This is a genomic window from Photobacterium sp. TY1-4, from assembly GCF_025398175.1.
Lineage (GTDB): Bacteria > Pseudomonadota > Gammaproteobacteria > Enterobacterales > Vibrionaceae > Photobacterium.
In genome coordinates, this window is record NZ_CP099735.1 from 1,499,461 (window position 1) to 1,612,713 (window position 113,253).

A 113,253-nucleotide genomic window follows, 5' to 3' on the forward strand; every position below is an offset into this window, starting at 1 on the left:
GGTGGCCAGCTACCTGCAAATCATCGGCCTGAATGCCACCATCAAGCCGTACGAAACCAATGTGCTGCTGAACGATATTATCCCGGCGGGGAAAACCGGGGCGATGTTCCAGCAGTCCTGGGGCGGCTGGACCTTAGATTACGACAACACGGCGTACTTTATGTATCACACCGGCGAGAAGTGGAATCCGTATGACAGCGATCCTGAGCTTGATCAGCAGCTTGAATCGCAGCGTACCCTGCTGGATCCCGAGCAACGGGAAGCCATTCTGCAGTCGATTGCCCGTTATACCGCCAATCGCGCGCTGGAAATGCCGCTGTACAGTCTTAACGCCATTTACGGCGTGTCGAACCGGGTGAAAAACTTTACCCCGGTGCCGGACAGCCGCTTGCGCTTTACGGACGTCACCGTCGACTAAGCAGGACGACGTGCCCTTCAGGACGGAGGGCACGGATTGCCGTTTCAAGGAATTCTCATGACTAACTTTATTTTAAAACGCTTGCTGCAGGCGGTGTTTGTGCTGTTTGCGATCACCCTGGTGGTTGCCTACGCGATCCGAATGACGGGCGATCCGGCGCTGATGCTGACGCAGGGTGCAGGCAGTATTACCGAAGCCGATCTGGCGCTGATCCGCGAGGCGCTGGGGCTTAACAAACCGTTTCTGACCCAGTATGGCGAGTTTATCACCGGGCTGTTTGTCGGTGACTTCGGCAACAGCTTTTTGGGCGGCACACCGGTGTCTCAGCTCATCGAAATGTCTCTGCCGGCCACCTTTATGCTGGCGATCTCGGTGATGCTGGTGTCGATTGCGATTTCGATCCCGCTGGGGATCAAAGCCGCAACGGCGCGTGGCAAATGGGCCGATCAGCTGATCCGGATCTGCTCGCTGATTGGCTTGTCATTTCCCAACTTCTGGCTGGCGCTGATGATGGTGCTGGTGTTTTCCATCACCCTGCAATGGCTGCCACCGAGCGGCATGGACGGCTTCGCCAGCTTTGTGATGCCGTCGCTGACCATGGCGATTATTCTCACCGCGACCAATGTGCGGCTGGTCAGAACGGCGATGCTGGAAATCCTGCAATCTCAGTACATCATGGTGGCGCGCGCCAAGGGCGTCAGCGAAACGGCGGTGCTCTACAAGCATGCGCTGCGCAACTGTGCGATCCCGTTGATCACCTATTTCGGCCTGCAATTTGGCGGCCTGCTCGGCGGGATTGTGGTGATTGAAAAAGTCTTCAACTGGCCGGGGCTCGGCACACTGGCCTTTGAAGCGGTCGGGTCGCGGGATTACCCGGTGTTGCAGGCGGTGATCACCGTGCTGTCGATGCTCATCGTCGGGGTAAACCTTTTGGTCGATATTGCTTACGGCCTCATTGATCCACGCATCAGAACGGAGTAAGGCCGATGTCTACTGCAATGTCTTCTACACGATTTTCCGGGCTGAAAAACCTGGAGTTTATCCTCGGCGCCACGCTGACGGGCGGCATTATTTTGCTGGTGCTGCTGTCGGATGTGATTTTTCAGGATGCCGCGAGTCAGATTAACTTATCGGCCCGGCTGATTGCGCCCTTCACCGATGCCAGACACTTTTTCGGCACTGATCCGCTGGGCCGGGATGTGCTGGCCCGCGTTGTGGCCGGGGGTACGGTGTCGCTTCAGGTCGGCTTTTTGTCGGTGCTGGGGGCGGTGATCTTCGGCGTTATCATGGGGTTAGTGTCCGGTTACTATCGCGGGATCTGGGATGTGATCGTGATGCGCTGCGCGGACATCCAACTGGCGATGCCGTTTATTTTGCTGGCGATCACTTTCATTGCCATTGTCGGCGGCGGCCTGACCAACATGATCATTTTGCTGATTGTCTCGCAGTGGGTGCAATATGCCCGCTTGGTGCGCGGTTCGGTGTTGTCGCTGCGGGATCGGGAGTTCATCCAGTCGGCCAAAGCGATTGGGGTCAGCCATTTCAGTATCCTGTTCCGTCATCTGCTGCCGAACCTGATTGGCCCGGTGATTGTGCTGATGACGCTCAATGTAGCGAACAACATTCTGCTGGAAAGTAGCCTGACGTTTCTGGGGCTGGGCGTCGATCCGCTGACTCCGAGCTGGGGCGGGATGCTCGCCGATGGCCGGACCTATATCCAGACGGCGTGGTGGGTGAGTGTGTTCCCGGGACTGGCGATCCTGCTCACCGTGCTGGGGCTGAACCTGCTCGGGGATTGGCTCCGCGATAGCCTGGATCCGACCGGGAGAACATCACGATGAGCCAGATTTTTACCACCACTATTCCTTCCTCGCTGGTGGACCTTGTCGAGCAATTGCGGGATCCCCGTTATCACGGCTGCACGGTCGAGGCCTGGGTGTTCAGTGATCGCGCGTCACGCCAGACGGCGGAAGCGTCATTGCGAGCGATTGGGGTTCAGGCCCGGATCCACAGCGCCTATAAGCCGCTGCTGCAATTTTTCCTCGAAGATGTGCCGCAAGACGGGTTGCTTGAACCGACAGTGCCAAGTGAATCGGCCGATTCGCTGGAAGCGATCGAGATCACCTATCCGGTTCGCGAGCATGCCGATCCCAAACGGTTCCTGTTGGAAGCGTACCCGCTGGCGGCGCTGATCCGCTGCGACAACCTGACGTTTATCCCGGATGACGGAGAGCCGGACCATTACACCGTGACCGCGCATTGGGTGTCGGGCGAGGTGCGTCGCTTTTCGGTGTTTGCGCCCAACCATGTTCATGTGTCCGCCTGCGAGACAACTTACCTGTCCCCGACGGGCTGGCTGCGGGTTGATGATCGCGCGGGGAATCGGGTTCGCGATGAGCGTTTCATCACCGACTATGAAAAGGCATTTGCCACGGTGATGACGCAGATTCAGAACCATGACTGGCCGGTGCAGGGGCCGTATTTCGAGCAACTGGAGATTCATGTAGCCGTTCCGGCTTGCGATGAGCCGATGGGCTACGGGCATGAAGTGGTCAGCCTGAAAGAAGCGCTGCATGAGGATCTGTATTTTTCGGTTCAGGAGTGGTTTAAGTTTCGCGAAGGCAAAGATCTGAATGACCGGAATAGTCAGCCTGGACAAATTATTCCGCTGATTGATGCTGCGGAAGGGCCGGATTACGCCATTGAAATCCGGTTGGGGCACCATAGTGAGGGGCTGATACGGGACGCCGAATATGACGCGCCGACGCTGGCGTTGGATACGGTCGGTGCACCTCTGCCGGTGGCACTGGTTGGTCAAGCCCTGGCGGACATTCCGGGTCAGGCCATTGAAGTCAGCGCCTACTCCGGCCGGACGGTACGGGCAAAGTATCATCCGGGTGCGGACAAGGCGGTGATGATCAGCGGTGGTCAGCATGCCAACGAAACCACCGGGGTGGTGGGCGCTTTGCGCGCGGCGACGGTATTGGCGCAGCAAGCAGAGGCGCATTTCGTGATTTCGCCGCTGGAGAATCCCGACGGTTATGCACTGCATCAGGCGCTGATCCAGGACAATCCGCACCATATGCACCACGCCGCTCGCTATACGGCGCTGGGGGATGATCTCGAATACCGTACCGGGGATGCGTTGTACGAAAAGGCCATTCGGCATCGGGCCGTTGAGCACAGTGGTGCCGGGTTGCACCTGAACCTGCATGGTTACCCGTCGCATGAATGGACGCGGCCCCTGTCCGGATATGTTCCGGCCGGTTTTGAAATGTGGACCATCCCGAAGGGCTTTTTCTTAATCGTCCGTCATCGGGACACCCCGGAATGGGCGGAGTATGCCGAGCGTTTTATTCACGAGCTGACACTGGCGCTGGGCCATCTGTCTGAGGTGCTGGCGCTGAATCGGGCGCAGACGACGCTGTATCAGCAACACGCCGGAGAAACCGGATTTCAAATCATCAATGATTTTCCGTGCCTGATTTCCGCCGTTACCCAGTGCGATGTGCCGCTGCAGATCATCACCGAATACCCGGATGAAACGATCTACGGCGCGGATTTCATTGCCGGGCATGACGTGCAGAGCGCAACCGTGCTGGCGGCCTATCAGATCCATCAGCGATTATCTCAGCCAGCGTGTTGAGGTCTTCTGACGCGGTTGAATGATTGAACATCAGCAGCACTTCGGTGCTGCTGTTGTTTTTGGATATAGGATGGTAGTGACGTTGTCATATATCGCGGTCACTTACCAATGATTCGTAAAACACATAAATGTGATCGGTTGCGTATCTTTTGGGGCCAGTGACAGGTAGGTTTTCTGGCGGTGCGCGGTATCGCTCTGTAACCAGCGGTGATTTATCTTTCCGCTCTGATCCCGGTTCTTTATACCAACCGTTACTTATGCAAGGATTCATCGGTGTTCGGTGGGTGCCCCAGTGGCTCTTTTTCTTCTCCCAAATCGCTTAAATGCTCATCAACGATTGCTTCGACCTGTTTGAGCTGCTCGGGCGCAGCGGCGGTTACTGAATCCAGTAGCCCGGTCACGCAGTGTTCAATATTGATTTTCTCCCGGTCCGGGGCTCGGAGACTGGCAACATTTTCAGCCATGGCGTCGACATATTCCTGGCTAAACGCCTGTATTTGTTCCGGGTTGGTTTGGGCCAGGGTGTCTACAACATTGGCCTGCTGTGCTTGCGCGACGAAGGCAATGTTGGCCAGCAGGGTTAAGGCGTTTTCCGGCTCTTTGTCGAGTAACCAGGTGACCAGCGCTTCAACCTGTTCCGGAGTCCCCTGGGCCAGGCGGTTGGCAATATCAACCGCCAGCTCGGAGTTGAGCATCGTCAGCGCCCGAAACAGCAGCACAGTATCGACTTCCGGGAACTGAGCGGCTTTTTCAGTCAGCGTAGCCGCCCAGTCCGGCCGGGCGGCTGACATCGCGCGGATAAAGGCTATCGCATTATTCGGATGTTCGGCGGCTAGTCGCTCGAGTTCATCCATGGCTTGTTCTAAGTCTTCGGATGTTTCCCGGTATGCCGTTCGCGGATCCAGCTCTTCATGGATGGTGTTGGGGTTGTGCATCACAAAGGTTTCCTGCGCTTCCACCGTGATGGGGGCTGCGACCTTCATGCGGTACAGGGTAAAGGCAATCAGCAGTAGTTCGACGGCCAGCATGAACCCGAATACCGCCACTTCTCCCTGGTGTTGCATCACGACGGTCGCACTATAGGGCGCAATCATCGCGCCGGTGGCATACACACTGAGTAAGCCGGCCAGTACCGGAACCAGCTGCTCTTGCCGGGCCTGGTCGAAGGCTTCTGAGATACTGAGCGGGTAGAGGCAGGCGATGATCCCCATGGTGATGGCACTACAGAGCAACGCAGCGCCAAAAAGTCCTGCTGCGACGGTAGCCGGCAAAGCCAGGGTGGTCAGGGACAGGAGCAGACAGCAGCCCAGAATGACTTTTTTGCGCTCGAAGCGGTCAGACAAGTAGCCGATGGGCAGTTGAAGCACAATGCCGCCCACCATTGCGGCACCCATGAACAAGGACAGCCTGAGCCCGGTGATGTGTTCACTGCCCGCATACAGGGGCAGCAAGTTGACCATGGCCGAATAGAGCATGCCGCATAGAAAGCCGGTGACGACGCCCTGAGGAGACAGGGCAAACAGTTGTCGCAGCGGGAACAGGGGCGTCTGCTCGATACTCGGCTCGTAATGAGACACAAAAACCAGCGGTGTGATCGACAAACTGAACAGGATGCCGCACAGGACAAACAGGGTACTTCCGCTTGGCGGCGAGATGAGCAGGGCAAACTGGCCCAGGGTGAGCGCTGTCAAGATAACTAACTGGTTGATCCCCAGAATCCGTCCCCGGTTTTGCTCGTTTGAGACACTGCCGAACCAGGAGTCGAGGGTGACGCAGGCGCATGCAATGCAGAACCCCATCAGGCCGCGCATGGCTGCCCAAAGGTAAACCTCATCACGCAATCCCATCAGCAGAATCGCTGTGGCCGTCAGGCTGCCACACATGGCAAACGTGCGCACCTGGCCGATCTGGTTCAGGATGCGCTTGGCAATATTGGCCCCGAGCAGGAATCCGAAGGAGTACATGGACAGAATAAAACCGGAGACCGGCAGGCTGATATTGTCGGTCGCGAGCCGAACCGGCAGCAAAATACCACTCAGCCCATGCCCTGTCATCAGGATCAAAGAGCTGACAAACAGGAGTATCAGCGGTTGCAATGTCGCGGTAATGGACACGATAGTGCCTCCCCGGATCCAGTGAATGCGCGGTGATCACGCCATGATTATTTATCAGCATATACTCGTGCTTTGCGTCGTCGCATTATGAACAACTATAGAGGTCGATTAGCCGTTCAGTGGGCCAGACTGGCTCAGGAACGCTGTTGCGACCCGAGACGTGAGATCACTTTCACGCAAAAAAAACGATGGTGTATGCCATCAAGCAAATTGGCACCAGCGTGATGAGTGTCGATGGTTTCATTCGCCGATCCGGCGTTGGAAACGCGTTCACTGTGCTGTCGCAGCAACACCATCTGGATGTGTGATTGTTTTTTATGCAAATAAGATAACTGTTTACTCGCGGCTGCTTCCGGGTCACAGATCGCGCATCAGGATCTCAAATTCATCTTCGCCTCATGAATCAACCGGATAAGCTCTTTCGCATCTTCCCTCGAAAGTTCTATACGCCAGCAGTGCTATTTCTGTTGGCTGTGTTTCTGGCAAAACAGGATGGTTATTTTGCCATCTTTTTGAAAGGATAAATCTTCAAAATCTCCATCCAGTCTCTTCTGCTCATCATTGGCATCGATGTGAAGGGTCCCAGTGGGATTGATGGTGACCTGTACTTTCGGATGTATTTATTGGCGAGGATATAGGCGCGGCGTTTGGCAAACATGGTTCTTATCCCGTTCCGTGCGATGAGAATAAATATTCAAATTATAGTGCTGAGAAACATCGCTGCCACTCTAAATTAAGGCGGGTTGACTGATCGCAAATTCTGTTGTTTTAGGCCGGGCAGTCGCAGATGTGCAGTTGGTGACATGAAGGAAGTGCACTCGCAGCGGCGCGATTCTTGTGTACGTGTGAGGGGGCTGTTGGCTGAACGATGCAACCCCCTCATTTCGTGTTACGGTTGGTGTTTCCAGCCACTTCAGACCGGATAACCGTTGGCATTCCGGAGCACTAAGACCCGGTCTTCCTTGCGAACTTCGGCGGCAATCAGTGCTGCGTTCTGGTCTTGTAGTCGTTAATCATCTATTTGATGTAAGAATCCAGAACTTTCAGCACCACGTCCAGATCGGCCTCGCGCTTCTTGAGATCTTCTTCGAGCACAATATGCTCAATCAAGTGGCCTTTAATCACTTCTCGCATGAGCCCATTCACGGCGCCGCGAATGGCCGCAATTTGTTGGAGTACATCCTGGCACTCGTGCTCTACTTCCAGCATATTTTTCAGACCATTCACCTGCCCTTGTATTTTACTGACACGAGCATTGAGTTTCTTTTGATCTCGGGTGGTATGAGACATGACATCTCTCTACGTAATGAAAACACGGATTCTAGCCGATAATATATCATTGAAATGATACTGGGGGGTAGTATTGGGTACTGGGGGGGAGTATAGTTCGCACTCAATCAATCACAATAAAGAGGGTGGGCAATGGACTTCGCAGCATTACTACAACAGGGAAATGGTTGGTTTTTCATCCCGAGCGCTATTCTTTTAGGGGCTTTGCATGGCTTGGAGCCCGGGCATTCCAAAACCATGATGGCAGCGTTTATTGTTGCGGTAAAAGGGACCGTCAGACAGGCGGTAATGCTCGGCTTAGCGGCGACACTTTCTCATACGGCCATTGTTTGGTTGATCGCGGTGGGTGGTATGTATGTTAGCCAGAAATTTACCGCCCAAGCCGTAGAGCCCTGGATGCAGCTCATCTCTGGGGTGATTATTCTCGCGACAGGGATCTGGATGTTCTGGAGAACGTGGCATGGTGAACGCGCATGGCATCGAGCCCGCGGTCATGCGCATGACTGGACAACGCAAGTTGTGGACACCGGGCATGGGCACCTGTCCCTTTCGATTGTTGAAGAGGGTTTGCACCACCGCTTTCAGCTGAAAATGCTCAACGGCAAGCCATTGAAATCCGATGAAGTTCAGCTCTCCATTGCAACACATTCAGGTAAGCCTTCGGACACGTATCATTTTGTTGCCCGAGATGGCTATCTGGAGTCTGCCTCCTGTATTGAAAACACGGAAAACCTCTCTGTGACCTTGGTGATTGGCCATCATGATCATACCCATGATTTTGAGGTTCACTTTCATGACTATGTTCATGACGGGGCTGAGAATCAAGAATATCAGGATGCTCACGAGCGATCGCATGCTTTAGATATCCAAAAACGTTTTGGGAATCGCGATGTGACGAACGGGCAAATCCTGCTCTTCGGGTTAACCGGTGGTCTGATCCCATGTCCTGCTGCTGTCACGGTGTTGTTAATCTGTCTCCAACTGAAGGCGATGACCCTGGGCGCAACCTTGGTTGTGTCATTCAGCGTAGGGTTGGCACTGACTCTCGTTGCTGTGGGGATTGTGGCAGCAGTTGGTGTGCAAAAAGCAACGTCTAAATGGAGCGGATTAAATGATGTCGCTCGCCGTGCGCCTTATCTCTCGGGTGTATTGATTAGCGCGGTAGGGCTATACATGGGGATGCACGGATACACGGCCCTAATAAGCTAGAATCTACTGTACTGCTTAGATTTTTCGTTTTCAGCAAAGGGTAACGGCCGTCTGTTATGGATAATAACCAAATACATACTCACCGCAGGGGTTGTGGTACTGATATCTGAAGTCGCGAATAGAAGTGATAAAGTCGGAGCGCTGATGCTTGATAACTGCCGTGTGACTCGCAGCTGGTGACATGAGGAATGTGCACCAGCTGAAGTTATCATCTTAAAGTTGATATGATGGCGAGGTATCTGAGTTCACGAAAGCTTACTTCAGGCTTTCATTAAGATAAACATGTGGTAGCCAAACTCCTCGGCAAACTGGGTACAGACGTTCACCTCATGCTTGATATCTTTCAGGGCCGCAGAAGAAGGCATTGAAGGTTCAAGCTCGGCGACTCTCTCGCTTAACGGGGTGTAGTAATTGAGCCGGGCTGTTTCACTTTGCGGGAAGTGTTCAATCACTTGATATCCGGCTTTCTCCATTTGCTTGAGCCGCGTTTGCACGCATTGAATATCCGGATACGCCTGTTTCCAAAACGCAATAGGCTCGCTGCTCGGAGTCTGCGTTCGCCAAACCATATCGCTGATCACCAGGTAGCCCTGCTCACGTAGAACTGGTTTCCATTCCGCCAGCGCTTTTTCGATCCCCATGATGTAAGCACAGCCTTCGGCCCAAATCAGGTCAAAGCTTTTATTGCTGAAAGGCAAGTCCGTCATACTGGCGCAAATAGTTTCGAGTCGATCGGAGATCACCTCTGGCTTGAACCGTTGTATCACTTGGTTCAGTGCAGACTGTTCGTTGTCGATCACGGTGATTTTGGCTTCACTCTGCTCGACCAGAACTGTTGTTGCCAGTCCTTTGCCGCAACCGACTTCAAGAATTGTTCTCGGTGCTTTGGGTACCAGCGACAGTGCTTTTCGGGTATCTTCCTCACTGCCAGGTCCCCATCGTTCCAAGGTTTCGAAAACTTTCATAAAGTCGGCCATATATAAATCGTGTTCGTTCATGTCTTTTGATAACCATCTCAGTCGCAAAGCTTCTTTCTCACTAAAGCCTTGTTTGATTAACCAGTCCAGATGCGCATCCGGCGCTACAGTCTCGAGACTTTGATGCCAGGCTTTCAGATCGCCCTCTCCAAGCATGGCTGTAAGAAGCAGTCGTGACTGTTGCTTTCGCGCTATCTCTTCATCAAGCGCCTTCAGGCGGTTTCGTAACAGTTGCTTATCCACTTTCGCCTCAAGGCATACCTTGCACTCTTGTAGGGTTAAGCCGCCGGCCTGCAAGCGCTGAATCAAACGGACACGTTGCAGATCGTTATCACTGTATACCCGGTAGCCATTTTCCAATCGATGACCTGAGATAAGTCCTTGCTTTTCGTAGTAAAGTATTGCCGTTCGTGATAGCCCTACTTTCGCCGCAAGTTCAGAGATCTGATACACAGTGATAAGCCCTTTGTCCGTTGATGGTTTGAGAGGATGAACTATAAAGCTATAGACAGGTCAATGAATATTTTCTAATTGTCCCTGATAAATGATGGTTACCCGGCGATTGGTTTGCCTGTATTGCTTGTGCAATCGGTCACTGGCTTGCTGCTGGCGATGATCACGGGTCGGGCGAAAGGAAACCGGCAGCCGAAGCTGGAAAGCCATCGCAAAGCTGCGCTGGTATTTGTGGCCAGTTGCGGGCTTGTGCTGGCGTCGGTTGTATTACTGATGATTTGATGTTTGAGAGAAATCGTGGTCGAGAAAAATAAAGAGGTTCAGCTTCCCCTGCAGGCAAGTTTAGGGTGGCTCGTGGCTGTATTGGGGGGCCAAATGGCCGATTCCCTGGATCAGCGACTGAAAGCACTGGAGTTGAATATGGGGCTCTGGCCCACTCTGTTTGTGTTGTGGTGACTCAGTCGGAGCTGGCAGCACGTTGCCAGACGGCGAACTACACCACCACCCGGGTACTCGATACGCTGGAAAAACTGGCGCTGGTGGAGCGGCGAAAGCATCCGACCAGCCGACGGGCCTATCAGATTTTTCTTACCGAGCAAGGACGCGCGCTGGAAGCGGAAGCCACGGCGTTAGCCAAAGCCTGCAACCACGAATTTCTGTCCGCACTGTCGGAAGCTGAGCGCGATCTTTTGAAGTGACCTGCATGATTTGCTGATCCGGTTTAACTTTCCGGCTTTTCGGCCGATAAACAATACTGTCTGCGTATAAGAAATGGGATAAACCCCACACTGAGTGGGTTGTTGCATATTTGTAACGGCTTTATGATGAGCTTTCCATCAGTTATCGGACCAGTCGTCTGACCAACTTTCTCGTAACAGATGCCGACCTGATTCCGGCTGTTTGCGTTCCCCACAATGTTTTGTGTGACTGGGAATGGCTGAAATCAAGAAAAGAACACAACGCGTCTCAGCGTGGCTATAAGGTTATTCACAGTGAAAAAAATTATCTTACTTGTTGTCAGTGCGATGTTTGCGATAGCCGCAATCGCCAGTATTACTTCGACCTCCTATATCTCCCACCATGAAATCGACAGCATCATCCTCAAGCGCTCTCAGGCTCAGGCCGAATTGCTGGCTAAACATGTGGAGTATGTACTGGAGACATCCGCACAACCTCAAGCTGATCTTCAGGCGCTGGTTCAATCGCTGAAACAGCGGGGAGACATCAGTTATGCGGTGGTGATTGATAAAAATATTCAGGCAATTGCCCACAGTGATACGCAGAAGCTGAATAAAGTGTATGACGACAGCTATACCGTTGCCGGTGCCGGGAGTGGGAAAGCGCAGCACCTGAAATGGTATGCCGATGTCCAGCAGGTGTGGGTGTATGACATTATGACCCCGGTGTATGTCAACGGTGCGCTGTATGGCTCCTTTGATGTCGGGATCCCGATTACCGAAGTGAGTGATGCCGCGGAAGAGATCGTCGTAGCGCAGTTGTCGGCGATTGTCGCAATTTTCCTGTTGTGTGCCGCGGTACTGGTATGGGTACTGGGCCGGTTGTTTAAACCTTTGGTCGGCTTGCAGCATGCCCTGGTTGATATTTCCCGCGGGGACGGCGATTTGACCGTCAGGCTGCCGGTGGACGGGAAAGATGAGATTGCCCAGATCTCCGAGTCGTTCAACATCTTTGTCGCCAAGATTGACGGGATTGTCAGCCAGGTGGTGAAAACCGGTCAGGATCTCGGTCATTCGGCGGCCGAGCTGCGTCATCAGTCGGTACAGGCATTGTCGCGCGGACAAGATCAAAGCGAGCAAACCCTGCTGGTGGTGACCTCGATGAATGAAATGATCGCCACCATTAACGAAATTTCCCAGAATGCGGCGGGCGCGGCGGAATCAGCTGGCCATGCCAATGACGAGACTCAGGCCGGTCGCACAACCTTGCAGGGCGCGACGCATACCATGACGGATCTGGCGGGAGAAATGGACCAGATGTCCGGCGTGGTGACCAATCTGGCTCAACGGACCCAGTCGATTGGCTCGATTCTGGAAGTGATCCGCGGGATTTCTGATCAGACCAACCTGCTGGCGCTGAATGCGGCCATTGAAGCGGCGCGGGCCGGAGAAGCCGGTCGTGGTTTCTCGGTAGTTGCCGATGAAGTGCGGAACCTGGCGACCAAAACAGCATCGTCGACCGATGAGATCCAAACCATGATCGATCAGCTGCAGCTGGAAGCCGGAAAAGCGGTGAATGCGATGGATAGCAGTAAGGCGCTGACCGCGGCCGGAACCGAGGCGACCGAGCAGGCGTTCGCAGCTTTGGAAGCGATTACAGCACAGGTTCGGATGATTCTGGATATGAACACTCAGGTGGCGACGGCAACCGAGGAGCAGTCCAGCGTGGCGAATGAAATCAACCAGAATATGGATACCGTCAACAATTCGGTCAAAGCCGGATTGGACGCCAGCCATAAACTGGAGCAAACGTCGCAGCACCTGGACGATTTAGCCAGGGCTCTGGATCGCCATGTGGGTTCTTTTAAAGTCTCACACTGAGGATTGTCCTGTAGCGGTGTGAGAGATGAATGTGAAAGCCCCTGACTTGAGTCAGGGGCTTTTTCTTTGAATATCAATAAACTTATCAACAATTTATTTGTGGGGCAGGCATCGCATTCTGGTTGACGAGCTGACATCAAATGCACTTGATTGCTGCTAATCTTGTCGCATCTGGTTCGGACCATGGAGCAAATGATGAAAAAGTTAGGACTTACTTTCGGCGTGTTGGTGTTGAGCGGCTGTACCCAAATGACGGCACAGCAAGAATCTCAATCTGCCGCCGAAGCAACATCGACATCTACTACACCAACAACGACAGCAATATCAGGAACAACTGTAGCAGTTGCAGCGGCACAGGCATGTCAGGGAGAGATGTCATTACCCCAGGGGATCGCGGCCCATTTTGAAGCGGCCGATGATCCTGCGCTGCTCAGCAGCGCTTTGGGGGAGCCGGAGCAGGGCAAGCTCTGTCAGGGGCAGGTGTATCAGAGTAAGCCAGATGCCAAGGTGGTGCTCTTTCGGGCCTGGAACAGCACCAACCCGAACAGCCAGTTTGGCCAGTGGTGGGCGTTCCATCAACCGTCCGGAAAGATCGCGGCCTATCGTTCGGATTATGAAATCTGCTACCAGTGGTCGCCGCTGGATAAACTCGTGAGCTGTACGCTGAAACCCGGCACGAAAGTCGTGGTCGGGAACGGGCAAAGTGCCAAATGCTCGGCGTACCTGACTTATCCTACGTCCGAGAAGCAGCAGGTTTATCTGGTCGATGCGGCTAATGCGGTGATGGATTGTTCGGTCTATGACGGCGTGATGAGCTGGCAGTAAATGGTAACGACGCCCTTCCGCTCATGCCGGCTCAATGAAACATGAGGGAAGGGCAGCCCGATTGCGTTAGGCCCCGTCTTTTTGGCGACTGAGTCCGTGCCAGTATATCGGCCAGTTGCCTTCTTCACCGTAATTATTGATGACCGAGGCGATCACAACCAAGGTCACACTGCCGATCAGAACCGGCGTGATCAGATAATCAAATCCAATGACCCCTTGGCCGGCCAAAATGATAGCAACCGGGTTGGCGCCCGCCGGTGGGTGGACCGCACGGAAAAATTGCATCAGCATAATGGCGACCCCGACGGCCAGAGACATCACGATGATTGAGTCGCCGAACCCGTACAGGAACACCAGCCCGACCGCCGAGGTGAGCATATGACCCACAATGACATTGCGTGGCTGGGCCAGGGGAGAAGCCGGTGCGGCAAACAGGATCACGCATGTTGCGCCGAACGGGGCCATCAGCCAGGGCATGCCGGTTGACTGGCCGAGGTAGCTGAGGGTCAGGATCCCCAGAAATCCGCCGACAAGTCCTTTCATCATGTGAATCATTTTAGGTTTTGGGGGCAGCGCGCCGCCGCCTTTTAGCTTCTGCATTGTCGTATCTCCATATGATTAACAGGCGACTGCTTGGCCTGTGTGCGAAAGTTGTGTACAGGTCTGTACACTTCTGGGGTTTAATAATACAGATCTGTACACATTGTGACAACACCTAATTTATGAAAGCATGCGGATAAGAAGGAGTGGGTATGAGCAAGAAAACGCATATTCTGGATGTTGCCGAGCAACTGTTTAATGAATTGGGCTACACGGCGGTTGGGGTCGATTTGATCCGGGACCGGGCTGAGGTCTCGAAAACCTCGATGTACCGGCATTTTGGTTCCAAACATAAATTGATTGAAGCCGTATTGATGCGTCGGCATCAGCGTTTTGAGGAAGCACTGAAGGGGCAAGTGGCTGCTGCGAATGACAGCTTGGGTCGGCTGGATGCCATTCTTGACTGGCATTTCGACTGGTTTAAAGCCTCTCATTTTAAAGGCTGTATGTTCATGCATGCGCTGGCGGAATTTAAAGGCCATGATCAGACGTTGGCGGACCAGGCGCTGTCGCATAAAGCCTGGTTGAAATCCTTGGTTCTGACGGTATTCGAAGCGGGCGAAACGGAGACAGCGGTGAGAGCCGAGTCTTTGATGACATTCTTGGAAGGCATGATTGTCAGGGCTGAGTTTGGCGATATCTCCGGGCAGGAAATCGTTTATCGCCAGGGAGCCCGGGCACTGGCTTTTGGGGACCTCTGAGAGGAGCTCGCCCGACCATCATGTGTGCAGAAAATATCGCCTATGGATTATCGTCTGCCGGGAATTTTGTGAATCTATTGTTGAATAACTCAGGGAGAGAAAACAATGCAATCACCAGTAACGCAAGGCGTCCACCATGTGGGCTTGACCGTCTCCAGACTTGAGGAGAGCGCGCAATTTTTTACATCCCTGCTGGGATGGAAGGAAGTAAAACGACGGGAGGATTACCCGGCCATTTTCGTCAGTGACGGGGCGATCATGTTGACCCTTTGGGCGGCGAAAACGGAGACTCCGGTCCGCTTTGACCGCAAAGAGAATGTCGGGCTACATCATCTGGCACTGACGGTCGGCAGTAAAGACACGTTGTTCGCCATCCATGAAAAACTCGCGGCTTCCGGTGTGGACATCGAATTTGCCCCGGAGCTGATCCGGGAAGGCCCGGCAATGCACATGATGTGTTATGAACCGAGCGGGATCCGGGTCGAATTTCACTGGCCTGGGATGTAATGACTTTTTCTTCGGAGAACGGTCTGCACCAAGACGATTAACGAAAGGGAGGCGATGCCTCCCTTTTTGATCTACGGGTTGATGACGCACCGAGCTTCGGTACGTTCATCATCAAAAAGACTTAAAATGCCCAGTTTGCAGAAGCCCCGAAAATTGGTTTTGCCCAATTGTCGGCGTCGGAACCTGCGATTGTCGCCCGAAGCGCCACACTTTCGCTCATATTATGGGTTGTCCCAATGGCAAGCGCAGAGGAACCGTTATAGTGCCCCATGCCGACGGAGATCACAGTATCACCTTGATAGCGCGGGGTGATCATTGAGCCGACCGCCGTCGACGCAGCAATGGCGCCATCTAAGCGTTTGACTTCACTGTAGAGGTCCTGGACCTGAAACTCAATTTTCCGGATACGCTTGGTGTTATCGCTGATACGTGCATCGTGATCGGCTGTAGTTTCGTATAACGCATTGATATCTGAGACGTTGTTGGCAATTTCAGTCGATGCCGCTGTAATCTGTTGCTCCAACTGCTGATCTGCAGTTTTACGTTCATTGCTTTCTGATGTGATTGCAGTGTTATTTGCAGCGATTTCACTGTTTGCTGTTGCGATAGCATCGGTGTTGGCTTTGATTACAGTGTTTGCGGCCGTAATCGCATCAGCGTTGGTGCTGATTTTATCGGTGTTGGCATTGATCGCAGTGTTTGCCGTCGTGATGGCATCGGTATTCGCGCTGATTGCAGTGTTCGCCGTTGTGATGGCATCGGTATTCGCGCTGATTGCGGTGTTTGCAGCCGTAATCGCATGAGCATTGGTGCTGATTTTATTGGTGTTGGCACTGATCACAGTGTTCGCTGTCGTGATGGCATCGGTGTTGGTACTGATTGCCGTGTTTGTAGCCGTAATCGCATCAGCGTTGGTGCTGATTTTATTGGTGTTGGCACTGATCGCAATGTTTGCCGTCGTGATGGCACCGGAGTTGGCTTTGATTGCCGTGTTGGCAGCCGTAATCGCATCAGCGTTGGTACTGATTGCGGTGTTTGCAGCCGTAATCGCATGAGCGTTGGTACTGATTTTATCGGTGTTGGCACTGATCGCCGTGTTTGCCGTCGTGATGGCATCGGTATTCGCGCTGATTGCCGTGTTCGCCGTCGTGATGGCATCAGCGTTGGTGCTGATTTTATCGGTGTTGGCACTGATCGCAATGTTTGCCGTCGTGATGGCATCGGTATTCGCGCTGATTGCAGCGTTAGCCGTTGTGATGGCATTGGTGTTGGCGTTGATTGTAGTGTTCGCCGTCGTGATGGCATTGGTATTGGCGCTGATTGTAGTGTTCGCCGTCGTGATGGCATTGGTATTGGCGTTAATGGTGTTGGTAGCAGAATAAATGGCGTTCGTGTTCTGATTTACCGATGTTTTTGTCTGGTTAACAGTCGTGCTTAGCGAGGAAATTCTATTTTGGTTTTACTTGGCTTTTGATTGTGCCATCCCGACACCGCCGGTGAGTTTTTGGATCTGTGTTTCTGAAGAGGCATTCTTCATTTCATCCTGCGTGTAAATAAAGTAAGTATTCGCTTCACCTTCATAGTTCCCTCCAGAGGTGTTCACCTCTCCCCATCCGCGGTTATCATCCGTAAATCCGTCGTAGTGGCCTGCCATGGCAGGGAGAGTAAATACCGAAGCGATGAGTGAAGCTACAACTGTCTTTTTCACAAGTGAACCTTGATACTGTTTGATATATGAGAAAGTAAAATGCCAATAAGAATTTAAAATGCGTCAATTCTTATTGCATCCAATGGCTAGGACGCCAAAATCTCTGAAGACCATTCTTAACGATGATGGTTTAGAGTAAATGCTTTATTTTTCGGGGCGGAATTTTAATTAACAAAGTAGTTAATTGCAACTATTTCAACTTTGAGTTTGTTGGCTTAATTGTTTCAAGCTTTGTAATTTGCATTAGTGACTTTGGTTGTTTTTTGGTCTGTGCATTTAGCGGATAGCTTCGTATGGTCCGAAGAGATGGAAGTTGGGGGGAATGGAGAGGAAACAAACTGCCGGGGAAGTGAAGCCTGGCTGTATGGTCAGATCGGAATGAAAGTTATCTGAGAGGGGGATCGAAGCAGTATAGGCGGAGGATGTACTGATTCATTATCGTTTGCTCAATTAGAGAAAGTTGCATGGGAGAGGGGCCTTCCCCCATGCATAGAACACAGCATTTGGCGTTTAGAGTAAGATCAATCTCTGAGTGACTGTGGTGTTGTGGGGTATTTTAGAATGTTCATCGTAATACGCTGCGCCAGCGGCGAGGTGAAAAACGAAATCACGCCGGCGGCCGGCCAGGCCATGATAAATGCCTGTCCCCACATGTTGATAAAGTGGGGGGTATTTCCCAGGTTGAGATAAGTGACCCAGAGCGTCATCAGCGATGACAGAAAAAAAGACATAATCACGGTAAAGATAATGCGCTGCTTCATAGTAAGACCTCGAATAGGTTGAAGGAGTCCGCAAAAGACTATAACGTGTGCCAAATATGACATCCACGGAACTTAATGGGCTTATAAAACCCATAAATGGGATTTACAGGTGCTGGATAATATTTCGTTATTTGTTGCGGTCGTTCAGGCCGGCAGTCTGAAGGCGGCCAGTGAGAGCTTGCAGATCCCGTCTTCGACGGTCAGTCGGCGGATCAAGGCGCTTGAAGATGCATTGGGTTGTAAATTACTGAGTCGAAACAGCCATTATTTTGAGTTGACCCGGGAAGGGAGCCAGCTGTTTGAAAAAGCCAGCTTTCATGTCAATGCAATGGAAGCGATCACCGATGAGCTCCAGAGTGATATTTCCGGCGATAAGGGGCATATTAAAGTGCTGGCGCCGACGAATCTGGTCGCGACTTGTCTGCAACCGTACTTCTCCCGTTATCTGAAACAATATCCGGCCATTGAGTTAGAACTTGAACTGAGTAATTCACTCAAGCATTTTTATTCTGAAAATGCCGACTTCGCGATTCGAGTTGGCAAGCAACCCGACTCTGATCTGACCCAGTTGAAATTAGGTCAAATTGAGACATTACTCGTCGCGAGTCCGGCATACCTTGCCTCGCATGGTGTCGTGGAACAGCCCCGTCAACTGGCAGATCGGGATTTAATCATCAGTCGCCCGCTGGCACAGTGGGAGTTATTGTTGCGCGCGGATACCCAGCATCGCGCTCTGGTGAAATCCCGACAGCGCCGGGTGCAGGTCAACGATATTCAGGTCGCAAAGCAGTTTGTCGTCGACGGACTTGGCATTACCTTATTGCCCAAAACGGAGGTGGTGCGGGAGTTGCGGGATCAGCAGCTGGTTCAGGTGTTACCGGATTGGCGCGGGGAAAAACGGGATGTATACGCGGTGTGGTACAGGCGTCAGCTTCTGAGTACGCGAGCAGCCAGGTTGATCGATTACCTCAAACAGCAGGTCATGTTTTAAAGCTAAGAAGCCACCGCCCGGCGAAATTCGCCATCGGAGACAATGTTAGGGGATGGGTACCAGCTTACGCTCAGCGTCTGGATTTGCAGGCGCTGAGCAGAACCTGTTGTTCAGGTGGCTGGTGCGGTGTCGTGGCAGTCTGCAAAGTGGTGGGCGCAGTTCCGTCCGTTGGCCTTGGCCTGGTATAGCGCTTTGTCTGCCTGGGCGATCAGGCATTTGGAGAGTTCGTGGATACCGCTTTTTTCCAACTCGGCAGGTGCCACAAACGTTGTCAGTCCGATACTGACCGTGACCCGGCCGTGTTCGACACTGGCCCGGTAACGCTCGCCTGCCGCTTTACTCTCGGTTTCATCCGTTTGGTACATCAGAATAATGAACTCGTCCCCGGCCAGACGCGCGACGACATCGCTGTGCCTGGCTGTATTCGTTAAGGTTGTGCTGACGGTACACAGGGCATGATCCCCTTCCTGGTGTCCCCAGTTGTCATTGATGGCCTTAAAATTGTCAATATCGATAATTGCGATGGACAGCGGGGTTTGATAACGGGCACTTTTGGCCAGCTCTTTTTCCAGCATTTCGTGAAAAATACGGCGATTGTACAAAGACGTCAGCGGATCCCGGCAGGCCAGCTTCTCCAGCTCGCGATTCTTCTGTTTTAACTCTTCTTCGACTTGCTTATAAGCGGTGAGATCGTTGTGTGAGCCCAGCATTCGTACCGGCTTGCCGGATTGGTCACGAATGGCGACGCCCCGACAGCGCACCCAGACGGTCGAGCCGTTTTTGTGCTTGTAGCGGACAATTTGATCATACGGATGGGTTGGATCCAGGCTGTGTTTGCGGAAGTTCTCCATCGCGGCCTCGAGATCTTCAGGAAAGATCAGGTCTTGCCACTCGGCAGCCAGATGCTTCTTCTCACTGGGGTCATAACCAAGCAACGTCCAGAACCGCTCGTTCATCCACTCGTGTTCCGGATTTTCCAAATCCCAGTACCACAAGCCATCCAGTGAACCATCCTGAAGGAACTCGAAGATCCCGGCCTCTTCATTCAGCAGTTGGTAGAGCTCAGATTTGAGATAGTTGTCTTGAATATTCATCATCATGCGCCCCTAGTAGGTGGAAGCAATATCACACTTTTTCTGTGTTGATATTATCAAACTTGTTGTTTAAAGGATGGAATTTATCTCTAAAACCGACTTCCGCTCTCATTTTCGCTGAAGTAAGCGGTTTGAATTGAAGCACGTCCTATCCACCTGATCTATAAAGATAAGTCGCAGTCTCTGAAGATTCGAAACTTCATTGATTTCTTCATGTCACAGGTCCGATCGTCTTGAAGACACGCTGATGATAGCTGAGCGAAAAGCGCAACTGGATACAGCTTGTTGAAAATAAAAGCTATTTTAAGGGTGATATTTAGTTGTATTTAAAATGCATGTTAAATTAAGATGTCCCCAATACAGAGCGAAACAGGTGAGATGGCAGATGGGGATCGAGGCATTATTGGGTCGCAGAGCAAGACGTCGGGCTGAGAAAATTAAACAGCTGGAGGCTGAACTGGCGCAGATCAGTTCGGCGCTGCAGCAGCAACAGGCAGTGGCTAAGCAACAACAACAGCAGCTTTCGGAGCAGGAATCCGCGTTGCAGGCAGCGATGGCTGCCCGGCAGCATTATGAAGCAGAATTGGCTGCGCTGTATCAGCGCACGGAGCGGATGCGGAAGTCGTTTGTCTGGCTGGATGAAAGTTTGCAGCAAAGCAGCATCGCCATTGGCACCTCCGTTTCGGTGTCGCATCAAGCCAAGCAACGGATTGAAAAACTAGCCCATGAACTGTCTGAGCTGACGGCATTGCAGGGGCAGCAGATGAGCTCGTTTACAGACTTATCGCAAGAGATCCAAAGCACCGCGGCCGTGATCGGTAAAATCAGCGAGATTGCCAAACAAACCAGTTTACTGTCTCTCAATGCCTCCATCGAGGCTGCCAGAGCGGGCGTACATGGGCGTGGGTTTGCTATTGTTGCCGATGAAGTGCGTTCGCTCTCCGGTACCACGGGGCAGTCTGCGCAAGCGGCCGATACGCTCTTATCCAATCTGTCCGGCTGCTCCTCACAACTTGGCGAGGTCAGTGCCAGCCTTTCAGCTCGGGTCGAGCAAATCGCGGGTGATACCGAGCAAACGCTGGATAACCTGGGGATCGAGCTGGACCGGATCGGGGCCACTCAGGGCGATTTGGAAGCGGCCAATTGGCGCTCCAAACTGGAGCTGGCGATGATCGATGAAACCTTCTTGCGCAGCGATATCATCCAGTATGTGAACCGGCCGGACCAAACGGCGCCGCCTGCGGTGATCACTTCTCAGGCGTGCGGGATCGGGAAGTGGTACAATGCGGCGCATGTGCGGGAGAAATTTCAGCATCACCATCAATTTAAAGCGCTGGAAGTACCGCATCACGGGGTACATGACCATGCCGAGCGTGCCGTAGCCCTGGCGATGCAGGGCGATCGCGAGGGAGCCCTGCAGGCGATCGGACACATGGAGGCCCAGTATCAGCGGGTTGAATCCATTCTGCTGGCCTTGATCGGAGAAACCGATCGCTAGCGCAACGCATTTCCGGGGTATTGCAGTCAAGGTGAGTACGTCTAAGTCGGTGAGGGCACTCAATCTGAACGCAGCGCAAAAGAAACAGAGCAGCCCCTGGGGCTGCTCTGTTTCGGTTTGCACTTGGATTTAACCGGCTTTACTGTGCTTCTCGTGCACCATCTCCGAGATGCTGTCGATGACCCCGTTGCTGGACGCTTCGGCTTGCTCAATCGTCTCGATGAGGTGCTCAAGAATATTGTCGTCATTGAGCCAGTCTTGCTGGACGATATCCATCGCGGTGTGGATCTTCTGGTGAACCGCTTCATGATGGCCTTCTAAGCGGCGGTAAGAAGGCAGTTGACGGAAACCGGTATAGCCTTCTCCTTCGTAATACCATTTACCCAGGCGACAATGGAAGTGATCGACCTGGACGGCTTCTGCTTCGGCGCCTTTCCCGCATTTCTCAAGCCCGATGTAACCATTTTGCATGTAGATGACATGATCCAGTTTGACCAGGGAGGCGAAGGAAAGGTCTTTGGCCTGGTTCATCAGCTGAATGGTGGCCTGGGATGAGTTGGCGACTTTGTCGAAGTTGGCATGGAAGTTATTCACCTCGCCGCTGACATTCTTCGATTGCTCGCCCACGGTCATGGTCTGGGACACCATGTCTTCAATCTGGGTGGTCAGTGAACTGATGATGCTGCTGATTTCCGAAGTGGATGAGCGGGTACGATCCGCCAGCTGGCGGACTTCATCGGCCACCACGGCAAACCCGCGCCCGACATCGCCGGCTCGCGCGGCTTCGATCGCTGCATTCAGCGCCAGTAAATTGGTTTGCTCGGCAATATCCGTAATAATTTTGATGGTATCGGCGATACGGACACTTTCCTGTCCGAGGACCTGCGCGGTGCTTTCCATCGTCGCCATCCGGGCGTTCATGTCATCCAGGGCGTTGCGAATATCGCCGACGACTTCCCGGCTGTGTTCTGCGCCGTCACGGCTCTCACTGGCAATCGACAGCACATCATCCATCTTGTTGGACAAGGTCACCAGTTCCTGCTGATTATTTTTCAAATTGATCAGTAGATTCGAGGTATTAATTTGGTGCAATTCACTTTTTAATCGATTCTGCCGGGAATAAATGTGGGCTTCATGGATGGCATGAATCGAGGTATTGACATTGCTCATGGCTTTGGAAAATTCATTCGGCAACCCGGCTGTAAGTCCTTTGCGGTGGAACTCTTTTTTACCGGCACGGTTGAAACTGTTGGCCAATTCCTTGAAATTGGTTTCCATGATATCGAGAAAATCATTGAGCGCCCAGGCCACATGCCCCACTTCCCCCAGCCCTTTGGTGCGGGTAATGCGCACATGCAGGTTCCCGTCCTTGGCGGAATCCAGGGCTTCGCGAATCCGATCAAGCACCATGATTGGCCGGCGTTGATCCCGGTAGGCATAGACGGCAAAAAATACCGCAAAGATTGGAGAGACGATATTTAAAGTATTCAAACCGTGCTGGTACATATTGACGACAGACAGCGCGAAGGTGACCGTAATAAATACCACGCATAAGACGAGGAACTTTTGTTGCAACAGCAAAATATTCTTACTGACTTGGCTGGTTTTCATGTGATGTCCCCCTTATTGATGCTTGTGATAAAGGCTGAGCACATATTCCTCATACCCCATCTGATGTTCACGCTGAATCTGATCAGCCAGCCATTGCCAGGAGGTTTCACCGGCTTGCTTATGTCCGGCGGATTGCTCGATTTCTCTCATCTTCTGGTAGATCGTTTCGATTTCGTGAACCGCAGCTTTGGGCGCAAATCGGCGCACTGAATAATAGCCAATCGTTTGATCTCTGAGATTGTCGGATGTGATATTGGCGAAGACCCAGTAGTAATTTCCGTCTGATGTGTAATTCTTGACAAACCCGAAAAACTCCTCGCCGGACTTCAGGGTTTTCCACAAGCCGAAAAACACGCCTTTGGGCATATCCGGATGCCGGATAAGATTGTGGTTTTTACCAAGCAACTCGAGCTCTGAGTAATTGGCAATCCGCATAAAGGTGCGGTTTGCATAGGTGATTTTCCCTTCCAGGTTTGTTTTACTCACAATGAGCTCGTTGGGCTCAAACGATATTTCTTTTTCTTGCAGCATTATTCCACCCTGAACAATTACTCAGATTATTTATGATCAACTACATACGTTTGTATCCGGCTATCAATTGTATGCTTTGTAATTTTGCATGGGTATGATGGCTGCTGTGATCTTCTTCGAATTCGCTCTAGGTATATGACTTTTATCACCCATATCACAGTTTTTGTGTAATCAAAGAAATAATAAACGTAAAAGTTAGAGGATGGGTCATCAATAAGAATACTGGCTTTTCAGGCGGCCATGATTTATTTTAATTGTGTTTTTTGTCATTAAGTGGGTGTTGGATTTGTGAGTATAGCGGTGAAAGCAGTGTTGATTCATTATCTGGATCAGCTGGAGAATCTGGTAGCAAAAGTTAGTGATGATGTCTTTGAGCAAGCGCTCACCGAAGATATGTTTCCCTTTGCAATGCAGGTAAAAATCGCCGCAAATTTTGCCTTGCGTGGCTATTGTCCGTTGCTGGGTAATCCGGTGGTTTCCTTTCAGGCACAGGAGAACACCCGACACGCGGTGTCGCAGCAAATTGTGCAGACCCGGGATTATTTGCGCGGGCAACCTGAAGTGACGGCATTGGATCCGGATGTGATGTTGTCCGACAAAGCCGGTTTTACCGAAGTGAGCCTGCCGCAACCGCAGTTTATCCATCATTACATCCTGCCGAATTTCTTTTTCCATATCAGCATGGCGTACGCTATCGCCAAAGTGCAGGGCGAGCCGGTCAGCAAAGCAGATTTTGATGGCTATCATGCTTACCCGCCGGGCTTTAGTTTTATCCAGCCTTCTTAACTGCGCCTGGACGATCGCGTTGGCGCTTAGGCCTGTCGGTGGCAGTCACCGGATTCATCGGATTAGCGCGCAGCCATATATTGTTTCGGTGGTCGTCCTAGGCTCTTTTTGAAAAAAGTGATAAAGGCGCTGACGGACTCATATCCCAATTGCTCGGAAACCTGCTGGACCGGATTGCCGGAAGTCAGCTGCTGGAGCGCCACCACAATGTGTAGCTGTTTACGCCAGTTGCCGAAGGTCAGCCCGGTTTGTTGTTTCACCAACCGCGAAAGGGTCTTTTCGCTCATTGCATACGCGTTGGCCCACTGGGCCATGGTGCGGCGATCGGCCGGGTCAGCCAGTAAGGCGGTGGCGATTTGGTTGAGCCGTGGCTCCTGCGGGATCGGGAAATCGAATTGCTCACGTGGCATGGTTGGTAGTTCATCGAGCAATACCTGTACTAGCCTCGCGGTCGGGCTGTCTGCCGGATAATCCTGCGGGCGGGCGGCGAGGGTGATCAGGATTTCGCGGATCAACGGGCTGACGGACAAGGTACAAACCTGATCCGGCATGTCGGCGGCATCAGGCTCAATAAACAACATGTAGCCTTCCCCCTCCGGTGTGAGCTGGTTGCTGTGGGGAACATCGCCCGGGATCCAGACCGCAGAGTACGGCGGGACAATCCAGATGGCATCTTTGATCCGGCTGGTGACAGAGCCGCAGGTCGGCATCACCAGTTGTCCTTTGCGGTGTTGGTGGTAGGGCGACTCTGCGACCCGTTCATTGGCCTGGGTATACAGGATGTCGACAGCGTGCGTTGTGTTGTCGACATCCGAGAATAGGGGCGTTTGGGCGGTCATCTTGTCCGAATTTAGCAATAAAATGTCTATTTATCTTAATTCAGCAATCCGTAAACCGTCTATAGTGCCGGGCATGGATTCTTCATTTGGTCATTGTTATGCGAAATAAATCGCTTACGCCCATCTCGTGCTGGTTTTTACTGGCATTACTGTTTATCGCCCTCAATATGCGGGCGCCGTTTACCAGCTTGTCCCCCTTGCTGGATGAGATCAGCCTGTCGCTGTCTCTGAGTGCGACTCAGGCTGGCTTGTTGACAACCTTGCCGTTGATTGCATTTGCGTTCTTCTCGCCGTTTGCTTCGGTGCTGGCCCGGCGACTGGGGCTGGAGGTAACGATCATGCTGGGGTTGGTGTCGATTGCGGTCGGCGTGATGGTGCGCTCGCTGCATGCGATTCCGGCGCTGTTTTCCGGCACCCTGCTGCTGGGGATCGGGATTGCGATTGCGAATGTATTACTGCCGGGATTGCTCAAACGCGATCATGCCCGTCATGCGGCCTCGCTGACCGCCTTGTATGTGCTGATCATGAGTGTCGGAGCCGCCCTGGGCTCGAGCCTTGTGATCCCGCTCGCCCGGCTGGCAACGACGGTGACCGAGGCGAGTGTGCCGGGTTGGTCTGTCGCGCTGCTCTGGTGCTTGCCTCTCTCATTGTGTGCGGTTCTGGCCTGGTTGCCCCGACTGCGGGTCAGCCGTCAGGTTGCGCCGCAGCCGAATTCCGGTCAGGGGATCGGGGATCTGCTGCGCTCAAAGGTGGCCTGGCAGATCACCCTGTTTCTCGGACTGAACTCCTTTATCAACTATGTCTTTGTCAGCTGGTTTGCCGTGATGGCACTGGATCTGGGGTTCAGTGCTGAAAAAGCCGGGGTCTACCACGGGTTGATGCAACTGGCAGGGGCTGCCCCTGCGTTGGTGATGGTGCCCTTGATGGCCAAAGTGAAGAACGTTCGGTTGATTGCGGCGGTAATGATTATGGCGACGTTGGTCGGTGTGGCTGGCCTGATGATGATGCCGTCACTGGCGTTGTTCTGGGCACTATTGCTCGGCGTCGGGCAGGGTGGCGCCTTCATTCTCGGCCTGTCGATGATCAGTCTGCGCAGTGATAGTCCGGAGCAAGCCACCGCGTTATCCGGCATGGCGCAGTGCCTTGGTTATCTGCTGGCAGCGACCGGACCTGTGGTGATCGGCTATCTGTACGAAATCAGCCAGAACTGGGATTCGGCGCTAACCTTGATGCTGGGCGTCACGCTGGTGTGGGGATACTGCGGGCTGATGGCTTGTCAACCTGAACCGGAACCGACGGAAAGTGTTTCAGCTACGGCTTAAGCGTGAGTTGTCCGTTGCGTCAGTGCTATCTGCATCGAAGACACTATCTGCATCGAAAACACTATCTGCAGCGAAGATATATCTGTTGCGAAAACGCTATCTGCTGTGAAATCAGCTTTCTCCCGCCGCTGACGATCTTTCTTTGAGTGACAGCACGTATTGGCCCGGCATCATTGCCGGGCCGATTGGTTTGTTGTTCTCCTGAACATGAAATGACAAGTGATGCATAAACGCTGAGTGAGTCAGTGTGTCCGCTACGCAACTGTGACTGTCCCGAATGCGTAAGACGGTCAGATCGCCGCGCCATAGACTGAGGATCACAACTGAACCAAAGCGATATCAAGCGCATATCACAGGAGCATGAGCGATGACTTACCCCGCAGGAAAATATACCCCGACCCCGGTGATCGATTTGGCCGAACGGACCTGGCCCGGCAAACAGCTCACCACCGCGCCTCGCTGGTGCTCGACGGATTTACGTGACGGCAACCAGGCCCTGGCCAACCCGATGGATCAGGACAAGAAGGTGCTGTTGTTTGACCATCTGATCCGCTGTGGGTTTCAGGAAATTGAAGTGGCGTTCCCGTCCGCGTCCCAGACTGATTTTGACTTTGTCCGCGCTTTGATTAAGCAGGACAAAATCCCTGATGCGGTCTGGATTCAGGTGATCACCCAGTCGCGGCCCGATTTAATCGAGCGGACTATCGCTTCCCTGGCCGGTGCTCCCCGAGCGATTGTGCATTTGTACAACGCTACCGCGCCGGTGTTTCGTGAGTTGGTGTTTAACAAGAGCAAAGCCGAGACGATTGCACTGGCGGTGGCCGGGTTGAAGCAAATGCGCACCCTGTGCGAGCAACAGCCGGAAACCGACTGGGTGCTGGAGTATTCCCCGGAAACCTTTTGTTTCACCGAGTTGGACTTTGCCCTGGCGGTGTGCGAAGCGGTGAAAGCGGCTTGGCAGCCGAGCGCAGAGCGGCCGATGATCCTCAACTTACCGGCCACGGTTGAGGTCAATACGCCCAATGTTTATGCCGATCAGATTGAATCTTTCATCCGCCAGTTTTCGGATCTCAGCCATATAACGATCAGCATTCACCCGCACAATGATCGCGGCACCGGGGTGGCTTCGGCCGAGCTGGCGATGCTGGCCGGAGCGCAGCGAATCGAAGGTTGTTTGTTCGGCAATGGTGAGCGGACCGGCAACGTCGATTTGGTGACCCTGGCGATGAATCTCTATACCCAGGGGATCGATCCGCAGCTCGATTATTCGGATATCCGCCAAACCGTCGAGCTGATCGAGTATTGCAATCAGATCCCGGTGCATCCCCGCCATCCGTATGCCGGTGAGCTGGTGTTTACCGCTTTTTCTGGCTCGCATCAGGATGCGATCAAAAAAGGGTTCGCTATAAAGTCAGCCAGTTCAAATGCGCCGTGGTTGATCCCTTATTTGCCGCTTGACCCCCAGGATGTCGGTTGCAGTTATGAAGCCGTGATCCGCGTCAACAGCCAGTCCGGCAAAAGCGGCGTGGCTTGGCTGATAGAGCAAAATCACGGCCTGAAGTTGCCCAGAGCCTTGCAAATTGACTTCAGTCAGCGGGTCAAACTGCAGGCAGATATCAGTGGACAGGAGATGGGCCTGTCGCCGATTTGGTCGCTGTTCCGCCGGTCCTACGGTTTGGTACCGACGCCGGACCTGGCCCTGCTGGATTATCGCTGCGAGCCGGGAAAAACTGGGCAGCAGCTTAGCGCCAAAGTCGCGTTTCGCGGCAAGACGGTCAGCATCCGGGCTGAAGGGAACGGCTTGCTGTCGGCCCTGCTCGATGGCTTGCGGCAAAAATGGGGGATTGAAGTCAATATCTTAGATTATGCCGAGCATACGCTGGGGCAGAAAACCCAAAGTAAAGCGGTGGCCTATGTTGCGTGTGAAACTGCCGATCAGCAACGCTTCTTCGGCGTTGCGATTGAAGCCGACTCGAGTCGGGCTTCATTGCAGGCGGCGCTCAATGCGATTGGAAATGCCCTGAAGGGATCCGCTTCTGCCGCGCAGCTGAACGTTGATCTGGAACAGCTCAGCTAGCGGGCGCCGGGGTGCCAAGGTCGACATCTGACGCCGGAGTTTGCAGGTATTCGGTCGGCGACAGGCCAACCCGGCTTTTGAAGACCTGGCTGAAAGCGCCGGGGCTCTCGTAGCCCACCGCCAGGGCCGCTTCAATGACACTGTGTCCGGCGGCCAGCAACTCCATACTGCGGAGCAGCCGCTGGCGGCGCAACCATTCACCGAAGTTTAATCCCAGTTGCTGGTGGAATTTACGCGAAACGGTCCGTTCACTTACATTTAATAGCTGCGCGGCATCGCTGATCGACCAGGGATGATCAATACGCTGGGTGATGGTGTCACACAGTTGATGGAGTGATTTGTCCCGGGCGACCGGCACATGGAACCCCAGCAGCGGTAAACTGCGCAGCTCATCTAAAATCAACTCCACTAGACGCTCATCCCGGCTACCGGGTTTGACCTGATTCGGAATATCGACTGCTGCAACAATGAGTTCGCGCAATAACGGGCTGACCGAAAAAACGCCGCACTCGCCGGGTAAATCGGCACGGGCCAACGGATCGAGAAACAGGGTTCGCACTTCCACACTGCCGGTCGCCTGCAGGCTGTGCTCGATCCCGGCCGGGATCCATAAACCGCGACCCGGTGGGACCACCCAACTGCCGGACGGGGTATCAATTCGGAGCACCCCACTGATGGTATGCAGGAGCTGGGTAGTGGTATGCGTATGCAGCGGCTCGCAGTCGCCATGGTCATAGTGATGGGCCAGTGCGACTAAGTTTTGCGTTAGGTTATCGGTCTGAAAATGCATCATATCACCCCTAGATTTCCGTAGCTTGAGCCCTAAGTTACTGGAACTGAAAGTTGAATGCGAACATATCTTTTGGTATGGCGCCAGAGAATGGATTGAAGCGACACTGCAATCATGAGTCGTTAAATTCAAAAAAAATTGAAGAATGTATATAAATTTTAAACTTGTGGTTATTGAACCATGAGCGTGTGATTTGCCCTTCAGGCGAGAAATAGGCTTACAGCTGAGTTTTGGTTGTTTTTTATATTAATGATTTTTAAGGTTTTATTGATTTTCCATTGCTGGATGTTCAACATAGTGTATCCGGCTGCCTTTCGGTAGGCTTCACTATCGGCTTAGAGCTGAACTTAGGTGTACGAAATAGCGCTTAAATTTCGCACCATGATCAAAAATATCTTTATTTATTCAAAATTATTTGATCTTATCAAAATGTGTGATAAATTAGCCCCAGATTTGAGCAACTCGAATCCCCGAACATTGCAATGGCCAGGTAACGGAGGCGGTTGCATTCCTGGCGATGCACTTCATGGTTATTACAGTGCAGCGTCAGCGCGCTGGCGAGCCAGCAACCCTGCTTGGAACACAGGGTTTAAACGGAACGGAAAACGGCCCAGGGCATCTGCTCTGGGCCGTTTTTTCATGGCTTGCTTTCGGGAGGCCCGAGTTGCTTTTGGGAGACCGGAGTAGCTTTGGGAGACCTGAGTAACTTTACTGGCTGGTTTCCAGCACGTAGTAATCAATTTCAGCTTGCGTGTGGTCATAGCCAAACCCGAGCTTCTCCAGCACCTTTTGAGACGCTGCGTTGACCGGATCAATCCCGGCAATGAATCGGGTCGTCTTATTTGATCCAGCCAGATGGTTGATCAGCCCCTGCATTGCTTCGGTGGCCAGTCCTTTCCCCCAGTAGGATTCGGCAATCACATAACCGATCCGGTATTGCGCCGCTTCTTCCGGAAATACGAACAAGTAACCTGCCACCTGATCGGTCGAACTTAATCGGACAATTGTGCCGATGCTGAGCCGGCTATCGAGCCACTGCGCTACATCATCCTGCGTTTCCAGTTGGCTGCAGTCCGGCGGCAAATAGCGGCTGACCTTGTCGGTAAACAGGGTTCTGATTTCCAGGCCGAGTCCCGGTTGGGCTCTGTCCAGCGTTGCGGCTTGCAAGCGCTCAGTCTCAAAAACAATGGGTTCAAGCATCTGTGGGGTTTCTCATTGGGGATCGAATTGGGGGAGTTTACCATTAATCCCGAATTGACCGAATAAGCTGCCTGCTTGTCCCGAGATCTTAATCCAACGCGCTGCAAACCCGGTTCCGGCCGGACGCTTTGGCGACATACAGATACTTATCGGCTTCGGCCAGCGCGCGATCGATACTGCCGTCGAGTTTGGCGATGCCCATCGATACGGTGACCTGCGGGTCCAGCGGGGCTGATTCGATACACTGGCGGATCCGGTTAAAAATTCTGTCGGCTTCGATCAGGGAATCCGCATTCAGGACCATCAGAAATTCTTCGCCGCCGTAGCGGAATACAATGTCCTTCTTGCGGGCATTATCTTTTAGCAATTGGGAAATTTGTTTAATGATTTTATCGCCGGTGATATGGCCGAAGGTGTCATTGACGCTTTTGAAGTGGTCGATATCCAACAGGGCAACAAACTGATCAGGCTGGGCTTCGATCTTGCGCTTGTTGCGGTGCAGGTGTTTGCGGTTAAACAGTTGCGACAGTTCATCAATCGAAGACTGGTAATGGGCCTGTTTTCGTTTGTTATTGATCTGATAAACGCTGAGCAGCAGCACCATCGCAAGAAATCCAATGATAATCATCAGAAAATAGATCCGATCCACCAGACGGAAGCGATCGATAAACAGCATGTATAGGGTCTGGCCACCGGAAGTCATGATGCGGTATGAGATATTTTCGTTGCGGTAGAGATAGTAACCAGCCGACGCCTCGCTGGTTTTGAGCGTGTGCAGCAGCAACTTGTCGAGTTTGCCCTGATTTTCACGGTGGGAAAACAGCACGTTGCCCTGGCTGTCGGTGTTGACCACCATGACGTTGTTGTTCGGCACCGTCCAGAACTGCTCGCTGTTCACGGTGGCTACATAGTACAGCGGAATTTGGCGATCGGCTGACGTACGGATGAAATAACTGTTGCCGTTATCCGCGAGGGCGATATTGAACGGCTCTTCGCTGGCGTAGTGATCCCAGGCACCGATATTGAGCTTCATGTCGGCAACGAATGTGCGGTAGTGGGACGGGTCCAACACTTCAATACGGGTGATATTGCTCGACAGCGATTTGGGTAACGCGGCTGCGGCCTCGTTGGCATCAAAGGTGGTGGCGGCTTGCTGCGCGATGAGCGCCAGCGCGGCTTCGATGGTCTGAATCCGTTGCAGATAAACCAACTCCACCAGTTCCAAATCTTCTGCCTGAGCGCGCAGCTTGTAATTGTCGATAAAATTTTTCGGGGTGGTGACCAGCAGGATAAACAACATGATCAGCAACGTGGCGGTCAGCTCTCCTTTGACCGGGGAGAAAAAAGCGAACAATCTCAAAACAATCCCTTTTTGATAATCCATGAGCACATCTCTTCGCAGGGGTAATGTCACGGTAATTCGGGATGTCGTTGCTAGGTGACGCGGTTAGCAGTTCTCCCTTTCCCCAGGTACATCGGCTTGAACGCATTTTCATGCCGAAGGTCACGCTTCAGCAGGCCGGTGTCGTCGAAACGACGACCATTCAAATGCAGCGCGAGCACACTCTAACTGATGATTGTGACAAAATAATGATGAGTATTTTCAGATAATTACCGGAGAAGTCATGATGAGTTGAGCGCGTCGTCTGCGCGCTCAACATCGGATTGGGAGTGTGGTGGACAATGCCGGCTAAGTCGAGTGCGGATGATGCCGCCGGGCCTGCGGCCAGTAAAATCCGATATATTTCCAGCTGACCCAAAAGACCAGTGTGGTCGCGACCATCAATTCGATCAGGGCCAGGGATTTGAGCCAGGTCCAGTGCGGATAGTCGATCATCAGCCAGTCGGTCAGGCGTTCAATCGCCACGGCGCTGATAACCGACGGGAATGTCACGGCAGCCAGCGGCGGCTGGAACCTTTGGTTGAGCAGGTTGATGTAGAACAGGTAGACCAGAATCGTCATGGTGATGGCCACCCCGGCCAGCGCCCCGGTCAGAACCGGATCAGGCTGCGTCACATTACTCAGATAGGCGGCCAGCGACAAATTGACCGGCGCGGCCATAATCGCCAGCGTCGGTCGGGCTGGTCGCGGCAGACGACCGGCAAAACAGAGCCGGTAAAGCACCACAGGCAACATCATAAAGTAGATCGCGACACAGACATGGGTCATCAGCAAAGCGAATTCAGTGTGTCCGAGTTGCGGACCGGCGAGCGTGCCGCTGATGGCACCCACCGGGTACAGGAACCAGCTGGGATACAGATTGATCAATCGAAAGTTTTTGATTTGATGGAAAAAGAAGTACACCAGCATGAAGAAATGCAGGGCCATGGCCGGATACCAGAGTACACGCGCCACATGAAGGTGAATCGAGGAAAGATAGTCGGCCAGCACCAGCATGGTCATGGTCATCGGTGCCATCAGACTGCCGTACAGCGGGTGGCGCAGATCCAGCAGGAAATTGCGCGGAAACAGCAGATACTTGAGAATGACCGGCATCAGGAGGGCGGCCCCCAACACGGCGCAGACCCCCCGGATCACATCGCCGCTGCCGGGCATAAACAGCGCCCACGCCAGGCCGATCCCTGTGGTCGACAGGGCCAGTGCCGCTTGCGCCGTGGGTACTTGTCTCAGCGTCCCTCTAAATCCCGCCATGAGTGTCTGATCGCTCCATATGTCATTCAAATGTTAATGTAGCGTTGGATTCTACACCAAAGCGGTGGGGCCGTGCGCAGTTTTGCGAGTGAGATAACAGTGCGGGCGGTCACGTTTTGCGGAGCTTTTCATCAAAAATGGATTTGCCAAACGCAGCAATGCATACCATATTTATAAGGAAGCTTGTAATGAGCCGTTCTTGCTTAGCTCCTGGAGGATTCAGCTGATTTCAAAGGGCTCAAGGGTGCAAGTTTCCTGTTGGTGGTGGCGTGAGCCAACGCTGGCAGAGCGGAAAGCTAAGTCGTGAGACTTGGTGACTTACAATTTGGTTAAGTGACAAAAAGTGAAATTACTTCTTCGTCAAATGACACTAAAGTCCGATTTAAAGAAGTGACTGCATCGGACTCGGCATACTCAACGTAATGAGTGGCGAAGCCTCAAGTAACAACGGCCTCGGATGTGCCCAAACGGTCAACTGAGGTGTTCATAAAACTTAATCCAAGCCGCACTGCAACGGTGCGGCTTTTTATGTGTGTCAGTGTATGTTTTTCTGTATTTTCCAAGCCTGTCAGAACCAGTGGATTAAGGATCTTCTGTTTATTCTGAATCTATCAGATTTGCATCTCGGTATGGTCTCCCAGAACGCAGCCTTTAAAGCTGAATTCGTTGCGCACCTAATTTAAACCTAAACTCAGCCCAACCTCTATGGCCTGCGCACCCCAACACCCTGAGTTTCGAGCAGGTGGCGTTTGTGGATGAAGTGATAGAGGATGACCGCGCCGGGCAAGCTAGGAGCTAAGGATATGAATACCGCAGAGAAAATGCCTGAGCGCTACGGTATGAAAGCCAGCGCGGCCAACGAGTTGCCCGTGAAAGAAGTGGTTTGCCAGTGTGGTCACCGGATCTGTGATAACGAAGGGGTGATCCGTTCCCGCTGTGTGAAGATTGTGGAAGGGGGGGCGCTGTGTCGCTGTAAGCGATGGGTGGAAGTGCCGGTGGCTGGTTCGTAGCCGATAAAGTACGAACGGTAAACAGGGCATACTGTCAATAGATAGTGTGCCTTTTTTGTGAGATCTGTTGACTATCGTTGGCTAAGTATGAATTAATACTAAAACTATTTTCGGAGCTGTTGATAATAATAATTAGGTGGTTTAGTGAATGTTGAAAAACTGAAAGATTACTTTTACGTAAATATAGCATCTCTCTTTTGGACTTCTTTTTTGTTGGTTGGTGGTGGGGTTTTTATTTGGTATTTCTCTTATATTGAATATATGCCCGATTTTGATTTAAAGTCTTCTCTTACTATATTGTCTGCTGCATCAATAACGTCGATTATTATAATTGTGTTTTTTATTGCGGTTTTGATCTTTCCTGGTTCTTTTTGGTCTGATGTGTGGGCTAATAATTCATCGTTGAAAGAAAACTGGGAGGATGATAACGGTGAAAATGATTTATCTAAAACAGTACTTTGGTTCGGCCTTCCTGTTTTATATTGTTTCGGGCTCTGGGTTCTTATTATTTATGTCGGATTGGTGGCGTTTTTCTATGCTGCTGTAGGGGTGATATTGGCATTTTTAATAGTTCGACATAATTCAGAACTGTCAGGGTGGGAACTACGAAAACAGGTTGTTGGCTTTGTGTTGGTCTCTTTATTTTGTTCCTTTATGTCACTTTATCCGGCATATTTAGTATTATCATTTGTTCATTCAGGTCTTCCCAAAACCAAGGAAGAAGGAGAGTTAATTTGGGTAGGAGTTGCTATATTTATTGCCTTTGCAAATGTTGTTTTAACGGCAAAACCGAAGAATAGATATAGGGCAATATATTATTTATGGATAGGAGGTATAACTTTATTTGTTGTCTTCGACTCCTATAGCAAAATGTATCGAATTCCTGAGCGTGTGATGGAAATATTTAAGTTTGGGGCTATCGATGCGAAGTCGTTGGTTGTGACGAAAGATTCATATGAGTTTTTAAAAATCCAGGGGTTTGTAACTGGAGATAATTGTGAACAAGAAATATGCTTAATTTCAAATGTAAAAATATTATCTCGACTAGGAAAGGAAATGTATCTAGAGTCTGGTAAATTAAGATTCTCGATTAAGAATTCAGACGTGTTATCATGGTCAGTAGAAAAACCATCTAAATAAGGTTCGTTTATGGGAATATGCTCAAATCCTTTTGGTGCGATAAAGTTGAGCGGAGATGATGCCGCTCGCTTCGTGGAGCTGGTTAGAAAAAAGAAACTGAACCCACGTGCTGCGAGGACTTTACGGCGTGGCCGAGATGTATTGGCCAAGATGAGAGCAAAGCCTGAGTGAGAACTCAGGTTTTTTTGCTCTAAATCCTCATACGACTTTAGTTGTATCTTGTTGTGAGTATTGTTGCATTGTGCTAGCTTGATTATAAACTGTTCAGTAGGAGCTGTTATGCCAAGCATTTTCGTAAAAGAGTTTTCAGCCATTGCAACCCAAGGCGGGACTAAGAAGCTAACTCTGATCAAAAGGCAAAAGAATAAAGGGCCATATCATCCAAGTTCCGATTATTACAAAAGCTTTCGAGAAAAAATCGTTGATATCATTAAGAATCAAAAGCAGTTGAGTGAGCTGACAAAGTTACCGAAAACGTTAAATGATAAGAGAAAAACAAGTAATTATAGCCTTTTAGCTAAGAAATTTGTTGCTTGGGCTAAAGGTAAAAACATTCGTTGGCATGACCCGGTTAGGAATTCTTACCACTCAAATGTAACAGAGATTGTTTGTAACCCGGAGCTTAATGTTGTTATCGACGGGGTAGAACATATTATCAAGCTGTACTTTAGTGTTAATGAACCAATGACTAAAGAGCGAGCAAACTATATTTGCTACCTTATGCAATCTTGTATTGATATCAATACAGCAGTTTATGCTGTGTTGGATATCAATACGAGAAAGATGTACACATTTAGTGGTGATCCGACTGTTTTCTCGATTGCTGTTGAGTCAGAAATAGCTGCGTTTGAAAGAGCTTGGCAACAATTATAGGAAATGATTTCTTGCCGGTGTAGCTGCGCCGGTATTTCTTATAAATCCAATCTAGACTCCTTGACATCCCCCAAATGGAACATTTAATTCTATCTACTGAATTGGTAGTTATTCAGGTTTCATTTGTGATTCCTCACTTGGCCCCCATCTCATTTGCTGTTTAAATTACCGAATCATATCGTTCATATTTTTTAGACCTGTAGGTGAGTATGTTCCGCGTTGTTGATCAAGCCCTATTGGATGAGTTGTTGGCTCAGGCCCATCAAAGTCCCCGCAAACGGAGTCATTTGGCGTTTCATGCTGATTTTGAAGCGCCGGTGCAGCGGATGGTAATTGGTCTGGCGGCGGGCACTTATGTCAGGCCGCACATGCACCCGCAGACGAATAAATGGGAAATGCTGTTTCTGGTTCGGGGGAGCGTGCTGCTGCTGATGTTTGACCCGCAAGGTGTCGTGACGGAGCGAATTATATTCTCTGCAAACAATCAAACCTGTGGGATTGAGATGGCGCCCGGCACTTGGCATACCATTTTGCCGTTAGAAGGGGATGCGGCGATTCTGGAAGTCAAACAGGGGCCGTATGATCCTGCGGATGTCACCGCGTTCGCGGACTGGGCCCCGGCAGAGCAGGATGCTGAGTCTGATGACTTTCTTCGCTGGGCAGAGCTGGCGCAAGTCGGGGATAAATACAGCGCATCTTAGTTTTTCTCAGATGTGCAGACTCTGTTCTGAACCCACCGGATATGGCTGCCGGTGGGTTCCCGGACATGCTGCTTAGCTACATGGCCTAAGTCGCTAACCCAACCACCTGTGCCGCTGTTTCGCTCAAGGTGAATTTCCCTTTTGCATCTTTGGTAACTCGGCCCAGCGCGATATCCGGATCGTGGGTCAGGACGATGCGTCCGTTGCGGCTGAGTAAATCGTTCAGCAAGGCTTCTTTTTCTTCAATGAGTCCTTCAGGGAAGCGGTCGTAGCCCATGGTGATCGGCAAATGGACCCAGGGCGCGCCGGGGATCAGATCGCCGGTGAACACCACCGGGCCGTCGGGCATGGCGATCTCCGGCAGCATTTGTCCCGGCGTGTGGCCGTCGCTGAAATGGAAACTCCAGTCTGGCCCCAGCAACGGCAGCTTGCCGTCATCGTCGACCAGGATCACGCGTCCGCTGAGAGCCAGCGGTTCGAGAATATCGGCCAGGTATGAGGCTCTGTCGCGTGGGTGCGGATTCATCGCGCGTGCCCATTGGCGCTTGCCGGTGATAAATTGTGCGTTGGGAAACAGCAACTCGGGCGGGCTGTCGGGTTGCCAGGTCGAGAGCAGGCCGCCAGCATGGTCAAAATGCAGGTGCGTTAAGATCACCAGATCGATGTCTTCGTGGCTCAGGCCGTGTTCGGCCAGGCTGTCGAGCAGGACATGCTGCGCTTCCTGAACGCCGAAGCGGGTTTTCATCTCAGGCGAGAAGAAAGCGCCGATCCCGGCTTCAATCAGGATGTTGCGGTTTGGCTCCTGAACGAGCAGGGCGCGACAACCCAAGCGGATGCGGTTGTGCTCGTCCGCTTCCATCCAGCGGGTCCACAGGGCTTTCGGGGCGTTGCCGAACATGGCGCCGCCATCGAGTTTCTGGCTGTTGCCGGTTAAGGTAGTCAGGGTACGCATATTCTCTTCCTTGATCGTGATTATCAGTCGGGTCGAAGCAAAATTGCACCGGGACAGGTGGATCCGTCCCGGTGCGGCTTGACGCAAATTGGGTGATCGTTAGCTGTTGTTCAGGGCTTTTTCGTCTTTCTCTTTGACCCGGAAGCGCAGAATATGGGTGCGCTCAATCAGGATATAGAGGATCACTCCGGTGGCCAGTCCCCAGCTCGCGCCATACACCGCCAGCACAACGCCCATGGTGCCGGCAATCCCGCGCTCGGTATTGGTGGTGAGTTGCTCCAATCCTACCATCAGGCAGATATAGCCGGTCAACAGTAGGGTCAGCGAAAGCGCAATCGGCAACACCGGCTGGAAGAAGCTGACCAGCGGTAGCGCGAACAGCGCAATGAAACCGGTGATCCAGAAGGTGCCTGCACCGCTGTAAATCGAATCCATCGCTTCGCGGCCGTGCTTGTAGCGCTCGGCCATGGTGGCGGCAACGGCGGTCCAGAGCGGACCGGCGAGGCCGGGATACGGCGCGAAGAACGCATGCAGGGCATTGCGAAGCGCCGTGACCAGATGCACCCGGTCGATGTTGTTTTCGATCACTTCGTCGGTACGCAATTCATCGGCGCGCTGCATCAGCGACTGGCCGACAATGATGTCACCAAAGGCAATGATATAAGCGATCACCGCGGTTGGAATCGCCATCAGGAATACATCGAGTCCCGGGAAACCGACGCTGAACGGCAGGTATTGCCACATGCCGGCAAAGTCCGGTGCGGTGATGCCCCAACGGACATCCGGCATCGGGTATTCACCCACGGCGATCCCGACCCCAATCGCAATGACCATCCCCGGCACCATGCCGTAGTTGACGATTTTCCTTGCCATCGGCACCCGCTCCAGCAGTCCTTTGAACGAGACCGAGAACATCAGGTAGAGACAGATCAGGCTACCGATCACCAGCGAGATCGGGGTTGCAGCTAAGCGGCCACCGCTGGAGATTTCCCCCATCAGGGCGGCGATCCCGGCGCCGATGATGATCCCGCCTTTGAGCGAGTTCGGCACCAGCTTAACCATGGTGGAGCCAAGGCGGGTCACGCCCAGGATCAGGAAGATGATAAACACCAGCAATTGCAGGGCAAACAGCGCCTGAATCGCCGCCGGGCCCGGTTCAAAATCACCGAGGAACAGCAGCACCACCGGAATGCCGGGGGTGATCCAGCCGGGGACGAACGGGACCCCCAGCAGCGCGGGCAACATAAAGCCGACGCCGCACACCACGACATAGGCCAGCGCAATGTCGTAGGGGAGGCCGAGGTATTTTTCCAGCAGCGGGATCATGGCCAGGCTGACCACAAACATGATCAGGGCTTGGAGCATTTCCGCAAACTCCCAGCGGTAATGGATAAAGGGGATACGGACTTGAAAAGGACCCAGCGGCCAGTACGGCTGCTCGGACCCCTGCTGTCGTTGATAAACCTGCATGAGATCTTCCTTGTTCTGTGTGTTCACGTATTGGATAGGTTGAAAAGCGTTTGCGACGGATCGCTGTGTTGTTGTATTGCGAATCCGGTGGTGCGTTTGCTCAGGCAGCGCAGGCGGTTACCTGCGCTGCCCGGGGTTCAGGCTTTCTTCGCCCAGTCGCGCAGGACGTATTTCTGCACTTTGCCGGTCGAGGTTTTCGGGAGATTGGTGAAGATGATGGTCTTCGGAATTTTGAAGCCCGCCAGATGCTGGCGGCAGAAATCAATGATTTCCTGCTCGGTGGCGTATTCGCTCTGCTTGAGCGTGACGAAAGCACAAGGCGATTCGCCCCACTTCTCATCCGGCTTGGCCACCACGGACACCTCCATAATGGCCGGGTGCTTATACAGCACATCTTCCAGCTCGATGGTGGAAATATTTTCGCCACCGGAGATGATGATATCTTTCAGCCGATCTTTGATTTCGATATAGCCGTTGGGATGGCATACGCCGAGATCGCCGGTATGGAACCAGCCGCCCTCAAAGGCTTCCGCGGTCGCAGTCGGGTTTTTCAGGTAGCCTTTCATCACGGTGTTGCCGCGCATGAAGATTTCACCGATGGTTTTGCCGTCTTGGGCGACCGGCTTGAGGGTCTGGATATCGGCGACCATCACCCCTTCCAACGTTGGGTAGCGTACGCCCTGGCGGGATTTGAGCGTTGCGCGCTCTTCCAGGCTGAGCTCGTCCCATTCTTCATGCCAGGCACACACGGTCACCGGGCCGTAAACTTCGGTCAGGCCGTAGACATGGGTGACTTTGATCCCCATTTTCTCGACATCGCCGATCACCTGAGCCGGTGGCGCGGCACCGGCCACCATGGCCTCGACCGGGTGATCAATCGCGGCCTTGGCGGTTTCCGGCATGTTGATCAGCGCGTTGAGAACAATCGGCGCACCACACAAATGGCTGACCCGGTGCTCGCGGATCAGGGTCAGGATTTTCTGCGGATCGACCCGGCGCAGGAATACATGCACCCCGGCCAGCGCGGTGACGGTCCACGGGTAGCACCAGCCGTTACAGTGGAACATCGGCAGGGTCCACAAATAGACCGGATGCTGGCCCATCGACCAGGTCATCTGGTTGCCCAGTGAGTTCAGGTAAGCGCCGCGATGGTGATACACCACGCCTTTCGGGTTGCCCGTGGTGCCGGAGGTGTAGTTGAGGGAGATGGCCTGCCATTCATCACTCGGCCATTGCCAGGCGTAGTCGGGATTGCCTTCGGCCAGGAAAGCCTCGTAGTCGAGTTCGCTGGTGGCTTCGCCTTCGCCGTATTCCGGATCATCGACATCGACGACCAGCGGCGGGTTATCCAGCATCGCAATCGCATCGCGGATCACGTCATGGAATTCGCGATCGCAGATCAGCACCTTGGCTTCTCCGTGGCCCAGCATGAAGGCAATGGCTTCGGCATCGAGGCGGACGTTCAGGGTATTGAGGACTGCGCCGATCATCGGCACGCCGAAGTGGGCTTCCAGCATCGCCGGAATATTGGGCAGCATGACCGCGACGGTATCGCCTTTGCCGATCCCGCGTCCGGCCAGCGCAGACGCCAGTTGGCGGCAGCGCTGATAAGTTTCCGACCAGTTGCGGCGAATGGCACCGTGAATCACCGCCGGGTAGTCCGGGTAGACTGCCGCTGTGCGCTCAAGAAAGCTCAGTGGCGTGAGTGCGATGTGGTTGACGTCACAAGGTGTCAGACCCGTCTCATACATAGACATGCAGTTTCCCTCTTTCTGTCTGTTATTCCGTGATCAGATATGTATCGTAAATTTAATGTTTTCTTAACATGTGGTAATTTATAGCAAGTCAGAACGAATTATGGAAATAGCCTATAGTCTTATAGTGTTTTTACTATATGCCTTTAATTGTGGTTGCAACGATGGTTGCAATGATGCCAGTGCCAGTGCCAGTGCCAGTGCCAGTGCCAGTGCCAGTGCCAGTGCCAGTGCCAGGCGAGTTGAGTCGGGGTTTTTCAAGGGATCTCAGGATGCTCAAGGCGCTTGAAGGCATGACAGGACCTCGCAGGCACGGCTAAGAATTACGAAACATGGTGAGGGATCACACAGCATGACAAGTCATCAGGGACAGCTCTACCTCGATCTGTGGTTGCGGTTGCTCCAGCAGGGATCGGCGGCCGATCAGGCGGCGGCCTTGTGTCGTTACGCGCAGTCCTGGCCCGGGGTGAGCCAGGCCTACTGGCTCAGCTGGCAACCGCATGAGCAAATCTATGCCCATGACGGCGGCGGTCCGGCACTGCCGCCGGGTCAGGGCGACCCGCTCAAAGCCAGTGATGCGCTGTTGTTTGAACAACTCAGCCGTGAATGGTGCTTGCCGCTCGCTCAGGTGCGCCAGGGGCAAACATGGCTGTCGGGGCGGTTGCGCCGGGCCGGGTTGGCCGAGGGATCTTTGATTGCCCTGACGCCGAAGACCCCCGGTGTGCTGGTGGTTGCGATCGAAACAGCGCAGCACGCCGCAGCCTTACCGGCGATGGCCACGCTGTTGCAAACCCTGCTCGCCAATCGGCCGGAGCAACCGGCGGATGTGATGCTGCTGCAATGCGATCCCCTGCCCGGACTTCGCATGAATTCGCTGGCCACTCCTGTCGCGATGAATGCAGCGATGCAGCAATTGTTGGCGCACCATCCTGGCTCGGTGATATCCGATCTGTTGCCGGTGAATTACGCCCAGTTGGTTACGGCTTGTTTGAATCAGAGCCGGGCGATTGGTGAAGTAGAATCTACCTGGGCCGGCAAGTTCCTGCTGTGGCAGTTTATCCCGGAACCGTCGCTGGATGCAGTGATGGTGCGCTGCCGGGATGCGACCACGGAAATTCGCCGTAAGCGGGAAGCGGCGGTGGCCTCGCGCCTGTATCGGTTGATCACTGAAAATACGACGGATTTGATCTCCCGCCATACCCCGGACGGTCGGTTTCTCGATGCTTCGCCTGCGTCCTGGACCCTGCTCGGCTACTGGCCGGAGGCGCTGCGGGGGCGGTCGGCGCAGTCGCTGCTTCATCCTCGCGATCGGGGCCGCTCCCTGTTTCAGGCGGCGGAAGCGCTGGCACGGGATGGCTACCTGACGTTGACTTACCGGATCCGCCATCGCGACGGGCACTATTTATGGTTTGAAACCGCTTGTCGTGGGATCCGGGAAACCTATACCGGCGATGTGGTCGAGATTGTCTGTATCTCGCGGGACATTACCGCCCGGGTGCGGGCAGAAGAAGAAAACAGGCGGCTGGCGGAAGTGGTCCGGGCCAATACCGATCTGGTACTGTTTCTTGATTCACAAGGGCAGCTGACCATGGTGAATCCTTCTGCCCGCCGGGCGCTGGGGATCCGTGGGGAGCAGGACTTACCTTCGCTGGCTGAACTGCTTAATCCGGAAGATTTTCACCGGTTGCGTCAGCAAGGCTGGTCCGGCGCGATCCAGCGGGGGGCCTGGGCAACGGAAGCCCGGCTGATGCCACTGGGCGCAGAGACCGGCTTTGTGGTGTCTTTGGTGTTGCTGGCTCACCGAGGGGCGGGCGGCCAGTATTATTTTTCGTTGGTGGCCCGGGACATGACCGAGCGTGAACTCCGTGAAACGGAGCAGCGCCGTCATCAGGATGAACTGGCGCATACTGCCCGGCTCATTACCATGGGAGAGTTGGCTTCCGGTATTGCCCATGAGATCAATCAACCGCTGGCGGCGGTGATGAATTATGCTGGTGCCAGTCAACGTTATCTGAAGACCCTCCATGAACAGCCGGAAAATGCTGCCCGGGTGGCCGAAGGATTGCGGTTGATTGCCGATCAGGCCCGTCATGCGGCCGCGGTGATCAGCCGGTTGCGGGGTTTTTTACGCAAAGGCTCACGCAATATTCAGCGGCTGGATATTGAAACTGTGGTGCGCGAAGCGATGGATTTGTGTGCCTGGGAAGCCAGCCGTCACCAGGTCACGATTTATTTTGAAAACAGTCATTTTGAAAACAGTCATTTTGAAAAAAATCGCTCTGAAAATGATGATGCCGGGTTTGAGGAGCCGCAGACTCATAGCCTATCGGCACTTCCGCCGGTATACGGTGATGCGGTCTTGCTGGAACAAGTGCTGGTGAACTTGCTGCGCAATGCCATTGAAGCCAACTGGGAGCAGGCGCCGCAGCAGGCTTCGCGGATTGTGCTTCGGGTAGATGTTGAAGGGGACCGCTTGTGTCTGCGGGTGGTCGATCAAGGGCCGGGATTGCCGGACGAGGCGCGGGAAAAACTGTTCACTCCGTTTTATACCAGTAAGCACGATGGCCTGGGGCTGGGATTGTCGATGAGCCGGACCATTGCCGAAGGGTTCGGCGGCGGGCTGGATATCGAAGCATCCGATCAGCGGGGTGCCACCTTTTGCTGCTGGCTTCCGCTGCGCCGGGAGTGAGGGGTGTTGGTGGGCATGATGAGGGAAATGGTTGTGAATACAGGATGGGATGAGGAGAGGGAAATTCATGCCGGATGAGCAAATTGTATATGTCGTGGATGATGATCAGGGCATGCGGGACTCGACCTTGTGGCTGTTTGAGTCGGTCGGGCTGAAAGCCGTACCGTTCAGCAGCGGTCAGGCGTTCCTTGAAGCCTGCGATCCCAAAGCCAATGCCTGCGTGTTACTGGATATCCGGATGCCCGGAATGGGCGGATTGCATGTGCAGGAAGAAATGCAGCGTCGCGAGATTCACCTGCCGGTGATTTTTGTCAGTGGTCATGCCGATGTGCCGATTGTGGTGCGGGCATTTAAAGCTGGCGCTATAGATTTCATTGAAAAACCCTATAACGAGCAGTTGCTGCTCGACAGCGTTCAGCAGGCGCTCAACCGCCAGCCGGTGATGATGGCGGGTCAGCATCAATCGGCGTTGCAGGAGCGGCTGGCCAGTTTGACGCCGCGGGAGCAGGATGTTTTTTTGCCGCTGGTGAAGGGCTATACCAACCGGGAAATTGCCGAACAACTGGGGATCAGCGTTAAAACTGTTGATCTGTATCGGTCCCGGGTGATGAAGCGCCTGGCAGCGGATCACCTGCCCGCCTTGGTCGGCATGGCGATTGCTGCGGGGATGGTCGACCCCTTGGATCTCAGGGCAACATAGGGTTCGAATCGCCTGACATGTCATAAAGCCGCTGCGTGATCTCAGCGGTTTTTTTTATCCCTTTTGGTTGCTGTGATTATCGCATTTTTCGTCCGTCCGGTTGATTGTCTCAAGATGGGACAGCCGGCGCCGCGGGGATACGTTTTACTTAGGAAGAAAGTTGTCCAGGGTCTCGGCAGTGGCTGAGCGCCCGGATAAAGCGATCCTATGAGGCTCGACAACGACTCAGGAGGCAGGTATGAGCCAGCTAGAAGCGGCAACGATCGAGAAGTTTAAAGCGCATTTTCAGGGGACCATTTGTCTCCCCAAAGATGATAAATATGACGAACTGCGAGCGATCTGGAATGCGATGATCGACCGGAAACCGGCGGTGATTGCACAGTGTATCTCCGCCGAGTGCGTGGTGCAGGCGGTGAATTTTGCCCGGGAGCATGATCTGCTGGTGTCCATTCGCGGCGGCGGCCATAACATTGCCGGGAATGCGGTGTGTGACGGCGGGATCATGATTGATCTTTCACTGATGAACAATGTGGTGGTCAATCCCAACACCCGGCGGGCCATTGTTGAGCCCGGTTGTACCCTGGGAGATTTTGATGCAGCCGCGCAGGCACACGGGCTGGCCACACCTCTGGGGATTAACTCAACCACCGGGGTGGCTGGCCTGACGCTCGGCGGCGGGTTTGGCTGGCTGAGCCGGAAATACGGTATGACCGTGGATAACCTGCTGGCGGTGAATATGGTCACGGCAGATGGCCATCAGGTTCGGGCCAGCGCGACCGAGAATGAAGATTTGTTTTGGGGCGTCCGGGGCGGTGGCGGTAATTTCGGTGTGGTCACCAGCTTTGAGTTTGCACTGCACCCGGTTGGCCCGGAGGTGTTGAGTGGGTTGATCGTGTTCCCGTTTGCACAGGCGAAGCAGATCCTGACGCAGTTTGCCCGCTTTACTGAAACCATGCCGGACGAGTTGAATGTCTGGATGGTGACCCGCAAGGCACCACCACTGCCGTTCTTGCCGGAAGTGGTTCACGGCACTGAAATTATCGCGTTAGCTGTTTTTTATGCCGGTGATCCGGCCGAAGGCGAAGCTTTGATTGCACCGCTGCGCGGATTCGGGACGCCGCTGGGGGAACATGTCGGTGTGCAGCCCTTTGTCGACTGGCAGCAGGCGTTCGATCCCTTACTCACCCCTGGGGCCCGGAATTATTGGAAGTCTCATAACTTTGCCACCCTAACGGACGAAGCGCTGGATGTGCTGATTGAATACGCCGGTCAGTTGCCCTCCGATCAATGTGAGATTTTTATCGGGACCATTGGAGCGCAAACTGGACGCGTTGCAGCGGATGCAATGGCCTATTCCAGTAGGGATGCCAACTATGTCATGAACGTACATGCCCGCTGGGAGACGGCCGCGGAGGATGAAGCCTGTATCGGCTGGTCGCGGGCGTTCTTTGCCAAATCCCAGCCGTTTGCCAGCGGCGGGGCCTATATCAATTTCCTGACTCAGGACGAAGGCGATCGGATCGCATTTGCCTACGGCAGCACCTATGAACGGCTGGTGGCGATCAAGAAAAAATATGATCCGGCCAATCTGTTCCGGATGAACCAGAATATCAAGCCGGACTGACTTTCGGTTTGGGTGTACACCTGCGGCGGCCTCTGCAGAGCCGCCGCGGGCGCACGATTGCTGTCTCAGGAATTGATATAACAACCAGCTAGATCGAATGCGGTTTGTCGTAGAGCGGACGGGCTGTGCCTTTGAGATCCTGAAACAGCAGGACCATTTTCGGGTTGAAGCCGGTCGTTCTTAAGGCAACTGCGGTTTCGGTAAAGGAACGTCCGACCGTCAACTCACCCTGGAAAGGGGCCACCAGACCGTTTTCTCCCTGGGTACTCAGGGTACCGGAGAGTTGCGCCAGTTTGCCATCCGGTGTCCAGGGTGAACTCGGTAAAATATTATCACCGGTAGACTCCAGCGGCATCGCGACAGCTTCCCGTAAATCGAACCAAACCTGAAGGACCATTTCCTTGTGATGCAGTCGGCCTGATTGTCTCACCGGCTCCCAGACTTGCAGCGCCCGCATGGCCTGTTTTGCGGGGGCTTTGTAGCTCAGTAAAGCCTGTTGTTTCGGGTAACCCCACTGCGTTTTACCGGCTTGGATCGCATCCGGGTTATCCAGCAGCAGATGATGATTATAAAAACCGTACTGATGGGGAAGTCCGGCAACCTGATCCGGATAAGTGGCGACGCCCAAGGTGTACAGAGCTGCTTGCAGATAGTCCATGGCCTGGACGGGATCTGTCAGATCTCCCGGTGTTTTGAGCGGCAACGGCGGCGCGTCCTTTCGTTTTACCAGGAATGTATTGACGGTCTCGGTATAGCGGCCGACCGAGCTGTCTTTGACCTGCTGAATATACAAAATACAGACGGTTTGGGTGGTGTTCGGAATAGTGACGGTTTCCCAATCCGGGTTTCGGACAAATTGCTGTGCCTTCTCAGCTTGGCAGAGGCCGACCAGGGCTGTGGTTTCACCATAGATCACAAAGTCCTTGTCAGTGGCAGCAGCACCAGCGCTAAAGCATAAGATTAAAACCAGCATCATGGGGTGGAGCAAAGTGCGTTTTTTCATGTGTTTCTCCTCCGGGGGGTGAGATGTGAAGCCGGAAGACTGCAGGCGCCGGATAGTAATCACATGGCTCTTGGCGTCTCTTCGTGAACTCAGTCAGCTCAGTTATCGAATTCAGGCATAGCGCCCGAGTATTGTTCGCTACCTTTCATACCAGCTCGGGATACGGACGGGTACAGTATGCATTAAAGTGAATAACTATAGAGATAGAGCGACGGGGATTGCCAAATGATAGAAATAAATTTTGGAACCGAAGTATGATTTTGGGAGCTTATATTTTAGCCATAAATAAACAGCTCAATTAAACATGTAAAAAATAGGATGTAATAGTAAAAATACGCATTGAGATGTAATCGAATACATTTCATCTTATATTTTGTGTGGGAATTAGCGAGGGCTGTATTCGCATGTTCTATTTATGATGGTTTTATTATGTGTTGAAACAAAATGAAATTGATAAATTTATATATAAGTGGGTTATCCCATGCAATTTTTTACGAAGAAATCATGCGTAACTGAATAAATTTTCTTTATTTTGACATTCGTCCCATGATCACGTGACATTATTTTTATTTGCACTGCAACTATGGATAATGCGCGTCGAACATTAGTGCATGGTTGCATATGTTGATAAATCTATTATCACCGTGGGGGAGGCCACATGGCGGCACTACACATGAATTGCCCAAAATGCAAGCAGCAACGGACGTTTATGCGCTCTAAAAGAACGGTCATCGAGCGGGTTTTGAAGAAAAACACCATGAAAGTCACCTGCCAGGTCTGTGAATCTCAGTACTGGCACAAGCCATTTGACGATCACAAGCTGAAAGAAATCTAGCGGTGAGTTTGTTTTGATCCCTGCCTGGATCACGAGCGCATGACCTGATTGCGAACAGGGTCGATATAATCTATGGACAATAAAAGAGCACGGAATCATGAAAAAGTGGTATTTACTCTACTGCAAAAATAATGAAATTGAGCGAGCGATTATTAATTTGGAACGGGTGGGCGTGGCTTGTTATACCCCCTTCGTCAATAAGGACGTCATTCGGCGAGGTAAGAAAGTCTCGGTCAAAACAGCGTTGTTTCCATCTTATTTATTTATTCATTTTGATTATGAACGCGGGCCGAGTTTTACCACGATTCGTTCGACAAGAGGCGTTGCGGATTTTATTCGATTTGGTCAGATGCCCAAAGAAATACCGGCTGAGCTGATCACCCAGATCCAGCTTCGCAATGTACACGCTGATGTGGCGTTTATCGCCGGTGATAAAGTGAGTATTAATGAAGGCGCATTACAGGAAATTCAGGCGATTTTCCTCGAGCCGGATGGCGAGAAACGCTCCATGCTGCTCATCCAGATGATTAACCGGGATGTGAAAGTGAGCGTGGAAAATAGAAATATCCGTAAAGTTGTATAACGGGCTGTGAAGCCTGTACAACACATAGGACTGGCTATGTGTTGTCCATATTGACGTCCGTCAGTCAATCGGCGGACGGTTAACGGCTGTAGTCACCGCTACGCTCAGGTTGGTAGACAATCTCCTCGATCTGCACATGCAAGATGCCGCCCCCCGGTTTTGGCCACTCAATGGTATCACCGACCGAGAGTCCCAGCAGGGCACTGCCGACCGGGGCCAGGATTGAAATGCGGTCCGCTTTACCTTCTGTTTCATTCGGATACACCAACGTCAGGCAAAAGGTTTTCTCCGAGGATTCCACCGCGAAACGGACCGTGGAGTTCATGGTCACGACGGTCGACGGGATGTCCTGTGGCGCCGCAATCTCGGCGCGATCCAGTTCCGCTTCCAGCGCAGCTTTACCGGGAAATGCCGCATCCGGCAGGGTTTCCAGCAGGTTATCCAGCCTTTCGGCATCCAGTGAAGAGATGATGATACGGGGTTGTTGGGTCATGGTTTCACCGTCATTAAAGTTTGTCAGATTGAACAAATCAACCAGTGCCCGGCAGCGCTTGTCAGAGCAGCTCCGGGGAGTCCTTATTGCGTTACGGAAATGGTTACGATGAGGTCTGCAGACACTGGGATCGGTGCAGGAATGCACCGGAAGATATTATCCCAATCGCCAACACATGACAAACGAATTGCATACCATTTCCAGCATTGACCCGACAGCCCTCCTGCCAGTGCTGCGAGGAGCAGAATACACGGGTGATTGGAACGTTGCGGCGCTATTCATTAAATTGCAAAAAATCGCACTTATAAGATTGCAATTGATAACATCATGTTTTTAAAGAGGTAAAAAACTTTATCCACAAAAACAGTGGGTAACTTTTTGAAACGACGAGGTGCAGCTGATGCTTTTTTGAACAGGGCTTGCGTGTGCTGATACTCAGTCTCGTTTCGAGGTTCAGCCCGGTGACGGGGTTGCCGAATCTGTATCATCTCCGATGGGTTGTTGCGGTGCCAGTTTGAGCTGGTTCATAGTTTAATGAAATATGCCTCATAAGTATTCAGGTGCATTGCTGGCCTTTGCTATCTTGGGGCTAGAGATCCATTGTTGAGGGTGATGTATGCTGAATCTGGGCCGTGCTATGAATTTGCGTAAAACAATTTTTACCGTATTTATTATTCCTACTATTTTATTGCTCGGTGTGATCGGCTATCAAATCAAACAGGCCAATCAGCAGGTGGCGGAGACGGGGCTGTCACTGGAAACCGTGACTCTGTTTGAGCTGTATGATGACGTTGCGCATCAGTTTGCGGTTGAGCGCGGTCTGACCGCTGGGGTGATTGCCGCGAAGGGGCAAAGCCAACAGCAGGGTGCCCTGCTGGCGCAAAGGAAAAAGGCAGATGCGGCTTATCAGCACCTGCTGGCTTTCTCACCGCAATATTTGGATCCTGCTTTAGTGACGACCTTATTGGGGGATGTGAAATCTGAGCTGGATCGGCGTGAGGCGATTCGTCGCCAGGTTGATAGCTTATCCCTGAAGGAATCCCCGTTTGCGTTTTATTCAAACATCAACAAGCTGGCGCTGGATAATCTGGCGGTGGTGATGACTCAGATCAGTGATCCGGATTTGAAGCAGGACATGCAGGGACTGTGGGCACTGCTGGTGATTAAAGAGCAGGCCGGTATGGCCCGGGGGGCCCTGAATGGCGTCTTTGCCGGAAAGCAGTCGACACCGGAGCGTTACACGCAGATCACTAATTATCTTAGTGCCGAGCGATATGCCTTGCGTCAGGCCAGAGTTTTGCTGGATGGCAAGAGTCTGCAACAGTTGCAGTCGATCCTCAATGAGTCGGTCTGGCAGCAGGTGATATCGATTCAGCAACAGTTTTTGGCGCAGAAAGACAACCTCTCTGTCATTGAAGGGCCGGAAGCATCGGTCTGGTTCCCGCTGGCCACCCAACGGATTGGTTTGGTGAAAGCGCTGCGGGATGACGTGGCCGGATCGATTCGGGAGCATGCGTTGCATCACCAGGCGGAAGCAACGTTGATCCGCAACGGGATGATTGGGGTGATCCTGTTTCTGGTGTTGCCGTTGGTCCTGCTGACGGTGAAAATTGTCAACAACGTGCGCGAGCGGGTTGAGCAGTTTACCGCGCAGTTGGATCGCATGGCGTCGAATAACGACTTGAGTATCCGTCTGGATGACGGTCGGCGGGATGAATTTGGCCGGATCGCCAGTCATGTCGATCACCTGGCGAGTAGTTTGAGTGAGACGTTAGACAAGACATTGCGCTTCGCCAGCCAGACGGAGAAAGAGATGGCGGCAATGGTTGATTTGGTGGCTAAAGCGAAAGACTCCAGCCAACAGACTCACCTGCGCTGCGATAATATCGCCACGGCGATGACGGAAATGGCCCAGACCAGTGAGGAGGTGGCCGGGATCACCGTGGATGCGCAGCACAGTACGGATCAGGTGAAAGAAAACGCCGAAGCCTGTTTTGAACACAGTGATCGTTCATTCCAGTCAGCCACGGAGCTGCTCGAAAATGTCGACCAGACGTTCGCCTGTATTGAGGCGCTGGAGAAGCAGATGGGCAGCGTGACGGAAATCCTGGATACGATTAATGCGATCTCGGAACAGACCAACCTGTTGGCACTGAACGCTGCCATTGAAGCAGCCCGTGCGGGTGAGCAGGGACGGGGCTTTGCTGTGGTGGCGGATGAGGTCCGGACGTTGGCACAACGCAGCAAGCAATCGACGGAAGACATCCGCCAGCTGCTGGAGGGGATTGGCCAGAATGCCAAAGACTCCTTTGACAATATGCAGCAAAGCCGTGAAGCCAGTTACGAAGCCCAGGAAGTGGTGTCGGATACCAAGTCTTTGGTGGAAAAACTAATCTTGGCGGTGAATGAAATTGCCCAGTTCAACGTTAGCATTGCCACGGCTTCCACCCAGCAATCGCAAACGGCGAAAAGTGTCGATACGGATGTGGATGAATTGTTGGATCTGGCGGATCATACCAAAAAGACCATTGCCGATATTCATCAGGAAATGGAACTGGTGCAAGGCCGGATGGCTGAGTTGATGGAAGAAGTCAGTCACTTTACGATTGCGCAGTCCGGCGAAGCGCCGATGCGAATGACGGCCCGATAGCGGGGCTGCAATCGAGATCATCAAATGAAAATACCGGGCTCAGTGCCCGGTATTTTTATGCCAGTTGCGGCAGCGCTCTGATATCCGGCAGAGGCTCAGTCATACATTTTCCAGTTCTGCTCGCGGATCTGACTGATAAAGAGGCGCAGCTCGCCTTCGAGCGGCCGATCTTCACGCACCATTTCAAAATCTTTCTGAACGGAAGCCAGCATGGCTTGCAGTGCCGGGCTGAGGTGGCTGGTTTGCAACTCGCCCTGGGCTTCGCGAAGCAGCAGGGCCTGCGTTGAGGCGAGCAGCGAGGCGGAAGCAACTTGTTCCGTCAGCTCAAGCACTCGGAGGCAGTCACGGGAGGCGATGGTCCCCATGCTGACTTTGTCCTGGTTATGACACTCGGTTGAGCGTGAGAAGACACTGGCCGGCATGGTGTGCTTGAGTGCTTCCGCAGTCCAGGCTGAGATCCCGATCTGCACGGCTTTGAAGCCATGGTTGATGGGTTTGCGCGCACCAGTCGCGCCGGTCAGGTTAAACGGCAGGCCGTTGTTGAACTTGTAATCCATCAACTGGGCCATCTGACGGTCCAGCAGATCGGCCAGGTTGGCAACCGCCACTTTCAGGGTGTCCATCGCCATCGCAATATGACCGCCGTAGAAATGACCGCCATGCAGGACGCGTTCATTGTCACCGTCAATAATTGGGTTGTCGTTGGCACTGTTGAGTTCATTTTCAATCAGCTGGCGCAACCAGGGCAGGCTGTCCTGCAGCACGCCGATCACATGCGGTGCACAACGCAGAGAGTAGCGATCCTGCAAGCGGTCGCTGTTCCGTGGCGGCAGGGAAGATTGTAGGTCGCTGCGCAACCAGCCGGCGATTTGCTGTTGTCCTTGATGCGGCTTCACGGCAAATAAGGCTTCATCGAAGTGGAAGTCATTACCTTGCATGCCGACAGAGACCATCGCGGTGATCCGGGTCGCGAGCTGGGCCAGATACTCAGCGCGTTTATACGCCAGGCAGGCCAGCGCGGTCATCACGGAGGTGCCGTTCATCAGCGCCAGGCCTTCTTTCGGCTTGAGCGTGATTGGATGCAAACTCAGTTCGGTATAGACGTCGGCAGCTGCACGGACCTCACCTTGATACACCACGTCACGCTCGCCGATCAGGGCGGCGGCCAGATAAGAGAGTGGCGTCAGATCGCCGCTGGCTCCTACAGAGCCTTCCTGAGGGATCCGCGGGGTGATGTCGTGATTGATCAGGGTGACGATTTGATTCAGCAGCTCATGGCTGACCCCGGAAACGCCCTGCGTTAGTGAGCACAGACGTGTCGCCAGCACCGCACGGGCCTGCTGGTGATCAAGATGCTCACCGAGCCCGCAGCCATGAAAGCGGGTCAGGTGCAACGGCAGCTCATCGACCAGCTCCGGCGGGATCGCCACGGTACAGGAATCCCCGTAACCGGTTGTCACGCCGTAGATCACGCCTTCTTCTTTCAGCAGGCTTTCAAGGAACGCAACACCGCGGTCAATTTTTGCGGTAAATGCAGGGGAATTATTGATTTTGGCCTGGGCACCGTTGGCAATATCAACCACGTCTTCAATGGTCAGGCGATCGGCGCCAAACAGAATGGCATCTTGATTATCAGAGTTCATGAGAAAATCCATTAATTATCAGCAGATTAGAGGCTTGCCCTCTTATTGACGATCTCATCCTATACAATATACATCATGTAGCATAATGCGGAAGGACGGTTTTTCGAGGTTTGTCACGACATGGGAAGTGGCTTGGTAGAGACAAGGGGCATCTCATGGCTGGCATCGTGCCAGCCATTTTGGAGCTTGTGTATGCCTGCTTTGAAGATTGTTTCGAATGAAAGCGCTAACGATTCAAGATCACGATGATGGGTGTTACTTGTTCTGGAGCATGCGCAGTAAACCCGGAAACTTTGATTCTATTTCAGCATGACGGAGCTTGGCCAAAGAGCGGTTCCCGTGATCTACATGCTCGATCAGCCCTGATTCTTTCAGGATCTTAAAGTGATGAGAACGTGTGGCTTTTGAGATGGAAAGGTCGAAAGAAGTACAGTGTCTTTCTGCGTTTGGCTCATCGTTGATCAGGTCAATGATGATTTTGAGCCGAACTGGGTGCGCAAGGGCTTTCAACATCTCCAGTGTTTCCTCGCGCGGTTGATTTGCGAGCGTCTCATGTTCTGACATGTCGTTTTCCTATTTTATCGTTATGAAACAGATTGACACGGATGTTCCGCACCTATAAGGTTCGAAATATATCGAACGTTCGTGTTTTTCGTTACGTATTGGCGTTGCCATACGTGTAATATTTTTCAAACCATTGTAGTGACAAAGACTGCGTCTGTCATGGACGAGATGAGTATCGAACACGCGCCGCTCGCGAGGTGCTGCAACGGGCTCGTACTGAGATGATGGATTCGTTCGAGGTAACTACAGAGAATGATGAAAGGCTAACTATGGGTGGAATACATCGAACAAACCGCACGTTCATGCTGTTTGCTGTCTTAATGGCTGTCTTTGTCGTGCCGAGCTCTATTTCTGGTACGGCAATTGCCTTGCCGTTTATCAGCGTAGAGTTGCAATCGGACCCGGCTAGTTTGCAGTGGGTGGTGAATGCTTTTAATTTGACGTTTGCCTGTTTTACGCTGATTTGGGGTAAATTTGCCGATGTGTTCGGCCGAAAGCGTTCGTTTATCGCAGGCGCATTGATTTATACACTGGCATCCATTGGTTCCGGGCTTGCGCCGAATATATTGTGGCTTGATATATTTCGGGCGCTTGCCGGTATCGGTGGCGCGGCTATTTTTTCCTGCGGCAGCGCGCTCTTTACTCAGACTTTTGAGGGGGAGCAAAGAACAAGAGTATTCGCTTTGTTTGGGGTGACCGCAGGTTTAGGGATTACGTTCGGCCCCACGGTTTCCGGAATTTTACTGGAATTGTGGAGCTGGCAAGCCATTTTTGCCATGCACGCTGTGGTGCTTACCGCCGTACTTGTGATGAGCTCTAACATTCCAAGCGATGCTGACGAAGTAGGATCCGTGTCCCAGGTTGATTTCCCCGGAGCAGCTTTATTTATTGCCGGCATGTTCTTGTTGATGCTGGCGGTGTCCAGGGGGTACGAATGGGGATGGTTGAGTTTGAAGACTGCTCTTGCCGTGTTATTGGGCGGGGTCATGTTCATTCTATTTATCGTACGGGTAAAAAGAGCAGTACATCCGGTGCTGAATCTGGGGTTGCTCAGAAACCATGGTTTCCTTGGCCTGATCTTAGTACCTGTGGTTGCCAGCTTTACCTTTGTGACATTGCTGACGTACTTTCCCACTTATTTGACCGGAATGATGCAACAGTCCGCAGCAACTGCGGGTCTTATGATGCTGTTTTTGACTTTGCCCGTGTTGGTGTTGCCGCTGATTGCCGGGAACTTAGTCTCGCGAGGGGTGAGAACAACGCGACTGATTTTCTTCAGCATCGTGTGCATGTTGCTTGGGATTGGCTTACTGGGTCTGTTGGTTGAGTTGTCGGTCTCCCTTTCATGGTTGGCGGCTGCCCTGTTGTTGATTGGAATAGGGATGGGAATCTCTGCGGGTTTAGTGGATGGAGAAGCACTTAGCAGCGTCAACGCTGATGAAACCGGCATGGCTGCCGGGGTACTCAATACTTTCCGGTTAGGGAGTGAAGCCGTTGCCGTTGCCCTGTATGGCGCGTTCATAAGCGCTTCGTTGACTCGACTTGTGCCTGAACATCTGAGTCAGTTGAAAGGGGGGAATGACGAGGCGTGGATTGCGGGCATGGCGTCAGGAAACTTTACCGAACTCCTCGAGCAGGTGAATGCTCGTGAGCAAGCAGTGCTAAGCCATGAAATGATCGCAGTGTATAAAATGGCGTTTACAACGACGAATGCGCTCTTAGGAAGTATTGCTGTGATTGTGAGCCTATTGGCCATGTACTGTTTACGAAAAGGGAACCGTTTAGTTCACTGTCGCGAGGCGTTGAGGCGTTGAGGCGTTGAGGCGTTGAGGCGTTGAGGCGTTGAGGCGTTGAGGCGTTAGCCAACGGTGTAATGTGGTGTGCGCTGGGAGCGGTTTGCTTGATTCACCTCGCCTTACTAGACAGCACATATTGCATGATAGACAACCGCCCCCGCTGTATAGCGCGGGGGCAGTTTTTCTTTCCTGAAACAGCGCTTTCACGAAGCTGCTTTTACGCGAAACTCGTCTTGCTGGCAGAAGCTCAATTCAGGCTCAGGCTGCCTTCACAGACGAGATATAATCGGCGAGGCTAGCGACGGAAGCAAAGTGCTGGCGGGCGTCATTGTCATCGCTGTCCAGTGAGATCTGATATTTTTTCTTCAGCGCCAGTCCTAGTTCCAGCGCGTCAATTGAATCCAGCCCCAGTCCGTCATTAAATAACGGCTCATCCGTCCCGATATCGTCAACGCTGATATCTTCAAGGTTGAGTGACTCAATGATCAGCTTTTTCAGTTCAAGATGAAGTTGTTCCATACGTAACGTCCTTTCTGCGTCGGTTAGACTCGTTGTTAATATGCTCATTGTGACATATGTGTTGAGGTGGTTCATGACTGAGAAGCGGAAATTGGATCGAATTAACACTGTAATGTTTGTGCCCCGTATTCCGGCTTTTCAGGGTGTTCGATTCGGCTCGTCAGAGCTCATGATGGCGTTGCCAGGACCAGCAATGGCGATCGGTTGTTAATTGCCACTGGTGCTGGTTGCTCAACAAGTGTTTGATAAATTTGAGAGTTATCGGGCCTTCCTCTGGCTCAGGGGCGGTCGGGGTATCCCAGTGAACCCGATAGTGTTCGCCGCCGGTCAACAGCATCGCCAGAGCATAACTCTGGTAGTTTCCGGCATCGAATGACTGAAACTGTGACGGCAGCGGGGCGTCATAGTCAACCAGCAAGACCCGGTGATCGGGATGCTCTGCCAGATACGCGGCAGCATCCACGAATGCGTTGTGCAGGGTGTCCTGTCCGGCCGCGATGGCTGTGACGGGCACCGGGCGGTTGGCGGCGATGGTAAACAGGCCGGCTGCCGTGTTGTGCACGGTTTGGGCAAAATTGGTTGGTGACGCTTCTTCTCCTTGCTGGATGCTTTCGATCAGGGCGATGGTGCGTGCCAGTTCACCGTGCCGACTGGCAAAGACGATATAGTCTACCGGTTGATCCTGAGTCAGGGTGAGTGCAGCCTGTAGGGCCAGTTTACTTAACTGACTGGTGCGTCGACGCATCATCGGCGGGATCAGATTGGCCGGGACGGGGGCCGGGTCTTCGGGCCAGCGCATATCTTGCTGCGCCCATTCTTGCCACTGGCGGGTGTCGGTTAATCCGGGAGACAGGGCCAGCCAGTCGAGTAGCGTGAAGGAAAATGTGTTCATATTCATAGCCATCGTGATTACTTTATGGCTATGGTTGCATATATTAAAAATACGCCCCAGCAGAACCGGAATGATTATTGAGGCACTTCACTTTTTTTGCGTCGTGCGGCCTGGAGGGGGGCGAGGAAAGCCCGCCACCCGGCAGAGATTAGATGGCGAGGATCAGGGGGAAAACAGCGTTACTGATGACGCGTGTCCCACCATTGCTGAGCCTGCTCGAGTGCGGCAGCCTGATCCGGACACACCTGCATCATCTTCAGCACAATCGCCATGGTTGAGACGACCGCATGGGCGCCGTAATTGTTGTCGACTTCCCCGTCCCAGACTTGCCGCAGGTACTCGCCGCTGATCTCCCCGTGCTTACCGGAGGCACCTTCCAGGAACGTTGGCCACTCTTCTTCATAGAGCTCCCCGCGCGATACCCCGGCTAGGCGGCATGCGGTGCGGGGGCTGCGCTCACTTTCGCCGCCCTCTCCCTTGAAGGCGACCATGTTCAGATCGCCGACCCGTTGCGCCGCTTCTGCGTGCAATTTTTCATAGCCTTGGTGGAAAATCCCATGGATGGCAAAGGGAGCACGCGCCGGATTGAGCGCGCGGGCGACGGTGTTGAGCGGGGTTCGCAGGCCGACCTGGTTGCGCAGGGCGAGCAAATCAACCAGAGGCTCGCAATAGGCAGACAGCGGGATGTAGCAGATGTCGTCGTGGGCGAGAATGATTTTGGCTTCTTCGGGGGTTGCGGCCTGCCGGATCCCGAGTGCCGGGCAGGCCGACTCAATCTGGAATTTCACCGCATCGACCGCGGCGTGGCCGTGCAGCAGGATCCGTACACCATTTTTGGCTAACAGTTTGGCTGCCAGCAGCAGCCAGGGCGGTTGGCGCCGCTTGCCGGCGAAGCAGGGCCAGTCGAGGTCAATAGCAAGCTCCTGCCAGTCCGGAGCGATCCGCTCGCGCAGCGCCTGAATATATCCGGCGGCCTCTTCACCGGTTTCGCAGCGGACCCGTTGCAGCATCAGCAGCACTGCCAACTGGAGCAACTCGGCTTTGCCGTCTAGGTACATGGTCAGTGCTTCCCGGGCTTCTTCCTGGGTCAGTGGCCGACGGCCTTTCTCGCCTCGGCCGACATGTTTAATAAATTCTGTAAATGCTGGCATTGCTTTCCCTAGTTCCATTTTTCACACTGATTATAACTATACCCCATTGAAACGGAATGCGAATGTCTCGGTTTTTAACAAATCACCTACACTGTTAGAACTGTTGACGCGATGTAGATGCTTTGGAGGGAGAATGAAAATCGGACGTTTGGCAGCCACGTTATCCTTGTTGGTTGCTTGTACCGCGTTTGGTGAAGGGCAGATGGTCAGCTACCAGATCAATGGCGAGGCGTATGAAGGGTATTACACCACCCCGGCGGAAAGCGGCAAATCCGCTCCTTTGGTGTTGCTGGTTCATGATTGGGACGGGCTGACCGATTACGAAGTCAAACGGGCAGAGATGCTGGCTGAAGCCGGCTATGCCGTCTTTGCTGCAGATTTATTTGGTGCCGGAGTCCGCCCAACCAAAAATGAAGACAAGCGCCAGCATACCGGTGAGTTGTACAAAGATCGCCAGAAAATGCGTGACTTGCTTCAGGGCGCCATGACCAAGGCCCAATCCTTGGGAGCGAATACCCAGCAGGCGGTGGCGATGGGGTACTGTTTCGGCGGCGCAGCAGTGCTGGAGATGGCCCGATCCGGGAGCGAGATGAAAGGGTTCGTGACCTTTCACGGCGGATTGAGCACCCCCGCAGGGCAGGATTATTCGCAAACCAAAGGCAGCGTACTGATTCTGCATGGCGGGGCCGATCAGGCGATTTCCATGAACGACTTCGCCGCCCTGTCGCAGGCACTGGAGCAAGCCAAAGTTAATAGTGAAATGATCGTTTACAGCGGCGCGCCCCATGCCTTTACCGTGTATGGATCGCCGAACTACCGTCAGGATGCGGATGTGAAATCGTGGCAACGCTTTCTGACTTATCTGAAATCTGTGCTCCCTGCCGGATAATCAGAGGCTGGTGCGGCACATTGCATCATCATGATTTGTTTGATTTTTATTGCGGCCTTGGTCATGCTGAGGGCAGGAGGGACTTATCATGAAGCAGTGTCCGGAAAAACCGATCCGTTGGGGGATCATCGGTTGTGGCAACGTCACGGAAGTGAAAAGCGGCCCGGCCTATCAGATGGCGGAAGGGTTTGAGCTGGTGGCTGTCATGCGCCGGGATGAGGCCAAAGCCCGCGATTATGCCAAGCGCCATGGTGTCGCCCGGTATTACACCGATGCTGATCAGCTTATTGCCGATCCTGAGGTGGATGCGGTGTATATCGCCACGCCGCCGGATAGTCACAAAACCTATGCGTTAAAAGTCGCCGAGGCCGGCAAGCCGTGTTGTATCGAAAAGCCCCTGGCACCTGACTATGCCGACAGTGCGTTGATCACTGCGGCTTTTCGTAAGCGCTCACTGCCGTTGTTTGTCGCTTATTATCGGCGCTCACTGCCACGGTTTCGTCAGGTTCAATCCTGGCTGGCCGACGGAAAAATCGGTGAGGTTCGCCATGTCAGCTGGCAGCTCTCTAAACCGGCCAATGCGCTTGATTTGTCCGGTCAATATAACTGGCGCACCGATGCGGCGATTGCACCGGGCGGTTATTTCGATGATTTGGCTAGCCATGGGTTAGATTTGCTGATGTTCCTGCTGGGCGATATTTCCCGGGCTATGGGAATCTGCCTCAATCAGCAAGGGCTTTACAGCGCCGGAGATGCGGTGACCGGCTGTTGGCAGCATGAATCCGGCGTCACCGGGTGCGGCAGCTGGCATTTTGGTGCCGCCAAGCGTGAAGATCGGGTGGAAATTATCGGCAGCCGGGGCAAGCTGGTGTTTTCCGTCTTTGATGAAGCGCCGGTGATTTTAATTAACGGCACCGGCGAGCAAAGCCGTCTAATTGAAAATCCACCGCACATCCAGCAGTTCCATGTCGCAGCGATTGCAGAACACTTAATGGGTGGCGAACCGCATCCTTCTACAGGGGAAACGGCGACCCGAACTGCCTGGGTCATGTCCCAAATCCTGGGCCAGCCTAACTCATAACCATCTTATTAAGGGGAAGAGCTATGTTGTGTGTGACAACATCTGAAATCGCTCACCGGACCATTACCGAAACACTGGGGACAGTCTGTGGGAACGTGGTGCAATCGAAACATGTTGGTCGCGATATTATGGCCGGCTTTAAAACCATTTTTGGTGGCGAGATCCGCGGCTATACCGAAATGCTGGTGGAAGCGCGGGAAAAAGCCATGAGCCGGGCGATCGCCGAGGCCGAAGCTATGGGGGCCGATGCAATCGTCAACGTGCGTTTTACCACCAGTGCGATCATGCAGGGCGCCTCCGAAATTCTGGTTTATGGTACGGCGGTGAAGCTGAGATAGACACTGTAATCAAGAGTGAATAACGTATTTCGGGTATTTGAGAAAATAGAAGCTCGCAATTTGCGAACTTCTATTGATTGATAAGCAATTAATATTTTGATGAACGACATTCTTTCAAATACGTTTTATAGTCAAACCCGTCTAAAGATGCATACTGTCCCCCCAAATAGATCACGAGTCGTCCGTCGTTCGTGACTCTAAATCCAGTCGCGCCATCGGCTCCTTCGTCGGTAACACTGACGGAATAACCCACGCTGGTTGAAGCTGCCGGGGTGGGGCTGGTTGCGACGCTGAATGTGCCGTCTTCGTTAAAGTAAGCAGGGTAAGCTTTGACTTGGTTCGTCCCCATATTTGCGCCACATATGGTGTCTGTATAGGCGTGAACGATATACCAGTTCCCCGTACTATCTTCGACTAATTGAGCATTTTGACCGAGGCTCTTGTTACAGCCGGTGTTGGACGGTGAGGTATAGCTGTTGACATAGGAGAAGGCGCGAATGTTCATTTCACCTTCGTTATCCGTGCCATATTGAAATAAATCTGCCACCGATGCCTTGTACGCCGCGCCTTGTGCATTGTCCATGTCGTGTAAAATTAACCAATAGTCATCTTCATGGCGGTTAATCCAAACATCTGTGATTTCTTCTATTTTATGATCCGTTTGAGTCAATGTCGCCACCTGTCCTTGGTCGCCGTCGATGGTGAATTTACGAAAGCGAACCGTTTTTTCATATTGAGAGGCGACAAGTAAATAACCCTGATCCTTTGCGCTGTTCGTGGGTGCAGGTAACCAGGCAATACCAGATGGGTGTTGCTCACTAATATAAATCTTATCTTCAAGAGGCATGGTTTCGTTGCCGGAAATAAGGTCGTGGTTTGGGTCAAACATACTTTCTGTGACTCGAAAGGCGAGAATTTGTCCCTCATCACCTGAGCCTGTTTCGGAGTGGGAAATGAACGCAGTATGGGTACCATTACTCCACTGGTGCGACAGTGCAAAAGATTGATGGTGGTCACTGATCTCAAAGCTTTGATCAACTTCCGTATCGGCGACAAACGCTTGGCAGCTCTCTGCCAGGCCGGACAACACTTGCTCCATGGAAAGATTTAACCGGGGCTGCTGATAAGCATCAGAGGTTGCATAGACTGAGCTACTTAAACCCAAGATAACCGTTGGTATTATATGTTTCATATTGAAAGTTCCATCTTTAATATTCAGATTAATTACAGGTGTTTAAATGGTGAGACGTTGAATTCTTACCGGGAAAATAATAGTCATGTTTAATGTTCAGATTTCATCATGCTGTTTTCTGTTCATAATTAACGCCCAATTTTTGACAGCATCTCTGGAGATATAAATCGGCTGATCACAAACATAAACAGAATCGATGGGACGAGTAATATCAGCGCCGTAATCGATGCGATTTGATAATTGCCTTCCATGCTTGCCGTATATAACAGGAGCGGTAAGGTGCTTATCTCTGGTGCACCGACAAAGAAAGTTCCGGTGAACTCATCAAGAGATTCAAGGAACACGAAGATACCACTGGCCACAATACCCGGTGTCGCTTGAGGCAAAGTGATATGGAAGAAGGTATAGACAGGGCCTGCGCCCAAATTTCTGGATGCCCGGACCATCAAAGGGTCTATACCGGAAAAAGCGGCGACGCTAATCCAGACCGAAAACATCAGACCATGGACACTGTGTACCAGGACGACCCCGAGAAAAGTCCCGTTGAGTCCGAAGTCGTAGAATATTCTCGCGATGTTCATGTACACCGTTAGGTTAGGAAACGCCTGAGGGATCAGAAACAAAAGCATCCAGAATATTCTGAAAGGCATCTTCTGCTTTGCAAGCGCATAACCCGCAGGTATAGAGACGGAGAGACAGACCACAACCGTGGTTAAAGCGATCAAGATACTGGTTGTTAGTGAGCCGGAAACATCACTATAAGGGCTGAACACCTGATCCCAGTATTTGAGCCCCCATTGGGAGGGTAAAGCGTAAGGAAAATACCAAACCTCGGCCACTGTCCAGATGAGCAAATTGATGATCGGGCCGAACATGATCAATGCCAGACAGATGACAAAGACAAACTGTGGAAAGGCATCCAGACGAATTAAGTTTGAAAATCGGGATGTACTTGCTCTGGTCAAAGAGCGCATTGTTAGTTCTTGACTCACTATACACCAGCCTTATCTTTAAGATTCTGACGAAGATAGAACCAGGCAAACGCAGCACAAATACAGTAAGAAATCAGGCCCAGTGCATTTGCGGTATGGTAATCACCGTAAGAGTTGATTCGAAATGCCATGTCGGCGGTCATCATGGTGGGTGTGCCGGTGCCAATCATCAGCGGTACAGATAATGCTGACATCATCGTCACAACAGACAGGACCATGGCGACACCGATTGTTGGGATAATCTGAGGCAGGATAATCTGAAACAGGATCCGAGTTCTTGAGCCCCCTAAGTTTCTCGCGGCACGGACCTGGGATTCATCGATGGCTGACATCGCCCCGGAAATAAGCAGCGTCGAAAAAGCGAGTTGTTTCCAGACAAAAGTAATGATGATGCCACTCCAGCCGAGGAATGAAATGGTTTCCAGAGGGGTAAATAATCCGGCCTCAATGAGCGCGTTATTCATCAACCCATTTTTAGCTAAAAAGGTTCTCATCATCTGAGCTGTCACGATGAGCGGGATGAACAGAGGCAGTCGATAAAGTACCCCTAAAACCCGAACGAGCGATGTAAAGGGAGAGAGGCGTAATGTTGCTGCAATGAATATCGACAGCACACATAAAATGACCATTGAACTCAGCACGATAATTATCGTAAACAGAATATCGTTGGAGTACAGTTCGACCGCATTCTCCAGATGCGCTGTCGTCAACGCACCAGTATCGGTGAACAGCGCGGAAAAAAGAGAAAAGGCTAATGGGTAGAGGAAAAACAGACCCACCATGAATGCCGCCGGCAGTACCATCGAGATGTTTTTGATTGGGTTGTAATGCATAATATTTCCAGTGAAATCAGCCACGATGTAAAGCTCAAGAGGTGTGTAACCTCTTGAGCATACAGCGATTAATTTGCAACCTTACGCTCGTAACCTTCTTTGATATCATCAAAATAGGGTGCGATCGGGAAACTCTTACCGTACTGAGAGAGATCCTCCGGCGTAATTTCCGCGAATAACTTCTGCCAGCTCTGCTTATCCAGGTGCTTTTTAACGTACGTTGCATCAATGCCCGGATACCAGTTGAAGCGTTTCACGATGCCCTCCGCTTGGATGTCAGGGCTGGTCGCCAGCTCGATAAATTCGCGAGCGAGCTCTGGATTGGCCGCTTTTTCCGGCACCACGTAGTACATTGGTTGTCCTGGCATGCCCGGCGCAAGCAGAGAGAGTTTCAGTGAAGGCGGGATCTTGCCCTGTTCTTTCCAGCTATAGAACATATCGACCCAGACCGGTCCCATGAAGATCTCGCCCCGGTTGAGCATGTCCAGCGTCCCGGCGTTACCCGGCGTGAACGTGATGTTCTTATTAAACGCTTTCAGTTGTTCGAACGCGGCATCCCACTGAGACAGAACACCTTTTTGATATGGTTTGCTGGACAGCTTGTCTGCATCCGAGCCATATGCATAAACCCAACCGGTCACAAAGCTCACACCGGACATCCCGTTCTTGATGCCGTTGTAGCCGAATGCTTTGGGATTTTTTTCAACCCATTGAACAAGCTCATCATATGATTTCGGGGGGATCGGGATCAGGTCGCTGTTATACGCAATAGCGGTCTGGCTGTGGAACATTGGCATGACATAACCATCAACATTGGTACCCAGCGCATTTCTGGCACTGTCACGGGTGACCATCGCGCCTGTATTGATATCGTCCCGGTAGCTAGCCAATAGCCCTTGCTGAACCATCTCCCCACCAATTTTTTGATGGACAACCGCGACATCGATATCCCACGCTTTCAGGCCACTTTTATTTTGAGCAGAGAGCTTTTCCAGAATTTTATGAGAGCCCGCATCGCCAGGGCCGGTACCGACAACATTAATCTTGACGCCTGGATGCGCGGCTTCAAACTTTGGCGCTAAGTAGGTTTTTACGTAGTCGACCATGTTTTGGCTTCCTGCAGATGCGACATTCAGTGTTGTTTCCGCTTGGCTTGCGCCGGAAACAAGAATGGCACCCATAGCTGTCAGTAAAGTCATCTTGGTTTTTACAAACATCGCTAATCCTTAATTGAGGTAGTTACTCGTGGGTGAGTGAATCGTTAGTGTTGCCCGTGATACATATGGAGCGAATGGTGTGGCACGCGTAATAAAACGTTTAACTCGGGTTCAAGGGGAGTCGGGTGAACCGCTTGAATCAGCTGACCCTCACACTCGACGCTGACACGATAGTTGTGGCCAAAGAACGCACTTTGCAGAACCCTCCCGGAAAGCTGCAGCCCGTCTTCTTCAGACAGGGAGCGACAAGGCGTTTCGCAATGCTGCTCCACCAATTGCGCTTTCTCGCTTCGGAAGTAAATTTGCAGCTCTTTGCTGTTTTCAGGCCAGATAATCCGATTGTCCGCCCCCATAAAGTCGGCGACAAAAGGCGTTTTTGGTTGGTGGTAAACCTCCTCAGATGTCCCCAGTTGCTCGATTTTCCCCTGATTCAGAACAGCAATGCGGTCTGCCATGACCAGGGCTTCTTCCTGATCATGGGTCACGATCAGGGATGTAAAACCGAATTGCTTTTGCAAAGATTTAATTTCATGACGGACCTGAAGCCTGACTTTTGCATCCAGATTCGACAAAGGCTCATCGAGAACCAAAATATCTGGCCGAATTGCCAAAGCTCTTGCCAAAGCCACGCGTTGGCGTTGGCCGCCGGACAAATCCGTCACTTTCTGATCTTTGAGCCCTGCTAGATTGACGATCGCCAAAAACTCATCGATTCTTTGAGCAATTTGTTGCGCGGGAACCTTTCTCACTTTCAGGCCATAGCCGATGTTCTGTGCAACAGTCATATGCGGCCAGAGCGCATAACTTTGGAAAACCATGGTGATATTTCGTTTCTCTGCCGGTAGGTTGGTCATGTTTCTGTCACCAAACCGGATCTCGCCTTCAGAAACAGGAAGAAAGCCACAAAGCGCATTCAGTAGCGTCGTTTTACCGCAGCCGGAAGGGCCAAGCAGAGCAATCATCTCGCCTTGATGAACGGTCAGATTTATATCTGAGAGTATCTGCTTATCTCCGTAACCGGCACATAAGCCCTGAATGTTTAAACTCGTCATTGTTACCTCAAAAATCAGAAAGATATAAAGTTCACTTCTGATGCTTAGATTTTTTTGCCTCGATGAACACGTGTTCACTGGCGTGTAAAAAAAATGCAAAACTTAACAGACATCATATGAGCGTACTTTGAGCTTGCTTTATGACAAATTAATTAATGAAAGAAGAAAGTTTGGTTTAAACAATGAAAATTGAAGTTATTGGATGTGGCAGTGCTTTCTCAACAATCAGCAATACATCGGCGTTACTTGTAACAGACAATACAGGGAACCAGCTATTGATAGATTGCGGTCCGACTATTCCCCGGGCGTTATTTAGTCGTGCTGCAAGCGTCAACGAAATAGGCGCTATATATTTTACGCACATTCATCCGGATCATTGCACGGGGCTCACGGCATTATTTAATTACTGGAAAAGCCATCACCGTACTGAGCCTGTGACTATTTTTTGTCAGGAAGAGAATAAAGCCCCGTTGCAGTTTCTCGCCTTATTTGCCAACTGGCCAGCCAAAGAACTGTGCTTCGAAGTTCACTGGCAAATGATCACGGATCATTTCGTATGGAATCACTGGCAGTTGGACACGGCTGAAACACAGCATGAGCTGACGAATAGGGCAGTACGAATTTCAGCTGATGGCCAGCGGTTGTTTTATAGCGGGGACGGCAGGCCGACTCAGGCGACGATTGATTTAATGCAACATACCGATTTGGCATTCCAGGAGTGTGCTTCATTTGACGCCCTGGATGAAACTTCATCCCACGGCGACTTCTATGCCTGTAAAGCTTTGTTAGAAAAATTCAATATAAAACGGCTCGGCCTTTATCATTGCTGGGATGAAGCCATTGCGGAAATAAAACAGAGCGCAGCAACAATCGAACATCTGTTTGTGAGTCATGATGGTTTAACCATCGATTTATCAGAATGACAAAATGGTGGATACCAAGTTGAGTACCAAAAATAAACCCAATGTCGTGACCGCGCAGGATGTGGCGAATTTAGCCGGCGTATCACGATCAGTTGTTTCGAGGACGTTTACTGAAAACGGCAGTCTCTCGGAAGCGACGAAGCAAAAAGTACTGAAAGCCGCTGAACAACTCGGTTACCAGGTGAACTTTCTGGCACAAGGGTTAAACCGGCGCCGCAGCCAGCTGATAGGGGTGGTTGTCGCGCATATCAATGACCCTTTCAGAAGCCATTTGCTGGAAGCCCTGCTAAAAGAGATCCAGGCGCGAGGCTACCAGGCCATGGTGACTGAGGTTCGCCCGGGAGATGAACTTGATGAAACCATGCGCCGATTTACGCAATACCGAGTATCCGGCGTCATCGTCACTTCCGGTCAGCCGCCGGAGGCGTTGGTTAAAGAGTGTCTTCAATACAGTATTCCGATTGTCGGTATTAACCGAGAAATAGATCTGCCCAAAGTCGACGTCGTTTGCTCCGATAACAACGCTGGCGCCAAATTGGCAGCCGATCAGCTGATCGCTGTCGGATGCCGTTCAATCGGTTGGCTGAATTACAAACACTCGACCTGGTCGGGTTTAGATCGGGAAAAGGGCTTTCAAAGTTCACTCAAGGGCTGGTTAGAAAACAAGGACTATGAATATATTGAGATTCAATCGGAAAGAAATGGATATGAAGGTGGATTTCTTGCTGCTGAGCAGTTGATAGCCTCTGGTCAACGACTCGATGGTATTTTCTGTGCCACAGCGCTCATGGCCTGCGGTTTTCTCGATGGCATGCGAAAAAATGGGCTGGATTCGCCCAAAGACTTTCACATCATTGGCTTCGATAACACGCCTTTAACGGCTCAATATAGCTACCGGCTGACCACGATAGAGCACGATGTCGTTGAAACGGCCAAGCGCGCCTTATGGTGTCTGGAAAGCAGAGCGCGTCATGAGGACATGGAACAGAGAGTTGAGCTGATTCCGGTCAAACTCATCACAAGAAACACCTCACCCATCCACACGCAGGATTCATAGGTACGAAAATGAAAGCAGCAGAGAAACTGGAAGCGCTGGAAAAGGCAATTAGAATCGCAGGAGACAAAGCGCTGTCTTTTCGCGAACAAGGTTTAACGATCGAAGTCAAAGGTAAGAATGATTTTGTGACTCAGGTCGACAGGGAAGTTGAAACAGAGATTAAAAGCGTCATCAGTCATCTGTTCCCTGAGGATGGTTTTTTGGGTGAAGAGAGCGGCATTAGCGCAGGAGAAGAAGGGATTTGGGTGATCGACCCAATTGATGGCACGACCAACTATATACAAGGGATGGATTATTGGTGTATCTCCGTTGCCTATGTAAATAATGATCAAATTGAACTGGGTTATATTTATGCGCCGGAAAGGAATGAATTCTTTGCGGCTCGAAAGGGGCAGGGCGCTTGGTTGAACGGACGTTGTTTAAAGATGGAAAATGAAGCGGAAGGCCAGTCTATCATTGGCATTGGCCACTCTAACCGCAGACCCCTGTCAGACGTGATCAACCTATTGGCCATTTTAGATGAAAACAACGTTGATCATCGCCGTTTTGGCGCTGGTGCGCTGATGCTTGCTCATGTTGCTTCAGGACTCGTTCATGGATATTTTGAAGCGCACCTCAACAGCTGGGATGCGCTTGCGGGGTTACTTCTGGTCGAGGAAGCTGGCGGATGTGTTCCCGACTTTCTGGCCAATGATGGATTAATCAATGGGAATCCCGTTTGGGTCAGTACTCAGCGTCTGTGGCCTGTCCTCAACACCTATATGGAACAATTCTCATGATGGCTATCGACATCTCCCTTATTGGCTATAGTGCTGCCCTCTGTACAACCTGCTCGTTTATTCCTCAGGTTTGGCAAGTCATTCAGTCAAGAAATACCGAGTCCATTTCAATCCTGATGTACTGTATTTTTGTCTTTGGTGTCTTTCTCTGGTGTGTCTACGGTGTGGTCGTCAAAGATTTACCATTAATCATGGCCAATCTCGTGACGCTCATTCTGGCGGCTATCATACTGGCAATGAAGCTTCGAGATACTATCAGTAAGGCAGAACATTAGTTCATTGATGGTTGCATTGAATGATGCTGATGGGTGATGTTGATTTGTATTGCACGTATCACTGATGATACGTGTACCCTCCGGTCTGTCCGGAGGGGCTGTGTGATTGAGACACGCGTTCGGGGCTAGGCGGTAGGGAGCTGTGCCAGCCAGTTTAAAATGATTTCATTGGTTTCTTCCGGTTTTTCTTGCTGGATCCAATGGCCGCAATCCAGATTGGCGACTGTCACATTCGGCACGAACGCTTGGAGTTTTTCAGACTTCGGGATCGCATCCCGCTCGCCATAAATCATCAGTGTCGGCTGGCGGATGATCGGGCTCACTTCCGCCAGGATGTACCAGTTGCGATCAAGATTTCGGTACCAGTTGATGCTGCCGGTGAATCCTGTTGCTTCAAAGGCTGAGACGAAAACGGCCAGTTCGCTGTCATTCATGATGGGATCACCGTGTGGTGTTTCCGCCCTGGCGAGGTTGATCATCGCCATGCCTGGCTCCGGCTCTCTTAGTGGCTCGTTCTTCCTGAACAGGTTGCGAAGGAATCGGGACGTATTCTCTTCCAATACCGCATCTGCGACACCGGTTTGTCGATTGAAGTGAACAAAATAGTAGTCACTGCCAAGGCATTGTTCCATGAACTCGATCCACGGCATTGCTCCGCGTTCTTGATAAGGCAAGCTTAGATTGATCACTTGTTTGACACGGTTTGGATGCAGTAAGGCCAGGCCCCAAACGACCATTGCCCCCCAGTCATGACCGACAAAGGTCGCATCTTCATAACCGTAATGATCGAGCAGCGCAACGAGATCCCCCGCCAAATGATCAATGTCATAGGCAGTGACTTCCGTCGGGCAGGATGAGTGACCATAACCCCGCTGGTTTGGGACGATGACATGGTAGCCCGCTGCAGCAAGGGCAGGGATTTGATAACGCCAGGAAAAGGCATGCTCTGGCCAGCCATGACAGAGCACAATCGGATTTCCGGCATGTTGCCGGCCCGCTTCGAAGACTTCGAGTGTCACGCCATTGACTGAAATTAGGCTGGGCGTGGGAAAATCAGTTGGATTAAACATTGCTATGTATCCTTGAATATTTGGAAGGATCACACGACACCTCCTGTTTGGGTTGGCGTGCTTTCCAGTCTCAGGAATCTACGGATGTACGTGACCACTTCGACATTTCCATGCGGATGTGTGGACAAACAATGTATATAACGTAATGGTGACAAATACTGGCACCATTGAAGGATACTCTGAGGATATGAATGTTCGCCTACGACAAGACGCCATCGTGCGAAGCCTGCGCCGCAACGGGACTTCGACAGTCGCTGACTTAGCGAAGGAAGTTGGCGCATCCAGGCGTACCGTGTTACGTGATATCAGCGCACTGCGCGATGAGGGTTTTGTCATCCATTCAGAACCCGGGCGCGGGGGTGGCCTGCAACTTGATCCGCAATCGGTTCAGACCACAGCGCGACTTTCGGTTGCCGAGGTTTTTGCGTTGCTCATCAGTGTAGAATCGATGCGTGCAGCCGGATGTCTGCCTTTCTCGGAACTTGCAGGCGTTGGGCTTGCCAAAATCGAGAAAGCCTTGCCTTCTGATAAGGTGCGCGACCTGCGCCGTTTCCTCGATTGTTTGTATGTCGGGCAACTTGCGCCGCAAGTGGACATCTCAGATATGGGCGCGATGGACCCCGCGTTGCTGCCCGTCTTCGAGACCGCTTTTCTGCAACGGCGGCACCTGCGCTTTCAATACCGCGACGCAAAAGGGATCATCACCAACCGGGAGGTTGAACCGCAAGCAATGCTGATCCTGCCGCCGCTTTGGTATTTGGTGGCCTGGGATCCGGGGCGCGCAGACTTCCGTCATTTTCGAATGGATCGGATCCGTGCGCCTGAACTCGTCGAAGGGATAACTTTCCGGCGACGAGTTGTGCCGTTTGCGGAGAACGTCTCGCCATATCGTAATTTAGCGCGCTGAGGTTCACTACTGAACGAGGGCTGCCAATTGAAGCGAACGAACGCTGCAATTTCAGAGACAACCGATTGAGCGTATCATTGCAGGTTGATGCTTTATTGCACGTAGCCAAAGACATGCGGCAACCGGGTCTCCCAGGCAGTCTGTCCGTATTCAGCTGAAAGGAATCACGCTTGAAGATTATCCCTGAAATTGAAGTCACTGGTCGGGAGCATGATGCGATCACCCAACTTCGCAATGCTTCCTTTCCTGACCACCAAGTTGAACGTTCATATTATAAGCGACTGCCCCACATGCGCGCGCTCCAATACGGCCATGGCAAGCTCATCGGCTATATGGGGCTGGATTATCGCGTGGTTTGTGTGGGCGGCACTCCGTTGAAGGTGTTGGGAGTGATCGACATTTGTATCGACAAATCCTATCAGGGCCAAGGCATTGGCTCTGCCATGCTCACCGAGCTGAGCGATTATGCTGCTGCCGGGGATGTGGATTTCATTATTTTGATGTTGGAGCTGGATGCTTTTTATACGTCCAATGGTTTCAACAAAGTCTGCGGATCGAGTTCCTGGTTGCGATTGCACGAGCATCAGAACTACGGGGTTGCCTTTGACCAGCTCGACGGCATATTTGTAAAACCCATGAGCGGCAAAGCCTGGGCACCCGGCCAACTGGACTGGCTGGGTTATTTGTATTAACCCAGCCTGGTCAGGCGAGAGCGCGTTTAACAAGGAAGTACACATGAGCGAACAAGTAAAGACAGCTTTAAGATGGATCAAAGCGATTCTAGAGCAGGAAAACATCCCCTATCAGATCGTTGGCGGTCTGGCGGCCAATATTCATGGCGGCTCGCGAGAAGTGGCTGATATCGATCTCTACATACCCAAGTCCCAGGTGAATAACCTCTTGCCTCACGCAGGGGCTTATATCTCAAAGCCGCTCGCGCATTATGTCGAGGAATGCTGGGATCTCGAGTATTTTCAGCTGATTTATCACAATCAAAAAATTGAAATTGGCCTGCTCCCCGGCACCAAAATACGTGCTGCCGAGGGTGATACGTGGTTTGAGGTGGAAGCCAACTTCGAGCAATCTGTCCCCGGGAGTTACGACGGAGTCGTAGTACCGGTCATGCCAGTGGTTGAGTTGGTGGCCTATAAAAAGGTGCTTGGTCGGGAAGTCGATCTGATTGATATTGCAGAGTTATCGGGTAAATAAGCATGACACTTGTCATTCGTTTTTTTGATTCATGGTGGTCAGTCTCGATAGTGTGATTCTCCAAGACGCAGACTTTTTCTTTCAATGCTTACTCGTATCGAACAGTTTTAACCCTTCTTGATCATCTTTACGGCCATGATCAGCTTGTCGAATATTGAGCTGGTTTCCGGCCGGTATTTAGGTAAATCATTCTTTTTCTTATTGACTAGACAAAAGTGATACGCCCAGCACATATTGCGCATTTTTTGAGTGCTTATGTTGCATATTGGTTGTTGCTATGCAAATTTTGTATATACATATGTAAACCATCAATAAGAAAGGAACTCGATATGCCACTTCAGGGAAAGGGTATTAAAGCTAGTGTGTTTATTCCCTCATTCGTCATCGTGTTAGTTGCCGTGACGGTGGGGATTGTTGATAACGAATTGCTTGTTGCATCCGCCAAAGCGGTTTTTTACTTCTCATTGTCAGATTTTGCATGGCTGTACCAACTATTGTCAGTGACTGCGCTGATTGTGATTGCTTACATCTTTTTCTCGGATGCAGGCAACATTCGACTGGGCGGAAAGGATGCCAAACCAAGATTCTCACTGCTTTCAACGTTTGCGATGGCTTTAACCGGTGGTATTGCGACGGGGGTCGTGACTTATTCGGTGAATGAACCGGTAATTTACTTTGGCAATATTTATGGAGAAATCGCCAAGCAGGATTTTGCGCCGTTCTCTGATGAAGCGGCGATCTTTTCTCTGGCGAGAAGCTTTCACAACTGGAGTTTTATTCCCTATGCCATCTACTCCATCGTAGGTTTGATGATTGGCTATATGCACTTTAATCGGAAGAAAGCTTTCTCTATTTCATCGACACTGTCGCCAATTCTGGGAAAACATGGTCAACACAGCAGTGTTCAAACCATCATTGAGGTGATCTCTGTTCTGGCGATTGCTTTGGGACTTGCTTCCTCTTTGGGGGCTGGCCTGGCTTTGATTAGTTCAGGATTAACAGCGCAGTACGGCATTGAATCCAGCCCATTGGTATGGCTTGTTCTGACTTGTATTATTGCGGCAATCTTTATTACTTCAGCGCTGTCGGGACTTCAGAAAGGTATTAAATACCTGTCGAGCGTGAATGCTTATATCTTTTACTTTTTGGTTGCGGTGCTGATTGTCATCGGGCCAATCAGCTATATCTCCAATCTGTCCGTGACGAGCTTAGGGTATTGGCTGGATAACTTTTTCTTGTGGGCCTTTGATACCAAAGAGTCTGGTGGGGAAGCGCTTGTGACCTGGTGGACCATGTATGACTGGTCAATCTGGATTGCCTATGCTCCTCTCATGGGTCTGTTTCTGGCTCAAATTTCCTACGGACGAACGCTTCGCGAGTTTTTGCTGATCAACTGGGTGCTCCCCTCCGTCTTCGGCATTCTGTGGTTTGCGCTATGGGGTGGGATGGCTATCAAGTGGCAAATTGATGGTGCATTGGATCTGGTCCAAGTCGTCAAAGATTCGGGCGCGGTGTCAGGCTTGTGGGGCTTCCTTCAAAATATGCCGCTTTCCGGATTTTTTGTCCCTGTGGTCATTCTGACCCTGATCATTTCCTTCTCAACGGCTGCTGACTCGATGTCATCAACGATTGCAGCGATCTGTACGAAAAACATGTCCGCGACGGAAGATTCACCGAAAAAACTCAAGTTGATCTGGGGCCTGCTGATCAGTGCGATCGCCTATATCATGGTGGCGTTCGGCGGCGGGGCACAAGGGGTCGATGGCATTAAATATCTCGCGGCGGCTGGCGGGTTCTCCGTCCTGTTTCTTTTCATGTTGATTGTCATCGCTTCGGTCAGAGTCTTTTTACTGAAATCAAACACCAAAGAAAGCGCAGTCGCTGAAGCTGAAGCGAGAGAGGTTGTTCATGAAAACTGATGCCATGACGATGACCGTTGATGATGCGCCACTTCGCTGGCAGGACATTGTTGATGTCGCTCGAAATTACAACCAGCTGGTGTTGTCAGCAGAACGCTGGCAAGGTATTGACGAGGCTCGGGAAGCCGTTGAAACCATGGCGGACTCCGGCAAAGCTTACTATGGCATTAATACCGGGCTGGGGGCGCTGTGCCATGTTGTACTGAATCCGACGCAACTTGAGCTGCTTTCCTGGCATACCTTGATGAGCCATGCCTGCGGGATCGGGCAGCCGTTAAGTGATGAACAGGTCAGAGCCATTATGTGTTGCGCGGTGGTTAATTACAGCCAGGGGTGCTCCGGGATCAGCCCATGGATTGTGAAAGCGTTGGTGCATTTCTTAAACCATGAAGTGACGCCGATTGTGCCTGGCCAGGGCTCTGTGGGATACCTCAGTCATATGGCACATATTGGGCTGGCGCTGATTGGAGAAGGTGAGGTTTCGTATCAGGGGAAAGTACAGCCATGTGCGGAAGTCTTTCAACAGATACAGTATCGCCCCGGCCGATTAGGGGCCAAAGATGGCTTGTCGCTGGTCAATGGCACACCGGCAATGACCGGGTTAGCGTGTCTGGCTCTTGCTGATAGTGGTTTGTTGGCCCAGTGGGCCGATGTGGTTGGTGCTATGAGCTTTGAAGCTTTATTCGGACAACTTGATGCCTTCGACCCGGCGATTTTAGCGCGGAAGAATGATCCGGAGGTGATTGAAGTCGGCAAGAGGTTGAGATCTATGCTGGCAGGCAGTGCGTTGCTTGCATCAAAGCAAGGCCATCATTTACAAGATGCGCTGAGCCTGAGGTCGATCCCCCAGGTGCACGGCACATGTTGGCGACAATGGCACCATGCGGTAGAGCAAATCGAAAATGAGCTCAATGCTGCGACGGATAACCCACTGGTGATCAAGGAAGCGGGTACTTACCGCGTTGTTTCGCAGGCGAATCCCCATGGGGAGTCTGTCGCTCAGGCTTGTGATTTTCTGGCAATCGCTGTCAGTGAGTGGAGCGCAATTTCAGAAAGGCGGAGTTATCGGTTGGTGACCCCGCAAGCAAATGAACTTCCAGCCTTTCTGAGTCCGGAGAGCGGAGTTAAGTCGGGGATGATGATTGCGCAATATTCTGCTGCTTCGTTGGCGGCGGACAATAAGCGTCTGGCTCAACCCTGTGTCATCGACAATTATCTCACCTCAGGACTACAAGAAGATCACCTCAGTTTCGGTGATAGCGCAGCACTCAAGCTGACCGCAGCGCTGGATAATGCCTTCTATATCCTGGCGATAGAATATTTGTTGGCGGCGCAAGCGTTTGATCTCATTGAGTGTGAAGGATTTGGTTTCGGTACAGCGCGTGCCTGGCAGCAATTGCGGGAGCAGGTTGCTTTCTATGATGAAACACATTCGCTCCACGTAGACATCAAACGCACGTATCAGATCATGCGTGAACCGGGCTCAATCAAGAGAATTCTGGGAGGGGCAAGCTGAGCGTGCATTGTCATCGATTCGTGAGTGACCCGAGTGAATGAGTTCAAAGTCGCCGGAGATCGGGGCTTTGATCTCGCACTAGGAATTGCGGTCAACTATGAGTAAGGTGTTGACTGCATTTCTCCTTTCATCAAGCAGTGAGCCAACATGAAACAATCGATCATCCACATTGCACTGGTCGTCCGGGATTATGACGAAGCCTTAGACTTCTATCTCAATAAACTGAAATTTGAGCTGGTGGAAGATACCTATCAGCCCGAGCAGGATAAACGCTGGGTTGTGGTGTCCCCACCGGGCTCGAACGGCGTGACCTTGCTGCTGGCCAAAGCCTCAAAGCCGGAACAGCTGGAGTTTATCGGTAATCAGTCTGGCGGTCGGGTGTTTTTGTTTTTAAGTACCGATGATTTCTGGCGTGATTACCACCGGATGGTGGCCGACGGTATCAAATTTGTACGGCCGCCGAAAGAGCAAGATTACGGCACCGTCGCGGTGTTTGAAGATCTCTACGGTAATTTATGGGATTTACTGCAACTAAACGCGGATCATCCAATTTCGAGACGCTTGGCTGATCAGGCGGGGTAAGGGGAGTCGTCGGTATTTACGAGGCAGGCATTGCTCGCGTTGCACAACACGAAAGTAATTATATATTTGATAATAAGTGGATTTTTATTAGGCTGTTAGGTGTTTTAATTAATGAGTAACTTGTTCATGAAAGATAAAATTGAAGAAGTGTTTGCCGAAAATTTAGGCGAGGGCTTTCGAATAGTCCAAAGTAATGGCGAATATTTACCGGTGATTGAATAGGTCGATTGGGTTCAACTTTGTGAAGGTGAAAACGATATTCGTGTTGAAGTAACATTTGCAGACGGTAGTAGCCAAGCCTTTGATAAAGGTGTGGCACTCCAGCAAATCTGGCATGAAGACGTAGATTAATTTTCCTTGGCTAGAGTGATTGTGGTATTCAACACCTAACACATATTAATTACTGCGCTCTCACCGCTGCCTGCCGACATGATGTAGCACGGCCACTGGAATTGAGCCCGTTAACTCAGATAGGCGCGATTTAAAGACGTGGTATTTTGATACCGTGATCTTTGGCGTATGGCCGAGCTTAGTCAGCTCTCGGGTCTAGTAATGAGAAGTGCCACAGGCTTCCATACCGATGATAGCAGGCGGGGTATTGGCAAACGTCTAGAGAACGTTTTATCATGATATTGTTTTTTATATCAACCACCTGCCTTGTCAATCTTCACCGTGGATACTGAAGCGCTATTTGGATAAATCAATCCATCAACAGATTGCGATAGGGTAGCCTCCGGCGATTTCGTAATTGGACATACCAAGTGTGGCAAAGCCTGATGAGAGGGAGTCCATGTCATTGGTGACGCAGTTCTTGGGCGATAAAAAACCAGCTTTTCAGCTGGTTTAAGAATTTACTTTATTGAGCTGCTTTGACTCGAATTTTGCTTTTGGCAACGCTTGTCATATTGAGTGCTGCAATCGCAGATTTTGCTTCTGAAACATCCGGCATTTCGACGAAAGCAAAGCCTTTCGATAAACCTGTTTCTTGATCTAAAACGAGAGTGCATTCGGTGACAGAGCCGTGTTCAGAAAACAGTTTACGAATGTCATGCTCAGTTGTGGTGCGAGAAAGGTTGCGAACTAAGAGTTTCATAGTTGTCCGTTGATATAGAAATAGCGGTGAGGATTGTCTCAATAAAGACAGTGGCTACCAAGCGATAGTTTGGTTTTACCTTAAAATTGTTGCACTCGAGCAACCAACTGCATCACAAATGACTTTGGTGTCATTCACTAAATTCATGTTGTTTTTTCTTCCCAGCTGACGCCATCGCGCAGTATCGCATTGAGGATGGCAATCATCTTCCTGGTGCAGGCGGTGAGGCTTTTTATTTCGGTTTTCCTTCAGTCAGAAGCCGTTACATCCGTCTCATAAGGGCCACGCCGACCACCGCAGCTGCTTGTTTGCTGGTGAAATCGCCGTGTTCAGGAAGAATTATGCCTGTGCCCAGCCATGGAAAGCGCCGCAGACTTCCATCCCAACGATAGATGGTGGGGAATTTGGCAAACGTCGAGAGAACGTTTGATCGTGATATTGTTTTGTTGATCATCATCTTGCCACGGTGATCCTCACCGTAGATACTGAGACACTGTTTGGCTGAACAAATGCCACAAACCGATGGTGATAGGGTGGCCTCCGATAATTTCGTGCTCAGACTTACCCAGTGCCGCAAAGCCTGATGAGGGGAGTCCATGTCATTCGTTAGATTTCCGGAGTACCGGCAAGGAGCTGAAAATTGAGCAATATGTTAGATCAAGGGAAAGAGATTCTGTCACAACAGTCTTTCAGTTTGCTTTTGGGAACTAAGTTGGAAGTTTTTGAGGCCGGAACCGCTGAATTGAGTCTTGAGATTAGAGATGATCTCAAGCAAAACAATGGTTTTGCGCATGGTGGAGTCGTTAGCTATTTGGCTGATAACTGTATTACCTTTGCTGGAGCCTCAATACTAGGAAGCTGTGTCACTTCAGAATATAAAGTGAACTATGTTCGGCCAGCAATCGGAGATAAATTAATCGCTAGGTCAACCGTTTTATACTCAGGAAAACGTCAAGCTACATGTGAGTGCAAGGTATATGCACAAACAGATGACGAAGAAAAACTGGTTGCGGTTTCTCTTGGAACAATCAGCAAGATTGATGCATGTTAATCTAACCCGATAATCGCAGGCGGGGTTTTCCTGCCTTTGACCTGCTGAACAGCAAGTCCGCAATTTTGTTCTATTCTTGCGTTGTCTGCCTTCCTATACTGGCTTTAACGATTAACGCGAGAGAAAAACATCATCATGGAAGAGCAGTTTCAGTATCTCCCCAGCCGGCATACCCATGGTTTGAGTGCCTTCTCTGCCCGAATGAAGGTGTTCAGCTACGACAAGCATGCGCATGAAGAATACAGCATCGGTGTGACTCGCAAAGGCCGTCAGGACTTTTTCAGTGGCGGTGCGTTTCATAAGAGCAATGCGGGCAATATTATTTTCTTTAACCCGGAACAGGTACACGATGGCTGTGCCGGGGCGCGCTCGGCGTTGGAATACTAGATGCTTTATATTCCTGAAACCACGCTGCTGGAGATGATGCAATCGCTCGGGAAGATCTCAACAGATCAGGCGCGTCTTAAACAGTCGCTCTTTCACGATGAGCCGTTGCGTGCTCAGGTGCTTCACCTCAGCCAGGTGATGCGTCAACTCGCGTTGTCGGCATTGGAAGAAGAAGCAGCCTTGCTGTCGATTGCGCAGTCGGTAATTCGCCTGGGCGGCGGCACCCTCAATTCCGGTCAATATCACGGCCGTAAAGATGCGCTGCTGCTGCGCGCCAAAGAGTACATTATCAGCAATCTGCACCAAAAACTGAGTGTGGATGAGATATGCCAGGCGGCCAATCTATCCAAGTACCATTTTATTCGCTTGTTTAACGAACAATTCGGAATGACGCCGCATCAATACGTGCTGAATTGCCGGATCAACCGTGCCAAGCAGGCACTCGAAATGGGACATAAATCCTCTGATGTGGCGATTAATTTCGGGTTTTCAGATGTCAGCCATCTGAATCGCAAATTTAAACGCGTGTTCGGCGTCACGCCGCACCAGTATCCGCGACAATTGATCGCCTGACTTTCAATATCTAACGACTTTCAGAGCCATCCATGACAGACATTATTTTGTATGCCTTCGGCGTGATGTACACGCCCGGGCCGGTGAATGCGATTGGCCTCAATCATGGCATTCAGAAACAAACCCGTATTTTCGGATTCTTTGCCGGTGTCGCTGTGGCCATGTTCATTCTGTTTTTCTCCGTGGCATTGATCGGAGAGCAGATGATGAATGATTCCCTGATGAAAAGCGCTTCGGTGCTCGGTAGCCTTTATATTTTCTGGTTGGCGTACAAAATTTACAGCGCACAAGTGGATGAGCAATCCCGTGGTGAGGCTCGTACATTGACGTTTCAAGACGGATTATTCATGCAATTGCTCAATCCTAAAGGGATCACCGTTGCTTTGCCGGTGGCCACGGTTCAGTTTCCGTCTGAAGGCATCGCCGGGGTGAGCCTGTTCGCCTGGTGTCTGGGCCTGGCAGTATTCGCCTTCGGTGCGCCCTGGTCTTACTTTGTGTGTGGTCGCCTGCTGGGCAGCAAGATTCAGCAGGCCCGTTATGTGAATGCCATCAATAAACTGTTGGCGCTGCTCCTCTTTGTTGTAGCAGCCAATATGGGCATAGCGCCATTGATGGCATGGTTTTCCTAAACAATCGAATAGAAAGGGAATGTGATGCCGTTTGATAATAAGTTTGCCATCGTTGTGGCCGATGATCTGCCAACCTGGCAGAAACTGAATGTGGTTAGTTTTCTTTCCGGCGGCGTCACCCGTAGCCCGCGGGTGAATACCGGGGAGCGTTATCGCGACGCCTCGGGCAGTGAATATTTATCGCTATGCGTGCAACCGATTATTGTCCTCAAAGCCAACCGGGATAAGCTGTCGACGTTTGTTCAGCGCGCGAATCGTGCGCAGGCGGAGATGGCGATCTTCATTGAGGACATGTTTGCTTCGGGCCATGATGAAGCCAATCGGCTCACGGTCAGTCAGTACGCGACCGAGCATCTGCCGCTGGTTGGGCTGGCGATGTTCGGGGATAAAAAGCGGGTCGATAAGGTGTTTAAAGGCGCAAAATTGCACGATTAATGTGCGATAGCGGGGCTGGTTTCACTGCATTGAATTGGTTCTTAGCCTGGGTCGTGAGTCGTGCTACAGGCTGATATCCCAGTGATATCGGGCGGGTTATGGGCAGATATCGAGAGAATTTTCGATCGCGTTATTGTTTTGTAGATCAATATCTTGCCTGGTTATCCATTCGGTTGGATACTGGAACAGAGCCTGGCTGAATCAATGCCATAAACAGATTGCTATAGGGCGGCTTCCTGCTATTTCTGTATCAGACGGACCCAGTGTGGTGAAGACCGATGAAGGGAGTCCATGTTATTCGTTATGCAATTGGAATTTGAAAAGGAATTGTGATGTTCAAAAAAATTTTAATAGTTTTCACTCTTGCTATGGTAGGAGGCTGCGCAACTCCTGAACCTGAATATGTATCCCCAAGTGATGGCCCTGTTTCTGAAATAATTGTTGATACGGATGTTCCAATTGCTGTTAATAAACCGGTCTACTTTCATTACAATAACTTGTGTGAATTTTCTGATGTTAAACTGGCAGGGTATGTTTCCAAATCTAATGGGCCATTATATTATGCCGATGACGTGGTGAAGGTGACAGTAAAGGCTGATGAAGTAGTCTATCTCTCGTTACCTTTAGACCATTTTCATGATGCAGAATTTAAAGGAACTACCACAACTGTAACGATGCTGTATACACAGCCAATATTATCTTTTATTCCAAAGGCGGATACATCATACCGAGTAAAGTTCAACCCATATAATGTTAGTCTTTATATTATTCAAAAAAATGGACAGGAAATAAATCGTTCCGATTTAATGTCTCTTGTAGGTGAATGTGAAATTTCCAGTGATGATAAGGGAGAAAGTGGGAAAGCTTTTTACCTAAAGTCAGCAACTAGATAGATCAGTTGTATAACACAGATGAACCTTCTCGGTGTAAAATGGTAATTTGAATCCGTTGGCTGCATAGCAGCCAATTTATCCGAATAAAATCGTTTTGTTATATTCACCATTGCAAGCGAAAAACACATATTACGGGCCTCTGACGACAGGCTCTCCGCTGTCTGTTTTCCGGTCGTGCTGCGGGACATAGTTCCGTTAACTCAGACAAAAAGCGCAGGCTTCTTCTCCGGAGGTTGTCGCCAGAATACGGGCAAAAGCAGTGAGAATTTTCGATCGCGTTATTGTTTTGTGGATCAATATCTTGCCTTGGTAATCCATTCGGTTGGATACTGAAACGGTATCTGGCTAAATCAATGCCACAGACAGATGGTGGCCTTCGGTTTGTATGGAATCAGATATACCAAGTGTGGCAAATCGGGTGAGAGGGATTCCATGTTCTTCGTTATGTTCACAAATCATTAGATTCTGAAAGGATATATAAATGAAAAGAAATTCTACTCTTAAAATTAAATATGCAATAATTGCAGCGCTAGTGATTTCATCATTACCACTTATGGCTGATGAACATAATGAGTCAAATCATATTAAAGCATGTGAGTTTTTTTTGGAAAGTGGAAAAATAGGTGAATTTTTGAAATCGCAGTTAATCGAAACGGGTTGTAATGGACAATCTGACGAATCTACTATTAGATTTTGTGCTGACTTAAAATATGTGAGTGGCACTGAAATTAATGAAATACTGCTTCCTTATTATGTTAAGAGGGTAAGTAAAGAGCACTGTACTCAGGCTGGTGAATATTATTCAAGTGTTAAAGGGAAGGAATTTCTAAAGTTTGCTTTTGATTATGCAGCTAATCCAGATAGTGCTTATGTAAGTGATGATGTGATTCTAGCCCAGGAACAGTTTCAGAAAACGGAGGCATCTGACTCGATCAATAGACTTGCATCAAGCACCGCGTTGATTAGGTTAGTTGTAAAAAAGTTGCATGAGCATATTAGTGAGCATAGCAACATGCACTGAGGTTGACGCTTAAAACCGCCGTAATTTTTCAAAAAAGTTTCGTATGAGAGCAGATATAGATGATCTACTCTCCTAATTTTGTAAGCGCGGAAAAGAGAGGGGCGTCGTTGAGGGTGTTCATAGCTCAGTGTAAGTCACAGATCCACATATTGATCGACTCTGTCCGGGAAGTGGATGCTCAGCAGGGATAGCGTCAAATTCCTGTTCTGTCCCGCATCTTCTGCCCTTCAGGGTTCAGTTCCGTTTCTGGCTAGTTTTGATGCCGAAAAGCTTTAGACTTAGCGATAGAAACTCAGAAAGAGAAACGTCATGGAACTGACTCCAAGCCAATGCCAGCAAGCCAGGCTCGCCAGAGATACCCGCTACGATGGCCTGTTTTTTACTGCCGTGAAGACCACCGGAATTTATTGCCGCTCCATTTGTCCGGCCCCCGCGCCGAAAGAAGTGAATGTTGAGTATTTCCCGACGGCTGTGGCGGCGGCCAAGGCCGGCTATCGCCCGTGTCTGCGCTGTCGTCCCGACAGTGCGCCTGGCTCTCCCGCCTGGCTGGGGAAAAACGCCACCCTGAACCGGGCGCTGCGTTTGATTCATGAAGGGGCGCTGGCAGAGCAATCGCTCACGCAACTGGCGGAGCGGCTGGGGATCACCGAACGTTACCTGCGTCGTCTGTTCAGTGAAGAAATTGGTTTGTCGCCGAAAGCCTACAGCCTGTACCGTCAGTGCCTGCTGGCCAAGCAGCTGCTGCATGAATCGAGCATGCCGGTCACTGAAATTGCTCTGGCATGTGGTTTTCACAGTATTCGCCGTTTCAATGACTGCTTCAAACAGCAATTTTCACTTACGCCGTCCCAGGTCCGTAAGCAGGAAGGTCGTCACCGAGATAGTGGACAGGCCATCGAGATGCTACTGTCGTACCGGCCGCCTTATGACTGGGAAGGGCTGCACCAGTTCTATGCATCGCGCCTGATCCCGGGCCTGGAGTGGCTGGACGCGCAAAGCTATGGCCGGACGTTTAATGACGGGACCTGTAAGGGACGGTTTACCGCCACGCATCTGGCGGAGAAGTCCGCGTTTCGGGTCTCAATCCATCTGTCCGATCTGACGTATCTGCCGCGGGTGATTCAGAATATTCGCCGCTGTCTGGATTTGGATGCTGATACGCGGCTGATAGAGTCGCAGTTGTGTCAGGCGATGGGCACGGCATCGCTGAGCAAAACCGGACTGCGATTGCCGGGGATCTGGAGCCCGTTCGAGGCCGGAATCCGGGCGATTCTGGGTCAGCAGGTTTCGGTCAAAGCGGCGAGAAATCTGGTCAGCCAGTTGGTTGCGCTGAACCCGGAAAACGACGAAACACGACGTTACTTTCCGTCTCCGCAGCAGCTTTGCCAATTGGATCTGACTCAGCTCGGCATGCCGCAGCGCCGTCGGGAAACACTCCGGTATTTTGCAGATCACGCCAATGCTCATCCGCTGGATGAAAGTGAGTCATTACTGGCATTACCGGGGATTGGCCCATGGACGGTGAACTACCTGAGGATGCGCGGGTTGAGTGACCCTGATATTTACCTGAGCAGCGATCTGGGGATCAAAAAAGCCATCGCCAAACTGCCGCAGTCGATTGACGACGCGTTGGCGGCCCCGTGGCGCAGTTATTTAACCTTATACTTATGGAGCACCTTGTCATGAACAATCAACACCTGGACACTCCCATCGGCAGGCTGAACATTGTCGCAAACGATGAAGCCGTGACGGCGATTGAGTTTGACGCTGATCCGTCTGTGCAGCAGGTTCCGAATGCCATCACCCGGCTGTGCTGCGAACAATTGAGCGACTATTTTGCCGGCAACAGAACAGACTTTGATGTCCCGCTGGACGCCCACGGGACAAGATTCCAGCATCAAGTCTGGCAGGCGTTGATTGCGATCCCTTACGGTGAGACGTGCTCTTATAGCGCGATTGCACATCAGATCAACAATCCCAAAGCCGTGCGCGCGGTCGGCGCGGCAAATGGCCGCAATCCAATCCCGGTGATAGTGCCGTGCCACCGAGTGATTGGCAGTTCAGGTCAGCTCACTGGCTATGCCGGAGGGCTGGACATCAAAATCTGGCTTATTGAGCATGAAAGAAGAATATCGAGCTGAATCAGTGAGATGTATATATATGCAAATTGTTGTTACTTTTGGGTTGCATTCAGTTACTATGCAAGCGCGATAAATCCAACAAATGTCACAAATTTAACATTTTAACCCAAACTGAATATGAGTTATTTTTTGGGTTATAGTTTTGTTTTTGTTGTTAATTTTGGTTTTTATTTTTGATTATTTATTAAATCACGGTTTTTATATCTATATGTTAACGATTTTATCAAATTTATTATCTTGTTGTTTTGTATGAATTAAAACCCTGTTGTGTTTAGTATTGGCGACACATTATGCCAATCCAATAGGTTTTACGTGAATAATACATTATTACAAACAAACAAAACGGAAGATCAAAAAGTCACGCTGTCCAAGCGTGATATCCACTGGATGCTAAGTCTGTTCGGGACTGCGATTGGTGCAGGGATCCTGTTCCTGCCAATCAACCTGGGGCTTGGCGGCATTTGGCCCCTGGTCCTGATGGCGGTGCTGGCGTTTCCGATGACGTACCTGGCGCACCGTGGTCTGGCGCGCTTTGTGCTCTCTTCCTCTAACCCGAAAGCTGATTTTACCGATGTGGTGGATGAGCACTTTGGTAAAAACGCCGGTCGAATGATCTCTTTGCTGTATTTCCTTTCTATCTATCCAATTTTGCTCATTTACGGCGTGGGTCTGACCAATACAGTCGACAGCTTTTTGGTGAACCAGTTGGGGCTGGCGTCACCACCACGCGTGTTGCTGTCTGGTGGTCTGGTGTTCGGTATGATCGCGATCATGATGGCGGGCGAAAAAGTCATGCTGAAAAGCTTCGAAGTCATGGTGTACCCGTTGGCGGGGATCCTGGGGATTCTGTCTGTGTACCTGATCCCGAACTGGCAGATGCCTGATCTGTCGATGCCGTCGATGGGCGACTTTTCGATGACAGTCTGGCTGGCTGTGCCGGTGGTGGTGTTCTCGTTCAGCCACGCAGCGGCGGTTTCCAGCTTTGCCAATATTCAGCGCCGTCATTACGGTGAAAATGCGGTGAAGAAAACCGATCTGATCCTGAATCGCACCGCGATCATGTTGGTGACGTTTGTGCTGATGTTTGTCTTCTCTTGTGTACTGACGCTGTCTCCGGAGCAACTGATCCAAGCCAAAGCGGATAACATCTCGGTGTTGTCATTCCTGGCGAACGTGATGGATAACCCGATCATTGCCACGCTGGGTCCACTGGTTGCATTTATCGCGATCACTTCTTCTTTCCTGGGCCATTTCTTGGGTGCGCGTGAAAGCCTGAACGGCTTGCTGGCGAAGAACACGAAGATGGGTGCGAAATCGGCGGATCGTCTGGGTATTGCGGTGATGTTCGTCACCATCTGGATCGCTGCAGTTGTGAACCCAAGTATCCTGGGGATGATGGAAGCCTTGTCGGGTCCGGTGATTGCAATGATCCTGTTCATCCTGCCAACGTACGCCATCTATAAGGTGAAAGGAATGGCGCAATACCGCAGCTGGACCAACATTTTCGTGTTGGTCACCGGGGTATTGGCCATCTCGGCACTGCTGGTGAACTTGTAACCACGAGTATCTTATCCTGCACAGATTGAAAACAGGCGCTTCGGCGCCTGTTTTTGTTTGTCCGGCAGGGCAAGCCAAGACGTGGCAGGGGTGGCGGGTAGGGCTTTCGCGGCCGGGAAATGTTTGGCTGAAAAGAATCGAACAAGGTTCTGTCTGTTACGATGTGGTGGTAATCTAGTACTTCATATTCATATGCAGAAGAGGAAATAGTGTGCGAGTGCTTACTGGAACGGTCCTGATGTTCTGGCTCTTCTCTGCGGCGGCGCAAACCGAGCAGCATGAGCCGGGCAGCGTTTTTATCAATGAACTGAAATCCAAAGACAGGATGGAATTTGTCGGCGGCGGCAGTCGGCCGGTCGATAACCATATGGTCGATAAAAACAGTGTCTATCAGGATGTGAACCGAACGGACCCGACGGAATTCGGGGCCGGGATGAAGTTTAATGCGACCGATGATTTCAGCATTTCGATCCAGGCCGGGGGCGAGCTGATCGAGCAGCAGAATGTGGAAGTCGACAGCGGGGCATTGGTTTTCGAATTCAGCTACTAAAGCTCCTGCCGTGTTCTGATGTCTTGCGGTGCACGGGAGCTGTCTCTCTGTACCTGATCGGCCCTTTCGTACATGGCTGTCTCCCTCTCTGGAGCGTTCTCCCGAACAAGGCTGCCTTTCTGCTCAGGACTGTCCCGCCCGACGTTTCTATTCGTCGTCTTTCTGGATTTACAATGTAAAGTGTCGTTGATAGCTGATTTGGCTGTTTCGAATCCCTTCGACAGTGAAGTTGTGCCAATAAGTTCATATAAGGTAGTATATGCTCCTTTCATATAAATCACGCTTACATTGATAGGGATGATAATGACAGCGACCGCATACCTGAATTCACTCAACCAGGACTACCTGGCCATCCACCGCACCAAGGAAGACTTTTTCTGGGAAACTTACATGGGCATGAGTGATGACCATGAAGGTTCTGCCAAGGCAGAAACGGCCTGGAACCAGTATCTGAGTGATCCGGCCAACATTGCAGAGGTTCGCCATCAAATTGAATCAGCGCAGGCGCTGCCGGAATCTGAGCAAAAAACGCAAACCTTGCTCGGGCTGAACGGCTGGCTGGCGATGTTCAAAGCGCATGCGCTGGAATCGGCGCAGGCCCGCGAACTCAAGGCTGCATTGATTAAGTTTGAAGCCGCGCTGTTCGAGAAAAAGCAGAACCATGTGATGACCTATGTCGATGAGCAGGGACAAACGGCAGAAGGGTCGCTCCCGGTTCTGGCGGCGAACATTCGCACCAGCGATCAGGAAGCGGTACGCCGCAGCGCGCATCAGGCCCTGCTGGATCTGGAGCAATGGTTATTGCAAAACGGGTTTCTGGAGCTGGTCAAGCTGCGGAATGCCTTCGCCCGCTCGCTGGGGTATGACAACTTCTTTGATTACTCTGTGGTCAAAACCGAGCAGATGACTGCTGACGAGCTGTTTGCGATTCTGGATGATTTTGAAGCCCGTACCCGGGACAGCCATCTGCGTAGCCTGCATCAGCTGGCGCAGGATAAGGGTGACGAAGCGCTATTGGGGCACAATTTCATCTATTCGTACTCCGGGGATGCGATGCGCGACCTGGATCCGTATGTCCCGTTTTCACAGTCGCTGCGTCGTTGGGTTGAATCCTTCGGCCGGCTGAATATCGATTACTCCGGTGCCGAGCTGACGCTGGACTTGCTGGATCGCAAAGGCAAGTACCAGAATGGCTTCTGCCATGGCCCAATCCCGTCCTTTTATGATCAGGACAACTGGGTGGCTGCCAAGGTCAACTTTACCAGCAACGCCAAGCCGGATCAGGTCGGCAGCGGCTTTGACGGCATCAACACCTTGTTCCACGAAGGCGGCCATGCAGCGCACTTTGCCAACGTGAAAATGAACTCGCCGTGTTTCTCGATGGAGTTCGCACCGACGTCCATGGCCTATGCCGAAACGCAGTCGATGTTTTGTGACAGCCTGCTGACTGATGCCGACTGGCTCAAACAGTATGCGCTGGACGCGGCAGGTAATCCGGTGCCGGATCACCTGATTAAGGCAATGATCGACAGCAAGCAGCCGTTCAAGGCCTACGAAGAGCGCAATATTTTGGTGGTGCCGTATTTTGAGCGGGCGCTGTACCAGTTGAGCGAAGAAGAACTGACACCGGAAAACGTGACCCGCCTGGCCCGCGAGAAGGAAATGCAAATTCTGGGACTGGCCTGCAGCCCGCGTCCGCTGATGGCGATCCCGCACCTGCTGTCTGATGAAGCAGCTTGTTCGTACCAGGGGTATCTGCTGGCGCATATGGCGGTGTACCAGACCCGTGCCTATTTCCTGGAGAAATTTGGGTACCTGACGGACAACCCGGAAATTGGTCCATTGCTGGCGAAACACTATTGGCATACCGGGAACAGCGTCAACCATAATGGCACTATTGAGAGCCTGACCGGTGAAGGCTTCAATGCCAAATACCTGGCCGATGCCTGTAACCTGACGGCCGAGCAGGCTTGGGAAGCGGCTCAGGCGAAGATGGCGTCGCTGCAATCGCGTCCGCGCGCAGAGCCGGCATCACTGAATGCAACGATTCAGGTTGTCGACGGGGCGAAAACACTGGCCAGCAATCAGATCTCTGATGAAGCCATGTGTACTGCCTTCGAAGACTATATCGTGAGTCACTACGGCCGATAATCACCACCTGATCACAAGGCGCAAGCCCTGAAACAACAAAACGCCGATGAAGAGGATTCATCGGCGTTTTTTGTTTGAGCAGCCATGTAACGGCGCTGCGGGTTATTTCAGATGGTTGAGGTGGCTGACGGCGTCTTTGAGTTGCTCGTTAAGCTCCGGGTGGGTCAGCACCTGTTTGTCGGTGTCGAAGTTATCGTAGAAGCTCGGAATCGACAGGCTGGCTTTAACGACACCGTTGAAGTACGGCGCTGAATTCACTGCCGCAGCCAGGACACTCGCGCCGCCCATGGAGCCGGGAGAGGTTGACAGCAGCACCATCGATTTATTCTGAAACACTTTCGGCTCAATGCGCGAACACCAGTCGAACAGGTTTTTATACCCGACCGTGTATGAGCCGTTATGCTCGGCAAATGAAATCATGATGCCGCAGCTGTCAGTGATCTTGGCCAGAAAATCTTTGGCTTTCTGCGGGTGGCCCAGTTCAAGCTCCTTATCCTGGCTGTAGAGCGGCAGCTCGTAGTCGTTCAAATCCAATAGCTCGACTTCGACTTTATCCAGCAGGTTGGCAGCATACGTAACCAGTTGTTTGTTGATCGACTTGGAATGGGTGCTGGCTGCAAAAGCAATCACCTTCATAACGTGCTCCTTGTAGTGAAAGGTTGTGACTAGGGCAGGTTGCCCGTCTGAAATGCATCACACTTCAGACGGATACGTTGAATATCCTGTTGAGAGTATCTCAGACCTTGCCCCCGGAGAACACTCTTTAGCGTGACAACTGACGCACCAGCCAGTTATCGGTGGACACAGATCCGGCTCCGGAGAGCATCAGCGAGACGGATGCCGCCAGCAGTGCCAGACCGAACTCATAGCCGTTGTTCGCCAGAAAGAGGCCGTTTTCCAGGTGGACGCTGACAATCGCGACGACCATGGTCACGGCTAGGATCAGCGCGGTCGGGCGGGTGAGCAGGCCGAGTACCAGAAGCAGCCCCCCGAAGAACTCGGCACTGCCGGCCATTAAGGCCATCAACACACCGGGTTCCAGACCAATCGAAGCCATCCACTGGCCGGTACCTTCCAGGCCGTAGCCGCCAAACCAGCCAAACAGTTTTTGGGAACCATGGGCCATGAAAATGATCCCGGCCGGAATACGCAGGCTCAGGGCACCCATGCCGGCTTTGCTGTGCAGAATCGTCGTCAGTGTTTGCTTGTTCATCAGAGTTACCTCAAAAAATTCGAATGTCTGTTTTCTCGTGAGACAAGTTCGCATGCCTTCTCTCATCGCTTGGTTGTTAGTGTAGGTGAGCTAAAGCGCGGTGATAAGCCGTCAGATTTGAATAGATAGTTCGAATTTTTTGAACGACCAAAGGTAAGGCCCTGATACGCGTGAGATGCAGATCATGACCGTCAAAATCACGCCCCGGCGACCTGCAATTGGAAGGCCTGTTTTCACGGAACGCTCGTTTTCAGGCCATCAGCGGAGCATCGCAGGATTATGTCCGGCGCAGGCGTGTTTGCAGCGTCGGATGCGAGGTCACCAAATCATGAAAAGCTGATTTTTCGAGCACCAGTAACTCGCAATAGTCGGTCGCGACGACATCGGCATTGCGCGGGTTGTCGGTGAGCAGCGCCTGCTCCCCGAAAAAATCCCCCCGGCCAAGCGATATTGCGGGCTCACCGTGTCCGGCCCGGACTTCAACCGTGCCGGCAGCGATTAGATACAGGGCATCACCGACTTCCCCCCGGATCACGAGGGGTTCCCCGGGGGCAGCAACGCGGGTTTGCAGGCGACGGACAATCGCCTGGAGCTCATCGGGGTGGAGGGCACTGAATAAAGGCACCTGAGCGATAAGCTGGCCCGGGCTCAGCCGTTGCTCGGCAGCGTGGGTGATCTGAGCCCGTAGTTCCGGATGGTCTGCGGTGAGCTGCTGGAAATCTGTCAGTTTCAGCATCAGTAACTGGCAGTAGCTGATGGCCGTGACATGGGCATTGCGCGGAGCCTGGGTCAGCAGCGCCAGTTCGCCGAAAAAGTCCCCGCTGCCGAGCCGGACCGGTTTGGGGAGCACTTCGGCTTCAACTGCGCCGCTGGAGATAAAATACATCGCATTGCCGGGCTCGCCCTGGGTGATAATGCGCTCACCCGGCACCACCAGCAGCGGTGTCAGCTTGGTCGCGATTTGCTGCCGTTGGGCTGCTTGCAGCGGGGCGAAGAACGGCACCTTGGCGACCAGGGTTTCCGGCTCCAGGCCGAGATCCAGCTTCGGCTGGCGATCCATGATCCGGCTGCGTTTATCCAGCTCCCGGGTTAAATCCGCGAACACTTCCTGGCTGATCATATTTTCACTGAGCATCTGGCGATAATTGGTTTCTTCGAGTCGCAACGCCACCCGCACTAAATGGCGCTTCTGTAGGGTCTCGGCATAGTCAGGATATTGCAGACGCAGGGCGTCCAGTGCCTGGCGGGTGAGTTTCAGCCGGGTTTGCAACAGCGGGGCCAGGCGGTCGGCAACAGGCTCACCAAACAGCGGCGGGATCTTGTCCCGGTTGTAGTCCAGCAGCGACGTCACGACGGTTTCGACGACCGTCAGCACTTCAAACCGGTTGGCGAGCTGGATCGCCAGCGGTCGGATCAAGTGGCCATATTGCTGGAGCCATAAGGCGCATTTGAACGTCACCCCGTAACCCAATGTTTGCCGGTAGGCGTGATTGTAGCCTTCGACTTCGTTCATTTTCAGGCTGTCTTGCAGGGCATCGGCATGAAACAGCAGGGTTCGGCTGATTTTGGCGGAGTCCAGCCCGTCGGCAAAGCGCTGCAGGTACAGGTGCCGCTCATGATTGGTCAGGGTGGTCAGGCCGACACTGAGCGTGACAGTATCGGGCTGTGCGGTGTCAGTCGACATCGAGCGTTTGACCCGGCTCAGCCGCTGCTCGTAGATATCGGCAACCCCGGTCGCAATGGCAGGCGCGATGCGATCGGTGCGGGCGGCATGATCCAGCCCTTTGCGGATCCGTTTGATCGACAGGGCCATGACCCGGTTGCGGATCATCTGCTCCGCCGGCGGGAGGCGATCCAACCCAAAAAAGCGCATCATCATCCCCATGGTGGGTGCATTCACGAACAGGGTAATGAGCACAAAGCCGGTTACCAGCGCAGCGATGAAGGCTTTGATGTCCTGATCAATGCCCGGCGTTTCGAGGATCACCAGCGCCAGCGCGAGGGAAACGGCGCCCCGCAGACCTCCCCATAACATCACGGTGCGGAAGGTCAAGCTGATTTTCTGGCCCAGCCCGACCTTGTTGAGCAGGGGCAGGATCAGGTACAACACCACGCTTCGGGCGGCAAAGGCGGTGATGGTCAATACTGTCAGCGCCAGCAGCTGTGCCCCGGTAAAGGTGATCAGGACTTTGGGCACCAGTAACCCGACCAGGAAGAAGATCAGCGAGTTGGCCCAAAACGCCAGCTCTTCCCAGGTTTCGGTGAGGGCGTGCCAGGTTTTGGGGGAGATCTGGGTCCGGCCGTAGGAATTCATCAGGAGTCCGGCCGTGACCACGGCCATCACACCGGAGACATGAAGATAATGCTCGGCAAAGAGAAAACTGAGATAGGCCAGACAAATTGTCAGGGTGATTTCGACCAGCGGCATATTGCGCAGTTTGCCGATCAGGGCGGCGACCAGCACGGATGCGATCAGGCCGACGAGGATCCCGCCGCAGAAGACTTTGAGAAATTGCCCGGTGGCCGAGAGGAGTCCGGCCTGGGCCTCGCCGAGTAAGATAGCCACTAAAATCGTAAACAGCACGATGGCCGTCGCGTCGTTGAGCAGGCTTTCCCCTTCCACCAGAATGGTCAGCCGCTTCGGCGCGCCGAGGTTTTTAAAAATCGCCACAATCGCGACCGGGTCGGTGGCGGAAACAATCGCCCCCAGCAACAGGCAGGCGACCAGACTGATGTCGGAAACACCCCAGACCAGCACCCCGACCAGAACACAGGAAATCAACAGGCCGAGGACCGCCAGCAGCAGGATCGGGCCGATATCCCTCATCAGGTGGCGGGCATTGATATTCAGGGCCGACTCAAAGATCAATGCTGGCAGGAACACAAAGAACACCGCTTCCGAGGTAATGTTGAGGGCTTCAAGCGAGGCCAGAAAATCACCGAACAGGCCCGGCGGGTGTTCACCCCCTGCGGTCAGAACTAGGATCCCCAGCAAGCTCCCTGCGACAGCCAGCAGGACGGTATAGGGAAAATTGATCCGGTTGGCGATGGGCAGGAGCAGACTGGCAATGGTCAGCAGGCCGATCAGGCCCAGCACTAACAGAAAAGTGTCATGCATGCGCGTTCTCCGAGCGTCGCTGCCTGCCGTGGCGGTGAGTTTTCTCTCCCCCCGGATATCCGTTCGATGTTCAGTTGTGGGTTCTTATCAGATTAGTTCATTTTGGCTCGGTGATCGGCTGGCAGCCAGCGCTAAAACATGCGCAAAAGAGTGACGGCAGGCCGACTATACTGATTTTGAATACTGCTCAAAACAGGGGGTGTGATGGGGCTTTTGCAAAAGAGTCTGAAAGCACGGATGACGGCTTACTTTCTGCTGGTTTCCGTGCTGGTGGTGGTGGCGCTGGCGTTGGTGACCTATCAGCTGGCCGCAGCGACGCATCAGGAGATGGCCATCGCCCAGTTTGATGTGACTGCAGAGCATAAAGCTTCAGAAATTCAACGCTATATCGATGACCAGGTGGCGATTGTCACCGGTATGGCCCGGCTGGGAGAATTGCAACGGGCGGTCAGTGACTTAGTGGGGGAAACGCCGGACTCGACTCAGTACCAGACTGCCTACTTCAAGCTGGTTGAAATGCTTTATTTCTCGACGTTTCTCGATAGCCGGGTGGCACGGGTTTCCGACCTGACCGAAATATTTATGATGACCAAAGTCGGCGGCCATGTTTTTTTTTCCACCCAGCCGGTGCATGAGGGGGAGTACCGGCATAGCGATCAGTCTTTCATTGAGGGGCTGAAAGGCACCTTTGTGCAAAAAGTCTATCCGTCACCGGAAACTGCGGCGCCGACCTTGACCGTGTCGACCCCGCTGTACTCCCCGGTTGGTGAGTTGATCGGGGTTCTGGCCGCGCATATCCGGCTGTCCGTACTGGTGGAAATTGCCGGTCGGCAAAGTGCCCGAGCCGAGCCGGTGGCGTCGTATCTGGTTGATTCGCTCAACCGGGTGATTTCCGCCGATCGATTCGGGAGTGAAGCGTATCCCCGCGGGGTTCATAGCGAAGGGATTGATGCGGCTTTGCGTGGCGAGCGCGGCGCCGGGTTGTATGACAACTATGCCGGAGAGGCGGTGATTGGCAGTTATCGCTGGTTACCGACGCTGGGAGTTGCCCTAATCTCCGAGATCCCGGCCAGTATCGCGCTGGCCCCGGCGAACCGGTTCGGCGGGATGATCCTGGCCGTCGGCCTGCTGGCGGTTGGGGTACTCAGCGTGGGGATCTACCTGATCGCCGCCCGGATCACCCAGCCCATTACGGCCGTGACGGACACCACCCAGAAAATTACCGCTGGCGATTTGTCGCAGGTTGCGCCGGTCCTGACCGAGGATGAAACCGGGTTGCTGGCTCAGAACTTTAACCAGATGATCGGGCGGTTGAAGCATACCCTGGATGATTTGGCGGAAGCGCAGGAAAAATCAGAGCACCTGCTGCTGAATGTCCTCCCAGCGCCCATTGCGGCCCGGCTCAAGCAAGGGGAAGAAACGATCGCGGACAGCTATGCCGATGTGACTATTTTGTTTGCTGACATCGTCAACTTCACGCCCTTGTCCGCTGAGTTGGCGGCGGCGGATTTGGTCGGATTGCTCAATGAGATCTTTTGTGAGTTTGACCGCCTGAGTGAAGCCCGGGGCCTGGAGAAAATCAAAACCATGGGCGATGCCTATATGGTCGGGGCGGGATTGCCGATCCCGCAGGCTGATCATGCCGAGGTCATCGCTGAAATGGCATTGGATATGCTTGATGTGATTGCCTGCTTTAATCGCAAGCACCAACGGGACCTGAGCATTCGTATCGGCATCAACACCGGCCCGGTGGTGGCCGGCGTTATCGGGACCAAAAAGTTCATCTACGATATCTGGGGCGATGCGGTCAATACTGCCTCAAGAATGGAATCGCAGGGGTTGAAAGGGGGGATTCAGATCACAGAAGCGACCTACCGGCATCTTCGTGATCGCTATCTCTTTGAAGACCGTGGAATGATCGAGATTAAAGGCAAGGGCAAAATGCATACTTACATCCTCACCGGACGTAAGGACAACGCGGCGCAACAAGTCTAGAAGGGGAGATCGATGAAGGGATTGGTAGCCTTGATCATGTTAGCCAGCTTGATGTTGAGCGGCTGTGAAGAGCGATCTGAGCAGCAGCCGGAATTTCGGGTCGGGCTGATTGCGCCGGTGAGCGGCCAGATCCCGGAAGTTGGCCGGGCAACGGTGGAAGCGGCCGAACTGGCGGTGGCAACTGTGAACCAGCAGGGCGGGTTGATCATCAACAACCAACAATACCGGGTGGTGCTGCTGACCGAGGATAACCAGGATAATGCGGAGCATACCATCAGTGCGGCCCTGCGGTTGATTAACCAGAAAAATGTCAGTGCTATTATTGGCCCGCAGGCCAGCCGGAATGCGATTCCGGCTGCCAGATATGCTGAATATGCCAAAATTCCGCTGCTGAGCCCCTGGTCGACCAATCCCAGAACCACCCTGAACAAAGACTGGGTATTCCGGGTCGCGTATGTCGATACCTTCCAGGGACAACTGATGGCGAAGTTTGCCTATGACGAGCTGGGCGCGCGGACCGCTGCGGTGCTGTATGACGTATCCAGCGATTACAATCGCAAGCTGGCCGAAGTGTTCAGTACCGAGTTTCAGGCCATGGGCGGGATAATGGCTGCCTTTGAGCTCTATACCCGGGATGCCCCGAACCTTGAAGAGCAATTCCGGCAAATCAAATCGGCCAATCCGGATATTCTGTTCTTACCTAATTATTACAACGAGGTGCCGGAGCAGGCACGCCAGGCCCGAGCCGCAGGGATCACTACCCAGCTGTTGGGGAGTGACAGTTGGGCACAAATCCCCGAATCTGATCGGGATATTCTTGAAGGCGCATATTTCAGTGCCCACTATGCCGTTGATAAGGCGAGTGGTCAGGCGCTCAATTTTCGGGCTCGGTATCGCGAAGCCTACCAGCGGGATCCTGATGATGTCGCTGCCCTGACCTATGATGCGTTTGGTTTGTTATTTGAAGCGGCGAAGCGCAGCGGGAGTACCGAGCCGCAAGAGTTGCGTGATGCGCTGAGAACCATGCCTGAATACGAAGGGATCACCGGTCAGATTGAATTTCGTAATTCCGGCGATCCGACGAAGAGCGCAGTTTTAATGACGGTCAAAGACGGTCAGTTTATTTTCAGCCGATGGATTGCACCGCCTATGCTTCCCTGACAGGGAAAAAGTCGTTTTCAAACAGTGGTTTCAGGTGCGCACTAGAGTGCTGTCGTCACGCGCGGCGATTACTGATGTGACGGGATACAAACGATTAAGTTGTGATCTGACACTCAGAAATGTTTCTGTAATACCCATAAAGTATCATATGGTTACAGGTGTTTATTTTTCGTTAGGGAATGGTACTGCTATGGGTAGAATGTTAATTGGCCGCGATACCATACTCGATTTAGAATCCGTGGAATATAAGTGGATTGAAGCCCTGTCTCACGACGGGGTGAAGCATGAAGAGATCAATGCCAGTATTCAGCGTTGTCTGGGCGGAGATGATGAAAGCGCTGATTTATTGCGGCGGGTGGCGATGCGGCAGTGCCCGCCGAATATGTTGATCGAACACCTGGATGCCATGGAGAAAGGGGTTGCAATGAAAGGGGAGCGCTAGTCCGGCTCGATATGTTGCAAAACACAATATCCTGCGCACGTAATACCTTGCATATACAATACCTCGCAAAAGGACGCTGGCTGCGTCAACATCGCGGTCAGCTTTCAGCACAATTTCGGGACGCTACCGCCAATCATCCCAGCCATGCAGGGCCTGCTGGAGTTTCTCCTTACTCAGCACCCGACCCGCCTGAGTGGCCAGGGTTGCCAGAATTTTGAATTCGTTTTTGGTCAGTTTGATCGGCTCGCCCTGGTATTGCACCTCGTTGTTCACCAGCGAAAGGGTGAGGGCGCCGACTTCCAGGGTGGTCTCGGTCTGGCCGGATCGGCGGCGGAGCAGCACCCGGAGCCGGGCGAGCAGTTCCTCAAGGGCAAACGGCTTGACCAGATAGTCATCGGCCCCGCCATCCAGCCCTTTGACCCGATCGTTAATTTCATCCCGGGCGGTGAGGATCATCACCGGTAGTTGATGACCTGCCCTGCGAATCCGCCGGAGTACCTCCAGGCCATCGGTATCGGGCAGGGTGAGGTCGAGAATGATCGCCATAAACTCTTCGGTGTTCAGCGCCAGTTCAACCCCATTGCCTTGTTGTAACCAGTCGACGGTGTAGCCACGGCGGCTGAGAGAAGCCACCATGGATTCGCCGAGCATGGCATCATCTTCACCAGTAAAATGCGCATGACTATTGCAGTTCCTTCAGCTTAGTTGCAATTTCTTGTTGTCTGCCGCGATCCGCCAGCGGACGTCCCGGGCGCGGTGTGGCGCGTTGCGCTTTTTTCAGCATTTGCTCTGCTTTTTCATCATCGCCGAACCCGATCGGCCATCCGGGCACCTGGTAGTATAGTGAACCTAAGCTGGTATAAGCGGATCCTTCTAACACTTTTGGATTCTTATCAATCACTTCCTCGAGAAGGGATTTGGCCTCTTTGACCAGCGACAGCGCACCGAGGCCGCCGTCGACACCGGCCAGAGTGCTTTTGTTGATGGCCAGCCAGACTTTCAGTTCATTGTTGACCGGGGCATGTCTGAGTGCTTGCTGGTTTTCCTGGATCAGGGTTTCGAGGCAGCGAATTTTGTTATCTTCATTAAACACATCATATTTGCAGCGGGCCCACTGGTGCTGAATCGCTTCCAGGGTCATGGTCTCCGCGGCTTGGGTGTGATAGGTAAACAGCAGCGCGCCAGTGGCAATCATGGTGGCAATGAGCGGGTTACGTACTTTCATGGGGATGTCCTCTCAAGCTGAAATTACAGTGTCTTGCTGACAAATTCGGTGATTCGGGCATGTTGTTTGCGGATCGAGCTGCTCACGAGGCCCGGTAGCAGCTGGTTCAGCCGGACAAACAGTTTTTCCGGCCAACCTAACCAGGTGCAGGTTGATTCTTTTCGGAGCGCGGTGATAATCGCTGCAGCTACAGTTTCGGGTTGGTTAGTGTGGTTGCCCAGCGCGTCATTGAGCGCGGTCACCTGGTCGTCGTTCAGTCGGGTGGCCGTTGCCCGGGGGGCCAGATACAACATCTGGATTCCGGCCCCTTGCAGCTCGCGTTGCATGGCTTCACTGAAGCGGTGCAGGGCGGCTTTGGCCGCGCAGTAGGTGCTGAAGCCCGGATAGCCAATAACACCGAAGGTCGAACCGACATTGAGGATGATCCCCGGACGGTTGATCCAGCCCAACGCTTTCTGACTCAGTAGTACCGGCGCGATCAGGTTGAGTTGAAATTCCTGCTCAATCGAGGCGCCCAACCGCTGGGACAGATAGGCAAACTGATTGGTCCCGGCATTGTTGATCACCACATCAATCCGGATCCCCTGCTCGCGCCAGGTTCGGCAGGTGCTGTCGAGCGTGCTCAGCCCGTCCGGCTGACTGAGATCGGCAGTGATGGCCAGGTGCTGTCCTGGATTGGCCAGCTACGCTTTCAGGGCATCAAGTTTGTCCTGCTGACGCCCGACCAATACCAGGTGCGCACCGGCTTCGGCCAGTTTGATTGCCGTTGCGCTGCCGATCCCACCCGTTGCTCCGGTGAGCAAAATTCGTTTCTGATCAAGATTCATGGTCATCGTTCCTTGGAGTCATGCGTTCAGGCGACCTGCATCTTGCCTTGGAGAGGCAGGTGGTGCAGCATTTGGCCATACAGACGGAAGACCATGTTGGCCCCGTCAATGATGGCTTGCTGATCGACCGGGTTGGTGATCTGGTTCATCAGGCCTTCGAGCAGCCGGATGTGTTCCTGATCCAGGCTGCTGTGAGATTTGAGGTAGCTCATCGCGGTATCCGGCAGCTGCAACGCTTGCTGAATAGCCTCGGCCACCTGACCGCCGACACTGACACTGGTGCCTTCCAGTACCCAGACCATGCCGAAAAATGCCATCGGATTTCGGCGATCAATCTGGTGATAGAGATAAGCCACCATCAGCTCGATGTCCGGTCCGACGGCGCCCAGACCCTGGCTGGCGCGTACGCAGTCTGAGGCGGCCCCACAGGCGACCAGATCATTGAGGATCCACTCGTGATGGCCTTTTTCTTCCTCGATGTATTCCCCGAGCGCCTGGCGCAGCCATTCGTAATGCTCCGGCAGGCGGGCGCCGCAGGCCATCAGCAAAGGCACGGTATGTTTGACGTGGTGGTAGGCCTGCGTCAGAAAGGCAATGTAAGTCTCGGGCTGGATGTCACCGCGGGCGCAGGCCGCAAAGACGGGGGCGCTGGCCATGTGCCCGGCCTATCAGTGCAGGGTGGGCGGGTGTGGTGGTGGCGAAATGGGCCAGAGCCCCTAAAACAGTATCCATGTTTATGATTCTCCTGAGACCACGCGACGGTTGGATAATCTGGAAAAAACGCTGGCTGAGTTGCTGCAGGCCTTCGGCCAGATTCCCGACGGAGACCCGGGGCTGGTGGTGATAATAAGTGCCCCAGGTTTGTGCCGCATCCGGGATCACATCCGGACTGGCGGCGGACAGAATCGTCATCTTCAGCCCCAGCAGGGTCAGCATGGCGTACAGCGGATCGGTCGCGGTGAAAATCGCCCATTCGTATCCGGCATCGACCAAATACTGGGCCATCATCCAGAAATGGCGCGGAGACATACCCGGGGAGAAAGAGGCCAGTTGACCGAATTCAACCAGCTTTTCTCGCTGTACCCTAATACCACAGCAGGAAAGAATTGCGGCCTCCGCAGGCTGGCTCAGGTATTGCTCCAGAAAGAGCGGCCCTTGATCTGCGATCCGAAAACCGCAGGCAGCATGTAACTGTTGCGATTGGTCGTAAACGGCCATGAACGCGGGCATAAATTGACTTAGGTTGGCATGAAAGGCTGCACGATACCGGGTTGCAATATAGCGCTCGACTTCTTGCCGCGACGGGTGGTTGTTATGAATTATTTGCAGCGAATAAGTGCTGTTTTGATCCGCATTGCGCATTGCGCATTGCGCATAGCCTTGCCCCTATATGTCTGGTGTATGACTCAACATTAGGGGGAAAGACTTAAGAATCCCTTAAGAAACAAAAAAGCCATTCTTAAGGGTGAGGCGGCGGGATTTTTTTGATGCCCGTGAGTGTTCAGCGCCCGGAAGGCTTTGATGCCTCAGGCAGTTGTCGGCGGATTAAACCATGTTTTGAGGCAGTTGCAGACAGGCCAGCCGGGCGCGAAGGTTTTCCAGCAGGGTTTCCGTGGTGGCATCAGGCGTTTGCAGCCCGGTGATTAAGGTCATGAAATAGAGTTCCATCATCACCTGAGCCATCATCGGATCGTAGGTGCTTTGGTGCGAAAACAACCGCTGTTGAAATGCAATAATCTGCGGGTTGAGTTGGGGTTGCTGCCAGATCAGCTCCTTAAATAACTCCATGCTGAATTCCCGTTGCTGCAGGTAGTAATCAAACAGGTACCGGGCATAGTGGAGCAGTCGCTCCGCTGGAGTGTAGGCGGTATCGTTGGCTGCTGCGGCTTGGAGGACACGTTCGACTTGTTGCTCAACCCCGGCCTTGAGCAAATCGATTTTGGCCGGAAAGTGCGAGAACACCGTGCCGGTCGCAACACCGGCAGCGGTGGCGATTTGTCGGGTCGTCGTTTCGGCATAGCTTTGCTGGTGGAACAGGTGCCAGGCACTGCTCAGGATGGTCTCGCGTGTCTGCTGTTTCTTGGTGCTGGTCATGGTGATTCCCTCTGGTGCAGTCCCCATTGTATCTGATTTTTCAGGGTTTCGTCGCCCGGATGCCAGGATTGCAGAAAGTCGGCTGTTGAAAAATGAGCGCGCTCAAATTATATTAAATGAGCGCGCTCATTTTTAGTTTGGAGAAAAGTTATGAAAGATCTGATCCTGAAGTGTTTTGCTTATACCTGCTATTTGCCGTTTCAAATGATGTTCAGCTACGTGGTGGGCCCGATCCTTGGGGCGATTTTGCTGGTTGGTGGATTGGGAGTGCTGATGCTGATCCTTGGCTATGAAGACGGCGTGAAGGCGTTTCGTAAAGAGTGGCGGGAGTCGGCAGCATTTATCTGAGGTATTGAGCTGAGGTAGTGTCCGAAGCGTTGATGTGCCAGGGCAGGTGCCGGCAGCGGTCTGCTCAACGCGGCTCAGGGGACGCATTATCAGGCCCAAGTGCCGGTGTTTCCTCACTTGTTTGAATGAAGGCGACCGGTCTCGGAATGAGGTTTGGTTCTTGTGTTTTATGCGCAGCAGTCAGTTCAGGCGTGAGGATTACTCAGAGCATATTCCGGTCAAGGTCAATGAGTTGATGATGATTTTGGGTACATCGCTCCGGGAGGACGGATCATATAGACAAAGTGATTGTCTTCCCTGACCGGGACAAAACCAAAGCGCCGGTACAGGCTGCTGACTCGGTTGCCCTGTAGGTAGCATAAATGGACAGGGAGACCCTGCTCATCAGCGGGTTGCAATAGCTGGCTCAGGATCTGACTGCCGATGCCGAGACCATGAAATGAAGGCAGTAGGAAGAAGCGGCCGAGATACCAATACTCGCCATGATGTTGAAATAAGATGCTGCCGGCAGGTTCCTGGTTGACTTCAATGAGAGTCGGTCGTGCTTCATCCCATTCTTGCTGGTGGATGGCTCTTTGGGTCGCCTCATGCCAACCAAATACAGCGTCCACAGCTTCGTATTCCGCCTTTTTCTTCAGCTGATACAGAAACTCAAAATCCGCAGGAGTGGCATTCCGGGTGGTTAAGGTGAAGGTTTGCAGGGGTGAAGCGGCCCGGCTTAAATTTTCCATGGTTTCAGTGCCAGATGGTAGATGTTGAGTTTTTGCGCCGCATCGTGAACATCCATTTGATGATCGACGGATTTGATCCATTTGGCTCCGGCTCGTGTGGCGACCCGGATACTGGCCTGATTGTGCTCCAGGCAGCGAAATTCAACAATGTCGGCGTTGGTCTCCTGCGCCAGGGCCGGAATGAGCGCGGTAAGGACTTGGGGGATCACTCTTTTGCCCTGAACCTCGCTACTGAGCCAGTAGCCGACTTCGGCGATGTGCGAGCGGGGTGCGATCGATTTAATCCCGAACACGCCGCAGAATGTTTGTTGGTGGAAAATTGCATACCATCGGGCACCGGGAGACGGTGCGTCGATTCGGTCCCGGATATATTGCCGCGCGCCGGATACATTAATGACTTGTTCCACCCAGCCGAGGAACGTGGCCAACTGGGGGCGGCTGCGTTCGACCGCATCCAGCAGTCCTTCGGCATGGCCGAGGGCTAAATGGCGCAGCGTGATGGCATCGGTGATCGGGATGTGTTCGCAATCAAGCCGCGGTGATCGGTGGTGGTTCAGGAGCGTTGAGAGCACAATGATTTCCTTATGCGTGGTATCCATTCGGCATCATGCCGTGTTTAGGCATTGTGATTGCCGGAGCTGTTGAACGAATACATCCGGATCTCATCACGGGGAAACCAGCCTAATTTTTCGTAGAATCCCTGCGCGTTGATGTTGTCTTGATACACGAACAAATGGGTCTTTGAAATGCCAAGCGATGCCAGTGCATCAACGGATTTGGCAACCAGCTGATGGCCGATGTTCTGGCCTCTGTACTCAATGCTTACGGCCAGATGCTGCAAATAGCCGCGGCGGCCATCTGTACCGACTAATACCGCACCGATGATTTCATCACCCATGAGTGCGACAAAACTCAGGCCCGGGTTTCTTTGTAAATAGGCTCCGATGCTTGCTTTCGAATCGGTATCGCGCAGCGACAAATTTTCCGTTTGCCGCCAGAGTTCAATGACCGGCTCGTAGTCAGCGATATCCATTTCCCGAATGATGACCATCACAGTCTCCTTTGCTTGCTCAAATGAGCGGTCATTCCAAATCGCGCGATGTCAGACATCAACCGACATCATGCCTGACGCGCTATTATTCCTTGATTTTATGGCGTTATATTCCCTTCTTTTCGCGGAGATGGCAACTGGCCATGTGATCGATCTGTAGCCATAAGTGAGGCGGGCAAGCTTGTGTGACAAGCATTCAGGTTAAGAGATGTGCATATGCTTCAGCAGCCATGACAGGCGTAAATTCGGTAATCGAATAAGACACTGCCCCGCTTTGGATAAATGGGTCGGCGTCTAATACCGCCCTGAGCGCTTGTTCACACTCATGCTGTGAAATGAGAATGCCACCAGTGCGAGGAACCCTTCTTCCGCCAAAGCGCAGGTTGTTCGATTGATATTCCTTGGTTAAATAGCCTGTGGCTAAAGCAGCGATTAGCTGGATGACTTGCTCATTCGTTTTCGCCACCAGGTGAGGACACCTTCAACCAGAACATAAATGACCGATGAGCGGCCATAGTCTTCGAGTGGCCGTTGAAGATCACTTTGATATTTCTCAACGGCGGCCTGTGCGCTGACTGCATCAATCGGGGGGCCGTCAAGTTCAAAGTTCTGTGCCAGCAGGGCCAGTTTATCTTCTGAAAAGGTCGCGGTATCCATGTTCAGATAGGTAAAGTCGGTCTTTTGATTGTGCGGAAAGGTGAAAAATTGATATCGAGGCATGGTGAATTCCTACTCTGTTTGGTTCGAGAAATGTTGTGCGCATCTGCTCTGAGACTGACGAGTGACCGTTAATCGCGCTCAGTTTTATTCGCAGTTCCTTGGATTAGTCGCTCAATCGATGTTGGGTCTAACAAGGGGTGGGGCTGAACCCCGCAGACCAGCACAATATCCACGGCGGGCAGCGCCGGCATGTGGTCGAGGATGCGCAGATCATCCGTGACGCTGAGCCGTCCCATCGCCCCGATCGCCATGCCTTCCCGGACGAGGGCGCGTTGGGCGGAAGCCGTATTGCAACAGGCCAGCAGCCGATACGGCGTGCCACGTTTGGTCAAGCCGTTGATGGCTGCCGCATGATATTTGCAATCGGACTGAAACAAGGCCAAGGGCACGGGCTGGGTGTCGTCGAGCGTGAATGTCTCACTGGCAATCCAGACGCCCTGATCGCTGGCGAGCCAATGGCCTTCTTCGCTATCGGGTGCCCGGGTGAGGATTGCGGCGTCAATTTTGCCCTCATCCAGCCAGGCTCTGAGGGTGATACTGGGCTCGTTGAACACCTGGATCGAGCAGGTTGGATCGGCCTGGCTGAGCTCCCGGATGACTCGCGGCAGAATGATGTCGTTGTAATCTTCCGGACAGCCGAGTCGCAGCGGGCGCTTACCTTCATAGCGTTTGACCTGCCTGAGGGCGTGATTGTGCATCGCGACGAGCTGCTCGGCATGGGTGCGTAGCGCCAGCCCGGCCTCACTGAGGACCAGGTTGCGGCCCTCTTTCTCAAACAGATTGACGCACAGCTCGGCCTCCAGTTTGCGCATCTGGGCACTGAATGCTGATTGGGTCCGGTTGATTTGTTTCGCGGCGCGGGTGAAGCTGCCGGTCTCGGCAAACGCGAGAAAGCTTCTCAGGGCATCAATATCCATGGCGGGACTGTCTATCCATCGTTCTGATTCATAGGTTCCATCAAAATTATCCGTTCGTCCCCGGTAAAACAATCCCTTAAGCTACAAACTCATGACACAGAGACCAACGAGGGACCGATGAAACTCTATATTGCCAACCAAAATTATTCCACCTGGTCGTTACGCGCCTGGTTGTTGTTTGCCCAGTACGAGCTGGATGTTGAGGTCGTAAAGCTGAAGCTGTTTACGGAAGATTTTTACCAAACGCTGGAATCTGTAACCCCGACCGCCAAAGTGCCTGCGCTGGTCGACGGTGATGTGACGGTGTGGGAATCGCTCGCGATCCTTGAATACGTGAATGAGGCTTATCTTGATGGTCGGGCCTGGCCGGATTCACTCCAGGAGCGGGCCAGGGCGCGGGCGCTGGCGGCAGAAATGCACGGCGGATTTTCGTCCTTGCGTAATGAGCTGCCGATGAACTGCCGGGCGCAAAGGAAAGTCGAATTGAGTGAAGGGGCGCTGAAAGATATCGCACGGATCGATGCCATTTGGTCTCAGCAAATGGCGCGTTATGCCGGTGGCTGGCTGTTCGGGGATTGGTCGATAGCCGATGCGATGTTTGCCCCGGTGGCACTGCGGTTCAAAACATACGGGTTGCCGTTGTCGGATCAGGCCAGCGCGTATCAGCAAAAAGTGTTGAACAGTCCGGCGATACAACGCTGGCTCGCTGAAGCCGGTGAAGAAACGGATATTGTCGTCGAAGACGAGGCCGGGGAGCCGGAGTAAAACGCGCGGTACCTGCGAAAAATTGCTTTAAACAACCGCCATGATCATCTTGATCGCCAGCAGGCTCAGTGCCAGCTTGATCAGCATGATCAGGTGCGGGTTGCCGACGAACTGGCGCAGTCGGGTACCGAGCCAGGATCCGATGATGGCGCCGGTGACCAGGTAGAGTAATGTCTCCAGATGTTCTGCAAAGGAAAAGCCCAAATAGCCGAACACCAGGATCTTGGCGATATGGCTGATGGCCATCAGCAGGGCGCTGGTGGCAATGATTTGATTTTGGTTGTTGAGCCGTTTGGTCAGCACGCTGAGGGCCAGCGGACCGGTAGCGCCAACCATCAAGCCTAAGCCGGTTTGCAGTCCTCCGATCAGATAAAAGTTCTCATACCGCTTGATCCATTGTGAAAACCGCTCACTCCACAGGCTCAGCAGGATATAGAGACCGATGGCGACTGGGATCAGGTTGGTCGGCAGATTCGCCAACAGGAAACCAAACAGCACAATGCCGACGGCGGAGCCGATGAGAAAGGGCGGCAGCAGCGACCACTGGACATCTTTAAGGGAAAACAACATCCGCGAAGCATTGCTCGTCAGTTGGGTAATACCGTGGAGCGGAATGACGGTCGCCGGATGGAGAAATACCGGCAGGATGGCGATCAGCAGCATCCCGCCGCCGAACCCGAGAATCCCGGCAACGGCGGAGGTGAGCAGGGCTATCGCCCCCAAGAGCAGCTCTGTCGGCAAAGAACCTCCCTGTTCTTTTAAGTTTTAACTTATTTGACGTTATCCAGCATGGCGCCTTGTGCCTGACGGACTGGCTCAGGTGCTGAGACCGATGGCTTTATTGGGATTTGGGGTTGTCCAACGCTTTCATCTTCTGGCCCAGGGTATCGATATCCATGCCTTGTTGTGCTAGAAGTTGTTCAAATGCCGGCAGCAACGCGCCGAGGTTTTCTTCCAGCGTATCACGCACGGTATCAACGACTACTTGGGTGCCGCGCTCAATTTCAACATTGATGTGATCACCGACCGCCTTCTGTTCAAACACCGTCATCCGCCGGGTTTCCGGGATCAGCCAGACTTCAAACCAGCCTTCTTGTTTGTTGACCGCGGAGAGGGTCAGGCTGGCACCGTTGAGGGCGATATACCCTTTGGGAAAGACATAGCGTTTCCAGGTATCGGTGAGTTTCAGGCGCAGGCAGTAATTATCTTCAATTTGCTGAACAGCCAGGATTGGGGTTTTAAAATCAACATGGCCGGAAAGCGGGTGGCCGCCGATCTCGGCACCGTCTCTGGCTGCCCGCTCGACATTCACTGTTGTGCCGGGTTCATACTCGCTGAGGGTGGTGATGAGCAGGCTTTGCAGCATGACATCAAACTTGACCTGAACCTCGGAGATGAGCTCGGTGACGGTGAGGCAGACGCCGTCAACGGCGACACTGGCGCCGATTTCCAGGCCGTCACAAAAGCCGGGCTGAAAATCGATGACAAAGGTGCGAATGCCGCCCTGATCACTGATACGGTTGAGGGTTGCGATGGATTGAACGATTCCGGTAAACATAAGACGTCCTGTTTTGTCTGTGGCAACCGATGGTTGCCGTCAGTTGCATGAATCGGGGAAAAGTGCACAAGTGACGGGTGGTGACGGCCAGTCTTGGTTTCTTGGCACACTTCGGTTACTTAGCCGTAAATACCCGTGTCGCGTGCAGGTGGATATTCGGATGCATCGACAGGGTAAAGTTGTGATGCTCAATGATTTTGTCGGCGGTTAAATGCGGCTTGTCATGGGTGGTGTGGGCATCTGCCGGCAGGTGAACGCGATAGCCTTTGGAAGCGGCCTCGAATGCGGTCCGGTCGATACAGAAATCGGAAGAGTAACCGCACAGGGTGAGGGTTTGAATGTCATGCTGATCGAGCAGGGCTTCAAGCTCTGTTTCGAAGAAAGCATTTGGGGCGGTTTTACTGATCCGGATGTCTTCGTCACCGACCATGAGTTCTGCGAAGAGCTGCCAGGGCTGGCTACCATACTCGACCATGCCCGGCATCTGATGTTGGACAAAAATCACGGTGTCACCCGCCGCTTTGGCGTGGGTGATGAGTTTATTGATATTGCTGACGACCACGGTGCTGTTGTACGGCTGTCTTTCGGCGGCAAAAATACCGTTTTGCACGTCAATGACCAGAACTGCTGACTTCATGCGCTTTCCTTGTTCATGCTTCTGTTATGTTGTTGAGTCGCGGCTGCGTTTTGTCCATGATTTCGGTGGGGATGTGGCCCCAGAGGGTTTGCTCTCGTGTCTGCCAGCCAAGGCGGCGATAGAGCGCTTGCTGATCCGGGGTATGCAGATACAGCCGGGGGTATCCTAGATTCCAGGCGTGGTTTTCTGCAACACGGCACAGGCGTGATGCAATTCCCTGACCCCGATGCGCCGGTAACACAAACACGCCGGCAAGCCAGGGCGTGAGGTCTTCACGGTCATTCAGATCGCAGACGCGCAGGGCACTGGTGCCCAGGGGGCGGCCCTGTTCATGAGCAACCCAAGCAATCGGCAGGCGATCTTTCTGACTGTGGCTCATCAGCTTTCGGTAGCGCTCCTCATAGGTCTCTTCCGGCAGCCGTGTCTGCCAGTGAGCGGAGATCGCCCTTGCCAGTTCCGGGGCATACTCGGGTACATCAGCCAAATAATCGATGTGGATCATCTTGGATTATCTCTTGCGTGCGTTGAAGTGAACGGTGTTGATTCGGTTGCCGGGCAATCACCTGAAACATCGGCAGATTAGCTGCCGAACAAGGCCGGATTGAGCAGTTTTGCGGCCACATAACAAACCAGCAGGCAAACACCGGCCCAGCCCAGAAACGGGGCGATTGATAAAGGTCATGCCCCTGAAGGGAGAAGCGTGTCTGGCCGCGATTAGAGTTCAAGCGTGAGCAAGGTATCGCCGTCGTCTAGAGTACCGATTTCACGGAACCCGAATGTCTGATAGACTCGGGACGCCTGGCGGTTGGCAGGTTTGTGCATGGTTCTCAGGTGCTTGCCACCCAACGTTCTGACTTCCTCAACCAAGAGCGCCAATACCCGGCTGCCGTAGCCTTGATTCTGATGTCGCGCATCAATCATGAAGCGGAACAGCCAGAAGAGCTCAAAATCTTCCGGCTCGTCTTCATGGCAAAAGGCGAGCATCCCAATCACTTTTTGATTGAGGCAGATCGCTTTGAGCCGATAGTGGGGCTCGAACTTCGACTGCGCAATCGTGATGGCATTGGATGCCAGGTTTTCTTGTTGCTCGGGCAGTAAAGACAGCCGAATGCAGTCCAGGTAGTTGTGTTGGTCGACGTCTTTCAGGGTAATCTTGTTGGATTGAGGTTCGGTGTTTTGAAGCATCGTCTCTTCCTTTTCTGTGAGCGACTTATCGTCTACTGCCCGCTGCGTTGGTCGATGTCCAGGCTTGCCCAATATTTATATGTGCCTAGTGTTTATACGTGTAGAGTGTTCATGCGTGCCAGTGTTCGGCCAGCAGGCCATACAGGGCAGAGTCGGATACATGGCCGCTGATAATCCATCGTTGTGGTAAATAGCCTTCCTGGCGAAAGCCCAGTTTCTCCAGTACCCGGGCTGAGCCACGGTTGTCCGGGTCAATCTCAGCTTCTATCCGGTTCAGATTCAGGGTGCGAAAACCGTACTGAAGCAGCGCGGCGGCGGCTTCACCGATCAGTCCTTGTCCCCAGCAGGATTTGGCTAACCCAAAGCCCAGCTCAGCCCGTCTGGATTCCGGGTGGCTGTTAAACAACATACATTTTCCCACCAGCGTCTGGGTCTCTTTCAGAAAAACACCCAGCACCACATGGGTAGGATGGTTCGGATCAAACGCTGCGTTTTCAATAAACTGTGTGGCTTGCGCAAGTGATGACCAGGGTGTGCCATCCCAGTATTTCATCACCTCCGGATCGGAGAAAATGGCCAGCAGCGGCGCAGCATCGGTCAGCGACAGCGGGCGGAGCACTAAACGTTCGGTTTGCAGTTCAAGCATTTCAAAGTCTCACTGAAGGAAAAAAGTGGGCGCAGGTAGTCCATGAAAATGTGTGAGACGACCCGCGGAAAAATTTATAGAGCATTCATTCATAGAGCGCTAATCCATCGAGTACTTTGAGGGACTGCGTATTCCACCACGCTACCGCCAACACGTCGGCAATGCGACGCGCATAAAAAACAATATGCTATCATGTGCTTATTGGTGGTGCATCCTGTCGGGTGAAAAAAGTGTTACAAGACAGAACGCTGTTTGCGACCAAAGCAGTTCTCAGGCAAAGCGGTATTGAGGGGGCGCAGGGATGTGTGGGGTTTGCGGAAAAAAGCCGCCGGGTCACGGCGTGGCGACACAGGCGGCAAACAGTACGACAGGGTTAATACCAATCGTAGAAAATCACTGGTCATCCTAGCTAGTTAAAACGCTCGATAACTGCGTTAGAATTTTTAATTGTAGAATCACTACTTATCAAAAAATTCAGCCTTGTTCTCAAGCATTTTTCCTGCGCTATTTCTGACCACTGACTTACTGTGATTGGTATGAGAAAACGTGAGGTGCTCCCTCAGCCCGATGGCGCGGACCGAGGGCGGGGATCAGGCCGGGATATCTTTGGCCACGGCCCCCAGGGTATCGATAATGATGTCGATATGTTCTTTCTCGATGATCAGCGGGGGTGACAGGGCGATGGTGTTGCCCATGCTGCGTACCATCACGCCTTGATCGTAACAGCGCTTGAGAATATCAAAGCCAATCGGTTTACCGTCGGCCGGTGCGGCGAACTGTACGGCACCAATCAGGCCGTAGTTGCGGATATCAACGATCGACGGAATATCTTTGAGCGAGTGCAGCCCCTGCTCGAAATACAGGCCAATGTCGCCGCGACCGCGCTCCAGCAGGCCCTCGCGCTGGTAAATATCCAGGGTCGCCAGACCGGCTGCACAAGCGACCGGGTGGGCGGAGTAGGTATAGCCATGGAAGAGCTCGACCGCCCCTTCCGGTGCACTGTTGACCACAGTTTGGTAGATCTCGTCTTTGGCAAATACCGCCCCCAGAGGGACAACGCCGCTGGTGATCCCTTTGGCAGAGGTGATGAGATCCGGGGTGACATCAAACTCAATCGAGGCAAACGGTGAACCCAGACGGCCCCAGCCGGTGATCACTTCATCAAAAATCAGCACCACATCGTGTCGGGTACAGATTTCTCGGATCCGCTGGAGGTAGCCTTTCGGCGGCAGGATCACCCCGCCCGCCCCGGCAATCGGCTCGATGATGACAGCGGCGACACTGTCGGCGCCGTGGAACTGGATCAACTGCTCCAGTTGCTCGGCTTTGTCGACGCCATATTCCGGCAGCCCCTTGCTGAACGCGTTGTTGGCAATATCCAGCGTGTGCGAGAGGTGATCGGTCGGCAACAACGGGCCGAACCCTTTGCGGTTTGGGGTCAGACCGCCGACGGAAATGCCGCCGAAGTTCACGCCGTGATAGCCCAGCTCTCGGCCGATTAGTTTGTATTTGCCGGCGTTGCCTTTGGCTTGCTGGTACGCCAGCGCAATTTTCAGGGCGCTCTCGACCGCTTCGGAGCCGGAGCAGGTAAAGAAGACTTTATCGAGTCCGGCCGGGGTGAATTCAACCAGTCGCTCGGCAAATTCGAAGCCGATGTCGTGGCCGAAATTAAACGGCGAGCTGTAGTCCAGCTCGGCGACTTGCCGGGCCATCGCATCCCCGATCTCTTTGCGGCCGTGACCTGCATTGACACACCAGAGCCCGGCGGTTGCGTCGAGCAATTGTCGGTCCTGATCGGAATAACAATACATGCCCTCGGCGCGGTTGATGATCCGCGGGTTGGCTTTGAAATCTCGGTTTGCGGTGAACGGCATCCAGAATGCATCGTAGCTGACTTTTTTCTCCATGGGCTGGCCTTTTCGCTCGGGTTATGAATATAGAATTCAAGGTTAGCGAGGCGCTCATACGCAGAAAATCACCGCGGTTAAAAATAAAGGTTGAGTGGCTTCAAACATTCTCTCGGGCAAGCCGGGCCTGGAGGAAATCGACAAAGGCCCGTGATGCGCTGGACAGGTAGTGGCTGGACTTCCAGCCGAGACCGAGATGGAGCGGGATCGGCGGGTCAAACGGCACGGTGACGAGATCCGGCTCCTCGCGCAGGATCATCGGCAGGCAGGTACAGATGCCTATTTCTTTGCGAACCAGGGATTTGAGCAACTCGATCAGGTTGGTTTCAAAGCGGATATCCGGGGTGATTTTGTGTTGCTGGCAGTAGCGGCTGACCGATTCCCGCAGGAAATATCCTTCCCGGAACAGCACCAGCGGTTGCTGGCAAAATTGCTCGAGGGTGATTGCCGGTTGGTTGGCAAACGGGTGATCATGGGGGACACAGGCGACGATCTGCTCTTTGAGCAGGGTGGTGTGGCGCAGCTGCTCGTGGGGGCGATCACAGCGGATTAATGCCAAATCCAGCTGGCCGGCCAGCAGCATTTTTTCCAGCGTGGCGGTTCCTGCCTCATGAATGTTGATCTGAATCCCGGGGTAGGTTTGTTTGAACAGCGCCAGAGTGTCGGGGAGGAAATAGGAGCCGAGCATGGCCGAGACCCCGAAGTTGATCACCCCGCGGGAGAGTCCTTTGAGCTCCTGCAGCTCTTTCTGGGCCTGCTCGACATCTTCCAGAATTTGCCGGGCGTGGCGTAGCAGCACCTGGCCGTCGGCGGTCAGGCTCATCTGCCGCTCAGTACGATTGATCAGTTTGAGTGCCAACTGTTGTTCCAGTTTCTGAATACTGATACTCAGGGCCGACTGGGCGATCCCCAATTGGTCGGCGGCCTTGGTGAAGTTGCCGGTTGCTGCCAATACCGTGAAATAGCGCAGGCGTTTGAGATCCATCCGAGTCTCCGGTTTGTTCGACACTTACTATCTATAAAATATATGGAAAGTATATTTACCATATATTGTTAATATCTCCAGCGTGTCGTTATGATTTTGTTAACTCGACGGCGTGCGACACAAAACAAGAACAACACGGATGCCGGCGGGACATTTAATAACATCAAAGTCAACTTCATTAGGCCGGAGTGCCTGAACGAAACATAAGGAAGCAAGCCATGAATATTGCCCCAGCGCTGAACGATAACCTGACGCGTTATACCGGTTTTTGTGTTTCCCCATTCGCAGCCAACCCACGCCTGCAGGTCGTGACGCTGGATAACGACACCTTGGCCCGGTTTGCCGATTTAACCGCCAACTGGAGCCTGCAGTCGATCGAATACAAGCCGTTTTTGCGCTTTGCCACTGCGGATGCGCTGGATAAAGCCTGTAACTATGAGTTGGGTAAGCTGCTGGTTGGGATCATGGAAAACCGTGACACCGGGGCATTTCTGCTCCAGGCCGATGAACAGGCCCAGGCCGGGTTTGAAGACAGTGACGCGCAGCGCGAATTCTTCGTCAAGCTTTCCACTGCGGCTTCTCACCTGATTGGTTTGCCGAACTTTGATGCCATGTACGGCAAGTACTATGCCCGCTTTACGGTGCGCAATGAAGACAGCAGTGACAGCTACCTGCGCCAGGCCCATCGCCGGATGGAGCTGCACAATGACGGCACCTACGTCAATGAGCGAACCGATTTTGTCCTGATGATGAAGATGGATGAGCAGAACATGGAGATGGGCGATTCCCTGCTGCTGCATGTGGATGACTGGCAGGATCTGGAGCGTTTTTATCATCACCCGATGGCCAAGCAGAATATTGTCTGGAGCGCGCCGCCGAGCAAAAATGTCGGTTACGCCATTGAGCACCCGGTGTTCTTTGAAGAAGACAAAAACGGCAAGCCGCATATGCTGTTTATCGACCAGTTCGCGCAGCCGCAAAACATGCAGCAGGGGCTGTACCTGCACCAGATGGGTGAGTCGTTGGAAAGTGACACCAACTGCTTCAATGTCCGGGTCAAAACCGGTGCCATGCTGGTGGTACAGAACCACTGCTGGCTCCATGGCCGAGACAAGTTTGTCGCCCATCCGGGGCTGAAGCGTGAACTGCTGCGTCAGCGCGGTCACTTCACGCGCTAAGTCAGTTATATCGACATGATTGAACCATGCGCTCGCC

At 52.5% G+C, this 113,253-nt stretch carries 114 protein-coding genes and 3 pseudogenes (1 of these 117 only partly in view); 60 read left to right on the forward strand and 57 right to left on the reverse strand.

All coding sequences use genetic code 11. The annotated features are described in order from the left end of the window. The 4 genes in view from NH461_RS23430 to NH461_RS23445 are tightly spaced (at most 57 nt apart) and all read left to right on the forward strand, a layout consistent with a single transcriptional unit that may run on beyond the window. Window positions 1–418 carry the 3' portion of an ABC transporter substrate-binding protein gene (locus tag NH461_RS23430; protein ID WP_261603364.1) on the forward strand. Its footprint begins 1,112 nt before the window's first position, so the window shows 418 of its 1,530 coding nt (coding positions 1,113–1,530); its start codon lies beyond the left edge, outside the window; the stop codon is at window positions 416–418. A 57-nt stretch (window positions 419–475) separates the two neighbouring features. Then, complete coding sequence (locus NH461_RS23435; protein WP_261603365.1) at window positions 476–1,399, forward strand: ABC transporter permease; 924 nt, start codon at window positions 476–478, stop codon at window positions 1,397–1,399. Window positions 1,400–1,404: 5 nt separating this feature from the next. Continuing rightward, on the forward strand, window positions 1,405–2,259 hold the full coding sequence (locus NH461_RS23440; RefSeq protein WP_261603366.1) for an ABC transporter permease: 855 nt from the start codon (window positions 1,405–1,407) through the stop codon (window positions 2,257–2,259). Further along, on the forward strand, window positions 2,256–4,064 hold the full coding sequence (locus NH461_RS23445; RefSeq protein ID WP_261603367.1) for a M14 family zinc carboxypeptidase: 1,809 nt from the start codon (window positions 2,256–2,258) through the stop codon (window positions 4,062–4,064). Before NH461_RS23440 ends, NH461_RS23445 begins: the two co-directional genes overlap by 4 nt. A 251-nt stretch (window positions 4,065–4,315) precedes the next feature. Here NH461_RS23445 and NH461_RS23450 read toward each other — a convergent pair whose 3' ends face one another. Together NH461_RS23450 and rcnR are read right to left on the reverse strand one after the other, a co-directional pair. Then, window positions 4,316–6,178, reverse strand: a complete 1,863-nt coding sequence (locus NH461_RS23450; protein ID WP_261603368.1) for an MFS transporter — start codon at window positions 6,176–6,178, stop codon at window positions 4,316–4,318. A gap of 1,017 nt (window positions 6,179–7,195) precedes the next feature. Continuing rightward, the gene (rcnR, locus tag NH461_RS23455) at window positions 7,196–7,468 is read right to left on the reverse strand and encodes a Ni(II)/Co(II)-binding transcriptional repressor RcnR (RefSeq protein WP_261603369.1); all 273 of its coding nucleotides are present in this window, start codon (window positions 7,466–7,468) and stop codon (window positions 7,196–7,198) included. 132 nt (window positions 7,469–7,600) lie between these two features. Here rcnR and NH461_RS23460 point away from each other — a divergent pair, with 132 nt between their 5' ends. Then, window positions 7,601–8,677: a nickel/cobalt efflux protein RcnA gene (locus tag NH461_RS23460; protein ID WP_261603370.1), complete on the forward strand. Its 1,077-nt coding sequence runs from the start codon at window positions 7,601–7,603 to the stop codon at window positions 8,675–8,677. A 260-nt stretch (window positions 8,678–8,937) separates the two neighbouring features. Here NH461_RS23460 and NH461_RS23465 read toward each other — a convergent pair whose 3' ends face one another. Beyond that, window positions 8,938–10,107 carry a MerR family transcriptional regulator gene (locus NH461_RS23465; protein WP_261603371.1) on the reverse strand — a complete coding sequence of 390 codons (1,170 nt, stop codon included), beginning with the start codon at window positions 10,105–10,107 and terminating at the stop codon, window positions 8,938–8,940. A gap of 78 nt (window positions 10,108–10,185) precedes the next feature. Here NH461_RS23465 and NH461_RS23470 point away from each other — a divergent pair, with 78 nt between their 5' ends. The 4 genes from NH461_RS23470 to NH461_RS23485 all read left to right on the forward strand — a co-directional run bounded on the left by NH461_RS23470 (window position 10,186) and on the right by NH461_RS23485 (window position 13,490). After that, window positions 10,186–10,389 carry a hypothetical protein gene (locus NH461_RS23470; RefSeq protein WP_261603372.1) on the forward strand — a complete coding sequence of 68 codons (204 nt, stop codon included), beginning with the start codon at window positions 10,186–10,188 and terminating at the stop codon, window positions 10,387–10,389. Between the two features lie 170 nt (window positions 10,390–10,559). Further along, window positions 10,560–10,805 (forward strand): MarR family winged helix-turn-helix transcriptional regulator, encoded by a 246-nt coding sequence (locus NH461_RS23475; protein WP_261603373.1) that lies wholly within the window; start codon window positions 10,560–10,562, stop codon window positions 10,803–10,805. Window positions 10,806–11,099: 294 nt separating this feature from the next. Further along, window positions 11,100–12,665 (forward strand): methyl-accepting chemotaxis protein, encoded by a 1,566-nt coding sequence (locus NH461_RS23480; RefSeq protein WP_261603374.1) that lies wholly within the window; start codon window positions 11,100–11,102, stop codon window positions 12,663–12,665. A gap of 372 nt (window positions 12,666–13,037) precedes the next feature. Next, window positions 13,038–13,490: a hypothetical protein gene (locus NH461_RS23485; protein WP_261604621.1), complete on the forward strand. Its 453-nt coding sequence runs from the start codon at window positions 13,038–13,040 to the stop codon at window positions 13,488–13,490. A 66-nt stretch (window positions 13,491–13,556) separates the two neighbouring features. Here the strand turns inward: NH461_RS23485 and NH461_RS23490 are convergent, their stop codons facing one another. After that, window positions 13,557–14,090: an HPP family protein gene (locus tag NH461_RS23490; RefSeq protein ID WP_261603375.1), complete on the reverse strand. Its 534-nt coding sequence runs from the start codon at window positions 14,088–14,090 to the stop codon at window positions 13,557–13,559. 152 nt (window positions 14,091–14,242) lie between these two features. Between NH461_RS23490 and NH461_RS23495 the strand changes: the two genes are divergently transcribed. Both NH461_RS23495 and NH461_RS23500 read left to right on the forward strand, forming a co-directional pair. Continuing rightward, window positions 14,243–14,791 (forward strand): TetR/AcrR family transcriptional regulator, encoded by a 549-nt coding sequence (locus NH461_RS23495; RefSeq protein WP_261603376.1) that lies wholly within the window; start codon window positions 14,243–14,245, stop codon window positions 14,789–14,791. Between the two features lie 105 nt (window positions 14,792–14,896). Continuing rightward, window positions 14,897–15,298: a VOC family protein gene (locus NH461_RS23500; RefSeq protein WP_261603377.1), complete on the forward strand. Its 402-nt coding sequence runs from the start codon at window positions 14,897–14,899 to the stop codon at window positions 15,296–15,298. 121 nt (window positions 15,299–15,419) lie between these two features. Here the strand turns inward: NH461_RS23500 and NH461_RS23505 are convergent, their stop codons facing one another. Beyond that, a complete protein-coding gene (locus NH461_RS23505) occupies window positions 15,420–16,139 on the reverse strand; it encodes a YadA-like family protein (protein WP_261603378.1) in 720 nt (239 codons plus the stop codon). On the opposite strand from NH461_RS23505, the gene NH461_RS23510 reads away from it, so the two are divergent. Beyond that, window positions 16,108–16,353 (forward strand): hypothetical protein, encoded by a 246-nt coding sequence (locus NH461_RS23510; RefSeq protein WP_261603379.1) that lies wholly within the window; start codon window positions 16,108–16,110, stop codon window positions 16,351–16,353. The two genes, NH461_RS23505 and NH461_RS23510, sit on opposite strands and share 32 nt — an antisense overlap. Before the next feature lie 21 nt (window positions 16,354–16,374). Beyond that, window positions 16,375–16,680 carry a hypothetical protein gene (locus tag NH461_RS23515; RefSeq protein WP_261603380.1) on the forward strand — a complete coding sequence of 102 codons (306 nt, stop codon included), beginning with the start codon at window positions 16,375–16,377 and terminating at the stop codon, window positions 16,678–16,680. A gap of 77 nt (window positions 16,681–16,757) precedes the next feature. On the opposite strand, the gene NH461_RS23520 is transcribed toward NH461_RS23515, so the two are convergent. Then, complete coding sequence (locus NH461_RS23520) at window positions 16,758–17,006, reverse strand: hypothetical protein (RefSeq protein ID WP_261603381.1); 249 nt, start codon at window positions 17,004–17,006, stop codon at window positions 16,758–16,760. Between the two features lie 521 nt (window positions 17,007–17,527). Further along, the gene (locus NH461_RS23525) at window positions 17,528–17,767 is read right to left on the reverse strand and encodes a DUF2798 domain-containing protein (protein WP_261603382.1); all 240 of its coding nucleotides are present in this window, start codon (window positions 17,765–17,767) and stop codon (window positions 17,528–17,530) included. A 109-nt stretch (window positions 17,768–17,876) separates the two neighbouring features. Here NH461_RS23525 and NH461_RS23530 point away from each other — a divergent pair, with 109 nt between their 5' ends. Further along, window positions 17,877–18,758: a LysR family transcriptional regulator gene (locus NH461_RS23530; RefSeq protein ID WP_261603383.1), complete on the forward strand. Its 882-nt coding sequence runs from the start codon at window positions 17,877–17,879 to the stop codon at window positions 18,756–18,758. A 110-nt stretch (window positions 18,759–18,868) separates the two neighbouring features. Here NH461_RS23530 and NH461_RS23535 read toward each other — a convergent pair whose 3' ends face one another. Further along, on the reverse strand, window positions 18,869–19,858 hold the full coding sequence (locus NH461_RS23535) for a sensor domain-containing diguanylate cyclase (protein ID WP_261603384.1): 990 nt from the start codon (window positions 19,856–19,858) through the stop codon (window positions 18,869–18,871). A gap of 367 nt (window positions 19,859–20,225) precedes the next feature. On the opposite strand from NH461_RS23535, the gene NH461_RS23540 reads away from it, so the two are divergent. Beyond that, window positions 20,226–21,350 carry a methyl-accepting chemotaxis protein gene (locus NH461_RS23540; protein ID WP_261603385.1) on the forward strand — a complete coding sequence of 375 codons (1,125 nt, stop codon included), beginning with the start codon at window positions 20,226–20,228 and terminating at the stop codon, window positions 21,348–21,350. Window positions 21,351–21,479: 129 nt separating this feature from the next. Here NH461_RS23540 and NH461_RS23545 read toward each other — a convergent pair whose 3' ends face one another. Both NH461_RS23545 and NH461_RS23550 read right to left on the reverse strand, forming a co-directional pair. Then, window positions 21,480–22,961: a methyl-accepting chemotaxis protein gene (locus tag NH461_RS23545; RefSeq protein ID WP_261603386.1), complete on the reverse strand. Its 1,482-nt coding sequence runs from the start codon at window positions 22,959–22,961 to the stop codon at window positions 21,480–21,482. Window positions 22,962–22,973: 12 nt separating this feature from the next. Continuing rightward, on the reverse strand, window positions 22,974–23,447 hold the full coding sequence (locus NH461_RS23550) for a PAS domain-containing protein (RefSeq protein WP_261603387.1): 474 nt from the start codon (window positions 23,445–23,447) through the stop codon (window positions 22,974–22,976). Between the two features lie 354 nt (window positions 23,448–23,801). Here NH461_RS23550 and NH461_RS23555 point away from each other — a divergent pair, with 354 nt between their 5' ends. Further along, complete coding sequence (locus tag NH461_RS23555; protein ID WP_261603388.1) at window positions 23,802–24,278, forward strand: DUF1993 domain-containing protein; 477 nt, start codon at window positions 23,802–23,804, stop codon at window positions 24,276–24,278. A gap of 62 nt (window positions 24,279–24,340) precedes the next feature. Here NH461_RS23555 and NH461_RS23560 read toward each other — a convergent pair whose 3' ends face one another. Next, window positions 24,341–25,117 carry an AraC family transcriptional regulator gene (locus tag NH461_RS23560; RefSeq protein WP_261603389.1) on the reverse strand — a complete coding sequence of 259 codons (777 nt, stop codon included), beginning with the start codon at window positions 25,115–25,117 and terminating at the stop codon, window positions 24,341–24,343. A 98-nt stretch (window positions 25,118–25,215) separates the two neighbouring features. Between NH461_RS23560 and NH461_RS23565 the strand changes: the two genes are divergently transcribed. Next, window positions 25,216–26,439 (forward strand): MFS transporter, encoded by a 1,224-nt coding sequence (locus NH461_RS23565; protein WP_261603390.1) that lies wholly within the window; start codon window positions 25,216–25,218, stop codon window positions 26,437–26,439. A gap of 367 nt (window positions 26,440–26,806) precedes the next feature. Continuing rightward, window positions 26,807–28,516: a 2-isopropylmalate synthase gene (gene leuA, locus NH461_RS23570; protein WP_261603391.1), complete on the forward strand. Its 1,710-nt coding sequence runs from the start codon at window positions 26,807–26,809 to the stop codon at window positions 28,514–28,516. Here leuA and NH461_RS23575 read toward each other — a convergent pair. The 4 genes from NH461_RS23575 to NH461_RS23590 form a co-directional block, all read right to left on the reverse strand. After that, window positions 28,509–29,309, reverse strand: coding sequence for an AraC family transcriptional regulator (locus tag NH461_RS23575; protein ID WP_261603392.1), 801 nt, complete (start codon window positions 29,307–29,309; stop codon window positions 28,509–28,511). The two genes, leuA and NH461_RS23575, sit on opposite strands and share 8 nt — an antisense overlap. Before the next feature lie 705 nt (window positions 29,310–30,014). Next, entirely contained in the window at window positions 30,015–30,506 is a 492-nt protein-coding gene (locus tag NH461_RS23580; RefSeq protein ID WP_261603393.1) for a GNAT family N-acetyltransferase, read from the reverse strand. A gap of 88 nt (window positions 30,507–30,594) precedes the next feature. Beyond that, window positions 30,595–31,890, reverse strand: a complete 1,296-nt coding sequence (locus NH461_RS23585) for a GGDEF domain-containing protein (RefSeq protein ID WP_261603394.1) — start codon at window positions 31,888–31,890, stop codon at window positions 30,595–30,597. Window positions 31,891–32,196: 306 nt separating this feature from the next. Next, entirely contained in the window at window positions 32,197–33,159 is a 963-nt protein-coding gene (locus NH461_RS23590; RefSeq protein WP_261603395.1) for a TDT family transporter, read from the reverse strand. Between the two features lie 803 nt (window positions 33,160–33,962). On the opposite strand from NH461_RS23590, the gene NH461_RS23595 reads away from it, so the two are divergent. From NH461_RS23595 to NH461_RS23610, 4 genes are all read left to right on the forward strand, one after another. Further along, the gene (locus NH461_RS23595) at window positions 33,963–34,169 is read left to right on the forward strand and encodes a hypothetical protein (protein ID WP_261603396.1); all 207 of its coding nucleotides are present in this window, start codon (window positions 33,963–33,965) and stop codon (window positions 34,167–34,169) included. A gap of 144 nt (window positions 34,170–34,313) precedes the next feature. Next, window positions 34,314–35,309 carry a hypothetical protein gene (locus tag NH461_RS23600; protein ID WP_261603397.1) on the forward strand — a complete coding sequence of 332 codons (996 nt, stop codon included), beginning with the start codon at window positions 34,314–34,316 and terminating at the stop codon, window positions 35,307–35,309. A 279-nt stretch (window positions 35,310–35,588) separates the two neighbouring features. Further along, window positions 35,589–36,182 carry a hypothetical protein gene (locus NH461_RS23605; RefSeq protein WP_261603398.1) on the forward strand — a complete coding sequence of 198 codons (594 nt, stop codon included), beginning with the start codon at window positions 35,589–35,591 and terminating at the stop codon, window positions 36,180–36,182. A gap of 209 nt (window positions 36,183–36,391) precedes the next feature. Further along, window positions 36,392–36,883, forward strand: coding sequence for a WbuC family cupin fold metalloprotein (locus NH461_RS23610; RefSeq protein WP_261603399.1), 492 nt, complete (start codon window positions 36,392–36,394; stop codon window positions 36,881–36,883). Window positions 36,884–36,968: 85 nt separating this feature from the next. Here the strand turns inward: NH461_RS23610 and NH461_RS23615 are convergent, their stop codons facing one another. From NH461_RS23615 to NH461_RS23625, 3 genes are all read right to left on the reverse strand, one after another. Beyond that, a complete protein-coding gene (locus NH461_RS23615) occupies window positions 36,969–37,835 on the reverse strand; it encodes an MBL fold metallo-hydrolase (protein ID WP_261603400.1) in 867 nt (288 codons plus the stop codon). Between the two features lie 99 nt (window positions 37,836–37,934). Continuing rightward, entirely contained in the window at window positions 37,935–39,305 is a 1,371-nt protein-coding gene (locus NH461_RS23620) for a xanthine/uracil/vitamin C permease (RefSeq protein WP_261603401.1), read from the reverse strand. A gap of 137 nt (window positions 39,306–39,442) precedes the next feature. Then, window positions 39,443–41,062 carry an acyl-CoA synthetase gene (locus NH461_RS23625; RefSeq protein WP_261603402.1) on the reverse strand — a complete coding sequence of 540 codons (1,620 nt, stop codon included), beginning with the start codon at window positions 41,060–41,062 and terminating at the stop codon, window positions 39,443–39,445. Between the two features lie 349 nt (window positions 41,063–41,411). Here NH461_RS23625 and NH461_RS23630 point away from each other — a divergent pair, with 349 nt between their 5' ends. From NH461_RS23630 to NH461_RS23640, 3 genes are all read left to right on the forward strand, one after another. Then, window positions 41,412–43,748, forward strand: a complete 2,337-nt coding sequence (locus tag NH461_RS23630) for an ATP-binding protein (protein WP_261603403.1) — start codon at window positions 41,412–41,414, stop codon at window positions 43,746–43,748. Between the two features lie 67 nt (window positions 43,749–43,815). Beyond that, the gene (locus NH461_RS23635) at window positions 43,816–44,448 is read left to right on the forward strand and encodes a response regulator transcription factor (protein WP_261603404.1); all 633 of its coding nucleotides are present in this window, start codon (window positions 43,816–43,818) and stop codon (window positions 44,446–44,448) included. A gap of 238 nt (window positions 44,449–44,686) precedes the next feature. After that, window positions 44,687–46,072: an FAD-binding oxidoreductase gene (locus NH461_RS23640; protein ID WP_261603405.1), complete on the forward strand. Its 1,386-nt coding sequence runs from the start codon at window positions 44,687–44,689 to the stop codon at window positions 46,070–46,072. Between the two features lie 88 nt (window positions 46,073–46,160). On the opposite strand, the gene NH461_RS23645 is transcribed toward NH461_RS23640, so the two are convergent. Further along, the gene (locus NH461_RS23645) at window positions 46,161–47,075 is read right to left on the reverse strand and encodes an acetoacetate decarboxylase family protein (protein WP_261603406.1); all 915 of its coding nucleotides are present in this window, start codon (window positions 47,073–47,075) and stop codon (window positions 46,161–46,163) included. A 709-nt stretch (window positions 47,076–47,784) separates the two neighbouring features. Here NH461_RS23645 and NH461_RS23650 point away from each other — a divergent pair. Next, complete coding sequence (locus NH461_RS23650; protein ID WP_261603407.1) at window positions 47,785–47,910, forward strand: hypothetical protein; 126 nt, start codon at window positions 47,785–47,787, stop codon at window positions 47,908–47,910. Window positions 47,911–48,007: 97 nt separating this feature from the next. Further along, window positions 48,008–48,493 carry a transcription/translation regulatory transformer protein RfaH gene (rfaH, locus tag NH461_RS23655; protein ID WP_261603408.1) on the forward strand — a complete coding sequence of 162 codons (486 nt, stop codon included), beginning with the start codon at window positions 48,008–48,010 and terminating at the stop codon, window positions 48,491–48,493. A gap of 79 nt (window positions 48,494–48,572) precedes the next feature. On the opposite strand, the gene rnk is transcribed toward rfaH, so the two are convergent. Beyond that, the gene (gene rnk / locus NH461_RS23660; RefSeq protein WP_261603409.1) at window positions 48,573–48,986 is read right to left on the reverse strand and encodes a nucleoside diphosphate kinase regulator; all 414 of its coding nucleotides are present in this window, start codon (window positions 48,984–48,986) and stop codon (window positions 48,573–48,575) included. Between the two features lie 637 nt (window positions 48,987–49,623). On the opposite strand from rnk, the gene NH461_RS23665 reads away from it, so the two are divergent. Next, window positions 49,624–51,636 (forward strand): methyl-accepting chemotaxis protein, encoded by a 2,013-nt coding sequence (locus NH461_RS23665; protein ID WP_261603410.1) that lies wholly within the window; start codon window positions 49,624–49,626, stop codon window positions 51,634–51,636. Window positions 51,637–51,731: 95 nt separating this feature from the next. On the opposite strand, the gene hutH (NH461_RS23670) is transcribed toward NH461_RS23665, so the two are convergent. Continuing rightward, a complete protein-coding gene (hutH, locus tag NH461_RS23670) occupies window positions 51,732–53,279 on the reverse strand; it encodes a histidine ammonia-lyase (protein WP_261603411.1) in 1,548 nt (515 codons plus the stop codon). Between the two features lie 255 nt (window positions 53,280–53,534). After that, on the reverse strand, window positions 53,535–53,843 hold the full coding sequence (locus tag NH461_RS23675) for an ArsR/SmtB family transcription factor (RefSeq protein WP_261603412.1): 309 nt from the start codon (window positions 53,841–53,843) through the stop codon (window positions 53,535–53,537). A 221-nt stretch (window positions 53,844–54,064) separates the two neighbouring features. Between NH461_RS23675 and NH461_RS23680 the strand changes: the two genes are divergently transcribed. Then, window positions 54,065–55,657 carry an MFS transporter gene (locus NH461_RS23680; protein ID WP_261603413.1) on the forward strand — a complete coding sequence of 531 codons (1,593 nt, stop codon included), beginning with the start codon at window positions 54,065–54,067 and terminating at the stop codon, window positions 55,655–55,657. Window positions 55,658–55,897: 240 nt separating this feature from the next. Here NH461_RS23680 and NH461_RS23685 read toward each other — a convergent pair whose 3' ends face one another. From NH461_RS23685 to NH461_RS23695, 3 genes are all read right to left on the reverse strand, one after another. Further along, window positions 55,898–56,158 carry a phosphopantetheine-binding protein gene (locus tag NH461_RS23685; protein ID WP_261603414.1) on the reverse strand — a complete coding sequence of 87 codons (261 nt, stop codon included), beginning with the start codon at window positions 56,156–56,158 and terminating at the stop codon, window positions 55,898–55,900. A 160-nt stretch (window positions 56,159–56,318) separates the two neighbouring features. Then, window positions 56,319–57,050 (reverse strand): beta-ketoacyl synthase chain length factor, encoded by a 732-nt coding sequence (locus NH461_RS23690; RefSeq protein ID WP_261603415.1) that lies wholly within the window; start codon window positions 57,048–57,050, stop codon window positions 56,319–56,321. A gap of 179 nt (window positions 57,051–57,229) precedes the next feature. After that, complete coding sequence (locus tag NH461_RS23695; protein ID WP_261603416.1) at window positions 57,230–58,201, reverse strand: glycosyl transferase family protein; 972 nt, start codon at window positions 58,199–58,201, stop codon at window positions 57,230–57,232. A 133-nt stretch (window positions 58,202–58,334) separates the two neighbouring features. On the opposite strand from NH461_RS23695, the gene NH461_RS23700 reads away from it, so the two are divergent. The 3 genes from NH461_RS23700 to NH461_RS23710 all read left to right on the forward strand — a co-directional run bounded on the left by NH461_RS23700 (window position 58,335) and on the right by NH461_RS23710 (window position 60,509). Next, window positions 58,335–59,090 carry a dienelactone hydrolase family protein gene (locus NH461_RS23700; RefSeq protein ID WP_261603417.1) on the forward strand — a complete coding sequence of 252 codons (756 nt, stop codon included), beginning with the start codon at window positions 58,335–58,337 and terminating at the stop codon, window positions 59,088–59,090. 88 nt (window positions 59,091–59,178) lie between these two features. Beyond that, complete coding sequence (locus NH461_RS23705) at window positions 59,179–60,171, forward strand: Gfo/Idh/MocA family protein (RefSeq protein WP_261603418.1); 993 nt, start codon at window positions 59,179–59,181, stop codon at window positions 60,169–60,171. A gap of 23 nt (window positions 60,172–60,194) precedes the next feature. Then, window positions 60,195–60,509 (forward strand): heavy metal-binding domain-containing protein, encoded by a 315-nt coding sequence (locus NH461_RS23710; protein WP_261603419.1) that lies wholly within the window; start codon window positions 60,195–60,197, stop codon window positions 60,507–60,509. Window positions 60,510–60,597: 88 nt separating this feature from the next. On the opposite strand, the gene NH461_RS23715 is transcribed toward NH461_RS23710, so the two are convergent. The 5 genes from NH461_RS23715 to NH461_RS23735 form a co-directional block, all read right to left on the reverse strand. Beyond that, entirely contained in the window at window positions 60,598–61,701 is a 1,104-nt protein-coding gene (locus NH461_RS23715) for a hypothetical protein (RefSeq protein WP_261603420.1), read from the reverse strand. A 128-nt stretch (window positions 61,702–61,829) separates the two neighbouring features. Next, on the reverse strand, window positions 61,830–62,693 hold the full coding sequence (locus NH461_RS23720; protein ID WP_261603421.1) for an ABC transporter permease: 864 nt from the start codon (window positions 62,691–62,693) through the stop codon (window positions 61,830–61,832). Further along, window positions 62,693–63,526: an ABC transporter permease gene (locus NH461_RS23725; RefSeq protein ID WP_261603422.1), complete on the reverse strand. Its 834-nt coding sequence runs from the start codon at window positions 63,524–63,526 to the stop codon at window positions 62,693–62,695. The genes NH461_RS23720 and NH461_RS23725 overlap by 1 nt, the downstream gene beginning before the upstream one ends. 68 nt (window positions 63,527–63,594) lie before the next feature. Then, complete coding sequence (locus NH461_RS23730) at window positions 63,595–64,743, reverse strand: extracellular solute-binding protein (RefSeq protein ID WP_261603423.1); 1,149 nt, start codon at window positions 64,741–64,743, stop codon at window positions 63,595–63,597. Between the two features lie 44 nt (window positions 64,744–64,787). After that, a complete protein-coding gene (locus NH461_RS23735) occupies window positions 64,788–65,795 on the reverse strand; it encodes an ABC transporter ATP-binding protein (protein ID WP_261603424.1) in 1,008 nt (335 codons plus the stop codon). A gap of 182 nt (window positions 65,796–65,977) precedes the next feature. On the opposite strand from NH461_RS23735, the gene NH461_RS23740 reads away from it, so the two are divergent. Genes NH461_RS23740 through NH461_RS23755 form a run of 4 tightly spaced genes read left to right on the forward strand, consistent with a single transcriptional unit; the run spans window position 65,978 to window position 68,829 of the window. Then, a complete protein-coding gene (locus NH461_RS23740) occupies window positions 65,978–66,718 on the forward strand; it encodes an MBL fold metallo-hydrolase (protein ID WP_261603425.1) in 741 nt (246 codons plus the stop codon). A gap of 4 nt (window positions 66,719–66,722) precedes the next feature. Beyond that, the gene (locus tag NH461_RS23745) at window positions 66,723–67,775 is read left to right on the forward strand and encodes a LacI family DNA-binding transcriptional regulator (protein ID WP_261603426.1); all 1,053 of its coding nucleotides are present in this window, start codon (window positions 66,723–66,725) and stop codon (window positions 67,773–67,775) included. An 8-nt stretch (window positions 67,776–67,783) separates the two neighbouring features. After that, entirely contained in the window at window positions 67,784–68,554 is a 771-nt protein-coding gene (locus tag NH461_RS23750) for an inositol monophosphatase family protein (RefSeq protein WP_261603427.1), read from the forward strand. After that, entirely contained in the window at window positions 68,551–68,829 is a 279-nt protein-coding gene (locus NH461_RS23755) for a SemiSWEET transporter (protein WP_261603428.1), read from the forward strand. Before NH461_RS23750 ends, NH461_RS23755 begins: the two co-directional genes overlap by 4 nt. A 125-nt stretch (window positions 68,830–68,954) precedes the next feature. Here NH461_RS23755 and NH461_RS23760 read toward each other — a convergent pair whose 3' ends face one another. Then, on the reverse strand, window positions 68,955–69,899 hold the full coding sequence (locus tag NH461_RS23760) for an alpha/beta hydrolase (protein WP_315903271.1): 945 nt from the start codon (window positions 69,897–69,899) through the stop codon (window positions 68,955–68,957). Window positions 69,900–70,086: 187 nt separating this feature from the next. Between NH461_RS23760 and NH461_RS23765 the strand changes: the two genes are divergently transcribed. From NH461_RS23765 to NH461_RS23790, 6 genes are all read left to right on the forward strand, one after another. After that, window positions 70,087–70,806, forward strand: coding sequence for a helix-turn-helix transcriptional regulator (locus NH461_RS23765; RefSeq protein ID WP_261603430.1), 720 nt, complete (start codon window positions 70,087–70,089; stop codon window positions 70,804–70,806). Between the two features lie 170 nt (window positions 70,807–70,976). Then, window positions 70,977–71,498, forward strand: a complete 522-nt coding sequence (locus NH461_RS23770; RefSeq protein WP_261603431.1) for a GNAT family N-acetyltransferase — start codon at window positions 70,977–70,979, stop codon at window positions 71,496–71,498. Between the two features lie 43 nt (window positions 71,499–71,541). Continuing rightward, window positions 71,542–72,015 (forward strand): MazG-related protein, encoded by a 474-nt coding sequence (locus NH461_RS23775; protein WP_261603432.1) that lies wholly within the window; start codon window positions 71,542–71,544, stop codon window positions 72,013–72,015. Window positions 72,016–72,344: 329 nt separating this feature from the next. Further along, on the forward strand, window positions 72,345–73,934 hold the full coding sequence (locus tag NH461_RS23780; protein WP_261603433.1) for a BCCT family transporter: 1,590 nt from the start codon (window positions 72,345–72,347) through the stop codon (window positions 73,932–73,934). Continuing rightward, window positions 73,924–75,450, forward strand: coding sequence for a histidine ammonia-lyase (gene hutH, locus NH461_RS23785; protein WP_261603434.1), 1,527 nt, complete (start codon window positions 73,924–73,926; stop codon window positions 75,448–75,450). The genes NH461_RS23780 and hutH (NH461_RS23785) overlap by 11 nt, the downstream gene beginning before the upstream one ends. A 147-nt stretch (window positions 75,451–75,597) precedes the next feature. Beyond that, a complete protein-coding gene (locus tag NH461_RS23790) occupies window positions 75,598–76,032 on the forward strand; it encodes a VOC family protein (RefSeq protein WP_261603435.1) in 435 nt (144 codons plus the stop codon). Between the two features lie 856 nt (window positions 76,033–76,888). Here NH461_RS23790 and NH461_RS23795 read toward each other — a convergent pair. The 3 genes and pseudogenes from NH461_RS23795 to NH461_RS23805 all read right to left on the reverse strand — a co-directional run bounded on the left by NH461_RS23795 (window position 76,889) and on the right by NH461_RS23805 (window position 77,582). Beyond that, window positions 76,889–77,125, reverse strand: coding sequence for an RNA recognition motif domain-containing protein (locus NH461_RS23795; RefSeq protein WP_261603436.1), 237 nt, complete (start codon window positions 77,123–77,125; stop codon window positions 76,889–76,891). 143 nt (window positions 77,126–77,268) lie between these two features. Next, window positions 77,269–77,387, reverse strand: a pseudogene (locus NH461_RS23800) (IS110 family transposase); the annotation flags it as partial. Next, complete coding sequence (locus tag NH461_RS23805) at window positions 77,388–77,582, reverse strand: hypothetical protein (protein ID WP_261603437.1); 195 nt, start codon at window positions 77,580–77,582, stop codon at window positions 77,388–77,390. A gap of 192 nt (window positions 77,583–77,774) precedes the next feature. Between NH461_RS23805 and NH461_RS23810 the strand changes: the two genes are divergently transcribed. The 12 genes from NH461_RS23810 to NH461_RS23865 all read left to right on the forward strand — a co-directional run bounded on the left by NH461_RS23810 (window position 77,775) and on the right by NH461_RS23865 (window position 88,513). Then, window positions 77,775–78,176 carry a PaaI family thioesterase gene (locus NH461_RS23810; RefSeq protein ID WP_261604622.1) on the forward strand — a complete coding sequence of 134 codons (402 nt, stop codon included), beginning with the start codon at window positions 77,775–77,777 and terminating at the stop codon, window positions 78,174–78,176. 135 nt (window positions 78,177–78,311) lie between these two features. Beyond that, window positions 78,312–78,563: an AraC family ligand binding domain-containing protein gene (locus tag NH461_RS23815; protein ID WP_261603438.1), complete on the forward strand. Its 252-nt coding sequence runs from the start codon at window positions 78,312–78,314 to the stop codon at window positions 78,561–78,563. Then, window positions 78,564–79,136, forward strand: a complete 573-nt coding sequence (locus NH461_RS23820; protein ID WP_261603439.1) for a helix-turn-helix domain-containing protein — start codon at window positions 78,564–78,566, stop codon at window positions 79,134–79,136. Window positions 79,137–79,168: 32 nt separating this feature from the next. Beyond that, window positions 79,169–79,765, forward strand: coding sequence for a LysE family translocator (locus tag NH461_RS23825; RefSeq protein WP_261603440.1), 597 nt, complete (start codon window positions 79,169–79,171; stop codon window positions 79,763–79,765). Between the two features lie 24 nt (window positions 79,766–79,789). Then, window positions 79,790–80,200 carry a DUF2000 domain-containing protein gene (locus NH461_RS23830; protein WP_261603441.1) on the forward strand — a complete coding sequence of 137 codons (411 nt, stop codon included), beginning with the start codon at window positions 79,790–79,792 and terminating at the stop codon, window positions 80,198–80,200. Window positions 80,201–80,532: 332 nt separating this feature from the next. Beyond that, a complete protein-coding gene (locus tag NH461_RS23835) occupies window positions 80,533–81,093 on the forward strand; it encodes a hypothetical protein (protein ID WP_261603442.1) in 561 nt (186 codons plus the stop codon). Between the two features lie 481 nt (window positions 81,094–81,574). Next, complete coding sequence (locus NH461_RS23840) at window positions 81,575–82,114, forward strand: hypothetical protein (RefSeq protein WP_261603443.1); 540 nt, start codon at window positions 81,575–81,577, stop codon at window positions 82,112–82,114. Between the two features lie 309 nt (window positions 82,115–82,423). Continuing rightward, window positions 82,424–83,800, forward strand: a complete 1,377-nt coding sequence (locus NH461_RS23845; RefSeq protein ID WP_261603444.1) for an AlkA N-terminal domain-containing protein — start codon at window positions 82,424–82,426, stop codon at window positions 83,798–83,800. Beyond that, a complete protein-coding gene (locus tag NH461_RS23850) occupies window positions 83,797–84,255 on the forward strand; it encodes a methylated-DNA--[protein]-cysteine S-methyltransferase (RefSeq protein WP_261603445.1) in 459 nt (152 codons plus the stop codon). The genes NH461_RS23845 and NH461_RS23850 overlap by 4 nt, the downstream gene beginning before the upstream one ends. A gap of 387 nt (window positions 84,256–84,642) precedes the next feature. Then, window positions 84,643–85,812: an aromatic amino acid transport family protein gene (locus NH461_RS23855; RefSeq protein WP_261604623.1), complete on the forward strand. Its 1,170-nt coding sequence runs from the start codon at window positions 84,643–84,645 to the stop codon at window positions 85,810–85,812. A gap of 211 nt (window positions 85,813–86,023) precedes the next feature. Then, a complete protein-coding gene (locus tag NH461_RS23860) occupies window positions 86,024–86,362 on the forward strand; it encodes a hypothetical protein (RefSeq protein ID WP_261603446.1) in 339 nt (112 codons plus the stop codon). Window positions 86,363–86,665: 303 nt separating this feature from the next. Further along, window positions 86,666–88,513 carry a M3 family metallopeptidase gene (locus tag NH461_RS23865; RefSeq protein ID WP_261603447.1) on the forward strand — a complete coding sequence of 616 codons (1,848 nt, stop codon included), beginning with the start codon at window positions 86,666–86,668 and terminating at the stop codon, window positions 88,511–88,513. Window positions 88,514–88,615: 102 nt separating this feature from the next. Here NH461_RS23865 and NH461_RS23870 read toward each other — a convergent pair whose 3' ends face one another. The 3 genes from NH461_RS23870 to NH461_RS23880 all read right to left on the reverse strand — a co-directional run bounded on the left by NH461_RS23870 (window position 88,616) and on the right by NH461_RS23880 (window position 92,844). Continuing rightward, complete coding sequence (locus tag NH461_RS23870) at window positions 88,616–89,149, reverse strand: NADPH-dependent FMN reductase (RefSeq protein WP_261603448.1); 534 nt, start codon at window positions 89,147–89,149, stop codon at window positions 88,616–88,618. A 127-nt stretch (window positions 89,150–89,276) separates the two neighbouring features. Beyond that, complete coding sequence (locus NH461_RS23875) at window positions 89,277–89,726, reverse strand: DoxX family protein (protein WP_261603449.1); 450 nt, start codon at window positions 89,724–89,726, stop codon at window positions 89,277–89,279. Window positions 89,727–90,003: 277 nt separating this feature from the next. Further along, the gene (locus tag NH461_RS23880; RefSeq protein WP_261603450.1) at window positions 90,004–92,844 is read right to left on the reverse strand and encodes a cation:proton antiporter; all 2,841 of its coding nucleotides are present in this window, start codon (window positions 92,842–92,844) and stop codon (window positions 90,004–90,006) included. A gap of 204 nt (window positions 92,845–93,048) precedes the next feature. Here NH461_RS23880 and NH461_RS23885 point away from each other — a divergent pair, with 204 nt between their 5' ends. The 3 genes from NH461_RS23885 to NH461_RS23895 all read left to right on the forward strand — a co-directional run bounded on the left by NH461_RS23885 (window position 93,049) and on the right by NH461_RS23895 (window position 96,442). After that, window positions 93,049–94,839 carry an adenylate/guanylate cyclase domain-containing protein gene (locus NH461_RS23885; RefSeq protein ID WP_261603451.1) on the forward strand — a complete coding sequence of 597 codons (1,791 nt, stop codon included), beginning with the start codon at window positions 93,049–93,051 and terminating at the stop codon, window positions 94,837–94,839. A gap of 12 nt (window positions 94,840–94,851) precedes the next feature. Further along, window positions 94,852–96,000: an ABC transporter substrate-binding protein gene (locus tag NH461_RS23890; RefSeq protein WP_261603452.1), complete on the forward strand. Its 1,149-nt coding sequence runs from the start codon at window positions 94,852–94,854 to the stop codon at window positions 95,998–96,000. A 190-nt stretch (window positions 96,001–96,190) separates the two neighbouring features. After that, on the forward strand, window positions 96,191–96,442 hold the full coding sequence (locus tag NH461_RS23895; protein ID WP_261603453.1) for a hypothetical protein: 252 nt from the start codon (window positions 96,191–96,193) through the stop codon (window positions 96,440–96,442). 132 nt (window positions 96,443–96,574) lie between these two features. On the opposite strand, the pseudogene NH461_RS23900 reads toward NH461_RS23895, so the two are convergent. The 6 genes and pseudogenes from NH461_RS23900 to NH461_RS23925 form a co-directional block, all read right to left on the reverse strand. Further along, window positions 96,575–97,122 (reverse strand): annotated as a pseudogene (locus NH461_RS23900) (response regulator); the annotation flags it as partial. Window positions 97,123–97,124: 2 nt separating this feature from the next. Beyond that, window positions 97,125–97,667, reverse strand: coding sequence for a hypothetical protein (locus NH461_RS23905; protein WP_410000122.1), 543 nt, complete (start codon window positions 97,665–97,667; stop codon window positions 97,125–97,127). Between the two features lie 23 nt (window positions 97,668–97,690). After that, a pseudogene (locus NH461_RS23910) lies at window positions 97,691–98,494 on the reverse strand (SDR family oxidoreductase). A 26-nt stretch (window positions 98,495–98,520) separates the two neighbouring features. Further along, the gene (locus NH461_RS23915; protein WP_261603454.1) at window positions 98,521–99,150 is read right to left on the reverse strand and encodes a TenA family transcriptional regulator; all 630 of its coding nucleotides are present in this window, start codon (window positions 99,148–99,150) and stop codon (window positions 98,521–98,523) included. Beyond that, on the reverse strand, window positions 99,110–99,856 hold the full coding sequence (locus NH461_RS23920) for a thermostable hemolysin (protein ID WP_261603455.1): 747 nt from the start codon (window positions 99,854–99,856) through the stop codon (window positions 99,110–99,112). The genes NH461_RS23915 and NH461_RS23920 overlap by 41 nt, the downstream gene beginning before the upstream one ends. A gap of 183 nt (window positions 99,857–100,039) precedes the next feature. Beyond that, window positions 100,040–100,588, reverse strand: coding sequence for a TetR/AcrR family transcriptional regulator (locus tag NH461_RS23925; RefSeq protein WP_261603456.1), 549 nt, complete (start codon window positions 100,586–100,588; stop codon window positions 100,040–100,042). Between the two features lie 150 nt (window positions 100,589–100,738). Between NH461_RS23925 and NH461_RS23930 the strand changes: the two genes are divergently transcribed. Then, a complete protein-coding gene (locus tag NH461_RS23930) occupies window positions 100,739–100,936 on the forward strand; it encodes a hypothetical protein (RefSeq protein WP_261603457.1) in 198 nt (65 codons plus the stop codon). 224 nt (window positions 100,937–101,160) lie between these two features. On the opposite strand, the gene NH461_RS23935 is transcribed toward NH461_RS23930, so the two are convergent. The 6 genes from NH461_RS23935 to NH461_RS23960 form a co-directional block, all read right to left on the reverse strand. Then, complete coding sequence (locus tag NH461_RS23935; RefSeq protein ID WP_261603458.1) at window positions 101,161–101,667, reverse strand: GNAT family N-acetyltransferase; 507 nt, start codon at window positions 101,665–101,667, stop codon at window positions 101,161–101,163. Beyond that, window positions 101,655–102,266 carry a GNAT family N-acetyltransferase gene (locus tag NH461_RS23940; protein WP_261603459.1) on the reverse strand — a complete coding sequence of 204 codons (612 nt, stop codon included), beginning with the start codon at window positions 102,264–102,266 and terminating at the stop codon, window positions 101,655–101,657. Before NH461_RS23940 ends, NH461_RS23935 begins: the two co-directional genes overlap by 13 nt. Before the next feature lie 17 nt (window positions 102,267–102,283). After that, window positions 102,284–102,718 (reverse strand): GNAT family N-acetyltransferase, encoded by a 435-nt coding sequence (locus NH461_RS23945; protein ID WP_261603460.1) that lies wholly within the window; start codon window positions 102,716–102,718, stop codon window positions 102,284–102,286. Between the two features lie 196 nt (window positions 102,719–102,914). Beyond that, window positions 102,915–103,184 (reverse strand): YciI family protein, encoded by a 270-nt coding sequence (locus tag NH461_RS23950; RefSeq protein WP_261603461.1) that lies wholly within the window; start codon window positions 103,182–103,184, stop codon window positions 102,915–102,917. Beyond that, window positions 103,151–103,438 (reverse strand): hypothetical protein, encoded by a 288-nt coding sequence (locus NH461_RS23955; RefSeq protein WP_261603462.1) that lies wholly within the window; start codon window positions 103,436–103,438, stop codon window positions 103,151–103,153. Before NH461_RS23955 ends, NH461_RS23950 begins: the two co-directional genes overlap by 34 nt. Before the next feature lie 68 nt (window positions 103,439–103,506). Continuing rightward, window positions 103,507–104,355, reverse strand: a complete 849-nt coding sequence (locus NH461_RS23960; RefSeq protein ID WP_261603463.1) for a LysR family transcriptional regulator — start codon at window positions 104,353–104,355, stop codon at window positions 103,507–103,509. A gap of 117 nt (window positions 104,356–104,472) precedes the next feature. Here NH461_RS23960 and NH461_RS23965 point away from each other — a divergent pair, with 117 nt between their 5' ends. After that, entirely contained in the window at window positions 104,473–105,120 is a 648-nt protein-coding gene (locus NH461_RS23965; protein WP_261603464.1) for a glutathione S-transferase family protein, read from the forward strand. Window positions 105,121–105,147: 27 nt separating this feature from the next. Here the strand turns inward: NH461_RS23965 and NH461_RS23970 are convergent, their stop codons facing one another. The 8 genes from NH461_RS23970 to NH461_RS24005 form a co-directional block, all read right to left on the reverse strand. Next, entirely contained in the window at window positions 105,148–105,861 is a 714-nt protein-coding gene (locus NH461_RS23970) for a sulfite exporter TauE/SafE family protein (protein ID WP_261603465.1), read from the reverse strand. A gap of 97 nt (window positions 105,862–105,958) precedes the next feature. Continuing rightward, a complete protein-coding gene (locus tag NH461_RS23975) occupies window positions 105,959–106,678 on the reverse strand; it encodes a riboflavin synthase subunit alpha (RefSeq protein ID WP_261603466.1) in 720 nt (239 codons plus the stop codon). Window positions 106,679–106,793: 115 nt separating this feature from the next. After that, on the reverse strand, window positions 106,794–107,315 hold the full coding sequence (locus NH461_RS23980) for a cysteine hydrolase family protein (protein WP_261603467.1): 522 nt from the start codon (window positions 107,313–107,315) through the stop codon (window positions 106,794–106,796). A 13-nt stretch (window positions 107,316–107,328) separates the two neighbouring features. Beyond that, window positions 107,329–107,817, reverse strand: a complete 489-nt coding sequence (locus NH461_RS23985; RefSeq protein WP_261603468.1) for a GNAT family N-acetyltransferase — start codon at window positions 107,815–107,817, stop codon at window positions 107,329–107,331. A gap of 212 nt (window positions 107,818–108,029) precedes the next feature. Further along, window positions 108,030–108,500 (reverse strand): GNAT family N-acetyltransferase, encoded by a 471-nt coding sequence (locus NH461_RS23990; protein WP_261603469.1) that lies wholly within the window; start codon window positions 108,498–108,500, stop codon window positions 108,030–108,032. Window positions 108,501–108,609: 109 nt separating this feature from the next. Next, a complete protein-coding gene (locus NH461_RS23995; RefSeq protein WP_261603470.1) occupies window positions 108,610–109,146 on the reverse strand; it encodes a GNAT family N-acetyltransferase in 537 nt (178 codons plus the stop codon). Between the two features lie 590 nt (window positions 109,147–109,736). Further along, window positions 109,737–111,053, reverse strand: coding sequence for an aspartate aminotransferase family protein (locus NH461_RS24000; RefSeq protein WP_261603471.1), 1,317 nt, complete (start codon window positions 111,051–111,053; stop codon window positions 109,737–109,739). A 100-nt stretch (window positions 111,054–111,153) separates the two neighbouring features. Then, the gene (locus NH461_RS24005; protein WP_261603472.1) at window positions 111,154–112,038 is read right to left on the reverse strand and encodes a LysR family transcriptional regulator; all 885 of its coding nucleotides are present in this window, start codon (window positions 112,036–112,038) and stop codon (window positions 111,154–111,156) included. A 218-nt stretch (window positions 112,039–112,256) separates the two neighbouring features. Between NH461_RS24005 and glaH the strand changes: the two genes are divergently transcribed. Next, window positions 112,257–113,216: a glutarate dioxygenase GlaH gene (gene glaH, locus NH461_RS24010; protein ID WP_261603473.1), complete on the forward strand. Its 960-nt coding sequence runs from the start codon at window positions 112,257–112,259 to the stop codon at window positions 113,214–113,216. The last annotated feature ends 37 nt before the right edge of the window (window positions 113,217–113,253 follow it).

Bases quoted from the DNA above. Each gene is read 5' to 3' on its own strand.
- NH461_RS23795 (WP_261603436.1), bottom strand. From the start codon at position 77,125: ATGAAACTCTTAGTTCGCAACCTTTCTCGCACCACAACTGAGCATGAC.
- NH461_RS23805 (WP_261603437.1), bottom strand. From the start codon at position 77,582: ATGATGATCAACAAAACAATATCACGATCAAACGTTCTCTCGACGTTT.
- NH461_RS23635 (WP_261603404.1), top strand. From the start codon at position 43,816: ATGCCGGATGAGCAAATTGTATATGTCGTGGATGATGATCAGGGCATG.
- NH461_RS23935 (WP_261603458.1), bottom strand. From the start codon at position 101,667: ATGGAAAATTTAAGCCGGGCCGCTTCACCCCTGCAAACCTTCACCTTA.
- NH461_RS23880 (WP_261603450.1), bottom strand. From the start codon at position 92,844: ATGCATGACACTTTTCTGTTAGTGCTGGGCCTGATCGGCCTGCTGACC.
- NH461_RS23605 (WP_261603398.1), top strand. From the start codon at position 35,589: ATGCCAAGCATTTTCGTAAAAGAGTTTTCAGCCATTGCAACCCAAGGC.
- NH461_RS23740 (WP_261603425.1), top strand. From the start codon at position 65,978: ATGAAAATTGAAGTTATTGGATGTGGCAGTGCTTTCTCAACAATCAGC.
- NH461_RS24000 (WP_261603471.1), bottom strand. From the start codon at position 111,053: ATGGAGAAAAAAGTCAGCTACGATGCATTCTGGATGCCGTTCACCGCA.
- NH461_RS23930 (WP_261603457.1), top strand. From the start codon at position 100,739: ATGAAAGATCTGATCCTGAAGTGTTTTGCTTATACCTGCTATTTGCCG.
- NH461_RS23990 (WP_261603469.1), bottom strand. From the start codon at position 108,500: ATGCTTCAAAACACCGAACCTCAATCCAACAAGATTACCCTGAAAGAC.
- glaH (WP_261603473.1), top strand. From the start codon at position 112,257: ATGAATATTGCCCCAGCGCTGAACGATAACCTGACGCGTTATACCGGT.
- NH461_RS23835 (WP_261603442.1), top strand. From the start codon at position 80,533: ATGTTCAAAAAAATTTTAATAGTTTTCACTCTTGCTATGGTAGGAGGC.
- NH461_RS23710 (WP_261603419.1), top strand. From the start codon at position 60,195: ATGTTGTGTGTGACAACATCTGAAATCGCTCACCGGACCATTACCGAA.
- NH461_RS23485 (WP_261604621.1), top strand. From the start codon at position 13,038: ATGTCATTACCCCAGGGGATCGCGGCCCATTTTGAAGCGGCCGATGAT.
- NH461_RS23610 (WP_261603399.1), top strand. From the start codon at position 36,392: ATGTTCCGCGTTGTTGATCAAGCCCTATTGGATGAGTTGTTGGCTCAG.
- leuA (WP_261603391.1), top strand. From the start codon at position 26,807: ATGACTTACCCCGCAGGAAAATATACCCCGACCCCGGTGATCGATTTG.
- NH461_RS23595 (WP_261603396.1), top strand. From the start codon at position 33,963: ATGAATACCGCAGAGAAAATGCCTGAGCGCTACGGTATGAAAGCCAGC.
- NH461_RS23850 (WP_261603445.1), top strand. From the start codon at position 83,797: ATGAACAATCAACACCTGGACACTCCCATCGGCAGGCTGAACATTGTC.
- NH461_RS23875 (WP_261603449.1), bottom strand. From the start codon at position 89,726: ATGAACAAGCAAACACTGACGACGATTCTGCACAGCAAAGCCGGCATG.
- NH461_RS23445 (WP_261603367.1), top strand. From the start codon at position 2,256: ATGAGCCAGATTTTTACCACCACTATTCCTTCCTCGCTGGTGGACCTT.
- NH461_RS23625 (WP_261603402.1), bottom strand. From the start codon at position 41,062: ATGTCTATGTATGAGACGGGTCTGACACCTTGTGACGTCAACCACATC.
- NH461_RS23775 (WP_261603432.1), top strand. From the start codon at position 71,542: ATGAGCGAACAAGTAAAGACAGCTTTAAGATGGATCAAAGCGATTCTA.
- NH461_RS23695 (WP_261603416.1), bottom strand. From the start codon at position 58,201: ATGCCAGCATTTACAGAATTTATTAAACATGTCGGCCGAGGCGAGAAA.
- rcnR (WP_261603369.1), bottom strand. From the start codon at position 7,468: ATGTCTCATACCACCCGAGATCAAAAGAAACTCAATGCTCGTGTCAGT.
- NH461_RS23815 (WP_261603438.1), top strand. From the start codon at position 78,312: ATGGAAGAGCAGTTTCAGTATCTCCCCAGCCGGCATACCCATGGTTTG.
- NH461_RS23790 (WP_261603435.1), top strand. From the start codon at position 75,598: ATGAAACAATCGATCATCCACATTGCACTGGTCGTCCGGGATTATGAC.
- rnk (WP_261603409.1), bottom strand. From the start codon at position 48,986: ATGACCCAACAACCCCGTATCATCATCTCTTCACTGGATGCCGAAAGG.
- NH461_RS23760 (WP_315903271.1), bottom strand. From the start codon at position 69,899: ATGTTTAATCCAACTGATTTTCCCACGCCCAGCCTAATTTCAGTCAAT.
- NH461_RS23640 (WP_261603405.1), top strand. From the start codon at position 44,687: ATGAGCCAGCTAGAAGCGGCAACGATCGAGAAGTTTAAAGCGCATTTT.
- NH461_RS23645 (WP_261603406.1), bottom strand. From the start codon at position 47,075: ATGAAAAAACGCACTTTGCTCCACCCCATGATGCTGGTTTTAATCTTA.
- NH461_RS23590 (WP_261603395.1), bottom strand. From the start codon at position 33,159: ATGGCGGGATTTAGAGGGACGCTGAGACAAGTACCCACGGCGCAAGCG.
- NH461_RS23680 (WP_261603413.1), top strand. From the start codon at position 54,065: ATGATGGATTCGTTCGAGGTAACTACAGAGAATGATGAAAGGCTAACT.
- hutH (WP_261603411.1), bottom strand. From the start codon at position 53,279: ATGAACTCTGATAATCAAGATGCCATTCTGTTTGGCGCCGATCGCCTG.
- NH461_RS23725 (WP_261603422.1), bottom strand. From the start codon at position 63,526: ATGCATTACAACCCAATCAAAAACATCTCGATGGTACTGCCGGCGGCA.
- NH461_RS23905 (WP_410000122.1), bottom strand. From the start codon at position 97,667: ATGAAAGTACGTAACCCGCTCATTGCCACCATGATTGCCACTGGCGCG.
- NH461_RS23975 (WP_261603466.1), bottom strand. From the start codon at position 106,678: ATGTTTACCGGAATCGTTCAATCCATCGCAACCCTCAACCGTATCAGT.
- NH461_RS23750 (WP_261603427.1), top strand. From the start codon at position 67,784: ATGAAAGCAGCAGAGAAACTGGAAGCGCTGGAAAAGGCAATTAGAATC.
- NH461_RS23620 (WP_261603401.1), bottom strand. From the start codon at position 39,305: ATGCAGGTTTATCAACGACAGCAGGGGTCCGAGCAGCCGTACTGGCCG.
- NH461_RS23865 (WP_261603447.1), top strand. From the start codon at position 86,666: ATGACAGCGACCGCATACCTGAATTCACTCAACCAGGACTACCTGGCC.
- NH461_RS23685 (WP_261603414.1), bottom strand. From the start codon at position 56,158: ATGGAACAACTTCATCTTGAACTGAAAAAGCTGATCATTGAGTCACTC.
- NH461_RS23895 (WP_261603453.1), top strand. From the start codon at position 96,191: ATGGGTAGAATGTTAATTGGCCGCGATACCATACTCGATTTAGAATCC.
- NH461_RS23955 (WP_261603462.1), bottom strand. From the start codon at position 103,438: ATGCCTCGATATCAATTTTTCACCTTTCCGCACAATCAAAAGACCGAC.
- NH461_RS23705 (WP_261603418.1), top strand. From the start codon at position 59,179: ATGAAGCAGTGTCCGGAAAAACCGATCCGTTGGGGGATCATCGGTTGT.
- NH461_RS23890 (WP_261603452.1), top strand. From the start codon at position 94,852: ATGAAGGGATTGGTAGCCTTGATCATGTTAGCCAGCTTGATGTTGAGC.
- NH461_RS23460 (WP_261603370.1), top strand. From the start codon at position 7,601: ATGGACTTCGCAGCATTACTACAACAGGGAAATGGTTGGTTTTTCATC.
- NH461_RS23965 (WP_261603464.1), top strand. From the start codon at position 104,473: ATGAAACTCTATATTGCCAACCAAAATTATTCCACCTGGTCGTTACGC.
- rfaH (WP_261603408.1), top strand. From the start codon at position 48,008: ATGAAAAAGTGGTATTTACTCTACTGCAAAAATAATGAAATTGAGCGA.
- NH461_RS23535 (WP_261603384.1), bottom strand. From the start codon at position 19,858: ATGATGATGAATATTCAAGACAACTATCTCAAATCTGAGCTCTACCAA.
- hutH (WP_261603434.1), top strand. From the start codon at position 73,924: ATGAAAACTGATGCCATGACGATGACCGTTGATGATGCGCCACTTCGC.
- NH461_RS23500 (WP_261603377.1), top strand. From the start codon at position 14,897: ATGCAATCACCAGTAACGCAAGGCGTCCACCATGTGGGCTTGACCGTC.
- NH461_RS23840 (WP_261603443.1), top strand. From the start codon at position 81,575: ATGAAAAGAAATTCTACTCTTAAAATTAAATATGCAATAATTGCAGCG.
- NH461_RS23490 (WP_261603375.1), bottom strand. From the start codon at position 14,090: ATGCAGAAGCTAAAAGGCGGCGGCGCGCTGCCCCCAAAACCTAAAATG.
- NH461_RS23940 (WP_261603459.1), bottom strand. From the start codon at position 102,266: ATGGATACCACGCATAAGGAAATCATTGTGCTCTCAACGCTCCTGAAC.
- NH461_RS23985 (WP_261603468.1), bottom strand. From the start codon at position 107,817: ATGATCCACATCGATTATTTGGCTGATGTACCCGAGTATGCCCCGGAA.
- NH461_RS23560 (WP_261603389.1), bottom strand. From the start codon at position 25,117: ATGACCGCCCAAACGCCCCTATTCTCGGATGTCGACAACACAACGCAC.
- NH461_RS23855 (WP_261604623.1), top strand. From the start codon at position 84,643: ATGCTAAGTCTGTTCGGGACTGCGATTGGTGCAGGGATCCTGTTCCTG.
- NH461_RS23715 (WP_261603420.1), bottom strand. From the start codon at position 61,701: ATGAAACATATAATACCAACGGTTATCTTGGGTTTAAGTAGCTCAGTC.
- NH461_RS23845 (WP_261603444.1), top strand. From the start codon at position 82,424: ATGGAACTGACTCCAAGCCAATGCCAGCAAGCCAGGCTCGCCAGAGAT.
- NH461_RS23495 (WP_261603376.1), top strand. From the start codon at position 14,243: ATGAGCAAGAAAACGCATATTCTGGATGTTGCCGAGCAACTGTTTAAT.
- NH461_RS23755 (WP_261603428.1), top strand. From the start codon at position 68,551: ATGATGGCTATCGACATCTCCCTTATTGGCTATAGTGCTGCCCTCTGT.
- NH461_RS23920 (WP_261603455.1), bottom strand. From the start codon at position 99,856: ATGCGCAATGCGGATCAAAACAGCACTTATTCGCTGCAAATAATTCAT.
- NH461_RS23810 (WP_261604622.1), top strand. From the start codon at position 77,775: ATGTTAGATCAAGGGAAAGAGATTCTGTCACAACAGTCTTTCAGTTTG.
- NH461_RS23885 (WP_261603451.1), top strand. From the start codon at position 93,049: ATGGGGCTTTTGCAAAAGAGTCTGAAAGCACGGATGACGGCTTACTTT.
- NH461_RS23925 (WP_261603456.1), bottom strand. From the start codon at position 100,588: ATGACCAGCACCAAGAAACAGCAGACACGCGAGACCATCCTGAGCAGT.
- NH461_RS23830 (WP_261603441.1), top strand. From the start codon at position 79,790: ATGCCGTTTGATAATAAGTTTGCCATCGTTGTGGCCGATGATCTGCCA.
- NH461_RS24005 (WP_261603472.1), bottom strand. From the start codon at position 112,038: ATGGATCTCAAACGCCTGCGCTATTTCACGGTATTGGCAGCAACCGGC.
- NH461_RS23580 (WP_261603393.1), bottom strand. From the start codon at position 30,506: ATGCTTGAACCCATTGTTTTTGAGACTGAGCGCTTGCAAGCCGCAACG.
- NH461_RS23765 (WP_261603430.1), top strand. From the start codon at position 70,087: ATGAATGTTCGCCTACGACAAGACGCCATCGTGCGAAGCCTGCGCCGC.
- NH461_RS23820 (WP_261603439.1), top strand. From the start codon at position 78,564: ATGCTTTATATTCCTGAAACCACGCTGCTGGAGATGATGCAATCGCTC.
- NH461_RS23980 (WP_261603467.1), bottom strand. From the start codon at position 107,315: ATGAAGTCAGCAGTTCTGGTCATTGACGTGCAAAACGGTATTTTTGCC.
- NH461_RS23545 (WP_261603386.1), bottom strand. From the start codon at position 22,961: ATGAAAACCAGCCAAGTCAGTAAGAATATTTTGCTGTTGCAACAAAAG.
- NH461_RS23825 (WP_261603440.1), top strand. From the start codon at position 79,169: ATGACAGACATTATTTTGTATGCCTTCGGCGTGATGTACACGCCCGGG.
- NH461_RS23735 (WP_261603424.1), bottom strand. From the start codon at position 65,795: ATGACGAGTTTAAACATTCAGGGCTTATGTGCCGGTTACGGAGATAAG.
- NH461_RS23700 (WP_261603417.1), top strand. From the start codon at position 58,335: ATGAAAATCGGACGTTTGGCAGCCACGTTATCCTTGTTGGTTGCTTGT.
- NH461_RS23730 (WP_261603423.1), bottom strand. From the start codon at position 64,743: ATGTTTGTAAAAACCAAGATGACTTTACTGACAGCTATGGGTGCCATT.
- NH461_RS23650 (WP_261603407.1), top strand. From the start codon at position 47,785: ATGCGCTCTAAAAGAACGGTCATCGAGCGGGTTTTGAAGAAAAACACC.
- NH461_RS23745 (WP_261603426.1), top strand. From the start codon at position 66,723: ATGGTGGATACCAAGTTGAGTACCAAAAATAAACCCAATGTCGTGACC.
- NH461_RS23435 (WP_261603365.1), top strand. From the start codon at position 476: ATGACTAACTTTATTTTAAAACGCTTGCTGCAGGCGGTGTTTGTGCTG.
- NH461_RS23995 (WP_261603470.1), bottom strand. From the start codon at position 109,146: ATGCTTGAACTGCAAACCGAACGTTTAGTGCTCCGCCCGCTGTCGCTG.
- NH461_RS23870 (WP_261603448.1), bottom strand. From the start codon at position 89,149: ATGAAGGTGATTGCTTTTGCAGCCAGCACCCATTCCAAGTCGATCAAC.
- NH461_RS23665 (WP_261603410.1), top strand. From the start codon at position 49,624: ATGAATTTGCGTAAAACAATTTTTACCGTATTTATTATTCCTACTATT.
- NH461_RS23440 (WP_261603366.1), top strand. From the start codon at position 1,405: ATGTCTACTGCAATGTCTTCTACACGATTTTCCGGGCTGAAAAACCTG.
- NH461_RS23675 (WP_261603412.1), bottom strand. From the start codon at position 53,843: ATGTCAGAACATGAGACGCTCGCAAATCAACCGCGCGAGGAAACACTG.
- NH461_RS23945 (WP_261603460.1), bottom strand. From the start codon at position 102,718: ATGGTCATCATTCGGGAAATGGATATCGCTGACTACGAGCCGGTCATT.
- NH461_RS23615 (WP_261603400.1), bottom strand. From the start codon at position 37,835: ATGCGTACCCTGACTACCTTAACCGGCAACAGCCAGAAACTCGATGGC.
- NH461_RS23575 (WP_261603392.1), bottom strand. From the start codon at position 29,309: ATGATGCATTTTCAGACCGATAACCTAACGCAAAACTTAGTCGCACTG.
- NH461_RS23960 (WP_261603463.1), bottom strand. From the start codon at position 104,355: ATGGATATTGATGCCCTGAGAAGCTTTCTCGCGTTTGCCGAGACCGGC.
- NH461_RS23565 (WP_261603390.1), top strand. From the start codon at position 25,216: ATGCGAAATAAATCGCTTACGCCCATCTCGTGCTGGTTTTTACTGGCA.
- NH461_RS23585 (WP_261603394.1), bottom strand. From the start codon at position 31,890: ATGGATTATCAAAAAGGGATTGTTTTGAGATTGTTCGCTTTTTTCTCC.
- NH461_RS23780 (WP_261603433.1), top strand. From the start codon at position 72,345: ATGCCACTTCAGGGAAAGGGTATTAAAGCTAGTGTGTTTATTCCCTCA.
- NH461_RS23915 (WP_261603454.1), bottom strand. From the start codon at position 99,150: ATGGCCAGCGCCCCCGTCTTTGCGGCCTGCGCCCGCGGTGACATCCAG.
- NH461_RS23525 (WP_261603382.1), bottom strand. From the start codon at position 17,767: ATGAAGCAGCGCATTATCTTTACCGTGATTATGTCTTTTTTTCTGTCA.
- NH461_RS23690 (WP_261603415.1), bottom strand. From the start codon at position 57,050: ATGAACACATTTTCCTTCACGCTACTCGACTGGCTGGCCCTGTCTCCC.
- NH461_RS23630 (WP_261603403.1), top strand. From the start codon at position 41,412: ATGACAAGTCATCAGGGACAGCTCTACCTCGATCTGTGGTTGCGGTTG.